General features: G+C 40.3%; 121 protein-coding genes and 1 other annotated feature (1 of these 122 running past the window's edge). Of the genes, 42 read left to right on the top strand and 79 right to left on the bottom strand.

The annotated features are described in order from the left end of the window. The 4 genes from ACNQGS_RS11845 to ACNQGS_RS11830 all read left to right on the top strand — a co-directional run. On the top strand, window positions 1–274 hold the 3' portion of the coding sequence (locus tag ACNQGS_RS11845; protein ID WP_491487454.1) for an alpha/beta hydrolase. The gene continues 449 nt to the left of window position 1, outside the view; only the last 274 of its 723 coding nucleotides appear in the window; its start codon lies off the left edge, out of view; its stop codon occupies window positions 272–274. A 129-nt stretch (window positions 275–403) separates the two neighbouring features. Then, on the top strand, window positions 404–916 hold the full coding sequence (locus ACNQGS_RS11840) for a YjcG family protein (RefSeq protein ID WP_423801521.1): 513 nt from the start codon (window positions 404–406) through the stop codon (window positions 914–916). Between the two features lie 6 nt (window positions 917–922). After that, a complete protein-coding gene (locus ACNQGS_RS11835; RefSeq protein WP_491487453.1) occupies window positions 923–1345 on the top strand; it encodes a GNAT family N-acetyltransferase in 423 nt (140 codons plus the stop codon). Window positions 1346–1472: 127 nt separating this feature from the next. Continuing rightward, the gene (locus ACNQGS_RS11830; protein ID WP_491487452.1) at window positions 1473–3788 is read left to right on the top strand and encodes a UvrD-helicase domain-containing protein; all 2316 of its coding nucleotides are present in this window, start codon (window positions 1473–1475) and stop codon (window positions 3786–3788) included. An 18-nt stretch (window positions 3789–3806) separates the two neighbouring features. Here ACNQGS_RS11830 and spoVIF read toward each other — a convergent pair whose 3' ends face one another. From spoVIF to ACNQGS_RS11795, 7 genes are all read right to left on the bottom strand, one after another. Continuing rightward, window positions 3807–4061 (bottom strand): sporulation-specific transcription regulator SpoVIF, encoded by a 255-nt coding sequence (gene spoVIF, locus ACNQGS_RS11825; protein WP_213140981.1) that lies wholly within the window; start codon window positions 4059–4061, stop codon window positions 3807–3809. Between the two features lie 116 nt (window positions 4062–4177). Beyond that, window positions 4178–4297: a YjcZ family sporulation protein gene (locus tag ACNQGS_RS11820; RefSeq protein ID WP_491487451.1), complete on the bottom strand. Its 120-nt coding sequence runs from the start codon at window positions 4295–4297 to the stop codon at window positions 4178–4180. A 109-nt stretch (window positions 4298–4406) separates the two neighbouring features. After that, the gene (gene spoVAE / locus ACNQGS_RS11815; RefSeq protein WP_213116586.1) at window positions 4407–4763 is read right to left on the bottom strand and encodes a stage V sporulation protein AE; all 357 of its coding nucleotides are present in this window, start codon (window positions 4761–4763) and stop codon (window positions 4407–4409) included. A gap of 13 nt (window positions 4764–4776) precedes the next feature. Continuing rightward, window positions 4777–5793 (bottom strand): stage V sporulation protein AD, encoded by a 1017-nt coding sequence (gene spoVAD / locus ACNQGS_RS11810; RefSeq protein ID WP_491487450.1) that lies wholly within the window; start codon window positions 5791–5793, stop codon window positions 4777–4779. After that, window positions 5794–6273 (bottom strand): stage V sporulation protein AC, encoded by a 480-nt coding sequence (gene spoVAC / locus ACNQGS_RS11805; protein ID WP_213140984.1) that lies wholly within the window; start codon window positions 6271–6273, stop codon window positions 5794–5796. It lies immediately after the preceding gene. Between the two features lie 13 nt (window positions 6274–6286). Further along, the gene (locus ACNQGS_RS11800) at window positions 6287–6757 is read right to left on the bottom strand and encodes a YhcN/YlaJ family sporulation lipoprotein (protein ID WP_491487449.1); all 471 of its coding nucleotides are present in this window, start codon (window positions 6755–6757) and stop codon (window positions 6287–6289) included. A 313-nt stretch (window positions 6758–7070) separates the two neighbouring features. Beyond that, the gene (locus tag ACNQGS_RS11795; RefSeq protein WP_491487448.1) at window positions 7071–7427 is read right to left on the bottom strand and encodes a DUF1360 domain-containing protein; all 357 of its coding nucleotides are present in this window, start codon (window positions 7425–7427) and stop codon (window positions 7071–7073) included. Between the two features lie 147 nt (window positions 7428–7574). On the opposite strand from ACNQGS_RS11795, the gene ACNQGS_RS11790 reads away from it, so the two are divergent. Next, window positions 7575–8087: a CotY/CotZ family spore coat protein gene (locus tag ACNQGS_RS11790; protein ID WP_423801516.1), complete on the top strand. Its 513-nt coding sequence runs from the start codon at window positions 7575–7577 to the stop codon at window positions 8085–8087. Window positions 8088–8134: 47 nt separating this feature from the next. On the opposite strand, the gene ACNQGS_RS11785 is transcribed toward ACNQGS_RS11790, so the two are convergent. From ACNQGS_RS11785 to ACNQGS_RS11775, 3 genes are all read right to left on the bottom strand, one after another. Continuing rightward, the gene (locus ACNQGS_RS11785; protein ID WP_491487447.1) at window positions 8135–8626 is read right to left on the bottom strand and encodes a CotO family spore coat protein; all 492 of its coding nucleotides are present in this window, start codon (window positions 8624–8626) and stop codon (window positions 8135–8137) included. Between the two features lie 115 nt (window positions 8627–8741). Next, window positions 8742–9512: an enoyl-ACP reductase FabI gene (gene fabI / locus ACNQGS_RS11780; protein ID WP_213140988.1), complete on the bottom strand. Its 771-nt coding sequence runs from the start codon at window positions 9510–9512 to the stop codon at window positions 8742–8744. Window positions 9513–9602: 90 nt separating this feature from the next. Then, window positions 9603–11474 carry a monovalent cation:proton antiporter family protein gene (locus tag ACNQGS_RS11775; RefSeq protein ID WP_491487446.1) on the bottom strand — a complete coding sequence of 624 codons (1872 nt, stop codon included), beginning with the start codon at window positions 11472–11474 and terminating at the stop codon, window positions 9603–9605. Between the two features lie 75 nt (window positions 11475–11549). Here ACNQGS_RS11775 and prpE point away from each other — a divergent pair, with 75 nt between their 5' ends. Continuing rightward, entirely contained in the window at window positions 11550–12290 is a 741-nt protein-coding gene (gene prpE / locus ACNQGS_RS11770; RefSeq protein WP_491487445.1) for a bis(5'-nucleosyl)-tetraphosphatase PrpE, read from the top strand. A 28-nt stretch (window positions 12291–12318) separates the two neighbouring features. Here prpE and ACNQGS_RS11765 read toward each other — a convergent pair whose 3' ends face one another. From ACNQGS_RS11765 to ACNQGS_RS11750, 4 genes are read right to left on the bottom strand one after another with little or no spacing between them, the layout of a single operon-like run. After that, window positions 12319–13215, bottom strand: coding sequence for an RluA family pseudouridine synthase (locus ACNQGS_RS11765; RefSeq protein WP_491487444.1), 897 nt, complete (start codon window positions 13213–13215; stop codon window positions 12319–12321). A gap of 17 nt (window positions 13216–13232) precedes the next feature. Beyond that, window positions 13233–14027: an NAD kinase gene (locus tag ACNQGS_RS11760; RefSeq protein ID WP_213116596.1), complete on the bottom strand. Its 795-nt coding sequence runs from the start codon at window positions 14025–14027 to the stop codon at window positions 13233–13235. 43 nt (window positions 14028–14070) lie between these two features. Next, window positions 14071–14709 (bottom strand): GTP diphosphokinase, encoded by a 639-nt coding sequence (gene yjbM, locus ACNQGS_RS11755; protein ID WP_213140991.1) that lies wholly within the window; start codon window positions 14707–14709, stop codon window positions 14071–14073. 23 nt (window positions 14710–14732) lie between these two features. Next, window positions 14733–15092 carry a UPF0738 family protein gene (locus ACNQGS_RS11750; RefSeq protein ID WP_491487443.1) on the bottom strand — a complete coding sequence of 120 codons (360 nt, stop codon included), beginning with the start codon at window positions 15090–15092 and terminating at the stop codon, window positions 14733–14735. Between the two features lie 120 nt (window positions 15093–15212). On the opposite strand from ACNQGS_RS11750, the gene ACNQGS_RS11745 reads away from it, so the two are divergent. The 4 genes from ACNQGS_RS11745 to ACNQGS_RS11730 all read left to right on the top strand — a co-directional run bounded on the left by ACNQGS_RS11745 (window position 15213) and on the right by ACNQGS_RS11730 (window position 17643). Next, window positions 15213–15791 carry a CYTH domain-containing protein gene (locus ACNQGS_RS11745; protein ID WP_491487442.1) on the top strand — a complete coding sequence of 193 codons (579 nt, stop codon included), beginning with the start codon at window positions 15213–15215 and terminating at the stop codon, window positions 15789–15791. 134 nt (window positions 15792–15925) lie between these two features. After that, window positions 15926–16333 carry a globin domain-containing protein gene (locus ACNQGS_RS11740; RefSeq protein ID WP_491487440.1) on the top strand — a complete coding sequence of 136 codons (408 nt, stop codon included), beginning with the start codon at window positions 15926–15928 and terminating at the stop codon, window positions 16331–16333. Beyond that, on the top strand, window positions 16330–17196 hold the full coding sequence (locus tag ACNQGS_RS11735; protein WP_491487439.1) for a ClpXP adapter SpxH family protein: 867 nt from the start codon (window positions 16330–16332) through the stop codon (window positions 17194–17196). The genes ACNQGS_RS11740 and ACNQGS_RS11735 overlap by 4 nt, the downstream gene beginning before the upstream one ends. 297 nt (window positions 17197–17493) lie before the next feature. Beyond that, window positions 17494–17643, top strand: coding sequence for a hypothetical protein (locus ACNQGS_RS11730; protein WP_491487438.1), 150 nt, complete (start codon window positions 17494–17496; stop codon window positions 17641–17643). Between the two features lie 143 nt (window positions 17644–17786). Here ACNQGS_RS11730 and pepF read toward each other — a convergent pair whose 3' ends face one another. From pepF to spxA, 5 genes are all read right to left on the bottom strand, one after another. Next, the gene (gene pepF / locus ACNQGS_RS11725; protein ID WP_491487437.1) at window positions 17787–19610 is read right to left on the bottom strand and encodes an oligoendopeptidase F; all 1824 of its coding nucleotides are present in this window, start codon (window positions 19608–19610) and stop codon (window positions 17787–17789) included. A gap of 126 nt (window positions 19611–19736) precedes the next feature. Then, window positions 19737–20918 (bottom strand): competence protein CoiA, encoded by a 1182-nt coding sequence (locus ACNQGS_RS11720; protein ID WP_491487436.1) that lies wholly within the window; start codon window positions 20916–20918, stop codon window positions 19737–19739. A 106-nt stretch (window positions 20919–21024) separates the two neighbouring features. Continuing rightward, window positions 21025–22536 carry a cardiolipin synthase gene (gene cls, locus ACNQGS_RS11715; RefSeq protein ID WP_491487463.1) on the bottom strand — a complete coding sequence of 504 codons (1512 nt, stop codon included), beginning with the start codon at window positions 22534–22536 and terminating at the stop codon, window positions 21025–21027. 80 nt (window positions 22537–22616) lie between these two features. After that, a complete protein-coding gene (gene mecA / locus ACNQGS_RS11710) occupies window positions 22617–23288 on the bottom strand; it encodes an adaptor protein MecA (RefSeq protein WP_491487435.1) in 672 nt (223 codons plus the stop codon). 348 nt (window positions 23289–23636) lie between these two features. After that, window positions 23637–24032 carry a transcriptional regulator SpxA gene (gene spxA / locus ACNQGS_RS11705; protein WP_042455300.1) on the bottom strand — a complete coding sequence of 132 codons (396 nt, stop codon included), beginning with the start codon at window positions 24030–24032 and terminating at the stop codon, window positions 23637–23639. A 566-nt stretch (window positions 24033–24598) separates the two neighbouring features. Between spxA and ACNQGS_RS11700 the strand changes: the two genes are divergently transcribed. Next, a complete protein-coding gene (locus tag ACNQGS_RS11700; RefSeq protein WP_213140998.1) occupies window positions 24599–24784 on the top strand; it encodes a hypothetical protein in 186 nt (61 codons plus the stop codon). A gap of 46 nt (window positions 24785–24830) precedes the next feature. On the opposite strand, the gene ACNQGS_RS11695 is transcribed toward ACNQGS_RS11700, so the two are convergent. From ACNQGS_RS11695 to ACNQGS_RS11675, 5 genes are all read right to left on the bottom strand, one after another. Then, window positions 24831–25769 (bottom strand): ABC transporter ATP-binding protein, encoded by a 939-nt coding sequence (locus ACNQGS_RS11695; protein ID WP_464493428.1) that lies wholly within the window; start codon window positions 25767–25769, stop codon window positions 24831–24833. Then, window positions 25770–26813, bottom strand: coding sequence for an ABC transporter ATP-binding protein (locus ACNQGS_RS11690; RefSeq protein WP_491487434.1), 1044 nt, complete (start codon window positions 26811–26813; stop codon window positions 25770–25772). Between the two features lie 15 nt (window positions 26814–26828). Beyond that, window positions 26829–27851: an oligopeptide ABC transporter permease gene (gene opp3C / locus ACNQGS_RS11685; RefSeq protein WP_491487433.1), complete on the bottom strand. Its 1023-nt coding sequence runs from the start codon at window positions 27849–27851 to the stop codon at window positions 26829–26831. Further along, a complete protein-coding gene (gene opp3b, locus ACNQGS_RS11680; RefSeq protein ID WP_491487432.1) occupies window positions 27848–28780 on the bottom strand; it encodes an oligopeptide ABC transporter permease in 933 nt (310 codons plus the stop codon). The genes opp3C and opp3b overlap by 4 nt, the downstream gene beginning before the upstream one ends. A gap of 110 nt (window positions 28781–28890) precedes the next feature. Then, window positions 28891–30597 (bottom strand): peptide ABC transporter substrate-binding protein, encoded by a 1707-nt coding sequence (locus tag ACNQGS_RS11675; RefSeq protein ID WP_491487431.1) that lies wholly within the window; start codon window positions 30595–30597, stop codon window positions 28891–28893. Between the two features lie 624 nt (window positions 30598–31221). Continuing rightward, window positions 31222–31439, top strand: a binding site (T-box leader). A 48-nt stretch (window positions 31440–31487) separates the two neighbouring features. On the opposite strand from ACNQGS_RS11675, the gene trpS reads away from it, so the two are divergent. Further along, window positions 31488–32477: a tryptophan--tRNA ligase gene (gene trpS / locus ACNQGS_RS11670; RefSeq protein WP_491487430.1), complete on the top strand. Its 990-nt coding sequence runs from the start codon at window positions 31488–31490 to the stop codon at window positions 32475–32477. 58 nt (window positions 32478–32535) lie between these two features. Here the strand turns inward: trpS and ACNQGS_RS11665 are convergent, their stop codons facing one another. The 9 genes from ACNQGS_RS11665 to ACNQGS_RS11625 all read right to left on the bottom strand — a co-directional run bounded on the left by ACNQGS_RS11665 (window position 32536) and on the right by ACNQGS_RS11625 (window position 42814). Next, on the bottom strand, window positions 32536–33282 hold the full coding sequence (locus ACNQGS_RS11665) for a YjbA family protein (protein ID WP_213141006.1): 747 nt from the start codon (window positions 33280–33282) through the stop codon (window positions 32536–32538). Between the two features lie 228 nt (window positions 33283–33510). Next, window positions 33511–34422 (bottom strand): oligopeptide ABC transporter permease, encoded by a 912-nt coding sequence (gene opp4C / locus ACNQGS_RS11660; protein ID WP_491487429.1) that lies wholly within the window; start codon window positions 34420–34422, stop codon window positions 33511–33513. A gap of 13 nt (window positions 34423–34435) precedes the next feature. After that, window positions 34436–35401, bottom strand: a complete 966-nt coding sequence (gene opp4B, locus ACNQGS_RS11655) for an oligopeptide ABC transporter permease (RefSeq protein WP_378580880.1) — start codon at window positions 35399–35401, stop codon at window positions 34436–34438. A 184-nt stretch (window positions 35402–35585) separates the two neighbouring features. After that, complete coding sequence (gene opp4A / locus ACNQGS_RS11650) at window positions 35586–37301, bottom strand: oligopeptide ABC transporter substrate-binding protein (RefSeq protein WP_491487428.1); 1716 nt, start codon at window positions 37299–37301, stop codon at window positions 35586–35588. A 161-nt stretch (window positions 37302–37462) separates the two neighbouring features. Continuing rightward, window positions 37463–38473 carry an ABC transporter ATP-binding protein gene (locus ACNQGS_RS11645; protein ID WP_491487427.1) on the bottom strand — a complete coding sequence of 337 codons (1011 nt, stop codon included), beginning with the start codon at window positions 38471–38473 and terminating at the stop codon, window positions 37463–37465. Next, window positions 38473–39495 carry an ABC transporter ATP-binding protein gene (locus tag ACNQGS_RS11640; protein WP_491487426.1) on the bottom strand — a complete coding sequence of 341 codons (1023 nt, stop codon included), beginning with the start codon at window positions 39493–39495 and terminating at the stop codon, window positions 38473–38475. Before ACNQGS_RS11640 ends, ACNQGS_RS11645 begins: the two co-directional genes overlap by 1 nt. Before the next feature lie 149 nt (window positions 39496–39644). Continuing rightward, window positions 39645–40439 carry a DUF2268 domain-containing putative Zn-dependent protease gene (locus tag ACNQGS_RS11635; protein WP_464493420.1) on the bottom strand — a complete coding sequence of 265 codons (795 nt, stop codon included), beginning with the start codon at window positions 40437–40439 and terminating at the stop codon, window positions 39645–39647. A 130-nt stretch (window positions 40440–40569) separates the two neighbouring features. Next, entirely contained in the window at window positions 40570–41808 is a 1239-nt protein-coding gene (gene fabF / locus ACNQGS_RS11630) for a beta-ketoacyl-ACP synthase II (protein ID WP_491487425.1), read from the bottom strand. Between the two features lie 73 nt (window positions 41809–41881). Next, window positions 41882–42814, bottom strand: a complete 933-nt coding sequence (locus ACNQGS_RS11625; RefSeq protein ID WP_213141014.1) for a beta-ketoacyl-ACP synthase III — start codon at window positions 42812–42814, stop codon at window positions 41882–41884. A 191-nt stretch (window positions 42815–43005) separates the two neighbouring features. On the opposite strand from ACNQGS_RS11625, the gene ACNQGS_RS11620 reads away from it, so the two are divergent. After that, the gene (locus tag ACNQGS_RS11620) at window positions 43006–43332 is read left to right on the top strand and encodes a hypothetical protein (protein ID WP_491487424.1); all 327 of its coding nucleotides are present in this window, start codon (window positions 43006–43008) and stop codon (window positions 43330–43332) included. A gap of 33 nt (window positions 43333–43365) precedes the next feature. Here the strand turns inward: ACNQGS_RS11620 and ACNQGS_RS11615 are convergent, their stop codons facing one another. The 3 genes from ACNQGS_RS11615 to ACNQGS_RS11605 form a co-directional block, all read right to left on the bottom strand. Continuing rightward, window positions 43366–44310, bottom strand: coding sequence for a BMP family ABC transporter substrate-binding protein (locus ACNQGS_RS11615; protein ID WP_491487423.1), 945 nt, complete (start codon window positions 44308–44310; stop codon window positions 43366–43368). Window positions 44311–44451: 141 nt separating this feature from the next. Continuing rightward, entirely contained in the window at window positions 44452–45309 is an 858-nt protein-coding gene (locus tag ACNQGS_RS11610) for a Rossmann-fold NAD(P)-binding domain-containing protein (protein ID WP_491487422.1), read from the bottom strand. Between the two features lie 77 nt (window positions 45310–45386). Beyond that, the gene (locus tag ACNQGS_RS11605; protein ID WP_491487421.1) at window positions 45387–46109 is read right to left on the bottom strand and encodes an alpha/beta fold hydrolase; all 723 of its coding nucleotides are present in this window, start codon (window positions 46107–46109) and stop codon (window positions 45387–45389) included. Window positions 46110–46341: 232 nt separating this feature from the next. Between ACNQGS_RS11605 and ACNQGS_RS11600 the strand changes: the two genes are divergently transcribed. Continuing rightward, the gene (locus tag ACNQGS_RS11600) at window positions 46342–46524 is read left to right on the top strand and encodes a YjzD family protein (RefSeq protein ID WP_213141324.1); all 183 of its coding nucleotides are present in this window, start codon (window positions 46342–46344) and stop codon (window positions 46522–46524) included. Between the two features lie 56 nt (window positions 46525–46580). Here ACNQGS_RS11600 and clpB read toward each other — a convergent pair whose 3' ends face one another. Further along, window positions 46581–49178, bottom strand: a complete 2598-nt coding sequence (gene clpB / locus ACNQGS_RS11595; RefSeq protein WP_491487420.1) for an ATP-dependent chaperone ClpB — start codon at window positions 49176–49178, stop codon at window positions 46581–46583. 123 nt (window positions 49179–49301) lie between these two features. Further along, window positions 49302–49481: a YjzC family protein gene (locus tag ACNQGS_RS11590; protein WP_213116628.1), complete on the bottom strand. Its 180-nt coding sequence runs from the start codon at window positions 49479–49481 to the stop codon at window positions 49302–49304. Between the two features lie 259 nt (window positions 49482–49740). On the opposite strand from ACNQGS_RS11590, the gene ACNQGS_RS11585 reads away from it, so the two are divergent. Next, window positions 49741–50433, top strand: coding sequence for a Crp/Fnr family transcriptional regulator (locus ACNQGS_RS11585; protein WP_464493413.1), 693 nt, complete (start codon window positions 49741–49743; stop codon window positions 50431–50433). 19 nt (window positions 50434–50452) lie between these two features. Here ACNQGS_RS11585 and mobB read toward each other — a convergent pair whose 3' ends face one another. Then, window positions 50453–51007, bottom strand: a complete 555-nt coding sequence (gene mobB, locus ACNQGS_RS11580) for a molybdopterin-guanine dinucleotide biosynthesis protein B (protein WP_491487419.1) — start codon at window positions 51005–51007, stop codon at window positions 50453–50455. After that, entirely contained in the window at window positions 50995–52260 is a 1266-nt protein-coding gene (locus tag ACNQGS_RS11575; protein ID WP_491487418.1) for a molybdopterin molybdotransferase MoeA, read from the bottom strand. Before ACNQGS_RS11575 ends, mobB begins: the two co-directional genes overlap by 13 nt. A 223-nt stretch (window positions 52261–52483) precedes the next feature. On the opposite strand from ACNQGS_RS11575, the gene ric reads away from it, so the two are divergent. After that, window positions 52484–53179, top strand: coding sequence for an iron-sulfur cluster repair di-iron protein (gene ric, locus ACNQGS_RS11570; RefSeq protein WP_491487462.1), 696 nt, complete (start codon window positions 52484–52486; stop codon window positions 53177–53179). 54 nt (window positions 53180–53233) lie between these two features. Here the strand turns inward: ric and moaA are convergent, their stop codons facing one another. Next, on the bottom strand, window positions 53234–54250 hold the full coding sequence (gene moaA / locus ACNQGS_RS11565) for a GTP 3',8-cyclase MoaA (protein ID WP_491487461.1): 1017 nt from the start codon (window positions 54248–54250) through the stop codon (window positions 53234–53236). Window positions 54251–54480: 230 nt separating this feature from the next. Between moaA and ACNQGS_RS11560 the strand changes: the two genes are divergently transcribed. Then, window positions 54481–55179, top strand: coding sequence for a Crp/Fnr family transcriptional regulator (locus ACNQGS_RS11560; RefSeq protein ID WP_491487417.1), 699 nt, complete (start codon window positions 54481–54483; stop codon window positions 55177–55179). 41 nt (window positions 55180–55220) lie between these two features. Here the strand turns inward: ACNQGS_RS11560 and ACNQGS_RS11555 are convergent, their stop codons facing one another. The 3 genes from ACNQGS_RS11555 to ACNQGS_RS11545 all read right to left on the bottom strand — a co-directional run bounded on the left by ACNQGS_RS11555 (window position 55221) and on the right by ACNQGS_RS11545 (window position 57174). Continuing rightward, window positions 55221–56345 (bottom strand): TIGR04053 family radical SAM/SPASM domain-containing protein, encoded by a 1125-nt coding sequence (locus ACNQGS_RS11555; protein ID WP_491487416.1) that lies wholly within the window; start codon window positions 56343–56345, stop codon window positions 55221–55223. Window positions 56346–56509: 164 nt separating this feature from the next. Beyond that, complete coding sequence (locus ACNQGS_RS11550; protein WP_213141025.1) at window positions 56510–56848, bottom strand: DsrE family protein; 339 nt, start codon at window positions 56846–56848, stop codon at window positions 56510–56512. 17 nt (window positions 56849–56865) lie between these two features. Next, entirely contained in the window at window positions 56866–57174 is a 309-nt protein-coding gene (locus ACNQGS_RS11545) for a metal-sulfur cluster assembly factor (RefSeq protein WP_491487415.1), read from the bottom strand. A 167-nt stretch (window positions 57175–57341) separates the two neighbouring features. On the opposite strand from ACNQGS_RS11545, the gene ACNQGS_RS11540 reads away from it, so the two are divergent. The 3 genes from ACNQGS_RS11540 (at window position 57342) to ACNQGS_RS11530 (ending at window position 58608) form a co-directional block, all read left to right on the top strand. Further along, window positions 57342–58154, top strand: coding sequence for a Cof-type HAD-IIB family hydrolase (locus ACNQGS_RS11540; protein WP_491487413.1), 813 nt, complete (start codon window positions 57342–57344; stop codon window positions 58152–58154). 113 nt (window positions 58155–58267) lie between these two features. Further along, window positions 58268–58420, top strand: coding sequence for a hypothetical protein (locus ACNQGS_RS11535; RefSeq protein ID WP_213116639.1), 153 nt, complete (start codon window positions 58268–58270; stop codon window positions 58418–58420). Window positions 58421–58422: 2 nt separating this feature from the next. After that, the gene (locus ACNQGS_RS11530) at window positions 58423–58608 is read left to right on the top strand and encodes a DUF3813 domain-containing protein (protein ID WP_491487412.1); all 186 of its coding nucleotides are present in this window, start codon (window positions 58423–58425) and stop codon (window positions 58606–58608) included. 47 nt (window positions 58609–58655) lie between these two features. Here the strand turns inward: ACNQGS_RS11530 and ACNQGS_RS11525 are convergent, their stop codons facing one another. After that, a complete protein-coding gene (locus tag ACNQGS_RS11525; protein ID WP_491487411.1) occupies window positions 58656–59399 on the bottom strand; it encodes a BsuPI-related putative proteinase inhibitor in 744 nt (247 codons plus the stop codon). 39 nt (window positions 59400–59438) lie between these two features. Continuing rightward, entirely contained in the window at window positions 59439–60281 is an 843-nt protein-coding gene (locus tag ACNQGS_RS11520; RefSeq protein WP_213116642.1) for a YitT family protein, read from the bottom strand. Window positions 60282–60393: 112 nt separating this feature from the next. On the opposite strand from ACNQGS_RS11520, the gene ACNQGS_RS11515 reads away from it, so the two are divergent. After that, window positions 60394–61254, top strand: coding sequence for a DegV family protein (locus tag ACNQGS_RS11515; RefSeq protein WP_491487410.1), 861 nt, complete (start codon window positions 60394–60396; stop codon window positions 61252–61254). A 31-nt stretch (window positions 61255–61285) separates the two neighbouring features. On the opposite strand, the gene ACNQGS_RS11510 is transcribed toward ACNQGS_RS11515, so the two are convergent. Both ACNQGS_RS11510 and ACNQGS_RS11505 read right to left on the bottom strand, forming a co-directional pair. Continuing rightward, the gene (locus ACNQGS_RS11510; RefSeq protein ID WP_213116644.1) at window positions 61286–61417 is read right to left on the bottom strand and encodes a DUF3941 domain-containing protein; all 132 of its coding nucleotides are present in this window, start codon (window positions 61415–61417) and stop codon (window positions 61286–61288) included. A gap of 70 nt (window positions 61418–61487) precedes the next feature. Further along, window positions 61488–62351, bottom strand: coding sequence for a CvfB family protein (locus ACNQGS_RS11505; RefSeq protein ID WP_491487409.1), 864 nt, complete (start codon window positions 62349–62351; stop codon window positions 61488–61490). A gap of 113 nt (window positions 62352–62464) precedes the next feature. Here ACNQGS_RS11505 and ACNQGS_RS11500 point away from each other — a divergent pair, with 113 nt between their 5' ends. Beyond that, the gene (locus ACNQGS_RS11500; RefSeq protein ID WP_213116646.1) at window positions 62465–62956 is read left to right on the top strand and encodes a YajQ family cyclic di-GMP-binding protein; all 492 of its coding nucleotides are present in this window, start codon (window positions 62465–62467) and stop codon (window positions 62954–62956) included. 31 nt (window positions 62957–62987) lie between these two features. Here the strand turns inward: ACNQGS_RS11500 and ACNQGS_RS11495 are convergent, their stop codons facing one another. Together ACNQGS_RS11495 and asnB are read right to left on the bottom strand one after the other, a co-directional pair. Continuing rightward, window positions 62988–64361 (bottom strand): alpha-amylase family glycosyl hydrolase, encoded by a 1374-nt coding sequence (locus ACNQGS_RS11495; RefSeq protein ID WP_491487408.1) that lies wholly within the window; start codon window positions 64359–64361, stop codon window positions 62988–62990. 80 nt (window positions 64362–64441) lie between these two features. Continuing rightward, the gene (gene asnB / locus ACNQGS_RS11490) at window positions 64442–66289 is read right to left on the bottom strand and encodes an asparagine synthase (glutamine-hydrolyzing) (RefSeq protein WP_491487407.1); all 1848 of its coding nucleotides are present in this window, start codon (window positions 66287–66289) and stop codon (window positions 64442–64444) included. A gap of 224 nt (window positions 66290–66513) precedes the next feature. Here asnB and ACNQGS_RS11485 point away from each other — a divergent pair, with 224 nt between their 5' ends. After that, complete coding sequence (locus ACNQGS_RS11485; protein WP_491487406.1) at window positions 66514–67077, top strand: DUF2777 domain-containing protein; 564 nt, start codon at window positions 66514–66516, stop codon at window positions 67075–67077. 30 nt (window positions 67078–67107) lie between these two features. Here the strand turns inward: ACNQGS_RS11485 and ACNQGS_RS11480 are convergent, their stop codons facing one another. Further along, on the bottom strand, window positions 67108–68136 hold the full coding sequence (locus ACNQGS_RS11480) for a ThiF family adenylyltransferase (protein ID WP_491487405.1): 1029 nt from the start codon (window positions 68134–68136) through the stop codon (window positions 67108–67110). Between the two features lie 220 nt (window positions 68137–68356). On the opposite strand from ACNQGS_RS11480, the gene ACNQGS_RS11475 reads away from it, so the two are divergent. Beyond that, window positions 68357–70186, top strand: a complete 1830-nt coding sequence (locus ACNQGS_RS11475) for an aldehyde ferredoxin oxidoreductase family protein (protein WP_491487404.1) — start codon at window positions 68357–68359, stop codon at window positions 70184–70186. A 45-nt stretch (window positions 70187–70231) separates the two neighbouring features. Here ACNQGS_RS11475 and ACNQGS_RS11470 read toward each other — a convergent pair whose 3' ends face one another. From ACNQGS_RS11470 to ACNQGS_RS11460, 3 genes are all read right to left on the bottom strand, one after another. After that, complete coding sequence (locus ACNQGS_RS11470; protein ID WP_491487403.1) at window positions 70232–70501, bottom strand: MoaD-like domain-containing protein; 270 nt, start codon at window positions 70499–70501, stop codon at window positions 70232–70234. Between the two features lie 4 nt (window positions 70502–70505). Then, window positions 70506–70778 (bottom strand): ubiquitin-like small modifier protein 1, encoded by a 273-nt coding sequence (locus tag ACNQGS_RS11465; RefSeq protein ID WP_213141040.1) that lies wholly within the window; start codon window positions 70776–70778, stop codon window positions 70506–70508. Window positions 70779–70881: 103 nt separating this feature from the next. After that, on the bottom strand, window positions 70882–71241 hold the full coding sequence (locus tag ACNQGS_RS11460; protein ID WP_491487402.1) for a YisL family protein: 360 nt from the start codon (window positions 71239–71241) through the stop codon (window positions 70882–70884). A gap of 193 nt (window positions 71242–71434) precedes the next feature. Between ACNQGS_RS11460 and ACNQGS_RS11455 the strand changes: the two genes are divergently transcribed. From ACNQGS_RS11455 to ACNQGS_RS11425, 7 genes are all read left to right on the top strand, one after another. Next, window positions 71435–71656, top strand: coding sequence for a spore germination protein (locus tag ACNQGS_RS11455; protein ID WP_213141042.1), 222 nt, complete (start codon window positions 71435–71437; stop codon window positions 71654–71656). A 17-nt stretch (window positions 71657–71673) separates the two neighbouring features. Beyond that, window positions 71674–71913, top strand: coding sequence for a spore germination protein GerPB (locus tag ACNQGS_RS11450; RefSeq protein WP_213141043.1), 240 nt, complete (start codon window positions 71674–71676; stop codon window positions 71911–71913). A gap of 119 nt (window positions 71914–72032) precedes the next feature. Beyond that, a complete protein-coding gene (gene gerPC / locus ACNQGS_RS11445; protein ID WP_491487401.1) occupies window positions 72033–72644 on the top strand; it encodes a spore germination protein GerPC in 612 nt (203 codons plus the stop codon). Then, window positions 72641–72835, top strand: a complete 195-nt coding sequence (locus tag ACNQGS_RS11440; protein ID WP_213116658.1) for a spore gernimation protein GerPD — start codon at window positions 72641–72643, stop codon at window positions 72833–72835. Before gerPC ends, ACNQGS_RS11440 begins: the two co-directional genes overlap by 4 nt. Continuing rightward, window positions 72828–73217 (top strand): spore germination protein GerPE, encoded by a 390-nt coding sequence (locus tag ACNQGS_RS11435; RefSeq protein WP_213141045.1) that lies wholly within the window; start codon window positions 72828–72830, stop codon window positions 73215–73217. The genes ACNQGS_RS11440 and ACNQGS_RS11435 overlap by 8 nt, the downstream gene beginning before the upstream one ends. A gap of 42 nt (window positions 73218–73259) precedes the next feature. Then, window positions 73260–73478 (top strand): spore germination protein, encoded by a 219-nt coding sequence (locus tag ACNQGS_RS11430; protein WP_213141046.1) that lies wholly within the window; start codon window positions 73260–73262, stop codon window positions 73476–73478. Window positions 73479–73551: 73 nt separating this feature from the next. Then, on the top strand, window positions 73552–73770 hold the full coding sequence (locus ACNQGS_RS11425) for a spore germination protein (RefSeq protein WP_213141047.1): 219 nt from the start codon (window positions 73552–73554) through the stop codon (window positions 73768–73770). Window positions 73771–73817: 47 nt separating this feature from the next. Here the strand turns inward: ACNQGS_RS11425 and addA are convergent, their stop codons facing one another. After that, a complete protein-coding gene (gene addA, locus ACNQGS_RS11420; RefSeq protein WP_491487400.1) occupies window positions 73818–77594 on the bottom strand; it encodes a helicase-exonuclease AddAB subunit AddA in 3777 nt (1258 codons plus the stop codon). Beyond that, entirely contained in the window at window positions 77587–81084 is a 3498-nt protein-coding gene (gene addB, locus ACNQGS_RS11415; RefSeq protein WP_491487399.1) for a helicase-exonuclease AddAB subunit AddB, read from the bottom strand. Before addB ends, addA begins: the two co-directional genes overlap by 8 nt. Before the next feature lie 382 nt (window positions 81085–81466). Between addB and ACNQGS_RS11410 the strand changes: the two genes are divergently transcribed. Further along, on the top strand, window positions 81467–81598 hold the full coding sequence (locus tag ACNQGS_RS11410; RefSeq protein ID WP_491487398.1) for a hypothetical protein: 132 nt from the start codon (window positions 81467–81469) through the stop codon (window positions 81596–81598). 286 nt (window positions 81599–81884) lie between these two features. Here ACNQGS_RS11410 and lepB read toward each other — a convergent pair whose 3' ends face one another. Genes lepB through ACNQGS_RS11395 form a run of 3 tightly spaced genes read right to left on the bottom strand, consistent with a single transcriptional unit; the run spans window position 81885 to window position 84085 of the window. Beyond that, a complete protein-coding gene (lepB, locus tag ACNQGS_RS11405) occupies window positions 81885–82439 on the bottom strand; it encodes a signal peptidase I (protein WP_491487397.1) in 555 nt (184 codons plus the stop codon). A 1-nt stretch (window position 82440) separates the two neighbouring features. Next, the gene (locus ACNQGS_RS11400; protein WP_491487396.1) at window positions 82441–83094 is read right to left on the bottom strand and encodes a TVP38/TMEM64 family protein; all 654 of its coding nucleotides are present in this window, start codon (window positions 83092–83094) and stop codon (window positions 82441–82443) included. Window positions 83095–83143: 49 nt separating this feature from the next. Continuing rightward, a complete protein-coding gene (locus ACNQGS_RS11395) occupies window positions 83144–84085 on the bottom strand; it encodes an LCP family protein (protein WP_491487395.1) in 942 nt (313 codons plus the stop codon). Window positions 84086–84353: 268 nt separating this feature from the next. On the opposite strand from ACNQGS_RS11395, the gene ACNQGS_RS11390 reads away from it, so the two are divergent. Continuing rightward, window positions 84354–84719 carry a YhjD family protein gene (locus tag ACNQGS_RS11390; RefSeq protein ID WP_213141052.1) on the top strand — a complete coding sequence of 122 codons (366 nt, stop codon included), beginning with the start codon at window positions 84354–84356 and terminating at the stop codon, window positions 84717–84719. 18 nt (window positions 84720–84737) lie between these two features. On the opposite strand, the gene ACNQGS_RS11385 is transcribed toward ACNQGS_RS11390, so the two are convergent. Further along, complete coding sequence (locus tag ACNQGS_RS11385) at window positions 84738–85280, bottom strand: competence protein ComK (RefSeq protein ID WP_491487394.1); 543 nt, start codon at window positions 85278–85280, stop codon at window positions 84738–84740. 192 nt (window positions 85281–85472) lie between these two features. Between ACNQGS_RS11385 and ACNQGS_RS11380 the strand changes: the two genes are divergently transcribed. Beyond that, complete coding sequence (locus tag ACNQGS_RS11380) at window positions 85473–85709, top strand: IDEAL domain-containing protein (protein ID WP_378580850.1); 237 nt, start codon at window positions 85473–85475, stop codon at window positions 85707–85709. 93 nt (window positions 85710–85802) lie between these two features. On the opposite strand, the gene ACNQGS_RS11375 is transcribed toward ACNQGS_RS11380, so the two are convergent. The 9 genes from ACNQGS_RS11375 to hemE form a co-directional block, all read right to left on the bottom strand. Then, window positions 85803–87074, bottom strand: a complete 1272-nt coding sequence (locus ACNQGS_RS11375; protein WP_491487393.1) for a M48 family metallopeptidase — start codon at window positions 87072–87074, stop codon at window positions 85803–85805. A 137-nt stretch (window positions 87075–87211) separates the two neighbouring features. After that, complete coding sequence (locus tag ACNQGS_RS11370) at window positions 87212–87988, bottom strand: enoyl-CoA hydratase-related protein (RefSeq protein ID WP_491487392.1); 777 nt, start codon at window positions 87986–87988, stop codon at window positions 87212–87214. A gap of 74 nt (window positions 87989–88062) precedes the next feature. After that, window positions 88063–89625: a fatty acid--CoA ligase family protein gene (locus ACNQGS_RS11365; protein ID WP_491487391.1), complete on the bottom strand. Its 1563-nt coding sequence runs from the start codon at window positions 89623–89625 to the stop codon at window positions 88063–88065. Between the two features lie 166 nt (window positions 89626–89791). Further along, window positions 89792–90781 (bottom strand): lipoate--protein ligase, encoded by a 990-nt coding sequence (gene lplA / locus ACNQGS_RS11360; RefSeq protein WP_491487460.1) that lies wholly within the window; start codon window positions 90779–90781, stop codon window positions 89792–89794. 17 nt (window positions 90782–90798) lie between these two features. Beyond that, entirely contained in the window at window positions 90799–91533 is a 735-nt protein-coding gene (locus ACNQGS_RS11355) for an MBL fold metallo-hydrolase (RefSeq protein WP_491487390.1), read from the bottom strand. Between the two features lie 116 nt (window positions 91534–91649). Continuing rightward, entirely contained in the window at window positions 91650–93884 is a 2235-nt protein-coding gene (locus ACNQGS_RS11350; protein WP_491487389.1) for a YhgE/Pip family protein, read from the bottom strand. A 196-nt stretch (window positions 93885–94080) separates the two neighbouring features. Beyond that, window positions 94081–95508, bottom strand: coding sequence for a protoporphyrinogen oxidase (hemY, locus tag ACNQGS_RS11345; RefSeq protein WP_491487388.1), 1428 nt, complete (start codon window positions 95506–95508; stop codon window positions 94081–94083). Window positions 95509–95544: 36 nt separating this feature from the next. After that, on the bottom strand, window positions 95545–96477 hold the full coding sequence (hemH, locus tag ACNQGS_RS11340; RefSeq protein WP_491487387.1) for a ferrochelatase: 933 nt from the start codon (window positions 96475–96477) through the stop codon (window positions 95545–95547). A 160-nt stretch (window positions 96478–96637) separates the two neighbouring features. Beyond that, window positions 96638–97684: a uroporphyrinogen decarboxylase gene (gene hemE / locus ACNQGS_RS11335; RefSeq protein ID WP_491487386.1), complete on the bottom strand. Its 1047-nt coding sequence runs from the start codon at window positions 97682–97684 to the stop codon at window positions 96638–96640. A gap of 237 nt (window positions 97685–97921) precedes the next feature. Between hemE and ACNQGS_RS11330 the strand changes: the two genes are divergently transcribed. From ACNQGS_RS11330 to ACNQGS_RS11320, 3 genes are all read left to right on the top strand, one after another. After that, the gene (locus tag ACNQGS_RS11330; RefSeq protein WP_491487385.1) at window positions 97922–98416 is read left to right on the top strand and encodes an antibiotic biosynthesis monooxygenase family protein; all 495 of its coding nucleotides are present in this window, start codon (window positions 97922–97924) and stop codon (window positions 98414–98416) included. 168 nt (window positions 98417–98584) lie between these two features. Then, window positions 98585–99979 (top strand): hypothetical protein, encoded by a 1395-nt coding sequence (locus tag ACNQGS_RS11325; protein WP_423801458.1) that lies wholly within the window; start codon window positions 98585–98587, stop codon window positions 99977–99979. A gap of 140 nt (window positions 99980–100119) precedes the next feature. Beyond that, on the top strand, window positions 100120–101298 hold the full coding sequence (locus ACNQGS_RS11320) for a M20 family metallopeptidase (protein WP_491487384.1): 1179 nt from the start codon (window positions 100120–100122) through the stop codon (window positions 101296–101298). 18 nt (window positions 101299–101316) lie between these two features. Here the strand turns inward: ACNQGS_RS11320 and ACNQGS_RS11315 are convergent, their stop codons facing one another. The 3 genes from ACNQGS_RS11315 to ACNQGS_RS11305 form a co-directional block, all read right to left on the bottom strand. Next, window positions 101317–102039 carry an EcsC family protein gene (locus ACNQGS_RS11315; RefSeq protein ID WP_491487383.1) on the bottom strand — a complete coding sequence of 241 codons (723 nt, stop codon included), beginning with the start codon at window positions 102037–102039 and terminating at the stop codon, window positions 101317–101319. An 81-nt stretch (window positions 102040–102120) separates the two neighbouring features. Further along, on the bottom strand, window positions 102121–103347 hold the full coding sequence (locus tag ACNQGS_RS11310; RefSeq protein WP_491487382.1) for an ABC transporter permease: 1227 nt from the start codon (window positions 103345–103347) through the stop codon (window positions 102121–102123). Then, on the bottom strand, window positions 103340–104080 hold the full coding sequence (locus ACNQGS_RS11305) for an ABC transporter ATP-binding protein (protein WP_491487381.1): 741 nt from the start codon (window positions 104078–104080) through the stop codon (window positions 103340–103342). Before ACNQGS_RS11305 ends, ACNQGS_RS11310 begins: the two co-directional genes overlap by 8 nt. Window positions 104081–104655: 575 nt before the next feature. Between ACNQGS_RS11305 and ACNQGS_RS11300 the strand changes: the two genes are divergently transcribed. Together ACNQGS_RS11300 and ACNQGS_RS11295 are read left to right on the top strand one after the other, a co-directional pair. After that, window positions 104656–105075: an HIT family protein gene (locus ACNQGS_RS11300; protein WP_213141068.1), complete on the top strand. Its 420-nt coding sequence runs from the start codon at window positions 104656–104658 to the stop codon at window positions 105073–105075. Window positions 105076–105216: 141 nt separating this feature from the next. Next, window positions 105217–105744 carry a tryptophan transporter gene (locus tag ACNQGS_RS11295; protein WP_213141069.1) on the top strand — a complete coding sequence of 176 codons (528 nt, stop codon included), beginning with the start codon at window positions 105217–105219 and terminating at the stop codon, window positions 105742–105744. Between the two features lie 52 nt (window positions 105745–105796). On the opposite strand, the gene yhzF is transcribed toward ACNQGS_RS11295, so the two are convergent. Beyond that, the gene (yhzF, locus tag ACNQGS_RS11290) at window positions 105797–105988 is read right to left on the bottom strand and encodes a membrane protein YhzF (RefSeq protein ID WP_213116685.1); all 192 of its coding nucleotides are present in this window, start codon (window positions 105986–105988) and stop codon (window positions 105797–105799) included. 304 nt (window positions 105989–106292) lie between these two features. Here yhzF and ACNQGS_RS11285 point away from each other — a divergent pair, with 304 nt between their 5' ends. Next, complete coding sequence (locus tag ACNQGS_RS11285; protein ID WP_213116686.1) at window positions 106293–106868, top strand: HTH-type transcriptional regulator Hpr; 576 nt, start codon at window positions 106293–106295, stop codon at window positions 106866–106868. A 5-nt stretch (window positions 106869–106873) separates the two neighbouring features. Here the strand turns inward: ACNQGS_RS11285 and ACNQGS_RS11280 are convergent, their stop codons facing one another. Beyond that, on the bottom strand, window positions 106874–107212 hold the full coding sequence (locus tag ACNQGS_RS11280; protein ID WP_491487380.1) for a DUF1878 family protein: 339 nt from the start codon (window positions 107210–107212) through the stop codon (window positions 106874–106876). Window positions 107213–107384: 172 nt separating this feature from the next. Here ACNQGS_RS11280 and ACNQGS_RS11275 point away from each other — a divergent pair, with 172 nt between their 5' ends. Continuing rightward, window positions 107385–107564 carry a hypothetical protein gene (locus ACNQGS_RS11275; RefSeq protein WP_213116688.1) on the top strand — a complete coding sequence of 60 codons (180 nt, stop codon included), beginning with the start codon at window positions 107385–107387 and terminating at the stop codon, window positions 107562–107564. A gap of 57 nt (window positions 107565–107621) precedes the next feature. Here ACNQGS_RS11275 and ACNQGS_RS11270 read toward each other — a convergent pair whose 3' ends face one another. Next, window positions 107622–107714, bottom strand: a complete 93-nt coding sequence (locus ACNQGS_RS11270) for a YjcZ family sporulation protein (RefSeq protein ID WP_423801450.1) — start codon at window positions 107712–107714, stop codon at window positions 107622–107624. Window positions 107715–107927: 213 nt separating this feature from the next. Here ACNQGS_RS11270 and ACNQGS_RS11265 point away from each other — a divergent pair, with 213 nt between their 5' ends. Continuing rightward, a complete protein-coding gene (locus tag ACNQGS_RS11265) occupies window positions 107928–108788 on the top strand; it encodes a peptidylprolyl isomerase (RefSeq protein ID WP_491487379.1) in 861 nt (286 codons plus the stop codon). Window positions 108789–108832: 44 nt separating this feature from the next. On the opposite strand, the gene ACNQGS_RS11260 is transcribed toward ACNQGS_RS11265, so the two are convergent. The 4 genes from ACNQGS_RS11260 to ACNQGS_RS11245 form a co-directional block, all read right to left on the bottom strand. Continuing rightward, the gene (locus ACNQGS_RS11260) at window positions 108833–109027 is read right to left on the bottom strand and encodes a sporulation YhaL family protein (RefSeq protein WP_378580821.1); all 195 of its coding nucleotides are present in this window, start codon (window positions 109025–109027) and stop codon (window positions 108833–108835) included. Between the two features lie 102 nt (window positions 109028–109129). After that, the gene (gene yhaM / locus ACNQGS_RS11255) at window positions 109130–110074 is read right to left on the bottom strand and encodes a 3'-5' exoribonuclease YhaM (protein WP_491487378.1); all 945 of its coding nucleotides are present in this window, start codon (window positions 110072–110074) and stop codon (window positions 109130–109132) included. Between the two features lie 52 nt (window positions 110075–110126). Further along, window positions 110127–113114 (bottom strand): ATP-binding protein, encoded by a 2988-nt coding sequence (locus tag ACNQGS_RS11250; RefSeq protein WP_491487377.1) that lies wholly within the window; start codon window positions 113112–113114, stop codon window positions 110127–110129. Window positions 113115–113131: 17 nt separating this feature from the next. Continuing rightward, window positions 113132–114349: a metallophosphoesterase family protein gene (locus tag ACNQGS_RS11245; RefSeq protein ID WP_491487376.1), complete on the bottom strand. Its 1218-nt coding sequence runs from the start codon at window positions 114347–114349 to the stop codon at window positions 113132–113134. Between the last annotated feature and the right edge of the window lie 316 nt (window positions 114350–114665).

Genomic DNA, 114665 nt, shown 5'->3' with positions numbered 1-114665 from the left:
GCTTCAATCTCCCTATGTGGACGAGATTGTGTTAGAAGCTGCCAAGCATTATACAGAGCCGTTATCACTGGAAATTTATCATGTCATAGGAAAACTCGAAACTGAAGTGAAAACAACAGATGGAAAAATCAGCGATTTTCTGACACCCAATCGAGAGCTTTCAAAAGTCCTTTCCAAAAAGCCTTTTAGTTATTTTTATGAAGAATTTAATGGAAATCACACTTGGACCTATTGGCAGCCAGACTTACGACAGGCACTTAAAATGATGTTCTAGTAAGCCATTTGAATTATTTATTATATTTAGAAAATTTGTTATAATAAAAAGTACCCATTTTTACTCACTATTTTCCTTGTCATTCCTTGACTTATGATAGAACCCATTACTTAATACGGAGGTATCGCTATGAAATTTGGAGTTGTTATTTTTCCATCTAAAAAGCTTCAAGACCTTGCAAATTCTTATCGCAAGCGCTACGATTCGCATTATGCTTTAATTACACCGCATTTGACATTAAAAAATGCCTTTGAAGCAACTGAGGAAGATGTGAAAGAATTCGCCGATAAACTGCGGAAAATTGCCGGCAACACGCAGCCTTTCACCTTAAAAACCACTAAAGTGAGTTCTTTTCATCCGGTTAACAATGTTATTTACTTTAAAGTTGAGCCGACAGAAGAACTAACTTCCTTACATGCAGAAGTTAATAAAGAATTTAGCGAACAAAATCCGGAATACGCATTTGTTCCCCATATTACAATTGGCCAGAATCTATCCAATGATGAACACTCCGATGTTTACGGGTCGCTGCGTATGAAAAGAATTGACCACGAAGAAACGATTGACCGTTTCCATCTCCTCTACCAGTTGGATAACGGCTCTTGGACAGTTTCTGAAACATTTCGGTTTGGAAAGGAATAGTTCTAAGTGACAGTAAAAGTTGTTGAAAACCCAAAAGAACTCGAGGACGCCTACACAGTTCGGAAAATAGTTTTTGTAGATGAACAAAACGTCCCCTTTGAAGAGGAAATTGATCAATTTGAAAATGATGCCACTCATTTTGTGTTGTACCATGAAGGCAGTCCAGTAGGGGCCGGACGATTCCGAAATGTTGAGGGCTATGGAAAGGTTGAACGAATTTGTGTACTCAAAGAGGCTAGAAACATTGGTGCCGGTAAAGCCATTATGGAGACAATCGAATCCCATGCCCGGGAAAAAAACTTCCAAAAGCTAAAACTTAACGCCCAGACACATGCCATCCCCTTTTACGAAAAATTGGGCTACGAGGTAGTTTCAGAGGAATTCATGGATGCCGGAATTCCACACAAAACAATGGTAAAGAATTTATAAAAATATGCACTTGCCAACATTAAGGTTGGCAGGTGCTTTTTATTGGTTTTCTTCAAAACTTCTTTCCCACCATTCCAGGTTTTGATATGATAGAACATGTCTTATTTCAAAATAGAGGGTTATAAAAATGAAAACAGCAGTTTATCGAAATCGGAATATTGTGATTGACGAGCTCAATCGTGAGCAATTCCAGTCTATTTACATCGCCGGAAAAAGAGGCGAACTATCTTGTCCTACTTGTAAAGAAAAGGTGCAGCTGTATCTGGGAATCCTGAGTGACCCCCATTTTTTCCACCATTCTTTACCGCAAAAGAGCTGTCCGGTACAAGAAAGACTTGACACAGGGCTTCAGCCACAAACAGAAAATCACTATATTGAACGAAACGGGTTTAGAATTCCCCAGGGCAGAACCATTACAGAAGAAAATTCTGCTCCTGTAAAATTTAAAACAGCAAAACCTATCGAATATAAAGTTCCGTTTAAGCAAACACAAACAAATTCTCCAGGAAGCCTTCCCCCCTATTTGCAGCAGCTATCAGCAAATGGAGTTATTTTAGATGATAGTCAGACGAAAGCAGTAATAGATACGGAAGGCCCCTTATTAGTGCTTGCCGGTGCCGGAAGCGGCAAAACAAGAGTGCTGACTTGCCGGACCGCGTTCATGCTCGAGGCTAAACAAATCGATCCTCGAACCATAATGTTGGTTACATTCACCACCAAAGCAGCAGCCGAAATGAAAAATCGTCTTCTTTCCTATCCAAATATGAAGCGTGAAAAAATCCAGCAGCTCATAACCGGCACGTTCCACAGTATCTTTTACCGGATTCTCATGTTCCACGATGCCGCCAGTTGGTCCTCTGACAAGCTGTTAAAAAAAGAGTGGCAGCGGGATAGAATTTTGAAAGAGGCCGGTAAAGAACTCGATTTGTCCGAAAAGGAATTTGCTTATGATCTAGCACTGCAGCAAATTGGACTATGGAAAAATACGATGCTCCTCCCCGCAGAGGTCAGACCGGCATCAGAATGGGAAGAAAAAACTGCAATTTTATATAAAAAATATGAGGATTACAAAAAGCGTGAAGGTTTGTTTGATTTTGATGACATGCTGATCGGTTGCTATCAGCTGTTGAAAACCACTCCTGCCCTATTGGAGTATTATCAAGACCGATTTCAATATTTTTTAATCGATGAGTTTCAGGACATCAACAAAGTTCAATATGAATTGATTAAACTACTATCGAAAAAGCACAAAAATGTTTGTGCTGTTGGTGACGATGACCAGGCCATTTACTCCTTCAGAGGAAGCGACCCAAATTTTCTGCTTGAATTTGAAATGGACTTTCATTCATCAAAGACAGTAACGCTTGAACAAAATTACCGTTCATCTCATGAGATTGTTTCGGCCGCCAATCAAGTAATTTCTGCTAATAAATTGAGAAAAGCAAAAAAAATGCAGGCGCAATTTTCTAGCGTTGAAAGGCCACTTACTTTTTTCCCTTTTGACGAAGAGGAGGAAGCCACTATGATTGTCACTGATATTTCTGAGCGGATTGCGAACGGAGCAAATCCCGCTGATTTTGCGATTTTGTATCGGACCAATGCTGCTTCAAGGGCCGTGTTTGAACGGCTGGCGGGTTCGAATCTCCCTTTTAAAATCGATATGGATGCTGAAGCCTTTTATGACCGTTATATCATCAGATGCGCCCTAGCCTTTTTAAAGGTCAGCTTAAATGAAGAAGATCCAAACAGCATGACAGAAATTTTGCCATTATTATTTTTAAAACAATCGGCCCTGAAGGACATGAAAGCACTTAGTATCCTTCAGGACTGCAGTCTCCTTGAGGCACTGATGCATTTAAAAACATCCCATGCCTTTCAGGAAAAAAAATTAAAAAAGGCAGTTCCGCTGATTCGCGCCCTTAAAACCTTGACACCTGCAAAAGCGATTGAAAAGATTGAAAAGGAAATAGGCTTCCTGGATTTTCTTAAAAAGCGCGGCAACGAGGCAAATCAAATCGAAAAAGGCTCAGATGATTTGAAGGATTTAAAAGTGGCGGCGAAAAGCTTTGACACGATCGACGTTTTTTTAGAACATGCTGAACATATGGCAGCGATGAATAAGGAAATAAAAAATTTAAGCAAACATTTTCGCGATGCTATCACCTTAAGCACTATTCACAGGGCTAAGGGACTTGAGTATAAATATGTATATTTGCTTGGCGCAGTCGATGGCAGCCTCCCGCACGACTACGCATTGGAAACAAGTCGAAACGGGGACTTTTCCGGACTCGAAGAAGAACGAAGGCTGTTTTATGTTGCTATGACCCGGGCTCAAGAAGGTCTATATTTATCTATTCCGGACAATCGAAGAGGAAAAAAAGCCAACCGTTCCAGATTTCTCGCACCACTTTTAAAAATAAACAAAAAGGCCAAATTCCAATAAGGAAAGCGGCCTTTTTGCTTATTTCTTATTCATCATGTTTGAAATGGTATTGAAATCAAGACTTTTTCCATCTTTAATGATGGTATTGCAAATCTGATCTTCTAATTCCTTACTAATCGGCTTGTTTGCAAGCTGAGAAACTTTGCGAATGACCCCACGTACTGTCTTTTCGTCTTTAAAGTTGGCATTCTGAAGAGAATTAGCCAAATCAAAAATATCTTTCATATTTACGCCAGTTTTTTTCTCTATATTCTTAAAGAAACCATTATCCATGATCAAAATTCACACTCCTTCATAAACTACTTTATTGTATGAAGGAATGAAAAAATGGTGAAAAAAGAAAAGGATAGCCAAAAAATGGCCATCCTTTCCAGTAGTCCATTCACCTATTAATACCAGCTAGCACCTACGATGATTAATAGAATGAAAAGAACTACGATTAATACGAAGCTGCCGCCATAACCAAAGCCGCCGCCGTAGCCGTAGCCGAAACCTCCACAACCCCACATAGATAGATTCACCTCTCTTTAGTAATCTCATTAATACAATATGAAATCACTAAAAAAAGTGTATAGGCACGAATAAGCTATTCATCCATTTAAGAAAAAAAATCAGCATTTACCCTTTTGGCTTAAATACGAGTGCTCCAATAAATCCAAAAATAATCGCGGCTGATACTCCAGAACTGGTCACCTGAAACATCCCGGTTAACACGCCTATTAGCCCATGGTTGTTGGCATCATCAAGCGCTCCGTGCACCAGTGCATTTCCAAAGCTGGTTATCGGAATGGTTGCACCTGCTCCGGCAAAATTAATAAGTGGCTCATACAACCCAAATCCCGCCAAAATCGCCCCGGCTACAACCAATAGGCTTAATGTATGTCCTGGTGTAAGCTTGGCAACATCAAATAATAGCTGGCCAATGACACAAATCAATCCGCCTATGACAAAAGCCCAAAAAAACATCGCTAACATAATCGTCACCTCTTTAATTGTTCATTTCTATGCCAACTGCATGGGCAATACATGGAATCGATTCATTTTGTTGAAAGGTGAGCGGGGATAACAATGCTCCGGTAGCAACAAGCAAAATCCGTCTGTATGTACCCTTCCTCATTTCATTCAGTAAATGTCCATACAAAACTGTTGCTGAACATCCTGCTCCGCTTGCTCCGGATTGAACGGGCTGGTCATCCTTATAGATGAGGATCCCGCAATCCTGAAATTGCTTTCTTTCAAGCTTAAGTCCGCTTTTGTTAATTAATTCAAAAGCAGCGTCATGTCCGACTCTCCCCAAGTCGCCAGTAATAATTAGGTCATAATAAGATGGATCAAGGCCAAGATCCCGAAAATGGGCCATAATCGTATCTGCTGCTGCAGGAGCCATCGCACCTCCCATATTGAACGGGTCAGTTAAACCCATATCAATTACCTTTCCTATGGTTGCTGATGTTGTGACAGGGTTTTTCTTCCCCGGTTCGTTTGGCTGAATGATTCCAACACCAGCCCCTGTAACCGTCCATTGAGCCGTTGGAGGCTTTTGGCTGCCGTATTCTGTTGGATAGCGAAACTGTTTTTCAACCGCGGCATTGTGGCTAGATGCTCCCGTCACCACATTTTGTGCTCCCTGATAATTGACAATAAATGAGGCTAGCGCTAAGCCTTCCATGGAAGTGGAACAAGCCCCAAATAACCCGAAATAGGGGATCTGCATAGTCCTTGCTGTAAAACTAGTTGGCGTTATTTGATTAATTAAATCACCGGCAATTAAAAATTGAATTTTTTCTTTCTCAATATTTGCTTTATCCAGTGCAATTTTTATCGCTTCTTCAAGCAAGATTCGATGGGCTTTTTCATAGGACTCCTGGCCCATCCATAAGTCTTCATACAATAAATCGAAGTCATTTGCCAAGTTTCCGTTAGCCTCAAAGGGGCCTCCTGTTACCCCAGTCGCCGATATCATCGGTTTATTTTGAAAGACCCACGATTGATGTCCTTTTAGCAATTACAAAACCCCCCAAATGCTTAAAACCGTTCTAATCAGCGCTACCACAAAGGCTGCAAATACACCAAAAAGAAGAACTGAGCCTGCAAGCTTAAACATATTGCCGCCAACTCCTAACACAAACCCCTCTGTGCGATGTTCAATGGCTGCGGAGATAACGGCGTTGCCAAAGCCAGTGACCGGAACTGCGCTCCCCGCCCCTGCAAACTGCCCCAGCCGATCATAAACACCGAAGCCGGTCAAGAGCATGGAGAGAAACACCATTGTGGCCACCGTTGGATTCCCGACACTTTGTTCCGTAAAATTAAAAAAGTAAATGTAAAAATAACTGATGGCCTGGCCGATTGCGCATATCAGTCCGCCAACAAAAAAAGCCCTGATACAATTTTTTAAAACTGGCCGTTTCTTTTCGTGCTTTTGTTGAAGCTGCTGGTATTTTTGCTGCTCGGGTGTCATATTTTTCTGTTTGCTTGCCATCATTGCATCCCCTTTCCTACTTGATATCCTCTGTCATTTTAACGATTTCATTAAAACGTTTTTCTGCATCCCGATGGTTAAACTTAGACGATGACCTCATCTTTTCATCAAGCCGTACAACTTCCAGAAAGATTTTATAATCACTTGAGACGGTAAATTTCTCTTTTGGGTATTTTTTCTCAAGCATTTTGGTAACATTTTTTTCAATCTTTTTCATGTTAAAGCGATGCAAATGCTTTACCTTGTAGGCAACAAGGATTGCATCTTTTCCTTTGACGACAGCGACATCATACAATTCTGGGATAGAACTTACATCTCGTTTAATTTTCTCTACCTGGTCATTTCCTTTATGCCCATCAGTGACAACTGGTGGTGGATTTGTGGTTTTCACGAGCGCGAGCTGGCTGTCTTTTGCTTTTTGGTCCTGACTGCAGGAAACCAGTAAGGTCACGCAAATCAATATAATGAATCGATATGTATTACGCATAACGGTATTCATCCCTTTTTTTATAAATATGACTGTCATTAGTTTTTTCGACATTGACTAAAAATATGACTAAGTTAATGCTGATTAGAGAAAAAATAAAACTGCCAGTAACCCAGCAGTTTTTCACTTCTACTTATTTGTCTTCTTCCCACAGCCACAGCCTTGTTTTTTTATAGCATTTGATGGCTGGTAAACCTTTGTTGTTTCAGTTTGCTTCTTTTTCTTTGTCACGTTTTTCCCTCCAATCAAATACAATTCATTAGTTACTAATCATCATATGAAAAAGCGTAAGTCTTGTCTCAGGCAAAAATCCTTATTTCCCAATAAAATATTGAATAATTGTTTCAATGATGGCCGCCATACCAGCAACAGCCAGGATAAGTATAATTGGCTCCGCCCAAACAGGGAAAAGGAAGGATATTCCTACCAAAATGGCAGAAGACCATATACCTGTACACCAATAACAACTTAGCAATTCACCCATAAATCGCCTTATTCCAAACTTTTTTGGAATATAATAAATTTCCACTTCACCTTCTGCATTTACTTCCTCTACCTCATCAAAAAAGGGATTGCGTAAAAATTCAGCAATTTTATCAAAAACAATTAACCTCGTAAACCGAAAGCTGGCCAATGCTAAAAGGAGCAGTTGCATAAGACTTATCTTCATGTTAAAAAACCCTTTCATTTTTGGACTAATGACTGTGTATGAAAATAGCCTAATTTTGGTAAATAAGGCAATTGTCCGTAACCCATAAGGCTCTCGTTAAATATGTTAGTAATGTAAGATATATTACGGATTAAGGAGGAAAAATAAATGGGTTGTGGGAGCTTTAGAAATAATCACGACAACGGCAATTGCGTATGTCAAGTAGTTCGCGCGATTAAAGATATCCAAGATAATGCTGTTGAAGCAGCGGAATGCCAATCCTGTACCAGCTGCTTTAATGAGCCGCTTGGTTCATTAGTCTCACCTGTTAAAGAAATGGTTGATACGCGCGTATTCGTTTTAAAAACAGCTGATGGTACACCATTCCACGCATTCTTCAATGACGATTACAATGCATGCGTCTCCATCTATTTCCGCGTAGAGGATGTGTTCGATAACTGCTGTGCAACGCTTCGCGTCTTAGTTCCTGGCAAAAAAGACGGCGGAAACTTTGTTCCAGTCAATTTCGTAAAAGGCGATGACAAATGCTGCATTAACCTTTCTAAACATTGCCAAGTTACTTGCTTCAAGGCGAGCAACGATTGTGTAACGGTTGACTTAAGCTGCTTCTGTGCCATTCAATGTATTGCCGACGTAAACCTTGGAATTTGCAACAGTTAAATAAATTAGCCAGTCGGTAAATCGGCTGGCCTTTTTTTATTTATTCATTATCGCTTTATTCCAATCATGATGACATTTGTAATATCATCAACTGGGAATGTTCTTTGAGTTTTATTATGGTATTCAATGGTTATTTGATTGTCCTCATAACTAATCAGGTAGCCCAAATGTTTCTCATCATCAATATTAAAGACACATGGAACAGGCGGAAGCACTTTTGGAAAGTTAATTAAATATTCAAGTCTTTCCTTTACCGTCATTTCCTTAAATGGTTTTACTCGATTAAAGGAAGATCGGTTATTCTCCACAGGTATTGAAGATGCTGCTTCTCTTATTTGAGTTTCCATCCCATTTGAATCTTTCTCCATCTTCGCATGAGGGACATTCTTTTTACTTTCATCTGTCCTTATATTCTCTTCCATTGCCGGTTCAGCTTCTAGCTTACTTCTGAAGATTTCCTGCATATGATAGTTTGCGGGATTCCTTGAAAATGGCTGTTTAATAAAGAAAAGTGGTCCCTGATCTTTTGTATTTGACATATAAGCACCTCCCTTACGGCATCCTACACTTTTATATATATGTGAATGGACTATAGGCGTTAACTGTTTTTTTCCATATAAAAAAGCCCGCAGTTCATTTTGCGGGCTTTTTATATTACATAATATGATATCCTGAGTCTACGTGAATATTTTCCCCTGTAATTCCACGGGACAGATGGCTAAATAGGAAAACGGCAGTATCGCCTACTTCCTCCGGCGTTGTTGTTCTCCGTAATGGTGCTTTTTCTTCAATTTCCTTTAAAATCAAGTTAAATTCACCGATTCCTTTTGCGGATAGTGTTCGGATTGGACCGGCAGAAATGGAATTTACACGAATATTATCTTTACCTAGGTCCGCAGCTAAATAGCGAACGCTTGCATCAAGGGAAGCTTTTGCAACACCCATAACATTGTAATTTTTGATGGCTCTTTCTCCCCCAAGGTATGTGAGAGTAACGATGCTGCCGCCTTCTGTCATGAGGCCGCGTGCTTCCTTCGCTACTGCCGTTAAGGAATAGGAGCTGATATTATGTGCCAGCAGGAAGCCGTCTCTTGTTGTATTCATATATTCGCCTGATAATTCTTCCTTATTGGCGAATGCAATACAGTGGGCTATTCCATGAATAGTGCCAACCGCTTCTTTTATTTCAGCAAAACAAGCAGCAATTGCTTCGTCACTAGTCACATCACATGGCAGCACTAAAGTTCCCTCTGCATTTAAGGACTCCGCTAATTCCCGTACACTGCTCTCCAGTCTTTCCCCGGCAAACGTAAATACTAACCGTGCCCCAGCGTCATGAAGTGAGCGGGCAATCCCCCAAGCGATACTCCGCTTATTAGCAACACCCATTACGACAAATGTTTTTCCAGTTAAAGATAAATTCATTTTAAAAAAATCCTCCTACATGATAACTGATATTAGTACTTGGTACTAATTCTACACTAATTCTGAATAAATGAAAAGTACTTGCCTTTTCTAATAATAGCTTTTGCCTGTTTCTGAAAATTCAAGCTCCCTTTTCAGTTCATCCACATATTCCTTTGAACCTGTGACAATCAGTCGGTCATGCATTTGCAGCTCCGTGTCACCATGAGGGACGATGGAATCCTTTCCTCTGAAAATCCTGACAAAAATAACATCCCCGGTAAACGGAAATCTTCTTAATGACATACCATCAAATAATTCATTATTCATGACAATTTCATATAACCCAGTTTCCTGATTCGTCAATAAATTTATGACTGCAGGAGACTCAATCATCGCCCGAAGCAGCGCTTTTGTAGACATAAAGGAGGAGAACACCTCTACCCCATGCTCACGAAGCCTCAGCTCCAATTCAGGACTTTCAATTCTGGCAATGACCCTTGGAACTCCTTTTTCTTTCGCAGCTATAGCAAGGTCTGCATTCACTTCCTGGTTTCCTGTTAAGATTACTACTATTTCAGACTCGAACACTTTTGTATTTTCAATGGCCTCCTGCGAATAATCCTCGATTTCCTTTATATCAAATACCGAGTCAGCAAATGGTTTTTCGGCCTTTTCAAATTTTTGATGATACAAAACCGGATTATAGAGTCCGGACTTTAATTCCAGGGAAACAGGCAAAGTAATCTGGTTAGCACCTAAGAAGGCAATGGACACCTTCCTGCCCTCCGCTGCTTCTCGAGGAAACAGCTTTTTAAAAACAATTGGCGTAAAAATTGAGGTAATCACAGCGACAAGAATTAGTGTTCCTTTCATTTGCTCTGATATAACCCCAATCCGTTCTCCGATTGTCGCTGCAGCAATAACAAGTGACAATGTGGAGGTAAGCAGAAATCCCGAGGCAATTACGGTTTTCATATCGTACCAAATTTTCAAAAGGTACACAGGAATTAGCTTCGAAAATAATAGCCCAATCAATAAAAGCGGTATTAATAACAACAGTTTCTTTTCACTTAATAACGACCAAATGTCCAGTTCTACACCTACCATTACAAAGAAGATAGGAATTAAAAATCCGTAGCCAAAGGAATCAAGCTTATGAACAAGCTCTTGGTTTGGTGCCAACAAAGAAACAAGGACACCTGCCAAAAATGCTCCCAGAATATTTTCAGCACCGACTGTTTCGGATAATCCTACCAGCACAATAATCAGCATAAATACAGCCCTCGTGCCGATTTGGACCGTCCCTGTTGACAGTGTTTCAATAAAGCTTCGATTTTTAAATCTTTTACCAATGAAATAAAGGATAATTCCTGCTCCAAACAAAATCAGCAGAAGCCATGTATCCCCCTCGCCCCCTTCATTCAGGGAAACAAAGAGGGCCAGCAGAATCATGGTAGCCAAATCAGCAATAACTGCTACCAGTAAGATAATCTGCCCAATCACCGTTTTCATTAAGTGAGCTTCTTTTAAGGTGGGCACGACTACTCCCAATGAAATCGTCGAAATAATCAATGTCATTAGGAACGCGTTATCGATAAATCCTGACAAAACAAAGAGATACGATAAACCGAGTGAGAGAATGAAGACACCTGCAAAGATTACGGATGAGACCAGAAAGGAATTAGGTTCTTTTTTCCCGTTTTGAAGAGTCTCACGTTTTTTTCCGCGTGAAAAAGCCGTGAAGTCAATTTCAAGACCGCTTAGGAACATAAGAAAAATAAAGCCAAGTGTAGACAGGGTGGACAGCCACATATCTTCATGAACGATATTGAATCCACTCTTACCAATAATGAGGCCCATGATAATTTCCGCAACAACAACTGGAATAAAATTTAATTTAAATCGATGCAATAGAATTGGAGTTAGAAATGCCATTGTCACAACAATTAATAATGAAATAATGGAGACGTGTTGTTCCATCATACTCCTCCCTTACGGATAGTAATAAATGCTCGCCATCCGACAAAAAATAAGAATCGGAAAGGGGCAACAATTATGAAAATAGATATTATTGGAGATATCCATGGATGTTTCACAGAATTCTCGGAGTTAACTGCAAAATTAGGTTACGATTTGAAAAGTGGGATTCCCCTCCATCCGGAAAACAGAATACTCGGGTTTGTCGGTGATTTAACTGACAGAGGTCCAAATTCTCTCAAAGTGATTGAAATCGTTTGGAAGCTGGTCATAGAGCAGGAAAAAGCTTTCTATACACCTGGAAACCATTGCAATAAGTTGTATCGCTTTTTCCTTGGCAACAAAGTCCAAATTTCCCACGGACTAGAAACAACCGTGGCAGAGTATGAAACATTATATAAAAAAGACCAAGATTCCATTCGAAAAAAATTTATGGATCTTTATGAAAATGCTCCATTGTACTTAGTATTAGACCAGAAAAAGTTAATAATCGCCCATGCAGGAATTAAACAAGAATTGATTGGAAAGAAAAATAATCAAGTAAAGACATTTGTTCTCTACGGAGATATTACAGGTGAAAAGCACCCGGACGGATCCCCTGTCAGAAGAGACTGGGCTAAACAGTATCACGGGGAAGCTTATATTGTTTATGGACATACGCCTGTGAAGGAGCCAAGAATTATTAATAAAACGTATAATATTGACACAGGGGCTGTTTTTGGCGGCAAACTTACCGCCTTAAGATATCCAGAAATGGAACTGGTCTCCATTCCCTCTACAATGCCATATATCGAAGAAAAATTTAAACAATTTGAATAGAAATAAAAATAAAAGAAGGCTGGCCTTTTTAGTCATGACCAGCCTCTATTAATTTCTTCATATCATCCGGCAAAGGTGCCGTAAAGGTCATTTCCTCCCGGGTAAGGGGATGAATGAAGTGGACTTCTTTACAATGTAACGCCTGCCTATCAATTAACGAGGTGTCTCCCCCATATAAGTCATCACCGAGAAGAGGATGACCCAAGTAAGACATATGGACCCTGATTTGATGGGTCCGTCCGGTTTCCAGGCTCAGCTCAACCTGGGTAAATTCCCTATGCCTTGATATGACTCGGTAATGGGTACAGGCATATTGTCCACCCTCACGGACCTCCCTTTCGATGATGCTTTCCGCTTTACGTCCGATTGGGGCGTTTACCGTGCCTCTGTCCGCCGACAACAAACCGCCTGCAAATGCTTCATAGGTTCGTTTCACTTGAGATTTCCGCTGCATTAAACTAAACAAATGATGAACATGACGATGTTTAGCCACTAAAACAATCCCTGAAGTATCCCGATCTAGCCGGGTTACAATGTGGGCTGTAGCAGTTAGTCCTGTTTTTTGATAATATCCTACTAGGGCATTTGCTAGGCTCCCGGCAGGATGCTCCCGTGACGGAATTGTACTCATACCGGCAGGTTTAACGACAACCAGCAAAAATTCATCCTCAAACAGAATCGTCATTGGAAGCTTCTCTCCCGGAAAACTAGGGCTCTCGGAAGGGAATATCACTGTCAGTACATCCCCTTCAACGAGCTTATACCTTACATTTACATCTTCACTGTTGACAAGGATTCTCCCGCCCTTGAATTTAATATCCGTCAGAGCAGTCCGAGAGATTTCTTCCATCTTTAAAAACTCTTTAATGAGCAATCCGGCACTATTATCATCAATACTCCACTGAAGTTGAAAATTTTTTGTCATACCGTGTTTTCCTTCATTTAGTCCGAAATAAATGAATCATGTACTCTTTTCCAGAAAGGAAACGGGCGGAACCTAGCAAAGCGGATTTTTTCCTCTGGAACCCGGAATTGGATTGACTTTACATCCTTATGAAGCAGGGTTAAATGATCAATTGTAATCTGGAAATCCGTCCGATTTACGGGCTTTAACATACATGTGTGGTGTGCTGGCAGAATAAGCGGCGAACCCACTGTTCTGAAAACCCTGTTGTTAATGGATGCCATTTCCGCCACTTGAAGGGCTTGGATGGACGGGTGAATAATAGCTCCGCCTAGTGCTTTATTATAGGCTGTACTTCCGGAAGGGGTAGAGATACAAAGACCATCACCACGAAATCTTTCAAAATGCTGGCCGCGTATTTCTACATCCATGACCAGCGTTCCCTCCACACCCTTTACGGTAGATTCATTCAACGCTAGGTACCTGGATTCCTTACCCGCATGGGAATAACGAATAATGACCTCCAAAAGTGGATATTCAACAACCTGAAACGGTGTCTTTGCAATGGCAATGACCAGCTTTTCGATTTCCTCAGGGGTCCAATCTGCATAAAAACCGAGGTGCCCAGTATGGATCCCAACAAATGCAGTTTTATCCAAACGGCTGCTGTAACGGTGGAAAGCATATAAGAGCGTCCCGTCTCCTCCTACGGAGATGACGATATCCGGCTGGTCTTCATCGTACTTTAACTCAAAATCCAGCAAATAGGTCCTCATTTTATGCATAAGAATATTTGATTTTTGATCCCCTTTAGATGTTATCGCAAATTTCATCTTTTTTACCCCTTGTATTGGAATAATCATAATAAACAGCGGCTCATTTTTTTTCTTCTTGGGCTGTTTCCTTCTTTCTCGTAAAAAAAGCCTGTGCTTCTTTAATTTCACCGCGGATAAGTGACATTTCCTCATCTAAACGGAATGCCGCCTCTGCCGCACGCTGGAGGCGCATTTTTATATCAGTAGGAAAAGCACCTTTATACTTATAGTTTAAAGAGTGTTCAATGGTTGCCCAAAAATTCATGGCCAATGTACGAATTTGTATTTCGGCTAGAATTTTCTTTTCCCCGTGGATGGTTTGCACCGGGTATTGAATGACAACGTGATAGGAACGGTATCCACTGATTTTTTCATGAGAAATATAATCCCTTTCCTCCACTATTTCAAAATCATTGCGGTTTCGGAGCAGCGAAACGACCCGATAAATATCCTCCACAAACTGGCACATAATCCGAAGGCCGGCAATATCCTGCATTTCTTCTTCAAGTTTATCTAAAGGTATTCCTTTTTGGTTTGCTTTATCTAAAATACTGGCAATTGGCTTTACCCTACCGGTTACAAATTCAATCGGTGAATGTGTCGAATCGAGTTCAAATTGACCTCTCATTCCCTTTAATTTTATCTTGAGCTCATTAATTGCCTGCTTATAAGGGGTTAAAAATTGGTCCCAATGCTTCATGACTCCACCTCGACAAGAACAAATTATGGATGAAAAACCGTTTCTGCTTTTTCAACCATTTCTTTACCGTAATTGCTATTTCCTTTTATGTTGTTAATAATAAAATCAAACTCTTCCTTAAAACGCTGAAGTTCTATTTTTTCATTTCCGTCGGATATCCAAACCGAAAGTTCTGCAGCCATTTTCAGGTCGGGCCAGATTGGTTCTGGGAGCACGATGTATGTATAGTCATCTGAATCTTCCATTAGATAAATAAAGGAATAATGTTCTGAATCCACAAGGATTTGTTCGGCCGGAACTAAACCAGTTATTGCTTCCGATACTTCTAAAACAAGTGCATTTTCCATTATATTTGCTGCTTGGACTATTAGTTTTTTCCTCATTTTTTACCTCCATCTTCCATACCCACTATTTTAACATAATTCCTCATTTCTCCCAAGGATTGCAGTTTCCACTGAAGATGAGATAATGTAAATAATTTTTATCGGAAAGGAAGACAAACGATGCCGCAAAATATTGAAATAGAATTTAAAAACATGCTGACAAAAGAAGAATATTTAAGATTATTAAACGATTTTCAAATTGATGAAATAAACATTTTTTCTCAGGAGAACCATTACTTCGATACGAAGGATTTTGCCTTAAAGGATAGGGGTTCAGCTTTAAGAATTCGGTTAAAAAAGAATAGCTGGGAAATGACATTAAAGCAGCCTGCAGAAATCGGACTTCTTGAAACAAATCAAATACTTAGCGAAAAGGAGGCTCTAGAAGCAATTCAATTTGGGAGACTTCCTTCGGGCCAAATAAAGGTGATCATAGAAGAAATAGGTATCCCCTTTGGTAAATTGGTTTATTTCGGATCTTTGGCAACAAGACGCGCTGAAGCTGCGTTTAAGAAAGGCGTTCTCGTTTTCGACCACAGTATTTACCTAAATCAAGAGGATTTTGAACTAGAATATGAGGCTGAAAACTTTCAGGAGGGGCAGGAAGTCTTTTTGCAGCTGTTAAAAAATTATCAAATTCCTGTTAGAAAAACAGAAAACAAAATTCGCCGCTTTTACAGGCAGAAATACTTCTTATAAATTAGTTTCGTAAGAAAATCCATATTGGACACATTAATAATATCCTTTTTTCTGGAGCAATTCATTTGAGATAAAAATTAGGCATTGTTAAAATGAATGTAAACTTGATGATGACGAGAGGAGGAGTTGTCAACATGATGAATAATCAGCAAACACCATTTGAGGTTATTGGAGAAGAAACGCTCCATCGTCTTGTGGACACTTTTTATGGCCTTGTTGCACAACATCCTGACCTTGCTCCTATATTCCCAAATGACTTTTCTGAAATTGCCCGTAAACAAAAGCAATTTTTAACCCAATATTTAGGCGGCCCTCCACTTTATACTGAGGAACATGGACACCCGATGATGCGCGCCCGCCATCTGCCCTTTCCGGTTACGCCAATACGTGCCAAAGCCTGGCTATCATGCATGACCAAAGCAATGGATAAAACCGGCATAGAAGGACCGATTAGGGATGACTTTTATTCCAGGCTTTTTCTAACTGCCCAGCACATGATAAATACACCTGACGATCAAGAAAATTCCGGTGAGTCATCGTGAATAATTTTGATTACTCAAATTCTTTGCAGCCAATCAATAGCAGCGATAAAAAACCGATAGAAATTTATTTATTTATTGATCCGCTTTGTCCCGAATGCTGGTCACTTGAGCCTATCATGAAAAAGCTTCAGATTGAGTATGGACGTTACTTTTCTACCAAGCATGTGTTAAGTGGAAAATTAACGGATTTAAATGTAAGCCGTAAAAAAAATGTTGAAAACCTTGCGCAGGTTTGGGAGAAAACAACGAGCAGGTCAGTAATATCTTGTGAAGGAAATCATGGGTTTGAAGACCCTGTAGATGCTCCCTATAATGTATCGATTGCATTAAAAGCAGCAGAACTTCAAGGGAGACGTGCAGGAATCCGCTTCCTCCGCTCAATCCAAGAGGTATTATTTTTGGAAAAAAGGAATATTTCAGATTTAGGAGTATTAAGAGAGTGTGCGGATAAAGCAGGTCTTGAAATTCAAGAATTTCTTCAAGACATGCATTCAGAAAGTGCTGCAAAAGCTTTTCAGTGCGACCTGCAAATTACTTCCGAAATGGAAGTTCGCGAAATTCCTACTCTTGTCTTCTTCAATGAGAACGTTGAAGAAGAAGGAATAAAAATAACAGGAACATATCCATATGAGGTTTATGTTCAAATTCTGGAGGAAATGCTCGCAGAAAAACCGATCAAATCTCCACTGCCTCCACTGGAAACATTTTTAAAGAATTTTAAATTTGTCGCCTCAAAGGAAATTGCACTTGTATATAATATGACCATTTCACAAATTGAACGGGAAATGAAAAAATTGCTTCTTAAGCAGGTGGTGCAGCAAATCCCTGCAAAGTTCGGGACCTTTTGGAAGTATATTGAGTAGTTTATGATCATGTATAACAGAAATGCCCTGCAGCCATCAACTGCAGGGCATTTCTCTTAATACGAACAAAGGGGATGGGAGAAATTTTTCACGGTCAAACAAAGGGGTATATGTTTGTTGTGATCAACTTCACGTATTAAATATAGCATGGGCTGAAAGGGGTGACAATAAGTTTGTGCTTTATTTCACATTATTGTCAAAATATCATAAATTCATAGAGTAGACCATAAATATTAAGGAAAGATATTTTCTAAAAAAGGATGGATTAAGAAATTGAAAAAGTTCTCCATTACACTGATGATTCTTTTTTTTATTTTCGCATTTTTTTTACAAGTACTGGCACTCTTAAAAATTTTCCCAATTATAATTAGCATCCCCGTATTGTTTCTTTCCATCTTAATCCCCAGCATCTCCATCAATGACAGAAAAAAATTTAAGGGATTTTAAATGAAAACTCGCCGATTGGCGAGTCCGATAGGACGAAGACAGAGGCGTAGTTGAATTTATGCGTTAGGAAAGTATAAATTTGTAAAAATTTATACTTTCCTATTAGCGAAAAGGGATGGCGACTATACCATCCCTCATTTTCTTTATTTTTTTAGCAATAGTTGTTCTAATTCACCTAGTTTTTCTTCAAACACCTTGCAGGCATCCTTGATTGGCTCGGAGCTTGTCATATCTACTCCGGCTTTCTTTAATACTTCAATTGGATAATCGGAGCTTCCCGCACTGAGGAATTCAATATACCGTTTTACGGCTGGCTCGCCTTCCTCTAAAATCTGCTTGCTTAAGGCAGTTGCCGCGCTGAAGCCTGTCGCATATTGGTAAACATAATAGTTGTAATAGAAATGCGGAATGCGGGTCCATTCAAGGCCGATTTCCTCATCAATGACAATATCCTCTTCACCGAAGTACTTTTTATTTAATTCATAGTAAGTTTTTGTTAATGACTCTGCCGTTAATGCCTCATTATTCTGCGCCATCTGGTGGATTAAATGCTCGAATTCAGCAAACATCGTCTGACGGAATACCGTTCCTCTAAAGCCTTCCAAATAATGATTCAACAGATAAATCCGCTTTTGTTCATCATCAATTGTTTTTAACAAATAGTCGTTCAGCAGCGCCTCATTGCAGGTAGAAGCAACCTCAGCAACAAAAATCGAATAGTCCCCATATGGGAACGGCTGATTCTTCCTTGTGTAGTAGCTATGAACAGAGTGACCAAATTCATGAGCTAAGGTAAATAAATTGTTAACGTTATCCTGCCAGTTCATCAGGATATATGGATGCGTTCCGTATGCTCCTGAGGAGTAAGCCCCGCTGCGCTTGCCTTTATTCTCATGGACATCGACCCAGCGGTTTTCAAAGCCTTCTTTTAGAATCTGGGCATACTCATCACCTAACGGGGCCAGTCCTTTTATAACAAGATCTTTTGCTTCTTCATACTTAATTTCCATTTTCACATCTTTAACTAGTGGTGTGTACAAATCATACATATGTAGCTCCTGAACCCCTAATACTTGTTTGCGGAGCTTTACATAACGATGCAGCAGATGCAGATTCTCATTAACGGTATTCACTAAGTTATCATAGACCGTTTCAGGAATATTATTAGCAGCAAGGGCAGAGTGTCTTGCTGAGTCATAGTTCCGGACCCGCGCATTAAAATTATCCTTTTTTACATTCCCGCTTAAAGTACTTGCAAATGTATTTTTAAACTGTCCATAGGTTTGATATACACCTTTAAAAGCGTCATGCCTTACCCTCTGGTCCTCGCTTTCAAGGAACCGGATATAACGGCCATGTGTAATTTCAACCTCGTTGCCATTTTCATCCTTAATGGATGGGAACTCCAAATCGGCATTATTCAGCATACCAAATGTATTACTAGACGCATTCATTACTTCACTCGCCTCAGCAAGCAGAGCTTCCTCTTCCGCACTCAATACATGCGGCCGTTGCAAATTAATTTCTTCAAGAGCATGTTCATATAGCTTTAATTCTGTTTTTTCATTTAAAAAGCCAGTTACTTTACTTTCGTCAATTGCAAGAATTTCTGGAACAATAAAGGCAAATTGGCTCGCCGCTTGAGAATAAAGATTTTTCATTCGATCATCCAAGCCCTGATAAAAAGAGTTTGTCGTATCTTGGTCGTATCTCATATGTGAATATGTATAGAGCTTGCCGATTCTTTCAAAAAGCTGGTCCTGAAATTGAAGGGCTTTATAAAGCGTCTCTGCACTTTCTCCCAATTTTCCTTCGAACTGTTTAATTCCCGGAATTTGTGCCTTCACCTCTTGGAATTCTTTTTCCCATTCCTCATCGCTTGCAAAAATATCCTCTAGCTTCCACGTATCTTCAACTGGAATTTCACTTCTTGCCGGGAGTGGCTTCACAGCCGTTTCATTTGTCATGATTGATCCTCCATTTCCATTCGATAATCCAATATCACTTTATTATATTCCATTTTTTCTTTATTTTTCCTCCTTTACGCTTAGAAGCAGTAAAGCCTCTCCTATATTATGCCCTGTCATCTATTTTCATTTATTATTTTGATAAAATATTGACTTTGCCTCATCCTTTTCCCGGTTTGATTGAGGAATCTTGATGTTTCTGTTTATTTCGCATATCCAATCCCCTTTCCGAATTAAAACGCCCAATTCAATCAGCTTCCGGAAATATTCTATGACCGGTATCATCGGATTAATAGTTTCTAGTAACGGTAAAGTTCGGATCGTAATATCTTTTTTGGAGATTCTTTTCTGCACCTGGTAATGTATATCCTGATACGAGATCAATGCTCCGGGATTTTTATCAGCTAGACAATCAAGGAATAAGTAGCTTTGCCATACAACTGGAGGGGTTTGAATATAAACTGCATGAGGAACTGGCAGGCCTATTTCTGGTGGCAATAAAAAGAGATTTAAATTTCGCTGATAAATTTCACGAAGAAAGGGATTTTTCACGGCACCTGCATGAAGAACCCAACTAATTTGATAATTTTCTGCGGCTTCCTTCCACTTTAATAGGTTAATTTTCCATTTATCGGGCTTAGGATTGAGCAAATCCTCAAGTCGCAAACGGTCAAGGGAATTGAATGATTGCTCCGCAAAAGCATTTTTAATTGAATAAGGAGTAATGGAACTAATTAATTGGAAGGCTTTCTTTTCAGGAGAATAGCAGGGAATATACAACTGACCTCTACTGCCCGTTCGTAAAAAAAAGTAATGAAAATTGGATAAAGAAATGATGTGGCAGTTTTTTTGATGAATGTGATGGCTGGAGATGATCCATAGAGGTGTATAGTGATGTTCAAGGTAGTTTTTTGTTCTTTTCCAAAATATTTCTTCTGATAGTGTGGAGCACTGAAACTCTAGGGCAAATCTCTGACCATTATGTTCAAACATGATATCGGGACGCTGTTGCATTTTCCGATCATAAAATTCGAGGATACAAGAAATTTTTTGCATGCTTAGCCAATGATATAACTGAAGCTTTCCTTCAATATGATTGACGGACTCTACTTCGTATAGTTCGCAGCAGGTGCTTCCTTTTTTATGGGCAAAATGGAATATTCGCTGCTCACCAAGCTTTAATGAAACATTTTCCCCACAGACAGGACATATGAACTCCTCGGTTTTTCTAAGGCTTAAAAGTGCTTCTTTCGAGTACCCATTTCCAAGCGAAATTTGTTTACCTGTTATCGTCTGGGCTGTTAACAATTGGAATCCTCCCCCTTCTTTTCTTCTCCAATTCGACTAAACATGCCAAAATCCCTTTACAAAAAAAATAAAAACCCGCCGGCATCGACGAGTTTTAACAAAATTTTCACAATAACGGTGAGAGCAGTCTTGCAGTGGATTCTAGCAACCGATACCCTAAATGCCGCTGTTGGAATGTTTTTAAATCTAATTGTATTGCAAATTCCAAATCGTTTAGGTATTCTGCAACAAGCTTTTGGGTACTTTTCGTCCGAAAAAGGAACGCATTTACCTCAAAATTCAAATGAAAGCTTCGCATATCCATGTTAGAGGTTCCTATTGAGGCCAATTCCCCATCAACAATGACAATTTTGCTGTGCATAAACCCTCTTTCGTATTCAAACACCTTTACTCCAGCCTCTAAAAGCTCAGGAAAATAGGATCTTGAAGCATGAAAGACAATCCGCTTATCCGGGCGGTTTGGAACTAGGAGCCGTACATCAATTCCACTTAAGGCGGCTACTTTAATGGCGGAGAAAATATCCTCATCTGGTATAAAGTATGGCGAAGCAATCCAGACTGATTTTCTTGCCGATCCAATCATGGAGAAAAATATATTCTTGATGACACTCCATTCGTTATCCGGACCTCCTGCGATTAACTGAACGCCACCGTGGCTTTTGTGGTCAATTTGTGGAGATAAGTATTCTGCCGTCAGAAAACTATGATTCGTCATATAATACCAATCCTGGAGAAAAATCAGCTGCAGAGTCCGCACCGCTTCGCCCCGAAGCATCAAATGGGTATCCCGCCAGAAACCGATATCCTTATTTCGTCCCAGATATTCATCGCCAATATTTAATCCGCCGACAAACCCAATATTCCCGTCTATGACAATTATTTTTCGGTGGTTACGGAAATTAAACTTATTATTTAAAAAAGGCAATTTTACCGGCCCAAATGGAACAGTTTCAATTCCTGCATTCTTTAGATCATTGATATAAGCTTTTGAAAGCTGCCAGGACCCAACGGCATCAAACATAAAACGAACCTTTACTCCTTGTTTCACTTTTTCAATTAAAATATTCTTTATTTCTTGGCCAATCTGATCATGCCTAATAATATAATATTCTAGATGAATATGGTGCCTCGCCCTTTTTAGCTCTTTCATTATATGATAAAAGGTTTCCTCACCGTTTGTTAAAACCTTGGTTGCTGTATCAAAGGATATTGGACTATTCCCCAGTTTTTGAGCAAGCATAAATAATTTGCCTTGATGCTCCCCCATTAACTGCAGTTTTTCTTCACTCCTTGGATCATTTTCACCCTCAATGGTTAAGAAAGCCTGTTTATCAAGAAAATACTTTTTTCTAAACATCCGTTCCTTTCGATAATTCCTGCCAAATAGAAGATAAAAAATAAACCCCACCAGCGGAAAGCTTCCAAGAACAACCAGCCATGTTATAGTTTGTGTAGGATGTCGGTTTTCCAAAAATATTACAAAACCGATAAAAATGACTGAAAGCGAAATCATTACACTTAGGAATCCTAAAATGCCACTCTCCAACTGATTTTTGAAAGCAAAAAGAAGAATTGAAAGAACCAACAAAAATATGACAACCCGAACCGTATTCTTCAGTGTCCTCACCTGCTTTGAAACACCCATATTTAAAGTCAGATAAAATAATACCGATTTCAACTGTGAAATCGGTACTTTTTTTAGCTAAAATGGTTTCGAATAACTTCAAAAACATTCTCAGCAATTATTTCTTTACCGTACTCCTGAATTCGGTGAATCGTTAACTGTGTTTCATACCCATATTCCAGCAATACGCTTAAAACATCATCAATCTCATCTTCCCCGAAAACCTCTTCAGGAAATTCAGTATATAAGTAATACTTACCTTCAAAGTGATATAGCGTTGTGACTAAGTTATTAAGACCCGGTCTTTTTGCCAAACTGATCACATCTTCAAAATCTTTAAAAGCAAGAATAAACTCCAAACTATCTTCTTCAAGAAGGACTTCTTCTTCATCTGAATAATTTGGATTAAAATGCTGATCTAAAAGTTCTTCAATCTTATCATCAACAGGCAAATCCTTAATTTTATCATTAGGAATAGGAAGTTCAAATTTCTGGCCATCTTTGGAAAGCTGCGCTTTGGTCACAAGTACCTCTAACCCTTTATCCAAGGCTTGAACCTGAATCCATAACGGACCTTCAACCACAAACTCTTCCTCTCCATGGACTTCATCCATCATTTCCCAAAAGAGTTCTTCACTTCGTTCACGATTGTACCAAATCTCTTCCCGATCAAAGCCTCTTTCTTCTATATCACCATAGGAAATATAAAATTTAACCGTATTTTCGTTAATACGTTCAATCTCCATTTTAACCTCTCCCTTCCATTGTTCATATTGAAGGGACTAAATACCCCCAAGCAGATAACTCCCTTAGCATTCACTCTTAAAAAAAGTTTATTCAATGAAACTTTATATAAAAAAGCAAATACTCTTGTACTTTCATTTTATGATAAAAGAACAAATAAGGGAAATAAAAAAGCGCAATTTCACAAAATCCATAAATCCGCCTAATATCCAATACGAACAGTGGTCCAATCAACATTCAGAGGGAAAATTTCCAATATAGATATTCCTTTAATAATAACAAAATTCAATAAAAATTTCAAACAATAAAAACGAAAAAAAGACCTTCATAAAAAAGGTCTTTACTCTCAATTAATTTACCATCCGCTGTGCTTCTCGCAATTGATACGTTCTGACCTTTCTAGGCAGAAATCTGCGGATTTCATCTTCATTATATCCAACTTGCAAACGTTTTTCATCAATGATGATTGGGCGGCGAAGCAACCCAGGGTTTTCTTTAATTAATTTGAATAAATCCTGAAGAGGCATTGTATCCAAATTCACATCTAACTTTTGAAAGGTTTTAGATCTCGTTGAAATAATTTCATCCGTTCCATCTTCAGTCATACGTAGAATTTCTTTGATTTCTTCCATAGATAAAGGTTCTGAGAAAATATTTCTTTCCTTATATGGAATCTCATGCTCTTCTAACCATGACTTTGCTTTCCGACATGATGTACAGCTCGGTGAGGTGTATAGTGTTACCATCTGTGTTTCACACTCCTCTAATTATTTGCAAATCTATCATATATCAATCCGGAATTAGGGAAATTAACACAATTCCAATGTATTAACAGTTTATAAAATTAAAATTATTATAAATAAGGAATTTATATCACTCATTATACACTACAATATCGAAAAAAGGTATCCCTTTTTCAAAAATAATCCCTATCAGAATACCCCCTAAATTTAAGATTCCTTATTATATTAGACGAATGATTTCTGAAAAAGTTTCAAAAATTTTTTTATTTTTTTATTTTTTATTACGTTTCATTGTTAATCATACTAAAATGTTCGTATCTTTATTTATGCTTTATGAGGGTAATGCATTGTGAATTAAATCTAGTTTTTAATAACAAATAACCTGCTAGGTTTTTTTCTAAAAAATCCATTCTCAATTAAAATCACAAAATGAAAACGATATCAGTATTTAAATATAGCTTTTCATTAGTTTTTTATTTTTCTCTTTTCTTAAAGGCAAAGTTCACTTACAATAAGTGTAGTGAATAAAATAAAATCAATTCTTTGATTCATCAAATGGAGGGACAATCATGGCTGGATACATAACTGATTTAACAGTTGTTGCACTGTTAGTGATCGGGATTACAGCTTTTATGGGAGTCATCACAAACGGTATTGGTGAAAAGGTATTTGGCGGAAAACGCCGCAGCGAATTTGTCGACCAAAGTGCCAGATTTCAAACTGGCTGGAAAACCGTTGGCGGAAAAAGAAAGTAAAATAATAAAAAAACGATCTCAAAACTTGAGATCGTTTTTTTTATTATTATTTGGATTGTGCTTGATATTGTTTAAATTCTTTTTCCGAACAAAGGACAAAGTGTCCCGGCGTAACTTCACGGAACTCAACCTGCTCATTGTCCTGATAATTATGGCTTGCTGGATCATATGTTTTACGTTTGCGAGCCCGCTCACTGATCGGATCTGGAGCAGGAATTGCTGATAATAGTGATTGCGTATATGGATGAAGTGGATTTCGGTAAAGTTCATCTGACGGTGCAAGCTCAACCATTTTACCAAAATACATAACACCAATACGGTCACTGATGTATTTAACCATCGACAAGTCATGTGCAATGAACAGATATGTTAACCCTTTTTCATGCTGAAGCTTTTTCATTAGATTTACGACCTGCGCTTGAATCGATACGTCTAATGCTGATATAGGCTCATCCGCAATAATGAACTCCGGTTGAACTGCCAGTGCACGGGCAATCCCAATCCGCTGCCGCTGACCGCCGGAAAATTCATGAGGATAACGATTGGCATGTTCCTTGTTCAATCCAACAGTTTCGAGCAATTCATATACCTTTTCCATTCGCTCCTGTTTTGATTTTGCCAACCCATGAATATCGATTCCCTCGGCAATAACGTCTGCTATTTTTAAGCGGGGATTTAATGATGCATATGGATCTTGGAAAATCATTTGCATTTTACGGTTGAATTGTTTAAGTTCTTTCTTAGATTTTTTTCCATGAACATTAACACCATCATAAAGGACTTCTCCACCTGTGGCATCGTATAGACGGATAATTGTCCGGCCTGTTGTAGATTTACCGCAGCCTGATTCACCCACAAGTCCCATTACTTCTCCTTGATAAATACTAAAGGAGACATTATCAACCGCTTTTACCTCATTAGGTTTGCCTTCATTAAAATATTGTTTTAAATTCTTTATTTCTAATAATTTTTTTCTTTCACTCATTTATTTTCCCACCTTTATACCAGGGAATTGACCTTGACGCCTTTTTACAGCCTCAGGCGGTTCCACCTTAGGAGCATCCGGATGCAATAGCCAAGTGGCTGCATAATGAGTATCAGACACCTTGAAAAATGGCGGCTCCTGTTCTAGGTCGATTTTCATCACATAAGGGTTACGGGGTGCAAATGCATCACCCTTTGGCGGATCTAATAAATCTGGTGGTGTTCCCGGGATTGAGTATAATTCCTCATCATCTGTTTCCATATCCGGCATGGAGCTGATCAATCCCCATGTATATGGGTGTTTCGGTTTATAGAATATCTCATCAGCAGTCCCAATTTCTACGATTTTACCGCCATACATAACAGCGACTCGGTCAGCAACATTGGCTACAACGCCAAGGTCGTGGGTAATAAAGATGATTGATGTATCAATCTTTTTTTGCAAATCCTTCATTAATTCCAGAATTTGAGCTTGGATTGTAACGTCTAAAGCCGTTGTCGGTTCATCAGCAATTAAAACTTTAGGATTACAAGCCAACGCAATAGCTATAACAACCCTTTGTCTCATCCCGCCCGAAAATTGATGCGGATATTGATCAATACGAATTTCCGGCTTAGGAATCCCAACTAGTCTTAGAAGTTCAACTGCTCTTTCCCTAGCAGCACCTTTAGACATGTTTTGATGCTTAATCAGGGGTTCCATAATTTGATTTCCGATTTTCATTGTAGGATTCAATGATGTCATCGGATCCTGGAAGATCATCGAAATGTCCTTACCTCGGATTTTTTGCATTTGCTTATCGGTCAATTTTGTTAAATCTTTGCCTTCAAAAAGAATTTCGCCGCTTTTTATCTCGGAATTATGTTCTGGGAGCAGGCGCATAATCGACTTTGTCGTGACGGATTTTCCCGAGCCCGATTCACCAACAATCGCTAATGTTTCCCCTTTGATTAAATCAAAATTAACACCGCGAATGGCTTTGACTTCCCCGGAAAATGTATGGAACGATATATTTAAATCTTTAACTTGTAAAATCTTCTCCAATTCGATTCACCTGCCTTAATCACGCATTTTTGGATCTAATGCATCTCGTAATCCATCTGCTACCAAGTTGAAGCAAACCATGATTAAAGCAATCATGATGGATGGAATAATCATTTGATATGGAAATGCAATCATCGATTTAAAGCCATCTTCAACTAATGTACCTAATGATGCATGAGGTTCCTGTAATCCTAATCCAATAAAGCTCAGGAATGCTTCGAAGAAAATAGCATTTGGGATAGAAAACATTGTGTTAATGATAATTACTCCGAACATGTTTGGAATCATATGTTTGAAAACAATTGATGTATCCGATGCTCCTAATGTTTTGGCAGCCAAGACAAATTCTTGGTTTTTAAATTTTAATACTTGAGCACGTACCACCCGGGCCATACTAGTCCAGCCGGTAATCGTTAAAGCTACAATTATCGGAACAATACCCGGTTTTAATACAAGAATCATCAAAACAACAATGATTAGATTCGGAATACCGACGATAACCTCTATAATCCTCTGCAAAATACTGTCTACTCGTCCGCCTAAATAACCTGATACCGCACCATATGTTACACCAATCAGCATATCGATTAATGCTGCCATAAAAGCGATAAATAAGGAAACTTGCGTCCCTGTCCAAACACGGGCAAACAGATCCCGGCCAAGAGCGTCTGTACCAAACCAATAATACTTGTCTACCTTCCGCACCTCGTAGGCGTTATATTCTGTCCCGTTTCTACGAGTCAAGGTTCCATCGAAAGGAAGCCAGTGCACATTTTCAAGCCCTTGAATTCTTGGAGGCAGATTATTGTGTTTTGTATTCTGGGCATCGTATTCATACGGTGAAATCATTGGACCAACAAAAGCCATGATGATTAAAATACCAAGAATAACAATACTAACCACGGCGCCCTTATTTTTTCGTACGCGAAGCCAAGAATCTTGCCAAAAATTCAAGCTAGGTTTAGCAATTTTTTCACTTTTTGATGGATCAATATGGGCGGGCGCAAACATATCTTTAGAAATTTCTTGATTCATCATTTTGCTTTCCCCCCAGAAATACGAATACGTGGATCAATGACCCCGTAAAGAATATCAACCACAAGTATTACGACAACAAATAATGCCGCAAATAAAAGATTTGTACCCATAATGACAGGATAATCGTTGGTGGCAATCGATTTGACAAACTGCTCCCCTAGTCCAGGAATCGCAAAAATCTTTTCAATAACCAATGAACCTGTCATCAAGCTAACAGCTAAAGGCCCTAAAACTGTGACAACGGGAATTAAGGCATTTCTTACCGCATGCTTTAAACTGATTTGCCAGTAGCTAGCCCCTTTTGCTTTTGCTAAAGTAATATAATCCGATCCTAAAACCTCGATCATTTCTGTCCGCATAAACCGGGCTGCAATCGAAATTGGGAACATGGCTAAGGCGATAGTAGGAAGAACCGTATATTCAGGCCCCCGCCACAGCATGACCGGAAACCATCCCAATTTTACAGCCACGTAATATTGCAGCAAACCTGCAAATATAAAGGATGGGATAGATTTACCAACTACAGCAATAAATGTTGAACCATAGTCAACCCAAGTATTTTGTTTTAATGCAGCAATGGCACCCAATAGAATACCCAAAATGGACCCAACAATCATCGCTTGAAAACCTAGTACCGCAGATGGGCCAATACGGTTTGCAAGAAGTTCTGACACAGGGGTATTATTGAATTGGAAGGAAACTCCAAGGTCACCCTCAGCCAAGTTCTTTATATATTGAAAATATTGAACAGGCACGGGGTCGTTTAAGTTGTATTTTTCTAACAAGATTTCCTGTTGGACCTGCGAAAGCTTTTGGAAATTGTTAAATGGAGTTCCAGGAATTAATTTCATGAGGAAAAACGTGACCGATGCAACAATGAATAGTGTAATAATCATATAAACGAAACGTTGCACTAAATATTTCGCCATGCCTACACCTCCTAATTGGTGAAATTTTCGTCTTTTTTCGACAATTCTGATACAGGTAAAAAGAGAGTATATTTGAAAATATACTCTCTTTTCTATTTGATTAGTGTTACTTATTTTGTAATTTTAATCCACTGATAGCTATAGTCAGGGCCAAAGGCATGGTGTGCAAAGCCTTTAACTTTTGGATTAATTAATAGGTTAACGGAACGTTGGTACATAGGAGCAAGTGCTGCATCCTTTTCAAGTAATAGCTCTTCAGCTTTTTGAAGTGTTTTCCAGCGTTCTTCTGGCTTAGCAGATAGATCTTCGTTAGCAGCCTTGATTAACTTATCGTATTCAGGGTTGCTGTAATCCATTCTGTTGTGTTCGCCGCCAGTTAACCATAGATCCATGAATGTCATTGGGTCAGCATAGTCTGGTCCCCAACCGCCGAATAATAAATCATATTCCTGTTTATTTTCACGGTCGATACGAATCTTAAATGGTACTGCATTCAATTCAAGCTTTAACCCAGGAAGGTTTTTCTCTAACTCGCCTTTTACGAACGCGTCAGTTAACTTCGAAGTCTCAGTGTCACCGCCAACATATACTAAGCTGATTTCTTTAACTCCAAGTTCTTGTAAACCTTTTTCCCAATATTTCTTAGCTTCTTCTTTGTTAGTCTTCAAGTATTCCTTAGTTGTTGCACGGAAATCTTTATTATCTAAGAAAGTAAATTCTTTTGGTACAAGGAAGTTTGCTGCAATAGAACCGTTAGCTAATACATCGTCTACCATTGCTTTTTTATCTACTGATAAAGCAATTGCTTTACGGATGTTTAAGTTTTTCAATGCTGGGTTCTTTTCGTTCATTTTAATCCAGAAAATAGATGGTTCTACATAACGCACTAATTCGTCAGAACCTTCGAATTGCGAAATGATTGCAGCTTGTGCAAGCTTTGGTGAAATATCAGCTTCGCCAGCAGTAAAGGCGTTTGCAGAAGCCTGCGGATCTTTCGATACGTTAAAGTTAATCTTTGTTAATGTTACATTTTTAGCATTCCAATAAGTATCGTTCTTTTCATATACCCATTCAGTAGCTGTTGGGCCATCCCATTTAGTTAACTTGAATGGTCCATTGTAAAGGATGTGAGCTGCATCTTTCGCATAGTCAGCGCCTTGTGCCTCAACAAACTTTTGGTTTTGCGGATAGAACATTGGGAATGTTAGATAAGACTCAATATATGGAACTGGTCTTACTAGGTCAATTTCCAAAGTATTGTCGTCAACAGCTTTAATTCCTAAAGTTTTGATATCTTCAGCAGTAGCTTTGTCTTTCTTGGCTACGATCTCTTCAGCGCCTTTGACTTTCCCAGCCATGAAGTACGGGCCGTATGTAGAAGCTGTTTTTGGATCGATAGCTCTCTGCCATGCATAAACGAAGTCGTTTGCAGTAACAGGGTCACCGTTAGACCATTTTAAATCCTTCTTTAATTTGATTGTTAAAACAGTTTTGTCATCATTATATTTAGGCATTTCCGCTGCAACTGCTGGGATAACCTTTTGATCAGCATCCAGACGGTATAAACCTTCATTTACGTTGCTGATTGTTGTAAAGCTGACAGTATCTTCAGCAAGTACACTATCCATAGACGGAATTTCAGATGATTCAAGAACATTCAGTTCCTGTTTATCAGCAAGCTGCTCTTCTTTAGGAGCATTCTTGGTACCTTCTTTTTCCTTACCAGTGTCTTTATTACCGCCGCCTGAACATGCTGCAAGAAACATGCTAAGTACTAGCGATAATACTAAAAGTAGTGAAAGTTTTGATTTCTTCACTAGTAGACCTCCCTTTTCTATTATTCTGAAAAATTACTACATTCTCTATTATACATATTTTCATTCTCTTGTACATTACTTTTTGAAAATTAATTTACATTTTCGAGACAATTCTTACGTATGAATTACAATTTACTATGTTATAATTTATATTTATAAAGGTTTTTTCGCGTTATCAAACCTTACAATACAACGTTTCGGAGGAATAATAGTGAAATTTTTCCCTAATAAAAGTATAATATTGGTAGCGTTTACACAGCTTTTCATTTTCATTTTATCCTTTATTTTTTACGGCGAAATTTCTATTGTTAGCTATATCAATATATCTTTTTATATCTCATTTGCTCTGCTCCTTTCTTTTTTGCTTATTTTTACCATTCAAAGTGGTTTTTATGATGCGATTTTCAAGTCCTTCAACTTCGCTCTATCGTTTAGGACTAATAAACGGAGATTCGAGGATGTTCCCGGTTTATCAGAACTTATCACGATTAATAAAAACCCCTTCCTTTTTTATGCAATTATAAATGGCCTTTTTATGGTCATTGCCCTTGTTGTTTATTATGTTTTACTGACTTGAAATGAAATATGTAAATCATTTATAATGGGAAATAATTAAATAACAGTAAAAAAGCATTGAAAAAGAGTAGTACGTATCGTCCTTTGTTTTTAGAGAGTTTGTGGGTGGTGGGAACAAACACAAAGAAATACGGAATGGACTTTGGAGCTTCTTTCTGAGCCTTTATAAAAGGAAAAGTAAGAGTAGACGTTCCCCGCGTTAAAGGGTTTTAAAGTGACTCATTTTTGAGTAATTAGGGTGGTACCGCGAGCCATTCGTCCCTATTTTTGGGGATGAATGGCTTTTTTTATCTATTTGTTTAGGAGGATTTTTTATGAAGACAATATTTTCGGGAATTCAGCCAAGTGGAACAATCACACTTGGTAACTATATTGGTGCACTTAAGCAATTCGTGGAGCTGCAGAATGAATATAATTGCTACTTCTGCATCGTCGACCAGCATGCAATAACTGTCCCGCAAGATCCCGCAACTTTGAGAAAGAACATCCGCAGCTTGGCTGCCTTGTATATTGCAGTAGGAATCGATCCGGAAAAAGCGACATTGTTTATCCAATCGGAAGTTCCCGCTCATGCTCAAGCCGGATGGTTAATGCAATGTGTGTCCTATATCGGAGAATTGGAGCGTATGACCCAATTTAAGGATAAATCGGCAGGAAAAGAGGCTGTATCTGCTAGTTTATTAACCTACCCTCCATTAATGGCGGCAGATATTTTATTATATAATGCTGATCTTGTTCCAGTAGGAGAAGACCAAAAACAACATTTAGAGCTTACACGTGACCTTGCTGAAAGATTTAATAAAAAATATAGAGAAATACTCACGATACCAGAAGTGCGCATTCCGGAGGTCGGTGCCCGTATTATGTCCTTGCAGGACCCGACTAAGAAAATGAGCAAATCCGATCCAAATCAAAAAGCATTCCTTGCATTGCTTGATGATCCAAAACAAATTGAAAAGAAAATTAAAAGTGCTGTGACCGATTCAGAAGGAATTGTTAAGTATGACAAAGAAAATAAACCTGGTATTTCAAATCTTTTATCCATATACTCCATCTTAGGAAATAAGACTATTGCAGAACTTGAAGAGATGTACCATGGAAAAGGTTATGGGGACTTCAAGGGTGATTTGGCTGATGTTGTTATTAATGCATTTAAACCAATCCAAGATAAATACTATGAATTAATGGAATCAAATGAATTAGATGAAATATTAGACCTTGGTGCCGAGAAAGCCAATAAAGTGGCCAGCAAAACCCTGAAAAAAATGGAGAATGCCATGGGACTAGGAAGAAAGCGCAAATAGACGTAAAAAAAGCCTGAACCGCAAAAGGAATGAAATATATTCCTTTTGGGTCAGGCTTTTAGTTTACCTTTGGACCGTGTTCCATTTCCCAAAGCTTCTCAAAAAATGGCTGTCCCTTTATTAAATTTTCACAAAAGATTTCGTGTTTTTTAGACCAACCAAATTTGATTTCTTCATAAAGCTGTTCCCAGGCATCAGCAAAATTAAGTTCTTGGATTGTTTGATAGCGTTCTGGGCACCACTCAGTAAACCAATAACGAATCTCCGCTTCATTATTCGATGAAAACAACTGATCTAAAGCCATAAACAGAAGCTGCTTAATCTGCCGTTCTTTTCTTGTCAAGCCCAGCATTAACGTAGGCTCTGGAGAAAGAATATGGAAGTCCTTTTTACTCGACTGATTATAAAATACAAATTCTTTTGGTTCATGATTGCTGATCATTTCATACACAAGCTGTTCCTGTCTTGGTATTAACCGGCTTTTTCGAATCGGAATATTATAGCCAATCGTATCAACAGCAAGAATTCCTACCCCATCGGTTACCACAAAGCAGTAATCCAATTGGATCCGTTCATGGTTTTTTCTTAAATACGCTTTTTGAAAAATATCATCTAGAAGCTGTTGTGGCAATTCAGATAAATCATTTTCAATATAGTTAAAAAGAATTGGCTCCACTTTTAGCAGCGGTACTTGGTCAAGTAGTTCAACTCCGTCATCCTTGCGCCATTCGTGGAAGTGGCAGACATTATAACCGTTTTCTTCTCCTTCAAACCAATTCACCCATACATCATGAAGATATAACATTGTATAATCCCTCACTTCAAGAAACTGTTTGTCAATCAGTATGGGCAGGCTACAGTTAAATTATTCCTTTATATACATTTTGCTCCTACCCTTTCATATTAATAGTAATTTTGTCCTATAAAGGATTTGTTAACTTGTGCTATTGGGCCTGTTCAACAGCCTAATAAAAAGCTTTCGAAAGTTTTCTTGGTGAAATGAAAAAAATCTACCATGTATGGATGGTAGATTTTATCTTCTTGATTTAGGGTTGAAAGCGTCTTTTAGGCCTTCACCAATAAAGTTGATGGATAAAATGGTCATGGTGATGATGAGTGCCGGCGGCATCCATATCCAGAGCTTAAATTGAAGCACATCAGGTTCATTTGCTGAATTCAGCATATTTCCCCAACTCGGCGTTTCTTGCGGAACACCAAATCCAAGGTAACTCAATGCTGATTCAATAACAATCATTGAGGCAAATGTGATGGTTGCCTGAACAATGATTGTTGACAAAACGTTAGGCAACAGATGTTTAACAATTACCTTTGCTGGTGAGCAGCCGATGGAAACTGCTGCAATGATATATTCGTTTTCTTTTTCGGCAAGAATCTTACTGCGGACAATCCGGGCAATACCTCCCCAATACAGAAGACTGATAACCGCAATTAACACCCATAGTCCACTTACTTTACCAAAGAAAATAGCATTAATAACAATAACAAAAACCAAGAACGGAAAATTTAAGATAAAATCAGTAAATCTCATTAACAGATTATCAACTGCTCCGCCAAAATAACCTGCCACAGAGCCGACCAATGTCCCAATAAAAATAACAAAAAGCGTACAGCTTAATCCAACCAATAGCGAAATCCTTCCGCCATAAAGCAGTCTTGTAAACACATCCCGGCCTGATTTATCTGTTCCAAGCCAGTGTTTACTTGAAGGCTCCAACGACATTTCTCCAATATTTACCCTCGTGATATCCGCCGTCGTGATATAAGGGGCCAAAAAGGAGATAATCGCAACAATAACTAAAAAAACGAAACTAATCATTGCGAGTTTATTCTGAACGAACTTTTTTCTGGCGATTGCCCAAGGAGATAAGCTCTTATTCGGGGGTGGTGCCGATATATTGGTATCCTTTTGTGTAACAATTTGCATCTTTTCTCCCCCTTTAATCTAACCTGATTCTCGGGTCTACAACACCATATAAAACATCAGCAACCAGGTTTCCGATTAGTGTTAAGAATGAGAACAACATGGTCAATGTCATTAAAACTGGATAATCCCTTGTTCCAACTGATTGCAGGAATAGCTGTCCAAGACCCGGATATGTAAATATTGTTTCCGTAATGATGGCACCGCTAATAATCGCAACAAGGTCAAATCCCAAAAAGGTAATCAATGGAATAATCGAATTCCTTAAAATGTGAACATTATAGATTTTTCTTTCAGGCGTCCCTTTCGCGCGTGCCGTACGAACAAAATCCTTTCGACTGTTTTCGATAATATCGTTACGTAAAAATTGTGTATAACTTGCTGTACTTAATAAACCTAGTACAATGGCTGGCAACAATACATGATGGAGGCGGCTTAACCAATATTCCAATGTCCCATCCGTCACCCCGATATCAACTGAACCATTGGAAGGAAACCATCCTAAAGTAAAGGAAAATAAGTATATCGCAAATACACCGGCGATAAACGATGGTATGGATAACCCTAAATAGTTTAATCCCCCTATAAAATTATCTCCAAATGTATACGGTTTTCGACCTGCATATGATCCCATAAAGAAAGCGAGAATATAAGTTATAAGTATGGATGTAATACCTAGCATAAGGGTATTAGGAAGGCGTTCGGATATAACATCTGCCACAGGAATTTTAAAGCGGGTTGACTTGCCAAAATCCCCTTGGACAAAATTTTCGATCCAGCGTAAATATTGCTGAGGCATCGGATCATTATAGCCCAATTTTTCCCTCATCTCAGCGATATATTGAGGATCAGTATTCCGTGGGTCAATTTCTCCACTGATGCCGTCACCCGGCATTAATTTTGCTAAAGTAAAAACGACGATGGAGATGAGGAATAACATTGGAATCATGCCCAAAATTCTTCGAAATGAGTACTTCAGCATGTGCATTCTCCTTGTCTATAACTATGTTAAATACATTGTTGCAATTACCTTTCTATTAACTGGGAGAGTCATCGAAGGTTTCTCTGGCCGTCTTCTGATGACTCATCCCAGTAAAAATCAAAAGGTTTTCATTTTCAAAAGGTTAAGTCATTTAGCATAGTTTAATGCTGTTAATCTGCTGCTATTATTGCTTAATCCACCATTCATTTGGACGGTTCATACCAGATACATCGAATTTAACGCCATTTACACGCTTGCTGACTGCCATTGTTTCTTCAAGTTCAGCAATCGGTAAAACTGGAAGGTCCTTCATGAACAGCTTTTGCCATTGGACATATAGATCTTTACGTTTGTTGTTATCAGTACCAACAACATTAATGTCAAGAGCTTCATCTAATAGCTTATCGCTTTCTGGATTTACCCAGCGAGGATAGTTCCAAAGAGCCTTAGATCCCCAAAGTGGAGTTGGGTCTGGATCGGCACCAGTTGACCAGCCGCCGAAGAATACTTCCATGGACTTATCTGCTTTTTCAAGCTGATCGTAGTAAAGGTTGAAGTCAACCATAGAAACCTTTGTCTTTAAGCCAACTGCATCCCAATATTGTGCCATTGCTTTCGCACGTGCTTCAAATGTTGGGTTTTGTGTTGCATAGTGAGAGAAGTTCACAACAAATTCCTTACCGTTTGGATCTTCACGGAAGCCATCACCGTTTACATCCTTATATCCTGCTTCATCTAACAATGATTTTGCTTTCTTCGGATCATATTTGTATTGCTCTAATTGATCATTTGGTGCTGCAATCCAGTGGTTAGTTGGAATTGGCCGGTTAACCGGCTTACCTACCCCGAAAAAGAACGCTTTAACCCACTCTTCACGGTTAATTGCGTAGTACATCGCTTCACGAAGCTTCTTTTCTTGGTATTTCGGTTCGTTCATGACGTTCTTTTCGCCATCCCAAGTACCTAAGCGGAAACCAACATAGTAGAAGCTTACACCTGGGTAAGTGATGGTATTTACATTATCAAGCGCTTTTACTTGATCGATAATGCTTGGGTGGAATGAAGTCATGTCAAGTGTACCGTTTTTAAGTTCGCCGACAGATAGAGATGGGTCGATTACTTTTACAACTAACTTTTCAATATGCGGTTTGCCGCCAAAGTAATCATCGAAGCGTTCCATCTCAACGGACTCACCTGGAACGATTTTTGTTACTTTAAATGGTCCAAGACCTACTGGCTTAGTGCGGACTGTTTCAGCGCTCATCATATCTTTAACAGCTACACCTTTAAAAGCAGTACGGTTCATTGGGTATGTCCAAAGATTATCCAGGTTGTTTACGCGTGCTTTGTCAAAAGTGATTTGGATATGATAATCGTCAGTAACTTTAATACCTTCGATTTTGTCAGTTTTTCCATCATGGAAATCCTGGGCGCCTACGATGTTTCTTACGTTATCGAAACGAGGGCCTTCATAATCTTTGTCAGCGATCGTGTATAATGCGAATTCCCAGTCCTTCACTGAAAGTTCGTCACCATTGTGCCATTTAACACCTTTTTTGATTTCAAAATCAAATACTTTGTTATCGGCAGTTTTCCAGGAAGCAATATGCGGCTGTGCTTTTAATTGCGCATCATAGTCAATTAAATTTTCGTCAAAAAGATCGATTACTTGAGCATCAACTGCATCGCCATAGAAGGAATAGTTAAATACTCCTTTTGGAGAAGAATCAAGCGCATATACTAATGTACCGCCATCTTGAGGTTTATCTGCAGTTTCGCCAGATTTCCCTCCGTTTTCTTCTTTCTTAGTACCGGCTTTTTCGCCGCCGGAGCATGCTGCTAAAAATGCTGATAATACGAGCATTAAAGCTGCAAGCCAAAGCATACTTCTCTTCTTCATTTGTTTCCCCCCTAAATAAATTTTACTGCTTTGGTAGTGTCCAGCTTCAGCGCCTAGGGGCTCGGGGTCATAAGCCAATCCGTCAAGAATGCTAAAAAGCAGCATTCTCGCCGGCTCGTCTTATGCCTGTCGCCCCTGGTCAAGGCGCTTCCGCTTTTCTACTAATAAAGGTGGCAAGCTACTCGGTGAGAAGGCTTCACCTCCTTTAAACCAGGTTTGCTTTTAGAACATTCCTCCATTGCCATTGGGCAGCGAGGATGGAATGGACAGCCTGCAGGAGGATTGATTGGGCTTGGCACATCTCCGGTTAAAATGATCCGCTCCTTCTTATGCCGTGGATCCGGATTTGGTATCGCGGAAATTAACGCCTGGGTATAAGGGTGCAAGGGTTCGGCATAAAGGCTATTTTTATCGGAAATCTCTACCATATTCCCTAAATACATAACCCCAATGCGATCACTCATATGTTTGACAACACTTAAATCGTGAGCAATAAAAAGAAAAGTCAGGTCAAATTCTTCCTGTAAATCCTTTAATAGATTTAATACTTGAGATTGCACGGATACGTCTAAAGCAGACACCGGTTCATCCGCTATTATCAATTTTGGCCGCAGCGCAAGGGCTCGGGCAATTCCAATCCGCTGGCGCTGCCCGCCAGAAAATTCATGCGCATATTTATAATAGGCATCTGGCGGCAAGCCTACCTTTTCTAACAAATCCATTACTTCATTTTTTAATTCAGATTTGCTTTTTTTGTGAAAGTTATAGATTGGTTCGGCAATAATATCCCCTACCATTTGCATTGGGTTCAAAGAAGCATAGGGATCCTGGAATACCATCTGCATATCTTGACGGATTTCCCGTAAATGTTTTCCGGAAATTTTCGTAATGTCTTTACCATCAAACAGAATACTGCCTTCAGTTGGTTTTAGCAGTCTTAAAATGGTCCTGCCCGCCGTGGATTTTCCGCAGCCGGATTCCCCTACAAGCCCTAGCGTTTCCCCCTTTTTAATCTCAAAGGATATATTATCAACCGCTTTGACATGGCCGACAGTCCGCTTAAAAAAGCCACCTTTAACAGGATAATAGGTTTTTAGATTTTGAATTTGTAATAGTGTTTCAGATTGAGAGGAAATTGCTTCTTGGTTGTTATGTACAGAAGTAGTTCTCATTACCTCACCCCTTCTCTTGGTTTACTTGTTTCATAGAGCAGGCAGGCAACTTCGTGGCCAAAATCGGTTTCAGCGAGAATTGGGGTTGTTGTCAGGCATTCTGGCATCGCCTTTGGACAGCGGTTCGCAAACCGGCAGCCGACCTTAGGCATATTCGTTAAAGAAGGTACGATTCCTTGAATGGAGCTAAGTCTTTCTTCCTCTTGTTCCATTTTTGGAACCGCTCCCAAAAGTAAAGTCGTATAAGGATGCTTCGGATGATAGAACAATGTTTCAACATCAGTTCGTTCAACGATTTTGCCGGCATACATAACGATGACTTCGTCACACATCTCGGCAACCACACCCAAATCGTGGGTAATTAAAATGACGGACATATCATTTACTTCCTGAATGCTTTTCAATAATTCGAGAATTTGTGCCTGAACCGTCACATCAAGGGCTGTAGTCGGCTCATCAGCAATTAACAATTTTGGCTGACAAGCAATCGCGATTGCAATCATAACCCGTTGTCTCATACCACCTGAAAGCTGATGCGGATACTCATCAACGATTTTTTCTGGGCGGGAGATTCCTACGCTTTTCAACAAAGCAATAGATTTCTGCCTAGCTTCTTTTTTTGATATTTTCGTATGGTTAAAAAGAACCTCTTCAAGCTGATATCCTATTGTAAAAACAGGGTTTAGAGAGGTCATTGGTTCTTGGAAGATCATTGAAATATCTTTTCCGCGAATTTTATTGATTTGTGCTTCAGTCATTTTTTCAAGATTAATGCCATCAAAAACGATTTCACCGGCATTAATTTTCCCTATCCCTTTAGGAAGCAGCTGCATGACCGACAAACTCATGACAGATTTACCGCAGCCTGATTCACCGACAACTCCGACAATTTGCCTCTGTTTAACCTTAAATGAAACATTATCGACAGCATTATAGAAAGTCCCGTCAATATCAAAGGCTGTTTCTAAATTTTTTACTTCTAGCAATGGTGCCTCTTTGAGTGATGATTTATTTGCGCTCATGCTACACCTTCTTACTTTTTTGTATTATTCTGTTAATTAGTTATATTTAAATAGAATTTTATTACAGAATTATTGCAATTGCAAGACTCTTTTAGTTAATTAGTCAATTCTGAATTAACTGAAATATAAAAAGCCTGAAAAATCAGGCTCTACCTGGAAAAATCAATGTTTTCTTTTAAATATTTTGAAGCAGGCTGCGTAAAACTTAGTTTTGTAGAATAATTTTGTTTCTCGTAGAATTTTCGGATAATATTATATCCTGCAGCATATCCGAGCAGTAGCGGAAATCTTCCCCCGCCATATAGAAGTTCATCATGAAGTTTTTGATTTTTACTAATATCTAGCTGTTTTTTTATATAACGATCCCAAAAATAAGAGATTTCCCTATCTGTATACATACGGCACCAGTTTGCTAAATATTCCTTGCCACAATGTTTATAGACAGCATATTCCGCAAGGCCCTCAATGATAAGGGAGTCCAAAAGGGTGTATTCTTTAAAATCTTTATTAAGTGCACGAAGCCTGCAGACATGATGATATTCATGTACAAATAAAGCTTCAACTTCTTTTAAATCTTCATAGCCGGAAAGAAACAGGAACATCTTATCAGGGAAAGATACCCCTGCCTTCCGCCTCTCATCTCTCCTAATAAATAACCCTCCTCTCTCATTTAACGGGAAAAGGAAAATGGGTATATTCGGTCCTGACCATTTCTTTACATAGATATTGAACAATTCTTCCACCCTGTCCCAGGCGTTGTATTCCTTCATTTCACTTAAATTATTTCGGGATTTCCAGGATGGCCGGTACATTCCAAAGTTTTGCAGCTGGTTATATATTTCATTGGCTTTTTGCCCCTTAAAATATGGGAGCAGCCGTTCACAGATTTTTATTGGACGATCAAAATCTTTTTCAAGCCATTGATCGGTTCTGATGATCCCCATTATTGCACCCCATTTAAGTGTTCATTCTAATTTATAGTTTATGATGGCTTTTTAGGGGTGGTTCTCGGTTGTCAAGGCGCTGTAACATAAAAAGAAAAGAGACCAAGATATTCTCGGTCCCCATTTCGTATTATTGATATTTTTTAAAGACAATGGTTGCGTTGTGACCGCCAAATCCTAATGAGTTGCTCATGGCAGCGTTGATTTCTTTCGGTCGTACTGCATTGACAACATAATCCAAGTCACATTCCGGATCTGGTGTCTCATAATTCATTGTTGGCGGAAGAATGCTCTCCTGAATAGCCCTAACGGTAATAATGGCTTCTACCGCCCCTGCAGCGCCAAGTAAATGTCCCGTCATCGATTTCGTTGAACTCATGGCTACCTTATAGGCATGTTCTCCAAAAACATCTTTAACAGCCATTGTTTCAAATTTATCGTTATATTCAGTACTTGTTCCGTGAGCGTTGATATAGTCGATATCCTCCGGTCTCAACCCGGCATCTTCGATTGCCATTTTCATTGCCCGGGCACCGCCTTCTCCTCCTGGCGCCGGTGCAGTGATATGATAGGCATCTCCGGTTGCTCCGTAACCGACAATCTCTGCATATATTTTTGCTCCGCGGGAGAGCGCATGCTCTAACTCTTCAAGAATAACGATTCCGGCACCCTCACCAATAACGAAGCCATCACGGTTTTTATCAAATGGACGGCTGGCCGTTTTTGGATCTGGGTTTGTCGATAAAGCTGTATTCGCACAGAAGCCTGCTACCGCCATTCTCGTAATCGGAGCCTCTGCACCGCCTGTTACCATGACATCGGCATCCCCGCGTTGAATGACTTTAAATGCATCCCCAATGGAATTTGTCCCTGTCGCACAAGCGGTAACGGTACACGAATTAAAACCTCTGGCGCCAAGTGTGATGGAAACCTGGCCAGTGGCCATGTCAGGAATCATCATCGGCACAAAGAACGGGCTGACCCGCTTGTAGCCTCTTTTTTGGAACATCTCAAATTGATTTTCAAAAGTTTCCATGCCGCCGATACCGGAACCAATCCAGACGCCGACACGGTGAGAGTTTTCTTCATTTATTGTTAAGTTCGCATCCTTTACAGCCATTAATGCACTGGCTACTGCATAATGCGTAAAACGATCCATTTTTCTTGCATCTTTTTTGTCAATAAAAGTTTCCGCATTAAAATCCTTGACCTCTGCCGCTACCTTGGCCGGATATTCATCAGCATTTAAGCGGGTAAGCGGCCCCACCCCTGATTTGCCTTCAATTATGCCTTTCCAAGTTGTTTCAGCATCATTTCCGAGTGGTGTTACCGCTCCAATGCCTGTCACAACTACCCTGCGTTTATTCATTTTTACAGCTCCTTTTTTAGGATTTCAAATTCCCTATAAATAAACCTTGTTCTATTATTAGCTAAACTTACGATTATTTGCCCCAGCGGATGGCAATGGCTCCCCATGTTAGGCCGCCGCCAAATCCAACCATCACGATTAGATCATCGTCTTTTAATTTACCTGCTTCCAACTCTTCAACTATCGAAATTGGAATTGAAGCTGCTGAAGTATTTCCGTATTTATGAACCGTTTTGGACATTTTTTCAACAGGCAGCTCCAATCTTTGTCTTGAAGCCTCCATAATCCTGATGTTCGCTTGGTGTGGAATCAGAAAATCTACGTCTTCTTTGCTTAAACCTGCTTTTTCAAGGACATTTATGCAGCTTTCTCCCATTTGCCTTACCGCAAATTTAAATACTTCACGGCCATTCATAATGATATATTCGTCCTGGTACAAATGCTTCGCTCCTGTACCATCTGCTCCAAGCTCAAAAGAAAGGATTCCCCTGTTTTCTGATACTGGTCCAATGATTGCAGCACCGGCACCATCTCCAAAAAGAACTGCCGTATTACGGTCATTCCAGTCGGTAATTTTTGAAAGCTTTTCGACTCCTACTACAAGGACATTTTTATAAACTTCAGACTCAATAAATTGTTTGGCTGTCACAATTCCATACATAAAACCTGCACATGCAGCGCTGACATCCATTGCTGCGGCTTTATGAGCACCTAATCTTTCTTGGATTTTACATGCGACTGACGGGAAAGGTGTATCCGGAGTTACTGTTGCTACTAAAATTAAATCCAGATCCTCCGCACGTATTCCTGCATCACTAATCGCTTTTTCAGCTGCAAAAAAGGCCATATCAGACGTATTTACATCATCTGCTGCGATTCTCCGCTCTTCAATACCTGTTCTTGTGCGAATCCATTCATCAGAGGTATCCATCATTTTCTCTAAATCAAAGTTGGTAACCACTTTTTCCGGTAAATATCTTCCAATACCAACAATGCCTGCTCGCATAATTCCATCTCCTTTGGATTATCCAAATACATTTAATATCAATTATTATGACTTGGTACTAATTTTATCAAATTAGAGCTTTGTTTAGCAATAGTTTCTTCCCGGATCTCTCCGCTAATGTACATTCCATTTATTGGCTTATTCATAAGGTAATACTAAACGAATTATTTTTGAAGGGAGTCAAATATGCTGTGGACGATCAGGAATTGAATGAACTGAGGGATTTTGGTAATGAAGAGGCGGAAGACTTTGACGGTTTAGCCAAGCATGATGGAACAGAGGAGAAGTGGGAGGAGGATCCATTCACGGCATTAATGTTCGGACATGGACGGGGGCGTCAGGGCCAGGGGACGGCCCAACATGATCCTCTTTTCCAGCACCCGCAATATCAGCCGCCGAATATTGATTACACGGAGATTATGGGGCATGTTGACACTTTAATGGAATCTGCCCGGGGATTAAAGCCCCTGTTTCAGAAAATTTATCCGTTTGTCGAACAGCTATGGAAAAAAAAATAAAGCTGCCTTTCAAAAGGGCAGCTTTATCCATAATTAAGGCAGATTGCCGGAATTTTTATAGGTCTCGATATAACTATCCATTTTATTGATAAAGCCCTTGTCTACTAAAGGGCTGTATTTGCCTAATGAAATGACACCATCTTGAAAATCAAAGGAAAGATTCCCCGACTTAAGTTTCTGGTTATTAAACTGGTCGGCCACCTTAACGTACAATTTATCGACCTGTTGAATCGTGCTGGTTAAGACCGTTGATTCTCCAAAATCAGATTGTTCAGAAACATAACCAATCACATATTGCCCTCTGTCTTTTACTCTTTCTATCACAGGTACGTTAAACCCATCCCCGGCAGGATAAACGACATCCACACCGGTATCAAGCATTCGATCCGCTAATTGGATGGCTTTATTATCATCATCCCAATTTCCGACATACTCAATACTTACATGGGTATTTTTATCCTCCGCCATAGCTCCTTGGTAAAACCCTTCGATTTCCGGCTGCCATTCATAGGCGGCCAGGACACCGACTTTATGCTGCTTTGACATATGGGCTGCAACCATCCCCCCAAAAAAGCCCATCGCATGCCCCTTGAAGTTCAGGCTGGTTGAGTTGGGTGTTTTGGCATCACCATTAAAACTGACAAAGTGAATATTAGGATAATCCTTTGAAATTTCATTAAAATATTCGGCGTATTCCGACCCGTGCCCGAAAATAAGATTGACCCCTTTTTGATCAAACTCTTTTACGGCCTTTTCCACTTTGGCCTCAGAATTCATGCCCTCTTTATAAAATACATCGATATTAAATTTGGATTGAATTTTTAACAGTCCATTAAATCCTTTCGTGGCCCACACTTGATCATTTACGGTATCTGGCACTAATAAGCCAGCCTTTTGCAGGTGGCCTTGTGCTTTTGTTTCCCCGCAAGCACTTAGTAAAAAAAGGCATAAAAAAATGATGCCGAAGCGGCTAAGCATTGAATGCAACTCCTTCGTACGGCGGCCTAGCTCTCAAACCTAAACTAAACTAACCTTTTAGTAAATCTTGTTAATTATTATTCTACCTGTTCAATAAATAATTGAAAAGTAAATTTCTTCGCTTCCCCCGTACAAAGGAGCCTATCGGCCATCATTTTCAAAATAATCGAGATACAGCATCCGAGTATGCTGCTTTTGTCTGTTCAGTGATTCAGTTAAATCAGTTATCTTTTTAACCGGCACTCTTACCGCATTATGGTCAGAGAGATGCGGCACTATCCGCCTTTTGGGCTGTTCCCACTGTTCCGTAATATTTAAATATGTGACACATTTATCCCAATAATTCTCCTGACCGCTTTCCACAATAAATGACCCTGATTCCTCTCCTTCAATCAGTTCAAGTATAGATTCAGCAGCATCTTCAACATATACCGCATCTTCAGTCCATTCCCTATCATTAATTGAAATGGCCATATCTGTAATGGCCGCAACAATGGCTTGTTGTATAAAAAAAGCGTTCGGCTGCCAAGGTCCGTAAGCAGAAGGCAGGTATATAATTTTGAATTCTTCCACCAGGTTTTTTATCTGCCTTTGAAAATCTAAAACAGCAGTTTCCTCGTTCGTCTCCAACATTTGCATAGGCAAAATAAAAAGTACCTCTATATTCCTATTATATTTTTTAAGATAATCCAATATTGTTTCTCTAACTTGCACATTTAATAAGAGATGTTCTTGACGGAGCATGTAAAGATCATAAATAGAAAAAATAAACAGTTGGTTTTCAGCAGATTGTTTCTGTATTTTTCTTCTCCATTGTGAGAAGGAGTACTCGGCAAAATTAGCATTTCTTCCCACTTCAAGCCTTTTTTCATCTAAATAAAGGATTTTGCTTGAATCCTCTAAATGGATACCGTCAACCTCAATGCCTTCATTTAATAACGTTTTACAAACGTGAAAACTGACAAAGTCGAAAACTCCCCAAATGACAGCCTTGTCCATTTCATCACCCTCCCCAAACTACCCTTACTGAATCCTATGCTCTTCAATAAGGAATTATTTCACTTGAGGAGGGATGGTCACAATACCGATTCGTGGCTGCTTAGAAATTTAACACACATTTTACCTAGCTGTTGCTTTTTTTCCAGAAGAATAAACGTTGGATTTATATTTGAGGGTCCGAGGATCTGTTGATATTGTTTCGATTGGTTATAGGATCTGCCGCCTGCCAAGATGTGGATGATTTGAATAGGGCAGTCGTAATTAAGATTTACCGTATCGTCCATTTTAGAAATGGCGCTTTCAAGGTCCTGCTGATTTGTTTGATAGGCTGCAACTAATTCCCTGATTAACTTTTTATAAAAAAATTTATGTTCCTTTTCTTGCTGGAGATGATGTTTTAACGAAAGCACAGGATTTAGGAGGATAACCGATCTGATGTTGTCTTTCATTTTCTCCATTAATTTTAGAGCAACTAGCGCGCCCATGCCCTCTGCCAAAATATGAATTTTTTGATTAAGAATTTCACTTCGAATGACATGCTGATACAAGCTTTGTGCAAGCTCAACCGCATGATCACTGCCCCAGTTCCGCCCATAAAGATTTGAGGAAAAAATGGTGTACCCTTTTTCTTTTAAATCGTTGATTATGATTTGCTTTCCTTCATTTTGAGTCCAAAAGCTTTTACTCTCGTCCACAAAATGCCGTTCATCTCCGATTACTAAGACCCCAAACCCGGTTGGCTTTTCAGGATAATAAATAATATTCCATTGGGAATCCATTTGAAAACACCGACATTCCATAGATAAAACTCCTTTTTCCATATTTCCTCATGATAATGTATGTCATTTCACAAAAGATGAATGGGGAATTGCCTATTTTTATTTGTAAAAGAAACCCTTTCATTAATTTCATATCATGTGGTAATATAAGATAGGATGTATAGAAAACTCGCCGATTGGCGAGCCCAAAAGGGCGAAGACAGAGGCGTAGTTGCACTTAATGCGTTAGGAAAGAATAGGCAGGTGAAAAAATATGCGTTTCTTTTGGACTTTTTTCTGGGCTTTTCTTTTAACAGAAATGCTTACATATGTAGTCAGCTCGATGTCCGGTGCGGCATTTGATTTCAAGCTTGGTGCCATTTTATCTGTAGGAATTACCATTTTAATTTTCGTTATTTCGACAGTTATTCCAAATGAGCCTGTTGAAAAACACTAAGACTTGTTTAAAAAGGTCCTCCCCCAATTGGAGGACCTTTTTTAATTCGATGGCTTTTATGAAAATATTTTTAAAGCCACTGCCCCGTCTTCAACTGTAATCTCGACGTTTGTCCCATCATGAATTTTTCCTGCAATAATATCACGGGCAAGCATTGTTTCAAGATTTCGCTGAATATAACGTTTCAGCGGTCTTGCCCCGTATACAGGATCAAAGCCATGTGCGGCAATGAATTCCTTCGCTTGTTCATCAATCGTAATATCGATTTGTTTCTCTTTTAACCTTGCCTTAAGCTCTTTTAAAAGCTTGACGACAATATTCTTAATATCGGCCATAGACAACGGCTTAAAGAGAATCGTTTCGTCTATACGATTTAAAAATTCCGGCCGGAAGTGTGCTCTCAGAAGATTCAACACTTTTTCTCTCGTTCCTTCTGAGATTTCTTGTTCATTTTCATTTCGTTCGAGTAAAATGTGTGACCCAATATTGGATGTCATAATAATGACTGTATTTTTAAAGTCAACAACCCGGCCTTGGGAATCTGTAATTCGTCCATCATCAAGTGCCTGCAGGAGGATATTGAATACTTCAGGATGCGCCTTTTCAATTTCATCCATCAATATTACCGAATACGGTTTTCGACGGACTGCTTCCGTTAATTGGCCGCCTTCCTCGTAACCTACGTAGCCGGGAGGCGCACCAATAAGACGTGAAACAGCATGCTTCTCCATATACTCCGACATATCAATCCGGATCATATGTTCTTCACTGTCGAATAAGCTTTCTGCCAGCGCCTTCGCAAGTTCTGTTTTACCAACTCCAGTCGGTCCTAAAAACAAAAATGAACCAATTGGTCTGTTCGGGTCTTTAATCCCCGCGCGTGCCCTTAAAACAGCGTCAGCAGTTAAACCTACTGCTTCATCCTGTCCGATAACCCTTTCGTGCAGGATTGATTCCAGTCTTAAAAGCTTTTCCCGCTCACCTTCGACAAGCTTGGAAAGCGGAATCCCTGTCCATCTTGAAACAATATTGGAAATCTCTTCTGCAGTTACTTCTTCACGTAGAAGCCGGTCGTCACTTTCAGCTTTTTCTTCAAGTGCCAATAGCTCTTTCTCCGCAGCTGGGATGAGACCGTGACGAAGCTCTGCTGCCTTGTTTAAATCATATTTATCTTCTGCCTGCTCCAGTTCGCGGCGAAGTTTTTCAATTTGCTCCCGTTTTTCCTGTAATTTATTAATGGTTTGTTTTTCCTCAAGCCACTTCGCCTTCATAGCATTTGTCTGTTCCTTCAAATCTGCCAACTCTTTTTGCAAGGCGCGGAGTCTTTGTTTGCTAACCTCATCCTGCTCTTTTGTTAACGCCGCTTCTTCTATTTCCAATTGCATTACCCGGCGGGTCACTTCATCCAGTTCAGTTGGCATGGAGTCAATTTCGGTACGAATCATCGCACACGCTTCATCGACAAGGTCAATTGCTTTATCAGGCAAAAAGCGGTCCGTAATATAGCGGTCAGAAAGGACAGTAGCAGCGACCAAGGCCTGGTCGTGAATTTTCACCCCATGATGGACTTCAAACCGTTCCTTTAACCCCCGCAAGATGGAGATTGTGTCTTCGACATCCGGTTCTTGAACAAGGACCTGCTGAAATCTCCGTTCAAGTGCAGGATCTTTTTCGATATATTTACGGTGCTCATCAAGTGTGGTTGCCCCGATACAATGCAGCTCACCCCGGGCCAGCATTGGTTTTAACATATTTCCGGCATCCATTGCTCCATCAGTTCTTCCAGCACCTACAATCGTGTGGATTTCATCGATAAATAGCAATATTTGCCCTTCACTTTTTTTAATTTCATTCAAAACTGCCTTTAATCTTTCTTCGAATTCACCTCTAAATTTCGCACCAGCAATCAGTGAACTCATATCCAAGGCAAAAATAGTCTTATCCTTCAAGCCTTCTGGTACATCTTTTCTAACAATCCTTTGGGCCAATCCTTCAACAATGGCGGTTTTCCCTACACCAGGCTCACCAATTAGAACGGGATTATTTTTGGTTTTCCTTGAAAGAATGCGGATAACATTTCTTATTTCTGTATCTCTGCCAATGACAGGGTCCATTTTCCCAGCTCTTACTTCTGCTACAAGATCCCGCCCGTATTTTTTTAAAGCATCATATCCCGCTTCAGGATGTTGTGTTGTCACCCTTTGATTCCCCCTTATTTCTTTTATAACTTTTAAAAGATCTTCCGAGGTGCGGCCAAATGAATGAATAATTGTTTTCAATTCCGCATCGTTCGCGTTTGCTGCAGCAAGCAGAATATGCTCGATGGATAGATATTCATCAGCGAATTTTGCCGCGTATTCTTCAGCACTTACCAATAATTTTTGCAGTTTGGCTGTAATATAAAGCTTTCCCTGTTCAATTCCACTGCCGGTTACCTGTGGTTTCTTTGCAAGAGCCTTAAGCAAACTGTCTTCAGCTTTTTTAGCGGAAATCCCTGCCCTTTCCAAAACGGATTGAGCAAGACTGTCATCTTGGTTTAAAAGCGCTAATAACAAATGAGGCTCGTCTATTTCTTGATGGTTATATTTAATGGCGATACTTTGAGCATCCATTAAACCATTCTGCATCCGCTCCGTCATTCGGTTTAAATCCATGAGTTTTCACACCCTTTGACCTTTTTTGACCTATTGCTTATATTATAATTCATCCTTCATTTAAAAGTAAAATTTGAAAGAGCCATCCGGTTCCGGACAGCTCTTTCAACAAATTTATATTTATCATGGCTTTCTCTGGTAAGTCCATACACGGTCATCATTTGAGTTCTCCGGAAATCTGTCGCCGGCTTTTAACTTTATTTTTTTTGGATTGACTACGTTATCGCCTGTATCCCCTACTTCAATATAAACACCATTATTCGGTGCTTTTTTTCCCGGCCCGAATTGACGGCTTTGTCCCATGTTTTTCCCTCCTTATCTATTTCGATTTTATTATTCCCGTTAAGCATTTGTTCATTAAAGGAAGTTCCTTCAATTTTACAAGGTTCGACAATATTTCCTAAGAAATGTTGCTTTGTACCCAAATTTTTGACGATTATATGAACTTATCCATCCATTTATTGCGATTGATTCATTATTAACAATATAATTACAGTAATATCTAGTAAATTTTTACTGAGCGATTCATCGCTTTTAAGTTCCCATAAAAGGGGGTATCGGCATGCAGTCCATTAAAGAAATGCCTGTCACATTGTCGCGTCTTTTCGAAACAGTACAACATACAAAGAAAATGGAGAAAGGCTCCTTTCTGTTTCAAGAGGGAATGCCAGCAAATGAGCTATATATTGTTAAAAGCGGGATTCTTCATGTTAGTAAGATTATTCCTGATGGTAGAGAGCTTACCTTAAGGATGTGTTCAAGCGGAGATTTTGTTGGGGAATTACATTTATTCTCCCCTCAGCCAAAATATCTGTTAAGCGGACGAATTATTGAAAGCGGTGAAGCGGCGGTAATAAAGAGAGAGTTTCTGGAGGAAAAATTATCGCAAAATCTTCCTCTTTCATTTGAATTCATTCAATGGATGAGCCTTCAATACCGTAAAACTCAAACAAAATTTCGCGACTTGGTTTTACATGGAAAAAAAGGCGCCTTATATTCAACCTTAATTCGAATCAGCAACAGTTTTGGTGTCAAAACGAACAAGGGCATCCTGATTGAATTGCCTTTAACCAATCAGGAACTGGCTAATTTCTGTGGAACCTCCAGGGAGGTTGTCAATCGACTATTGGCTGACTTAAGGAAGACAGGTGTTATTTCTATAAATAAAGGCACGATCACCATTCATGACATTGATTATTTAAAAAATGAAATTGATTGCGAAGATTGTCCTGAGGATATTTGCAGGGTAGATTGAAATCAAATTAACGGCTGACTCAGTCTTTCGAGTCAGCCGTTTCCTTATCATGCATCTGTTTTAATAATCGAACAATCTGATGCTCAGCTTTTGCATCGCCAATATGAAAGAATGGAACTTCCAAAAACTCACTTATTGCCCCCTCCAGCCCTTCCTCCCAATAAACAACCGCTGCAATATTTTTTAGCTTTCTTATTAGGGGAAAGTCACGCTTATCCCGCAGGAGGACCATCTTTGGAAAACTTTCTTGTTTATGCCCTTCAACCAAGATAATATCCGGATTAAATAAACTAAGCAGGTTTATTTGTTTATCCAATTTGAACTTTAACTGTTCGGTTTGCAGGAGCAGCCTTCCCTCTCCTTCGACAATCGAAGCAATCGCACCCGCTGCAAGATGTCTGGTTGAGTCCTTTTTAGGAAAAACATCTGGTTTACCGCCATGACCATGGTGTTTAATAACGGCCGTCGTTAATCCCTCTGCCTTCAAGCCATGAAGAAGCTTTTCAATAAATGTTGTTTTCCCACTATCCTGGTATCCGGTAACTTGAAATATGACCGGTCTTACCAAGGCCATTCACTGCCAAACTGGTCTTCAAGCAAAAGAACATCTACCTCAGTTCCGGCAGCGAAACCACGTGTGCCACCCGGGAGGATGGTTAATGAGTTTGCACCGGCAAGACTCATGATAATGTTGGATTTATCCAGACCGCTTGGCGTCACCTTTAACCGGCCGTTCTCGATAAAAACAGAGCTGCGCACAAATCTAGTAAATGGATTGGCTTTTAGAAAATCCACCTCAAGGATTGCTTGCTCCTTCCTTAAATGAGGTTTTTCAGAAAAAAGCATTCTGCGTAAAATTGGCCTTGCAAACAATTCAAATCCAACATAGCAAGCAGATGGATTACCGGATAAACCAAAAAGGAGCTTTCCGTTATGGCTGGCCACTGTTGTAACACTTCCAGGCCGCATTGCCACTTTATTAAATAAAACCTCGGCACCAAGCTTTTCGTAAATCTTTGGCAGGTAATCAAAATCACCAACTGAAACCCCGCCAGTCGTAATCAACAAATCAACCCTGTTTACGGCATTTTTCACAGCCTCGAAGCAGGTATCAAATTCATCTGGAAGCTTTCCAAAATAGTGAACGATACCACCAACCCTCTCAATCTGGGCGGCAATCATATGAGAATTGCTATTGCGGATTTTGCCCGGAACTAAAGGGTCACCAACATCCAATAATTCCGTACCAGTTGCAAACAGGCCAACAATCGGTTTTTTGGCTGCAGGAACATCCTTATAGCCAAAAGTGGCAAGCATTGCTTGAATTCCAGGGTTAATTAGTGTACCTTTTTTAACTAATACCTCGCCCTCTTTCGCATCCTCCCCACGAAAGGAAACGTTATCCCCCTTTTTAAAACTACGCTTAATGGCCATAAACGGCTTCCCATCTTTTTCGTAAGTTTTCGCTACTTCGAACATAACAACAGCATCAGTTCCTTCAGGCATAATCGCACCAGTCATAATTCTGACTGCCTGATTTTCTGTTACGGTCATGTTGGAAACCATCCCCGCCCCAATATGGTCAATTACCTCAAATTCCACCGGATTAGTTTGGGATGCATCTTGTGTATCTATTGCTCTAACAGCAAAGCCATCATAGGGTGCCCTGTCAAAGTGAGGGACATCGCAGGTGGCAACTAAATCCTTAGATAAAAATCGGCCAAAGCTTTCTTCAATTTTGATATATTCCGTCTCACCAGACAATTGGTATTGCATTATTTTTTGAACTGCTTCTCCGATTGGAATGGGTTGTCGTCTTTCAAACAAATTCATCGGCTCCTATCATTTTTGAACGTTATGTATTTTAACTGTATCCATTATAAGCATACAAAAAACTAATAGACATATCAAAAGTCACAAATTCGAAACTTTCTCACGGAAGAATATAAAAATTCACGCTTGCAGTGTGATTTAAGTCACCTAGTTAAATTTGATTTTCCATTATGCTTAGTTTAGAAACCAAACCTTTTATCAAGGAGGAAGATTCATGTTGACATTCCCATTTTCCGCAAATTCTTTAGTTAAAGATATTGTAAACGAATTACCAAAAACAAGTGATGTATTTAAATCTTATCGAATCGATTTCTGCTGCGGCGGTAATATCCCGCTTTCCGAAGCTGCAACCCAAGGCAATCTTGATATCGATTCTATTTTAGAGGATTTAAAAGCGGTCTATGAAAAAAATGAGTCCAAAGAGACCGATTTAGAAGTTTGGACTAACTCTGATTCCAACACCATCATTGACCATGTGATCGCTAACTATCACCGGGCAACGGAAGAAGAATTTAAAATGCTTAGTCCTTATGTGACGAAGGTGTCCCGCGTCCATGGGGATAATCATCCGGAATTGCTAAAGGTTTATGAGCTTTACCATGAATTTAAAAAGGAAATGTTAGACCATATGGCAAAGGAAGAAGAAATTGTCTTCCCAATCATTAGAAAACTAGCAGACGGGACAATTGAAAACCGCGACGAAGCGATTAACATGATTGTGGAACTCGAAAAAGAACATGACCATGCCGGTGCCATATTGAAAGAGCTTCGGGAGATTACCGGCGACTTTACACCGCCGCTTGATGCCTGCGGTACGTACCGTCTAGTCTATAGCCGTTTAGAAGAACTGGAAGGACTAACCTTTATGCATGTCCACTTGGAGAATAACATCCTATTCCCTAGATATATCTAAAAAAGAACAAAACAGCCTGTGATTGCAGGCTGTTTTCTTTTATTTGCGGTTTGTCTAACCGCCGATATAGGACATTTCGATTTTTTTTCGATTTTTGTTTGTTTCTGCGGTTCTTTCATCCGAATATCTATCATTTCGACCGTTCCAAATCTCCGCAATTCTTCCAAAAAGTTGTTCATCAGATGCGCCGTTTCTCATGAAATTACGAAGATCATGGCCATTACCGTTAAATAAGCAAGTAAAAATCTGGCCATTCGCTGAAAGACGGGCCCGGGTACAGCTGGAACAGAACGATTCCGAGACGGAGGTAATAAAACCAACATTGACATTGGTACCTTTATAGCGATAATGCTTTGCAACCTCACCAAAGTAAGCAGGGTCAACTGGTTCCAATTCAAATTCCGCCTTTAGCATTTCATAAATTTCCTTTTTTGTCACAACATCATCCATTTTCCAGCCATTGGTGGAGCCAACATCCATATATTCAATATACCGGAGCTCCAGCCCTTTTTCTTTACAAAATTTAGCCATTGGAATAATGTCTTGGTCGTTTAAACCCTTTTTGACAACCATATTTAATTTAACGCCTAATCCTGCATCTTTAGCTGCTTGAATTCCTTCTAGAACAGGACCGGTCCCAATTCCCCTGCCATTGATTTTGCCAAATAATTCATCATCTAGACTATCCAGGCTGATATTCACTCGCTTTAAGCCTGCTTCTTTCAATTTCGCAGCCAATTTAGGAAGAAGAACGCCATTTGTTGTTAAGCCAATATCACTAAGGCCTTCAATGGCGGCTAGCTTTTCAATGAGAATCGGTAAATCCCTTCTTAACAGCGGCTCACCGCCTGTCAAGCGGATTTTTTTCACGCCTAACTGCACGAAAATTTTTCCTAACCGTTCAATCTCCTCATAGGTCAGGAGGGCACTCCTTGGCAGAAATTCAAAATCCGGCCCAAATTGATCGGCTGGCATACAGTATTGACAACGAAAATTACATCTATCAATAACGGAAATTCTTAAATCCCTTAACGGTCTATTAAATTTATCTGTAATGATTGTTTTTTCCATTTCCATTTAATCAACTCCAATAAATAAAGAAGCTCATTTTATACCATTGTAACAGATGAGTTAAAAAAATACTGTTACTTTCTTCACTATCCATATATCACTAAAAAAAAATTGTCCAGTTTTCACTATATTGTCATTGTTTACTACTTCTACGTAGCTAATCTTGATATAAAATGTTACTAACGAATCCAAGTTATTTATATAGAAATATAGTACAGGGGTGGAGAAAAATGATTACGACAATGAAACCAACTCATTCAATTGAAATAAAAGAACTGCTTAAATTTGCTGATCGGAAGTTTAAAAGCGAACGGGGAAGATTTCTATTTCAGGAAGGGATGCTCGCTGATGAATTATATGTCATTATTTCAGGTAAAATTCAAATCAGCAAAATTACAGCAGACGGGCGGGAGCTGTCACTAAGAATTTGCGGAGAAAACGATATTTGTGGAGAATTAACCCTTTTCACTGATAGTCCAAAATATTTATTAAGTGCCAAGGTTCTTGAAGAAGGTGAAATCGTGGCAATAAAAAAAGAAGTACTTGAAAGTGAAATTTTCCAAAACAGTAAGCTAGCCTTTGAATTTATGAAGTGGATGAGCGATCATTTCCGCAAAACGCAGACAAAATTCCGCGACCTTGTCCTAAACGGAAAGCGCGGCGCCTTATTTTCAACTTTAATCCGGATGACCAATAGCTATGGGGTACCAAAAAGTGATGGAATATTAATCGACCTGCCGTTGACTAATCAAGAGCTAGCAAATTTCTGCGGCACTTCACGGGAAAGTACAAACCGTATCTTAAGTGAACTGAAGCGTGATAACATCATTTCCATTAAACGAGGTAAAATTACCGTCCTGGATTTGCAATACTTAAAAGATGAAATTGGCTGTGAAAATTGTTCCACTGTTTATTGCAGCATTGAATAGTTATTGAGAGAGGCAATCGACAATCGATTGCCTCTCTCAATTTATTGTGTCTGTTTTTCTCTTAAAGCCTTAGGAATATAAACGCAGAATGGTTCACTTTCTAAATAATCCCCTGTCATGGCGTATGCCCTTGATCTTGAGCCGCCGCAAACATGTCGGAATTCGCAGACACCGCATTTCCCTTTAAATCCATCTGGGTTTCTAAGTGCCTTAAAGATTGGCGACTCGCGGTAAATTTCCGCCAGAGGGGTTTCCCTAATATTTCCGGCCTTAACCGGAAGCAGGCCGCTCGGATAGACATCTCCAATATGGGATATAAACACAAAGCCATTGCCGTCATTTACACCCTTTGGTGCACGGCCCAGACCATCAATTGAGCCCGTTAAGCCTTTTTCTGTCAACGCAGATAAATAGCTGATTTCCTCTGTTTTTTCTTTGGCTTCACGCATTTTTTGCTGGATTACCACACGGCGGTAATGCATCGCCTCCGTGGTCTTAATATCAAAAGGAACCCGCTTGCTTAGATCATAGAGCCATCTTAGCACCTTTTCATGCTCCACAGGCGATATCATATCAGATACCTGTCCCCTTCCGGTCGGAACAAGGAAAAAGACACTCCACAGAACACATTTTAATTCTTCAACCAATTTCGCCATTTCATCTAGATGTTCGTAATTATATCTGGATACTACTGTATTAATCTGAATCGGCATTTCCAGTTCATGTAAATATTTAATTCGTTCCATTGTTAAGTCAAAAGAGCCCGCTGTCCCGCGAAAATGGTCATGAATCTCAGCCGTAGGACCGTCAAGGCTGAACGCCCAACGAGAAAGTCCGACTTCTTTAGCCTTACGCATCGCATCAATTGTTACGTTAGGAGTAGCGCTTGGTGTCATCGAAACACGTACCCCTTTTGTGACTGCGTATTTGGTAATTTCAAAAATATCCTCTCTCATAAGCGGATCTCCGCCAGTAAATACAAGAAGCGGATTATTCATTTCATATATCTGATCAATCAAATGCTTGCCTTCTTCAAGCGTAAGTTCTCGAGGGTCCCTCGTATACTGGGCATCTGCGCGGCAGTGCAAACATTTTAATTGACAAGCTCGAGTTAGTTCCCATATCACAATAAACGGATCTTTATTAAAGTCTCGGCTAAAATCCATATTGAAACGCCTCCTATAAAACGGCTAGTTCAAACTAAATAGCCTTATTACTTCGTATTATAAAGGTGTGTATGTTTGAAAAAAGTGAACTTCCTCACAATCCTTTTTTATTATGTGGACGATTTGTGAATGAAAAAAACAGCAGAGCGAAAAGCTCTGCTGTTTTATGAGATGGTTAACACTTCGTATTTGGAGGCAAGCTCAACAAAGTCAGCCATTCCGCTTATTTTGCCAACTGTCAATTTTTCGCTAACACCGTAGTGGTCGGCACAGGTTTTACACGCAAAAATGTTAACACCCTTATCCTCCAACTCTTTTAAATGAACGGATACAAAGGAATCCTCAGTCAACGTGAATACCCCACTGTTCATGCAAAAAACAGCTGCTGGGAGTTCCTCTCTTTGTTTTAAAACAGTAAAGAAAGTCTCTAAAACATTCTCTCCTAAAACCTGGTCGCCTTTGCCCAACTGATTTGAACTAACTAAAATTACCTTATTTTTCATCCTGCGGAAGGTCCTCCTTAACGAATTCCCAGTGCAATTTTTGCATAACGGGACATCATGTCCTTATTCCAAGGGGGATTCCAGACGATATTGACATCGACATCCTTGACTTCCGGAATATCAGACAATGCTCTTTTCACCTGATCAACAATTGTTCCGGCTAGTGGGCAGCCCATTGCTGTTAATGTCATTGTAACCGTCAGTTTTCCCTCGTCGTCCATTTCAGTATTATATACTAAACCTAAATTGACGATATCGACGCCAAGCTCAGGGTCAATAACAAGCTCAAGTGCGCCCATTATATTTTCTTTTAAATCTTCATTCATTTTATCTTCACTCCTGTTCAGTTTTATTGTAACCATTATAACAAAAGGTATTTCGAAAACCAGTATAGCGCGTTTCAGAAACATTTGAAGTGAATTTTTTTACAGTTTAAATATAAATTGATAACATATTGATAATAGAAACAAATACTTCCAAAGAGAGGTTTCAAATGACTGAAAGACATTTAATTGCATTGGACTTAGACGGAACTTTATTAAAAGATGATAAAACGATTTCGGAAAAAACGAAGGAAGTTTTAAGAAAAGCTAGAGAAGATGGCCATATCGTGATGATCGCCACTGGGAGGCCATATCGTTCCAGCGAAATGTATTATCGAGAGTTGGATTTAGATACCCCGATCGTTAATTTCAATGGGGCTTTCATGCATCATCCCCGGAACCCGAAATGGGGCTTTTTCCATGAGCCGCTTGATATCCATGTTGCAAAAGATATTGTCGAGGCTTGCCGCAGCTTTCATTTTCATAATATCATCGCTGAAGTAATGGATGATGTCTATTTTCATTATCATGACCAAAAGCTGATTGAAATTTTTAATTTTGGCCATCCCAATATTACTACGGGTGATTTAAGTAATTATTTGAAGGATTCACCAACTAGCCTGCTCATCCATACAGAGGAAGACCAATTAAAGAAGATCCGCGACCATCTATCTGATGCCCATGCCGAAGTCATCGATCACCGCAGCTGGGCTGCCCCCTGGCATGTTATCGAAATCATTAAGTCAGGCTTAAATAAGGCAGTAGGGTTAAAAAAAGCGGCGGAATATTATGGTATCTCCAAGCAAAGAGTGATTGCCTTTGGCGATGAAGATAATGACTTGGAAATGCTTGAATACGCCGGTTATGGAATAGCGATGGGAAATGGCATTGACCAAGTAAAAAATATCGCCAATGATGTTACTCTTACCAATGAAGAAGATGGAGTCGCAGAATATTTGACGGATTTGTTACGGTTAAAATAATTACACCTATTCACCATTGTTTACCTATATGAACCCCTCAATGTTGGAGCATACTATGGATGAAGCAGCGAAGCTGTTTCAATCCAAGCTTTTAGCATATTGGAGGGATTCGAATGGGTAGATCAAACAAATCAAAACGCTTTGTCCAGCAAGGAAAGGATTCGGTCAACAAGCATTCAGAACGGATTCCTTATCACATGACCTACGCTGAAGCAGAAGCTCAGAAAATGGCCAATGTGCAAGAATCCTCGCTTGGAGGAATTTAACGATGGGTAACCGTTTATTCCAGGAAGCACGTAGATTTGTTGAATCGGCAAAAACTGCCGGCCCAGGTGAACGCGACACGGCAGTGGCCAAAGCCAAGAATGCCTTAAGTTCTGCTTATGCCAACTCGACGGTCGCTGAGCAAAGACAGCTCCAAGAAATGCAACAAGAGCTTGACCAGTTCCAATGATGAAATGAGGAAAGCGGAAGTACCTTGGGAGGTGACTTCCGCTTTTTTCATTCAAATCTTTCTAATAATGCAGGGTAAGGATTACTCCTCCCGCCCTCAGCATTTTTTTCGTAAAAATTCAGAAAGACACCTCCATGGTTGGGAAGCTTTTCGGCTGGAATCTGAATATTTACTTTAAAAGGTCTCCACTGGTCACCATTTCCAGCAACATCAAGCTTTTGCTCCCTTAGGAATTCTCTATGCCCATCCTCCACTGAATAATAAACCACCCTGCTTGGTGACTTTACTTCTCCGCTAACTTGGTAGTGTCCTTTTGTTCCTGATACCCTTATATTTCGAAAAACAGCATTTTCCTCAGGTACATATATTTTATGCGTTAGGGTCAGTTTCGAGCGGTCAGTTATTGGCTTGCCGTTCAAGCTTGCTGCCCTTAAAACGGCTTGGATAGTATATTCCCCTGCTGGAACTCTTTTTCCCATAAAATGATAGTCCCATGTCTCAAGCCATTTCTTGCTGCCATGTGCTTTAAGACTGATGGTTTGAAACGCCTGAAGAAAAAACCGTCCTTTTGAGTAGTCATATACTTCACGGCCTGCAGTATCGAAAATTTTAATTTCATAAAATTGTGAAGTAGGAAATTCAAAATGGAGCGGGAAATCCTCCTCATTTTTTAAAAACATTTCGATCGTTAATTGCTCAGGCATGCTTGTTGGGATTACATAAAATTTGTATGCCAATTGGTCCACCCCATTTGCATCTGCTTTTATTGCCATCGGAAAGAAAAGTAACATGATACAACATAATATACGCATATTGAGCTCCTTTTTCCTTTAGTCTCTGCGAAAAAAACCGTAAACTCCGGTTGTTTGTATTATATTTGTAAACGCATGGGGGTCCACTTCTTTAATTACTCTCTCTAAATCAAATAATTCATAGCGCGTAATAACGATCATTAACATTTCCCTTGTTTCGTTAGAAAAAGCACCCTTCGCCGGAAGCATGGTGATTCCTCTGACCAGTTTCTTATGAATCGCTTTCTTAAGTTCATCCGCATTTTTCGTAATAATAAACGCGGTAAGTTTAGCATGCCTGGTATGAATCGCATCGATTACCCTTGTTGAAGTGTATAAAAAAACAAGAGTGTACAAAGCTTTTTCCCAGCCATACAGGAAACCTGCCGTAATAATAATAATGCCATTTAAGAGAAGCATATAAGGACCAATCGGTTTATCCTTCATTCTTGAAAGCACCATCGCAATTATATCAAGCCCTCCGGTAGAGGCGCCCCATTTTAAGGTGATCCCGACGCCTGCCGCAATAATGACGCCCCCAAAGACAGCATTAAGCAAAATATCATGAGACATCCGATGGATTGGAATAAGCTCCAGAAATAATGATGAAAGAACAACACTTAGAAAACTGTAAATTGTAAAGGATTTCCCTACCTTTTTCCACCCCAGAAACGCAACCGGAATATTTAATAACAACAGCAAGACCCCCATTGAAATATTCAACGGGGTATATTCGGTCAATACTTTAGAAAGCAGCTGAGCAATTCCTGTAAAACCGCTTGAATAGACATTTGCGGGAATAAGAAATAAATTCATTCCAAGGGCAGTCAAAAAAGCACCCACAATGACGATGACGATTTTTTTTGTTTCCTGCCAAACCATTGATAAATCCCCCTTTATTTTTTTCTTCAACCTTAACAATTTAATTGTTTTTTCCATATGAAACCGATACACTTAAAACGAGTATGATATGATTTTGAATGAGGTGAGCTTCATGCAGGTAAAAATACTAGCTGACAGCGCATGCGATTTACCTAAAAGTTTTTATGAAGAAAACAACGTCACATTACTTCCCTTAAAGGTCCTCATTAACGGTGAAGAATATGAAGATGTCAAAAGCATAGACCCGAAAGCAGTTTATGATTCTATCCGGAATGGATCAGTACCGAAAACTTCTCAGGTTTCACCACTTCTGTTTGAGGAAGTATTTACAAAAATGGCGGAAAATAATGAAGACGGAATATACATGGCCTTTTCATCCGAACTATCCGGAACATATTCAACCGCTGTTATGATTCTTGACCAAGTCAAGGAAAAATATCCAAATTTCAATTTAACCATTGTCGATACCAAATGTGCCTCTCTCGGCCAAGGCATAATTGTGATGGAAGCGGCGAAACTTGCAGCACAAAATGCAGCAAAGGATGAAATCTTAAGGGATGTCCAGTTTAGAGCAAACCATATGGAGCATCTTTTTACGGTTGAAGATTTGGATTATTTAGCTAAAGGCGGCCGTGTCTCAAAAGCTTCAGCATTTCTTGGGGGCTTATTAAATATTAAGCCGATTTTAAATGTGGAAGACGGCAAACTGGTTCCAATTGAAAAAATCCGCGGTAAGAAAAAGGTGCTCCGGCGCCTAATTGAACTGGCATATGAACGTGGCGAGAACCTGTCAAACCAGATCATTGGCATCAGCCATGCGGATAATGAAGAGACGGCACTAGAAGTAAAAGCGATGCTTGAGGAGGAATTCCAGCCAAAAGAAGTTTATATTTCCTCCATCGGCTCAGCAATTGGGGCCCATACTGGAGCAGGGACCATCTCCATTTTCTTCTTAAATAAAATTCCTTCGTAAAAAAAACAGAGCTTAAAGCTCTGTTTTTTTTTTATTTATGATCTGTTTTCTTTGAGTACTGATTTTTTCCTGCTTGGCGATTTTTTTCTCGCATCATATTTTTTTCATGGTGCAGTGCATTATTGTCTTGTGCCTTTTTATCATTATCGGATGTGTGTGGCATTGTCTTACCCCTTTCCATTAACTTTCGGTTACTAGTGTCTGTCAATTTGGAAAAGAGTATGTACAACAAATTAATCCTTCTTTACATAGGTCCAGAAGTCTTCCTGGTATACCTTGCCTTCCTTGATCAGTTTGCCAAGCGCCCGCTTAAAGGCGCCTTTGCTTAAGCCAAAACGCTCTTGAATGTCTTCTGGCATACTTTTGTCACTGTACGGCATGGCACCATTTCTGCTCATCAGATATTCATATAGTTTGGCTGCATCAGAATCCTGGGACTCCTGTTTTCTGGCAAGTAAGGAAACGTTTATCGTTCCGTCCTCCTTAACATCAATGACTCGCCCCTCAACCTTCTCACCCAGGCGCGGCTCAATCCGACGCTGCGACTCATGAATGAACCCTTTGAAGCCTTCAATAGTGTAAAGCCAACTGCCGACTTTAGCCGTTCGGTAAATATACCCTTGCACATTTTTATTAAATTCTTGTCTCGACGCTTTCACCGCAATTGATTGGATAACCTGGTCACTGGCAAGCTTGGCGTATAAAAGGTTATTCCGGTTGACCCTTAGGGTTATATAAACCATATCCCCTTCCTTGGGCCAAACCGATTTATGCACTGGTAAATCTTCGGCACCAAGCAGAATGTCTTTCTTTAACCCGATATTTAAAAAGACACCAATCTCCTCTTTTACATCTGTCACCTTTATCCAGGCGTAGCGTCCGACGGCCACTTCAGGTATCGTCGTGGAGGCCGCAGGACGTCCCTGAGAATCCACATAAATAAACACTTCTATCTCGTCGCCTTCCGCAACCTCTCGATTCACTTCATTATTATGAAGCAATACGTCTTCTTCGCCATCTGTTAAAAAATAGCCGAATTCAGCTTGACGGGCTACTGTTAAAGTTGTTGTTTGTCCTATAAGTTCTTTTATTGCCATTATCTTATACTCCCCTTTTCCATCTTGGAGTTTTCCTTTAGGTTGTTTGAACTGCTATATTTTACTATAATGTAGACATAAAGGGAAACTTTAGCAAATTCGGAGGTTTTGTCATGTCAAAAGATAGCTCATTTGATATTGTATCCAAAGTTGAATTTTCAGAAGTCACTAATGCCATAACACAAACGATGAAGGAAATTAGTACGCGCTACGATTTTAAAGGAAGTAAAAGTGAAGTTTCATTAGATAAAGAAGAATTGGTACTTATTTCTGACGATGAATATAAAATGGACCAGCTTAAAGATGTTTTGCTCAGCAAATTAATTAAACGGGGCGTCCCGATTAAAAATCTTGATTATAGTAAAATCGAAAAGGCCTCAGGCGGTACGGTCCGTCAAAGAGCCAAACTTGTTCAGGGCATTGATAAGGAAAATGCAAAAAAAATTAACACTATTATTAAAAATAGCGGACTGAAGGTCAAAAGCCAGGTCCAGGATGACCAAGTACGGGTCAGTGGCAAAAACCGAGATGATTTGCAAAAAATCATTTCCCTTGTTCGTGAAGCAGATCTCACCATTGATGTTCAATTTATTAATTATCGGTAATAATAAAAGAGGCTGTTCTTAGGCAGCCTCTTTATTCTACAATATTCGTTTTCCTCCGTCTAAAAACTAGCAGTAGAAACCAAATGGCCAGTATCCCCGGTATCACTGCCGCAGCGATAAATTTCAGGTTAAGGCCTGTTTTATCCGCCAATACATATATTTCAGAATTGTCCCTGTCAAGAATTAGAATATATTGATTATCCCTGCTGCGGACAATGTCCCCGCCCAGGAGGCCGCGAAGCTCTTTGCCGCCTTCCACTTGATCGCCCGTTAAGGTAACCTTTTGGGATTTGTTTGTATTATTGATGGCAATTATCGATGTCTCCCCTTTATAGACACGCTTATAAACCGCCATTCCGGACTTTTCATAGAGCATTTCCATCGTTCCTCTAGTTAGGGAAGGCAGTTGGTTTCTTAATTCACCAAGCTTTGTTATATAGTCGATTAGATCTTTTTCCGTCCGAAAATTCATAAGCCTGCGGTTATCCGGAATATCTCCGCCCGTTAAGGCAATCTCCGTCCCATAATACATAACGGGAATCCCTGGTGTTGTATAAAGATAGGTTAAGGCAGTTTTCCACCTAGCTCCAGGGAATTGTCTTTCATCTACTATATCTCTGGTAAATCTTTTGGTAAATTCATTATCAAAAAAATGAGCATCTAGATTTTGCTTGTCCGCTGCAGGACGAATCGATTGAAAGGAGCGGTCTGTAGTGGCAAACACCTGCCGCATCTGTTTACTCTCGTTATAATCAAATAAGCTATTAATTCCCGCTTCATGATAAACTTCCAAGTCATCGGCTGTGTTTCCCGATGAGACTCCCATCAATAAAAAGTCTTTTTTCTGCTGCTTAACAGCAGCCGAAAACTCCCGCCAAAAGCTAATTGGAACTTTATTGACTTCAGGGAGGCTGTATCCATCAATATTCGTTTTCTTGATCCACCATGTAGCGGCATCAATTAAATTTTGGCCCTTTACCTCTGAATTTGCAGGAAAATCAATTATTACCCGCAATTTCCTTTTATGTGCTTCGTTGACAAGCCTCTCAAAATCTTTCATTGTTCCAAAATGCTCGTCCACTTTATAGTAATCCTTCACCCAATAACCGTGATAACCATTTTCCCTGTTATCAAAAATTGGAGTCAGGCGAATTGCCGTGAATTCCATGTCTTTTATGTAATCAAGCTTATCGATAATTCCTTGAAAATCCCCGCCATTGTACTTTTCGAGATTCTTTGTATCCACATCGAAATCATTTTGGGTATTCCCGTTATTAAACCGGTCAATCATGATAGAATAAATGGTTTCATCCTGCCACTGTCGATTTTCTTTTGTTACATTTGCATAGGCCGGTGACGAAACCCCAAGTAAAATGGCGATTAAAATGAGTATAATCCTTTTCATCTAGCTTCCTCCTCATAAAAGAGAAGAGGATTCCCTCTTCCCTACATCCATTTTAATCTAATTAAGTTTTTATTCCAAATTTAATTTACGATATTGATATTGTAATCCTTGAACCATGTATGAAGCTGAACAAAGTAGGCTAATAATTGCGGTCCTGTCATCAACTGGCCAAACCAAGGCTCTTTGAACGAGTTTCCTCCAGATTGAGTCAGTTTTTCCAATTGCTCTTTGGCAAAAAATTCATGAATAGCTGAAGACTTATCCTTTAAAATAGCCAGCATCTGATTTTGAACGGCCTTCGTATATTCAGGATTATGTGTTTTTGGATAAGGGCTTTTTTTACGGTACAATACTTCCTCAGGCAGTATGCCTTCGAAGGCCTTACGCAGAAGTCCTTTTTCCCTGCCGCGGTACATTTTCATCTCCCACGGTATATTCCAAACGTATTCTACTACACGGTGGTCTGCAAATGGGACTCTGACCTCAAGGCTTGCCCCCATACTCATTCGGTCTTTCCGATCCAACAAAGTGGTCATAAACCATATCATATTGATATAGAATAACTCTCTTCGCTTGGATTCCTCCAAGCTTTCTCCTTCTAATTTAGGCGTTTCGGAGATGGCCTGACGATATTGTTCCAAGCTATATTCACGTAAATTTAACCGATCCTTCCAAAACGGCTTTAATAAATTTTCCCTGGACTCAACTGAACGCATCCACGGAAAGCCTGGGCGCTCTAAATCTTCCTTGCGATGAAACCATGGATATCCACCAAAAATTTCATCCGCACATTCACCTGACAGACTAACAACAAAATCCTTTTTGATCTGTCTGCAAAACCATAGTAAGGAAGAGTCTATATCGGCCATTCCTGGTAAATCCCGAACGTGAACGGCTTCCACTAATGCATCAACTAATTGCTGCTGTGAAATAATTTCACTATGGTGTTTCGTTTGAAAGGTATCTGTCATGAGTTTAATATATTTTTCGTCGGAATCCGGCTGAAATTCATTCGCAGTAAAATATTGCTGATTTCCCTCATAATCAATCGAATACGTTTGAAGCTGCCCTTTCCCCTGCTCTTCTAAACCTTTCGCGGCAATGGCTGTAATGATACTCGAATCCAGACCTCCTGACAATAAGGTACATAAGGGTACATCCGAAACAAGCTGTCTTGTGATGGCATCGCTGACTAAGAAACGTACTTTTTCCGCTGTTTCCTCCACATTATCCTTATGCTCCTCACTTTTTACATTCCAATAACGCCAAATTTTCAAGCCGTTTTTGGAAAAGGTAAGGGCATGTGCCGGCCTTAATTCGTTAATCCCTTTAAAAACACCAGATCCTGGCGACCTCGATGGCCCAACACCCAAAACCTCTGCCAGACCCTCATGGGTAATCTCTGTTTTCATCTCTGGGTGGGCAAGGATAGCTTTTAACTCTGATGCAAACAACACCCCATCCTGATGTTCTTTGTAAAATAACGGTTTTACCCCCAATCGGTCGCGTCCGATAAAGAGCTGCTCTTTTTTGCTATCCCAAACCGCAAAGGCATAGATCCCATTTAAATAGTTCACACACTCTTCCGCCCATTCTATATAGGCAGTTAACAGTACTTCTGTATCAGAATGACCATTAAAAGAATATCCTTTAGTAAGGAGAATTTTGCGCAAATCTTCGGTGTTGTATAATTCTCCATTGTAGCAAATTGTATATGTTGAGCCATCCTTTTGTTTGGACATGGGCTGACGTCCCCCAGCAGGGTCAACGACGATCAGCCGCTTATGACCGAAACCTACATGTGTATCTGTCCATAGATTTGTTTCATCAGGACCTCTTTTTGCCAATGTTTGCGTCATCTTTTCAATTGCTTGTTGTTCTTTTCCAACCCATTTTTTAAAATCAATCCATCCTGATATGCCACACATGTAATTTTGTACTCCTCTCTGTTATTGCAGTTAATTCACTGCTTAGATGGTGATTATTCTATTCAGCCCAAATGAATTGGTTAATTGTCCATAACAGAAATGGTATCGATCAGTTTGTCTATATACTTACGTAAAATAGATTTTTTTTAAAAATAGTTGAGGTTATAAAATCCCTTTAAGATGTCAAAAAAGGAAAATGAAAGCATCTGGCATGGAGGTTAACAATGAATCGACAACAACGAATCCATCTATACGATATTCAGGAGCGGTCTTATACAGAAGGGACCGTTGAACAAATAAATGGTCAATGGATATTTTTTGATGAGGAAACAGAGGAAGCTTCTATGTTGGAGGAATTTCTTCACCAGGAAATTGAAATTCTCCGGATGAACCGCTGGAAAAAGGGAATATTGTATGAACCAAGCAACATCCGTATTGGAAACGAAGTAACGATGCTGCGGGATCATGATACTGTAAGAATTAGGAAGCATTTAATCTACTCTCTCGAACGACTTTTAGATGGGATTAATGATGATGCCTTTTTCCAATTTGTGACGACCTTGAATTCTTTAGATTTTTCCATTTATGACTGTATTTACTGTTATAATCATTTGTCCTTTCTTTCGGATGAGAATCGTAAAGATGGGGTCAATTTTATGGTCTTTGATAATCAAGAGCTCATTTGCAATGTGCAGCATCATTTTTGTTATTATGAAAAGGTCAATGACCGGTTTGAGTTTACAATTAACACTGGCAAGCGATTAATCATTGAAAAAATGATTTCATAAATAGAAGAGGCTATAGTCAGCCTCTTTTATTTATTCTCCGATATATTTTGCATAAAGTGATTTTGCTTTGACAATGTCATTCGTTCCATGGATCAGGACCCTGGCATCTTTGAATATTACAATGGAGATCCCTTCTTCGGGGAAAAACCGGACGAGAAAGTCATTTCCGGCTGCTTGAGTGCTGTTTACAAGCCTTGCACGAACTTTTTTTAAGTTTAACTCCCGTTTCCTTCTGGGATTGACCTGCACTGTGTTCCGCCCGCATAGAGATGTATAGGATGCCTGATGCTCCGAGGAGCGGTCCAGAAAGTCAAATCTCCTTTCCACGCAGGCCGGACAATTAGGATTTCGCCCCTGTGAAATATCCATTTGCATCGTCGTCATATCCCAGATGTCGATTTGTTCAAGATTAGGAGTCGTCTTTGCATCAACTAGATATTTGATGGTTTCCATCGCCTGAAAGGAACCGATAATATCAGTTAAAGGAGAAAGAACGCCAACTGTATCACAGGTTTCCCCCAATCCTTCCGGAACATCTGGAAATAGACAGCGATAGCATGGAGTAATCCCTGGTTTGATGACGGCAAACATTCCTCTTGAACTGACAGCGGCCCCATGAACCCAAGGAATGCCATACTTAATAGCCACATCATTGATCAAGAAACGGGTCATAAAATTGTCCGTTCCATCCACAATTATATCCATCCCACTTATCAGCTCTTCAGCATTATCCAAATTAACATCGGCAATAACCGCATCAACCTTGATGGATGAATTAATTTTATTCAGCCTTTGTTGCGCGGCAATCGCTTTTGGAAGATTTAATTCCGCATCCTCTTCATCAAATAGCGTTTGCCGCTGGAGATTGGACAGCTCCACCACATCCCGGTCAATCAGCCTAAGATAACCGACACCTGAGCGGACTAGATGATTCGCAATAACCGTCCCAAGCGCACCTGCTCCGATCACAACCACTCGGGCTTCCAGCAATTTCTTTTGTCCCTCTTCCCCAATGGCCCGAAACAGAATTTGTCTCGAATACCGCTCCAAGTTACTCATCCAACCGCCCCATTTCTACAAATTAATGAATTGCAATTATTTCTATTTTATCAAATTAATAATCTCGTATTATCACGTAAATTTTAATTTTAAAAATATTATAAAAATGATACAATAAATATTGGATTTAAAGATAATTTTTGGGAGAAATCTCTTATTAAAAAAATATATAAAAATAAGAGATGTTGCTATACATTTTAATAGGAAGAGGGGAATTAGCTTGAATTTAGGTGGTTTTAAAAACAAAGAAGTAGTCGTCGATTTATCGTCTCGTACCATTGATTACAGAACCATTAATGAGGCAGATGCAAAAAAGTATATTGGCGGACGGGGTCTTGGCGTTAAATACGTTTTAGATAACGGCCCTGATGTGGAACCGCTTTCACCTGAGAATTTATTGTGCATCATGACCGGACCTGTAACAGGCTCCCGTTCATCCATGAGCGGTCGCCTGTGTGTTGTCACAAAATCCCCGCTTACAGGAACCGTTACCGATTCCCATATGGGTGGATGGACTGCAGCCCGTTTAAAATGGGCAGGTGTGGATAATATTCTCATCAAAGGGAAAAGTGATCAGCCAGTTTATCTCTACATCGAAGACGGCAAAGCTGAGCTTCGCGATGCCTCAAGCCTCTGGGGAACCAGCACAAGAGCATTCATTAAAGCGATGAAGGATCAATATGGTGAACAGGATTTGAGTGTCATGACGATTGGTCAAGCCGGTGAAAATAAGGTTCATTTCTCCTCCTTTATCAATGAGCATGATCGTGCAGCAGGGCGCGGCGGGACTGGCGCTGTTGCCGGCTATAAAAAATTAAAGGCAATTGTCATCAAAGCGGCACAAAAAGGCAATATGCCTGTACCAAAGCTTGAAAACGAATATAAAGAAGCCAACAAAAAGGCTGTTAAAGCGATTTTAGATGGCGGGTTGACCGCTCCAAATAAAGGCGGTTTATCCGTATACGGTACCAACGTATTAACCAATATCATCAATGAGGTTGGCGCGCTTCCAACGAAAAACTCCCAGTTCTCTCATTGGGAGGAAGCCGAAAAGCACGGTGGTGAGTATGTAAATACACATCTCCGTGTTTCCAATAACACCTGCCACGCCTGTCCGGTCGGCTGTAAAATTGAAGTCGAGGTCAAGGACGGCAAGTACAAGACACGGGTTGAAAGTATCGAGTTTGAATCGGCTTGGTCACTTGGCTCCAACTGTTTGTTAAGTGATGCAGAAGCTATTTCCTATATGATTGACCAATGCAATGAATACGGTCTGGATACCATTGAGCTTGGCCATGCGTTTTCAGTGACTATGGAGGCATACGAGAAAGGGATTATTAGTGAAAAGCTTAACTGGGGCGATGCAGACGCGATGATTGAGTTGACTAGAAAGATTGCTCTGCGTGAAGGTTTGGGAGGCATTCTTGCCGAAGGACCTGCCCGCGCTGCTGCCTATTTTGGAGCACCTGAATTATCCATGTCCGTTAAAGGACAGTCCATCCCTGCCTATGACCCTCGCGGTATTCAAGGTATTGGTCTTGGATATGCAACAAGTAATCGCGGTGCCTGCCACCTGCGCGGTTATACCGTGGCAAGTGAAATTGCCGGAATTCCGGAACCAACCGACCGCTTAAAGCCAGAAGGCAAGGGCGAATTATTAAAGGTATTCCAGGATATGCTAGCCTTCGGTGATTCCATGGATATTTGTAAGTTCTCCTCCTTCTCTGAAAATGCTGAGCATTATGCCGAGCAATATAGTGCGATGACTGGTATTTCGCTAACAGCAGAAGATGTCATGAAGGCAGGAGAAAGAATTTACAATCTTGAACGCTATTATAATAACCTTGCCGGTTTTAACAAGCGAGAAGACGATTTCCTTCCAAAACGCTTTACGGAGGAACCAGCATCAGGTAATAGTGCCGGGTTTGTCAGCCGCATGGATATTATGCTTGAAGAATACTATCAAGTACGTGGATGGAAAGACGGAGTTGTAACCGAAGAAAAACTTCGTGAATTAGGGATTATCGACCATGAGGGTCAATTAGTTTAATAGTTCATTTAAAAGAGGCTGACTCCTTTGAGACAGCCTCTTTTCTTAGCCTCCAACCCTGGAGGTTTTATATCGATATTTTTTTATTAGTTCTTCAAGGGCGCTCTCACTTTCTGCACAAAAACGAACAAAGACAGCATTCACCTTAAAAGTTGATGTAATGGATATGATTTCTTCTGATAGGATCTGCCCCGTCCAGCCTTCTGCTGAATATGTATATGGGAAGAAATCCGTCATCTTTTCTGCGCCTAGTTCCTCGAAATACATTCCAAGATGTTCTTTACGGATGCCGCGAAACTCTAACTCTTTTATCATCATATTATCCACCAGCAACGGGCGGAAATAAGGCGAACTGGTCGGTATCCACTACTTTTGTCTCCAGGTCGTCAAGATGGATGATATTTCTGCCGTTGATGAACACATGGACAAATTGCCGCAATTTTTTTTCCTCTGTAAAAATTTCCTCCCTTAGTGCAGGAAACATTTCCACCAATTTATCAAGAACGTCAATAACCCGATCTCCCTCAGGCAATACATTTACAGATACACCCCCGCAAATCTCTCTTAGGTTAGCAAATACCTTCACAATCACCGGCTCCACTCCTCTCTATTTATTAAAATATTAAAAGAAAAACACCTAGTTGTCATCCTATTATCTAAAAAAGCCATCGGAACGATCCGACAGCTTAAAAATTTTAAGGGTTTAGAATAGACATTGGCAGTTCGACAAAACCCAAGTATAAAACTAGGGCCCATGCAATCACAAACTGAATCCAAAATACTGAAGTTTTTCGCTTAGCTGCTGAGCGGCTGAGAATCATTTCAAAAAGGCCGATAATCCAAAGTCCGACAACTGCTTTTAAAATATACAACACGCTGATATTTGACAGCATGAATAGTAGACCAACACCAGTTGCGATGATAACAAGATAAAGCACCCTTAAAATCATTTGCACAATTTTTGCCCCTTTTGCCTTCCCGCTCGAATGCAAGGAAAGGGCCACAAAAAACAAAATGAGAGCTAACGCCCAAGCGGTAACGTGACCGTGAATCATATAATAACTGCCTCCTATGTATTGTTATCCTGTCTATCATACCATAGGGAAATGAAAAAAACGAAGAAAAGGAATGGTAAGAGCCTTATTTGAATAAAAATCACGATAATAAGATTATTTGGGCTTTTTTATCACATTATATGAGCCCAAACATAAAATGGTAAAGACCAAATAAAACATAAGGGTGTTGTTTATGCCAGCCATCGTTGGAGTTGCGCAAGTAATTACACTGGGTAACAGCTCTGTTTTTCACATTGGCGATGTTTATAAGATTATGCCATTCGCAGCTGCGAAAACATTCTCTGGGGCTGGATCCTTTAATACCGGTGAAAGATTGGATGTTAATAACAGAATGAGTTCCACAAATACGTACGATCCAGAGCTGATTGATCAAGCAACTGCCTTTAATATGTAATGAATGGGTGGGGTATTATGAATTTTTTTATTCAACAATCCATTCACATCAATTATATCAAAATCGGCGGTATCACCAATTCTTCTATCTTACAAATTGGCAGTGCCGGGATCATTAAATCAGCCGCTTATTTAAGCAATACTGGCGGATTTACGCAGCCGGCTCCAACCGCGATTAAACCCGGTGAAGTCGTGAGCCCGACTATATCCCCACTATCTCTGGCCCCGGCTGTTCCGCTGCAAGCTCCAGTCCAGTAGCAGAAAATGACTGAAATTCTTTAAAGATAAGCATTCTTGTAAAATAACAACCAGAATTCTATTGCTGCTGCATATATTTACTTAACAGGAAAAAGTAATTTTCTAGTGAGGTGAGATATATGTATCAGGATATGAACCAATATATTCAATGGCTGGTTCGGAGTGTTCAGGAACAGGAAAATCGAATTGCTTCATTAGAAAGGTCTATTCAACAAATGAAAGATGAAATCAAAAAGTTAAATGAAAAGCCGCCTATCAATGTGGAGAGAATTGAATACAAATTTGACCAGTTAAAGGTGGAAACACTTGAAGGAACATTAACGATTGGGTTAAATCCGAATGATCTTTCAGGGATTGAGGATTTTGCGGTTCAAAATCAATCTCCTAAGGCGCCAATTCCACCCCAGGATCTCATGCAAAGAACAATGAAATTAGAAGAGGCTATTTATCAATATTTAGAAACAGATTTGCCGCAAATTATTGAAAAAGCCCAAAATCAGCTGGCTATCCCGCCAAATGAATCCTATCTTAGCTTCATTCGGGATGATATTATGAAACAGCTTCCGAACAGGATTGATTTTCATTTTAAGGCATTAAGCCAAGACCGGACAATTGATGTAAATACAATGGAGGAACAAATTATAGAACTTATAAAAAAGGAAATACAAAATGGCGTATTCGTTTTTCTGCAAAATATACCTGATAATATGAAAGGGATGAACAAGGAATGATTTTTGAAGTCTATAACCGGGATATTTGTGTAGGGAATATTAAAATCACCGGGGTTGCAAGCTCTTCATTGGTCATGGTGGGCGATACTCAAACCATCCAGTTGGCAAGTGCTTTTGATACTCCTCCGGAATCCTTAATCATCGGCCCCTTCGTTCCGCTTGCACCGGATGTGACTCCAGGTTATGCTTGAACGAATATCTAAAGTTGATTTTTTAGGTGCAAAGGTTGTCTCTTTCTCCTCCATTATTCAGGTGGGTGATTCCTGCATTTTAGATGCATTCTCTCGGGCTCTTGCCATTCAAAGAGAAGCGGAAATCTTTTATGGTCAAGAAGGGAATACTCCTTCATTTCCGGTAACGACAAAACCGATTCCGTTTCTGCCGATTAATGAAAACATATCCATCAGGTCGCATCATTTCAATCCTGTTATAAAGGTTCAGAAAATAGATATCGTAGGAATTTCCAATGCCTCCGTACTGAATGTCGGTAATACGAGGAATGTTTCAATGGAAGCACGTGTAAAACATATCCGGCAGCTCCTTCCGCATGGACATGAAGAGGAACTGCGGTAAGAGATACGCGATCAACAAGTTTTTTTGCAAAGGATGTTATAAATGCCTGCAATTATAGGACCAGTTCAGATTGTTAATGTTTCCGGCGGAATCGTGCAATTTGGAGATACCGTATATATTTCGCCAAAATCCGGCTCGAAAACTGCTGCAGGTTCTGGCGGGTTTAATACTGGTGGAGTTGTGATTGCCAATAATGGCCTTAGCGGGACCAATGTGGTTGACACAAAGCTGCTTGACCAGCCAATTGTTGGGAACAATTAAAAATGACAGATTTGCGTTAAAACCTTATGCTGACTTTATGTCAATTTAGTCAATTTACAAAGGATGTTTTAAGATGCCGGCAATTATAGGACCAGTTAGTATTATAAATGTTAGCGACGGAATCGTGCAATTTGGAGATACCGTATATATTTCGCCAAAAGCTGTCTCAAAAACAGCCGCGGGTTCTGGCGGGTTTAATACTGGGGGAATTGTGATAGCCAATAATGGCCTTAGCGGGACCAATGTGGTTGATACGAAGCTGCTTGACCAGCCGATTGTCGGGAACAACTAAAAATGACATAAACCTTCAAATTAGGTTTATGTCATTTTTTATTTTTATTAAAGCCTTAAAATATGGGCACCATCAAAGAAAAATAAATATCTCTCGCTTACCTTTCTTTTCCAAATTTGTTGGATTGCTTTTGTATATAAATTAATTTGCACTTTGTATCTTTCTTCAAGAATTGGTTTTGCCTGTTCAAACCCGCCTTTAAACCTATCGGTAATTCCATCTGATTTATAGTCGATTAGAACAAGACCCCTTTCATCCTCGAGAATACAGTCGATGATTCCTTGGACAAAGACGGATTCTTCTTCATTCTTCCAATCAGGGTAAACCTCCCCTGCCGGCAAGGCAAGCGTAAAGGGAACTTCTCGATGGATCGCAGCTGCTTGAAAATATCTTCTTCCCAATTCCGTTTGAAAGAATTGAACAATTAACTCAACTGGAATTACTTCTGCCTGATCAAGTGTTAATAATTCATTATTAACCATCCAGTAAATCTTTTCAGTAATATTTTCCGCTTGAACAGGTTTAGTCAAATCAAGATGCTGCATGACCATGTGCATGGCTGTCCCGCGTTCCGCAGGTGTAATCGATTTTTCCTGCATAAACCTCGGCCGCTTCAGAATCGGTTTCTTCATTCGGCGGACAAGGTCTGTACCGCTTTGCTCATCCTTTAGTTCCGAGAAGCGTTTAATCTCCGAGACCGATTGCTTTGAGCGATGAACAGAAGCTTCTGGATACGGATATACCCATGAAAGTCTGGCTGCTATCTCATCAGAGAGTGTAGAGGACTGGGGAACTTTTTTCCCTGACATGACTAGATCTAAATAGTGGTTTTCTTCTTTCTCCTGAGCGATTACTTGGTTTTGAATTTCATCTGCATGCACAATGGCTATTTTCCAGGAGGAAGGATGCTGGGTAATTTCCTCAGGAACCAGGTCATTTGCCGCACCTACAGCCTTTAATACTCCACTGTCCTGGTGACGGACTATAGCCGGCCCGATCCAGTCTATATAGCTTGAGGCAGAAGCCCGTTCAAAGTCCTTCAGCAGCCAATCCAGATGATTAGCGGAGTCGTTCCACTGATCGATTTTCTTGCTGGCATCTTTTAGTGTGGCTGTCAAATACAGCTTTTCCTTTGCCCTTGTCATGGCCACATATAATACACGCATTTCTTCAGCCAGCATCTCCATTTTCTTTTTACGCTTAAAGGCAATTTGCGGCAGAGACGGATAGGAGATTCGCTTTTCCGGATTAACATATTTAGATGCAAACCCATATTCTTTATCAAGTAAATATGGATTGCGTATATCCGCCATGTTAAAGCTTCGGGCCATTCCCGCCATGAAAACTACTGGAAATTCCAGCCCTTTACTGCTGTGGATGGTCATGACCCTGACAACATCCTCCTGCTCCCCAAGTGCTCTTGCAGCCCCAAGATCATCGCCTCGCTCCATCATGCGCTCAATAAAGCGTAAAAAGCGGAATAGACCGCGAAAGGAGGTTTTTTCATAGGCCCGCGCCCTGTCATATAAAGCTCTAAGGTTAGCCTGACGCTGCTTTCCTCCCGGCAGGCCTCCGACAAAGTCATAGAAATGGGTATCGCGGTATAGCTGCCAAATAAGCTCTGAAAGCGAGCCCTGCCGCGCCACAGGGCGCCATTCCTTCAATAAATCATAGAAGTGCCGAACTTTTTCATAAAAGGATTCAGAGTGTTCAGCCGGTTTACTCATACAAAAAGAATGAACAGCTTCCCAAAATGATCCGGTTTTCTTGCATAATCGGATTTGCGCCAGCTCTTCCTCATTCAAGCCCACAATCGGCGACCGCAACACTGACGCTAATGGAATATCTTGAAACGGGTTATCAATGATTCGCAGCAGTGACATCATAATAGCCACTTCTGAAGCCTCGAAATAACCAGTTGACAGGTTCGCATAAATTGGTATCCCTTGTTGCTTGAATTCCTCCATTATCTGTGGAGCCCATGTCATGGAACGGAGAAGAATGACGATATCCCGATACATAACCGGCCGGCCTGACTTCGTTTTTGGATTATACACTTGAGCCCTATTTTCCACTAATTCCTTTATTTTGGCCGCGATCGTCCGGGCTTCCAGCTGTGATTGTTCAAGATCGCTCTGATCGAATTCAGCAGGCTGAGCATCATCATCAATCCCCCCTGCCGATTCTGGTCCATCAGTATTGCGATTTTGGTCAATCAGAATCAGCTCAGCAGGAAATGGCTCTTCCTCAGGATAGGGAGCTCCTTTTTTCAATTCAGCAGCTTCATCGTATTCAATTTCCCCAACCTTTACACCCATGATTTGTTTGAAAATATAGTTTGTCGCATCAAGGACTTCCTTACGGCTGCGGAAATTGCGGGCTAAATCAATTCTTAATCCCGAAGCTTCCCCATCGAGCCGAAATCGATTATATTTTGAAAGAAACAGGTTGGGTTCTGCTAACCGAAAGCGATAGATGGATTGCTTTACATCCCCGACCATAAATAAATTGCCTTCGGCCTCGTCCTCTTTCGCGATAAGCTTTAAAATCGTTTCTTGAACCATGTTGGTGTCTTGATACTCATCCACATACACCTCTTTAAAATGACGCCGGTAGGCAAGTCCTGCCTCTGAAGGATGAAAAACCCCTTCTACTGTAATTTCACCTGTCAAAATATCAAGGCAATAGTGCTCCAAATCCGCATAATCGACAAGCCCTTTATCCTTTTTCACACTTTCAAAGCGAACAGAAAATTCTTTTACAAGACTGACGATTGTTTGAATAAGCGGCTTCATTTCATCCATATCCCGTAAAAAGCTATCAGGCTTTCGCGAAAAAAGTTCATCCTTTAAATCTTGAAGCTTTTTCTTCGCTTTATCCCGAAGCTTTTGAGCCTTTTCCGTCAATTCTTTATCAAAAGAGTCCCCTTTGACTTGTTTCGCTCTTGAAAACGACCATGCTTGCATAGCGTCATAGAGAACAGTCCAGGATTCCTGTTTTGCCAGCATCAAAGAGTCAATTAGCTGCAGGTCCTCGAGAAAATTTTCCGCTCTGGGAGCCGGACCACCCGGCAGCTTGGCAATCTCTAAAGCTTTTAAAATCATATCCCTGGCAGCCTCTAATTGAAGCTCAATATCAAAGAGAAGTAACTCCACGAAGGGCAGCTCCTCGATATTTTTTACAGCAGAAACGTCATACATATCCACAAGTGACTGCAAATAACCTTGCGGTGAAGGATTTGCCCGGGCAAAATCATAAATGGACAGCACAATTTCCATTAAGGCGGCATCACTGCGGTCGCTTGTAAAGGAGTCTACTAATCTAAAAAATGCCTCATTATTCTCTTTCCCATATTCCTCTTCAAACAATTCATCCAATACTTCATCCCGGAGCAGCTGAGCTTCTGTGACATCCGCAATTCGGAAACCAGGGTCGACATCGATCAGATAATAATATTTGCGGATGACCTCCATACAAAAAGAATGCAGTGTTGATATGGATGCTTTATTCAACAGGCTGAGCTGCTTTCTTAAATGCCTTGAAGCCGGGTCATTGTCAATTGCTTTTTCCAATGCCTCTCCGATTCGATGACGCATTTCCGCCGCGGAGGCATTCGTAAATGTAACCACGAGTAATTCATCAACATTGATGGGGGCTTCTTCAGCTAGGATTTTTTGGATCATTCTTTCAACCAGCACTGCCGTCTTACCCGAACCCGCTGCAGCCGCAACAAGAATGTCCTTATCACGCGCCTGAATGGCTTTCCATTGGTCATCCGTCCAGGTTACGTCTTCAGGCTTTTTAGGAATAACGATTTTACTCATTCTCATGCAGCTCCTTCCTGATTAACTCGAGTACCTCATCCTTGGCACGCGGGAAAAGAATACGATAATGATTATTTTCAATCGATTCATCAAAATGACAGACAGATTTAAAGGCGCAGAAAGTACATGGTGTTTTGTCCTTTAACTTATATGGCGCAATATCGGTACGGCCTTCCATAATGTCATTTCCTGTTTTCTGATATAAATTGCGAACATAAACCTTTAGATCCTCAAAATCTTGTAAACTCGCAACCTTTGATTTTTTTGATAATTGTCCATCCTTCTTGATTCCGGCAGCGATAATCTGCGAGTCACCTGATTCAAGCGTTTGATCCATGAGCTGGATGACCTGCTGATCGCCAAGCATTAATCCATTCATTTTAAACTTTTTCATGATTTCCTTTTCAATCTCATCAATGGTCAGCATTTTCGTCGACTGGACAAACGGGTTATGCACATGGAAATAGAGCACACCTGCCGGGCTTGCCTTCATCTCGACTAATTCCTTTGAATGGGTCATAACAATATCAAGATAGGTTAGCATCTGAAGGGCAAGTCCATAATAGACTTCAGTTAAATTGACATCCTTTTCGCTCGACTTATAATCAATGACCCGCAAAAAGATGCTGTTGTCTTCGGCTTTAGCCTGATCAACCCGATCAATTCTTCCTGCAAGCTCCATCCGTTTGCCATTTTTTAATGTGAACGATAAAGGAGGAAGCTTCTCATTCCGGCCAAAGCCGAGTTCCAAGCCAATTGGCGAAAAGCCGCTTACCTTCGCATGCTCGCTCAAAACCACGGAAGCCCGGGTAATAATCTGCTCCAGCTTTCGTTTAATATAATGATGGCGCTCCGAGCTTAATAAGATTTGGTTTTGCAGCTTAGGTGCCAGGCTTTTAACCGCATCTTTCGAAAGCTCCTCACATTGTTTTCTCGTTAAGCTTGCCCATGATAAATTTTGGTCAGTAACTGTGTCTGCAATTTGCTTTAAGGCCGCATGAAACAGCTCCCCAATATCCGGGGCTTCAAGGCGGAAAATTTGCCGTTCCTTTAGCTTCAGCCCATGTTGAGCAAAATGGGAAAAGGCGCACGAGTTGTAAAGCTCCATTCTTGAAACGCTGGCCTGAATCGTTTCCCCATACAGGTTATCAGCTGTTTCACTAGCTAATTTTACAGTTTGATTGGCATAAAAAAGACTGGAAAATACCTTTTGCGCCCTGTCTTTCCACTGGCCATCCATATAAAAGTTATAAACATCCCACCAAAGGTCGGGAATCCCATAATGCCGCTTTTTCAATTGAAGCTGGGCATTAAGGTATGAAAGAGTAGCACCAGTATTAGAAACAAAGCTCAGCTGCTCTTCTTCTGAAACCTGTGAAGGGTCGACAAGCAGCAGCCGTTCAATAACCTCCGGAAACATATCTTTTATTCTCTTAATATACGAAGAAGGAATTAGCGCTTTTCCTTCATCATTTGCAAGCGGATAACTGATATAAAGCATATCTGTTGGGGCGGTAAAGGCTTTATAGGCAATAAAGTTTTCATCCAGCAAGCGTATTCTGCTGCTTGGCGCAACTGTTATGCCGCCGGCTGCAAGCAGCTCCCGGTCCTCGTCTGAAAGAATCCCCTCGTCAGCGATTTTCGCCGGCAGAACACCTTCATTCACGCCAACAACAAAGACAATTTTGACATCATTCAGCCGTGATTTCTCCAAATCACCGACTAAAACCTGGTCAAGGGCCGGCGGAATTAGGGAGAAATGCATGGATTCAAAACCTGCCTCCAAAATGGCTGCAAATGATTTTAAGGAAACAGGCTCCTCACCCAAAATTTCCACATACTGGTCAAGGAGATCGATGACGGCATTCCAAACCTGCTCATGCTCCCGTGCCTTTACCAGATTCCCCTTTTCTTCCGCAGCTATCTTCCATTTCTCAAGCTTAGCCGGAACATCTAATTCTTCTAAAAACAAATAAATAGCCTCACAAAACTTTTTGCCCGAATCTGACTTTTTCAATCTTCTCGACAGCCGAAGAATAGGAGCTGTTATCATAAGCTTCAGCTCATTCAGTTCTTGTTCCATCTTTCTTTCAGCATCTGTTTGAACATTTCGCTCTACATCTAGTCCTTGGTAACGTCGATAAGTCCAGCGATCCTTTTTCGTCCAGCTGCTTCCATTTATTCCGTAAGCTAAACAATAGTTTTCCAGCCGATCCATTCGTTCGCGCATTTTCACGGGGTTTTCCTCAAGCGGATAGATTAGCTCTGTTTTTATTACCCTAAAGACCGGGTCATAACGCCAATAGGAATTGATGACTTCAAGCGTGGAACGAATCAACTCAACAAGCGGATGGCTTTGCATCGTCCGTTTTTGATCAATAAAAAAGGGAATTTGATGGTCGGTAAACACTGGTTCTACTAGTTCATGATATTCCCCGCCGTTTCGAACCAATAGAGCAATATCACGCCAGCGATATCCTTTTAATCGGACTAAATCACGAATCTCACGGGCAATTCCTTCAATTTCAGCCCTTCTGTTAGCCGCTTGGAATAGGTTTAAATTTGCTTTTTCGTGATATGGCGCAGCAGGCCTGGCATCGAAATGTTCCTCCAGATAACTTAAGACGCTTCCAGACCATTTTTTTGATCCTTTAAGAATAACAGGCTGCTCGATTGTTATCCCATCAATTTTTGCTATCTCATTGATTGTAAAACAAGCCTCGCTTGAAGCACGAAACAGATCTAGTTCATCCGGTCCGGAATCAACCTTAATGGAATCAGTTGTCAATGCAACCGAAACTCTCCTGCAACGCTTCATTAACTCTGCTATCACTTGATATTCCTGGGGAGAAAAGCTGTAAAAACCATCTATATAAATTTCCGCATCTCTTAAATAGTGGGAGGAGGAAATTTTCTCGGAAAGCAGCCGAAAATAATCCTCGGAATCCAAATATTTACCGAAGATTTCATCCTCAACCCTTTGATAAATCAGTTCCACATCACTCAATTTATCCTGCAGGGATTTTGAAGCCGAAGAACCTTCCGCTTCCATCCGGAATGAACCTAGGGCAAGATCCTGAGGGCTGACACAATACCGTCTAAGCTCTGTAATCATTTGCTCTACCTGCTGAATAAAACCGTTTTTATCTGCTGCCCGATTGAACAGTTTCAGCTGTTCCTTCTTTTCATCGATGATCTTACGGATTAGCATACTCATGCCGACAGTGCTTAAATGCATCCGGCTAATCCCGCCTGTTTCCTGCAGGATTCTCCATGCCAAGCGCGGAAAACTATAGACTTGTGCCCGGATCATCCCGCCAATATTGGGGTCTGTTGCTAAACGATATTCAGACATGAAGGTCATTTGCTCAGGAACTATATATATAATCGGCTTTCCTTCAGGGTTCTCCGAAAGGCTGCTGGTAATTTCATTAAAAAACATGGCCGTTTTGCCGGTTCCTGACCGCCCGATTACCATTCTTAATGACATGTATTCCCCTCCATCCTCTCCAACTTTACGTATCCTCCATTTTATCATAAAAGAAGCACAAACGTTTGCAATAGCCAGCGATAGATTAAAGCCAAAAATGGTAAAACTAAGCTTTAAAAGACAAAAAACACGATAGTTTACTATCGTAATGCTGTCGAAAAACTATTGATAGCCTCTCAACAAGTCTGTTGATTGGCGCTCCAGGCACTTCGCTTTCCGCGGGCGTGCCGGGGAGCCTCCTCAGCGCCTCTGGCGCCTGCGGGGTCTCCCCTGCCCCGTACTCCCGCAGGAGTCTTCGTGCCTTCCGCGCCAATCAACAGGTGTATTAAATTAAAACTTCAACTTTACAAGATGAAACAAATATTTTCTCGCCAGAAGACCAATGAAGGACAAAATTGATGGAATCTACGAGGAAATGTCCTTCATAAAGTCGATGAAGGACAAAAGCGTTGGAATCTACGTAAAAAATGTCCTTCATAAGGCCGATGAAGGACAAAAGCGTTGGAATCATTGAGAAAAATGTCTTTCATAAAAGCGAAACACTTTGCAAGGTTCGACAAAGTGTGTGCAATACTTTAGTTGATTTGCCTCCCTGTTGATTGGAGCGGAGGGCACTCGACTCCTGCGGATATAGAGGTCACTGGAGACCCCGCAGGCGCTTTCAGCGCCGAGGAGGCTCCAGGACCTCCCCGCGGAAAGCGAGTGCCCGGAGCGGAAATCAACAAGCCCATTAGCATAGATAAGAAAATTGCCGAGAAAAATACCCTTTCTCGACAATCTGACTAGAAGTTTATTATTTTTTAAAAATGAACGCCCAACTCATCCAACGGCCAGTACCGCAGGTCAACTTTACCGACCACCTGGCTTTCTGAAATGAATCCAAAGTGTCTGCTGTCCCAGCTTCCCAAACGATTATCGCCAAGGACAAATAATTTTCCCTCAGGGACCTTATCTTCACCGGTAATCTCTTTTAAACTGAAATCACCTGTCAATTTCATACCAAGTGCCTCTTGTTTATACTTCTTTAAAAAAGGTTCTTCATATTTATGGCCATTAATAAATAATTGGTCATCTCGATATTCAATTTTGTCGCCGGGAAGGCCGATAATCCGTTTGACAAAATCCTCTTTTTCATTAGCATGAAAAACAATAACATCGAATCTTTCCAGTTCGCCTGTTTGAAAGCCCAGCTTGTTAACAACAAGTTTATTCCCATCCTGGAGAGTGGGCATCATCGATTCACCTTCAACTACATAATTCGAGAAAAAAAATGTTCGAATAAAAACGAAAATAATAATACCGATTGCAAAAGCCTTAACCCATTCGATTCCTTCCTGTCTCCATTCACTCCTCACTTTATCCCCTCCGTTTTTTTAGTTCTTTCCCCTGGTGCTTCTCCTCCACATGTCCATTTTTTTCATGTTTGTTTAGTCTTGCTTCAATTCTTCTTCCAGCGAACCAAAGAATAAAAATGGAAATAAAAACAATAATCGTCCGAAACGGCTGAGTAACCAAGGAGCGAATATCATATCCAATGAAACTAATGGTAAAAATCATCACCATTTTTCCAATGCATACTGCAAGCATATACTGGGCAAAGCTTAGCTTCGAAAGCCCAGCAACAATATTAACCACTGCAGATGGTGTAAAGGGAAAACAAAGCAGCAAAAACAACGGGCCAAACCCATGCCGTTCCACCCAGTCCATCAGCTTTCGGACTTTCTGGTGCCTCGGCAAAAAGGCAAGCAATCGTTTTTGCCCATATTTTCTGATGAACGAAAAGACTAGCAGCGCGCCAATGCAGGCACCCAGCCAGGAATACAGAAATCCCAGCCAGAGTCCAAAAGCACTAGCATTGGCCATCACAAATAGAAATAATGGGAGAAACGGCAGGAAGGCTTCAAGTATCGTCAACAGAATTCCAGGCAAAGGCCCAAGGGCTTTATAGTCCTGAATAAGGTTCATGATATTTTCGAGTGTAAACCAAGCTTTAAATGTTTCAAAATCCATCCGTGTTCTCCTACCCGCTTCTAATTCTATTTTATATCCTAGACAAGTATTATTTTGTAATAAATTGGTGAAGCGCCTCTTTATTTTTTGCAAGATTTATATCCAAAATGGCGCCCTCCCCTTTAACCCGCGTCTCTTCAAAACTGTTATCAACAGGGATCCGTAATGTTTCGACACTTCCTCTTTTATCGGCGAAGAAGTCTTTCCCCATAAAGAGGATATCCGATGTTTTCATATTTGTATTAACGTAAGGAGCCACCACACCTATTAACTTTGGCAGCTTTGGAAGGGTTTGAATCGCACTTAATTGGTCACCAATGGCCTGTACTGCCTTCTGCTGCCGCTCGACCCGCCCAAAATCACCAATGGCATCATGACGGAAGCGGACATAACTTAACATCTGCTGGCCATTCAACTTTTGCAGCCCGGGCTGCAGCGGTGGATCAACATATGCGGACATTTTCTTCTCCACATCGATTTCTACTCCATGGGGGAACGCTTCATCAATCAGCTGGACAAACCCTTGGAAATCAACAATCGCATAATATTGCAAATCAATATCAAAATTCTGCTTAATCGTTTGTCTCATTAACTCCGGACCGCCAATGGCGAAAGCAGAATTTATTTTATGCTTGCCATGCCCAGGGATGGCCACATAGCTGTCGCGCATAATCGAGGTAAGTTTAAAAGTCCCTTTGTCCTCGTTATAATGGCCAATCATGATGGTATCTGAGCGAGCTTTTTCTTCCCCGCGCGAATCGCTTCCGAGCATCAGAACATTTGTGTCACCATACTGATCCTTCTGTCCATCAAATTTATACACTACCTTTTGCTCTTTCGTTTCATTATCAATTTTTTTTAATGATTGATTGACACCCTGTTTATATTGAAAATAGGAGTAAGCCGCTCCGGCCCCAATTAAAAGTAATAACACCAATAATACGGATTTCCATCTTCTCCTTTTCTTATTTCGATGTTTATCAGCTCGCATGTTTATCACCTTAATCTATGTATTTTTGGGTTTCACCACTATATATGACTGTTTTTTTCTATCCTTCGTTTCTTCTTTAATTCATTTTCCCCTATCAGATATCCTTCTATTAATAAAAACTTTCTCATGAATTTGTCGAATATTTCAATTAAAAAGCTCACCTAAAGCAAAGCTAGAAGCGTGGCAGCAGTATTGCATTTCTGTTTTCTTTTTTGTAAAATAAAAACAAGAACGTAAGTTCGTATAAAATGAAGGGTGAGATCTTATTATGACGCGAATTCCGGAGAATGACCGTGATATTATGGAAAAAGCCATTTATTTACCAATGGTTTTAACGATCTTAAATAGGGATTTGAATGTGGTGGAGAAGAGTCCATTTAAATTAAAAAAGCCATATTTGGAGTTAATCGAAGTAACGATGAAGGCTATTCAGGGGGAACTAGCCGAGGTAAAGCAATATATGAAAAAGAATAAGCTTCAGGTTAGTGAAACCAAACGGGACGATGCCTTTACCATGTACATGTTTATCTATAAAGGTTATGAAGAGCATCATAATTATTTTAATCCGCGCATCCGCAATAAGGTCCAAGAATTAATGGAAACCTACTTATTAAAAAAACACCTGTCCCGTTAACCCGCCATAAAGTCATTTTTATTTATAATCATGTGAATGTTCAGAGGCTTTAATAGGCTTTGGAGCATTAAATAGGTAAGTCATTTTTTTATTACCTTCGATTCTTTGGAGGAGCTTTGTTTTTAATAAGGCTGTTCTTAACATTTGTCCTTCAATAATCCCAAATGAAACTGAAAAAAGATGCGTTTGTTTATTTTGGAAAGTAACTTGAGTTTGATGAGGCCCTAGACGACGGTAATTCTCAACGTGCTCATGTGAAATCCAAATACATTCAGGGCGGCTCGGTGATGTGGTTGGAAAAAAGAATATATGGTTTGCAGGCTCAATGGCAATAGGAATCTTACGGGAATATCCAATTAGTTGTCTAGTCCCCTTCTTTCTGCTTTCATAATCAACGCCAAAATAGTCGCAGCTTTTTTTGATGATGTCTAAGGGTTTAAAAGGTGAAATAAATTCATCATCCACCTCAATAATCTTTGTGTATACTTTACTTCCGTATTCCATTGGTGCCAAAAACATGGTACATGAATTAATCTCATACTCTTCTATTTGTTTTTTCAAACTTGTCAACTCCTATTCATATGACTTCCACCATATCTTAACACTTTTATTTCCCAAAGCATTTACTTTTCTGAATTGTTACTAAATTATTCACAAATCCTGTCAAGGAAAAAGTTTACCGAAAATTATAAATATTATTGATAATATTCTAAAAAATCCATATAATAAAAAAAAGCATCAGAGGTGATTTTCGTGAATGAAAAATCCTACACGGACTTAATGAAAGTTGCTGCCATGAAACGGAACCAAAGGAAAGAGAATTTCGTCCAGGACCTCTACATCGACATGCTTTTATCGGAAATCCAGCTTACGGTTGAAAAGGAAAAATTGCTGCGGAAAATTGACTCGGCTATTGATCGGCGGGACAAAAAGTTGTTCATCCAGTTATCGGGCCAGCTTAGGGAAATCAATAAGAAGTTTGGAACTTGAATATTTTCACATTAAACCGTCATTGACGGTTTTTCTTTTTGGCAAGCGAAAAAAGCTGAAGATCAATGATCCTCAACTTTTTTTAATAAAATTTTATTCTGTTCGATGCTTGACCTCATATTCTTCCAGTTTGGAAATTCGGTCCAGCATTGGCGGGTGGGTGTAGCGGAAAATTTTCACCAGCATCGGCGGATTGACTTGACTTAAGCCATTGCGTGTCAACTCTTGAAATGATGTGATGGCGGCATCCGGATTTTTCGTCATCTCAATTGCATAGGTGTCAGCCCTTGTTTCCTGATAGCGGGAGACGAGATTTGACAGCGGGCTTGAAGCAAATAGCAGCATTGAGATAATCATGTAAAATAACGGGAGCGACCGTATATCCTTTGTGTTGGAAATTTTCAGTTCTTTTCCAAAGCGGGCAACCGCCCAATTCATCATCCGGTAGGTTACATACAACCCGAGAAGCGATAGCAGCAGGTAGCCGGCAATTCCCCAATATATATGCTTCTCCACATAATGCCCCATCTCGTGAGCCATGATAAATAAAATTTGCTCATCTGAGAGTTTATTTAAGGTAGTATCCCAGAGGACAATCCGGGCATTGGAGCCAATCCCAGCGACGTAGGCATTCATGGCATTTGTTTTTTCCGCCATATTCACCTCAAAGACATGCTCCGCAGGGATATGGGCCTTATCAGCCAATGTCAGGATTTTGGTTTCTAATGCTTTATCTTTCAAAGGGTAAAAGTCATTATATAACGGATCGATAATGACAGGCTGAATAAACATCATAAATAGAGTGAACGGAACCGACAATAGCCAGGCGTAAAGCCACCATCGTTTTTGGCTTTTTCTCATTAACCAGTATAAAACAGGAACAATAATGAGCCATGTTGCATAATTAAGCCAAAAATCAATCAGTTCGTCCTTCATCCACGAAGGAAAGGATTGCGTTGAAATATGATATGTTTTTGATAAGGAAAAGCTGATATAGCTTAATGGCAGTACCGCAACAAAGGCAAACAAGGATAACCAGAATAGGTAGACCGGGGTGTGCAGCATTTTATGTTTCACCGAGTCCTCAGCCCAGCGTTTGAATGCCTTCGACAAGCCAAATAATAAAATCAGAAAGTAAATCAGCCATTCGAGCGGAGTAGATAGGAAAAACAGTAGATTTCTAATTTTCGAATATTCCTCACTCAAGCTAAGTTCTCTTCCATTTAAAAAAGTAGCCGGATCCGCCTTTGTTCCTTCATATTCAAACGGAAGCTTCGGGTCGGCAAACTGGAATAAGTACCAGTAAAAAAATAAGCCATATAAAACAAAGGCCAAAACTGCATAGACCCCCATTTTTCTTGCCATGATTTGTCCCCCTTTGTGTACAACCCTCTATATTTAGTTTAGTTTAAAATGCGGGAAATAGAACTTCTTGTTTTTTTTCTTCTAAAATAGTTTCGGTCACGCAGAAACATCTACGTGACCGAATTTGAAAAACTAGCTTATTTCCCCTTAAAAACCGGTTTTCTTTTCTCTCCAAATGCCTGAAGTGCCTCAATTCTGTCTTCTGTCGGGAGTGTCACCTCATATGCCTTGCGCTCAATTTGCAGCCCGGTGTTCAAATCAGTATTCATACCTTGTTTAACCGCAAATTTCGCCTGCTGTAAGGCCACTGGACCATTAGCAAGGATTTTTGAGCAGAATGCACGACTTTCAGCCAATAGCCCATTACCTTCTACCACTCTTGTTAAAATGCCATAGCTAAAGGCTTCATCTGCCGTTAGCCTCCTAGCAGTTAAAATAAGCTCCAACGCCTTCGCCTGCCCAATCAAGCGCGGCAGCCGCTGTGTTCCCCCTGCCCCCGGAATGATGGCAAGACTCGTTTCTGTCAGCCCCATCAAGGCACCGCTTGCGGCAAACCGAAAATCGCAAGCCAAAGCAAGCTCCATCCCGCCTCCCAAGGCAAATCCATTGATCGCTGCAATCGTCGGCTGCGGCAGCTGGTCAATCGCATTAAAACATTCGTTGATTTTAAACAGATTACGCTTCACCTGTTCATCCGTCAGGCTTTTGCGCTCTTTTAAATCGGCACCGACACTGAATGCCTTCTCCCCTGCACCAGTAAAAATAACAGCCCGTATATCCGGATTGACGCGTATTTCCTCAACCGTATTCTGCAATTCCATTAAAGTTTCATGGTTAAAGGCATTCAGCGCATCAGAGCGATTGATTGTAACAATCGCTATGTGGCTGGCAACCTCAAGTAAAATGGCCTTCATTTATCCTGCACCCCTTTCGCCTTTATAAATTCGAAAAAGACAAGCTAAAAGCCTGCCTTTTTCATTTAAAAATTTTAGTTCCCAACAGTCTGCGCTACCTGTGTCTTTAAAGCGCGTCTTAAGATTTTACCGGTCGTATTCTTTGGAAGTTCCTCTAGAAAGACAACTGAAGAAGGAACTTTATACTTGGCAAGATGCTCCTTGCAGTAGCTAATCATCTCTTCTTCCGTAAGATCTGCCCTTTTACTTACGACATATGCCTGTACCGCTTCTCCTTGGTTCAAATCCGGAACACCAAGCACCGCAACTTCAACAACATCAGAATGATTATAGATGACTTCTTCTACCTCACGTGGGTATACATTGTAGCCGCCAACGATAATCATATCCTTTTTGCGGTCAACAATATAAAAATAGCCCTCTTCATCCATTCTTGCCATATCTCCCGTATGAAGCCAGCCGTCCTTAATGCTCGCTGCCGTTTCCTCCGGCATTTTATAATAGCCCTTCATTACGTTTGGACCACGGACAATCAGTTCGCCAACCTCGCCGACAGGAACCTCTTCGCCAAGTTCATTCACGACTTTGTTTTCCACATTAACAATGGAAGGTCCGATCGAACCTGCCTTGCGTGGACGATCAAGCGGGTTAAAGCAGGTAACCGGAGAGGCCTCCGAAAGACCATAGCCTTCAGAAATGAGCACATCAAATTTCTTTTCGAAGTTTTCTAATAGGGCAACAGGCATCGCGGCACCGCCGGAAATGCAAAGACGTAATGAACTTAAGTCCTCAGGGCTTCCTTCCGGATATTGAAATAAGAAATTATACATGGTTGGTACACCTGCAAAAACCGTCGCCTGATATTCTTTCGCAAGATGAAAAATATCCTTCGGGCTAAATTTCGGAGCAATCAATAGAGTTGCTCCTTTTAACAGCGGTGCATTCAAAGCAACCGTTAAGCAAAAAACGTGGAACATTGGCAAGGTTGTAATCACACGGTCGGCATCATTCATTTTCAAATAAGTGCCGACATCACTGGCATTGCTATACAGATTTTTATGTGTCAGCATCGCGCCTTTTGGCTTACCCGTTGTACCTGAAGTATAAAGGATAATGGCGGTATCATCGTCATGAAGTTCGGGACCCTGGAAACTTAATTCACCGGATGCCACCACATCTGTAAACGATTTCATTTTAGAATACACGGAAAATCCCTCAACACCAGGCTGTGCCAATCCCTTTTGCTCTGTTTCGCAAATAATATAGTGGCTCACTTTCGGAAGCATGGTATGAACTTTTTCCGCTAATGGAATCATCAGATCAAGGCCGACAACCACTTTTACATCGCCATTATTCAGGATATAACCGATCTCATCAGCGGTATAAATCGGATTGACTGGTATAACTGTTGCTCCTAGGCGGAGTGCCCCATACAACCCAATGATAAAATGCGGGGAATTCCCCAGCAATAGTGCGATATGGTCCCCTTGTTTTACCCCCAATTTTTCAAGGCCTGAAGCAAACTTGGTAATCGCCCCATCCAGTTCGGCATATGTACTGGATTTGCCCATAAAGTGGTAAGCAATTTTCGTGGCTGAAGCCTTGGCAGTTTCATGAAGCTGTGTCGATAGATTCATATTCTCTCTCCCCTCAAATGAATGAATACTCATTCACAAATTCGTAACAATTTTCTAAATATATTATATTGCTAGAAATTTATCTATACAAGTATAATACTTAAAAATTTCAGAAAAAAATAAAAATAGGAAGCGTTTTAATTCAAACGCTTCCTACATCCAAAAATTAGTATATTAAGTTAATAAAATCTTCTTTGGAAACATTTCCAAAATAATACGTTGTATCCACATCTTCCAGCGCACTTTCCATTTCGCTTTTTTCATAACGAATCCCACTAAGGCGCTGTTCTATTTCACTGACATCACCCACACCAAAAAAGTCACCATAAATTTTGCAATTCTCGATGATTCCTTTGTTCACTTCAAGCCGGACATCAATGGAACCGACCGGGAACCTGTGCGAGTGCTGTAAATTGAATTTTGGAGACTTTCCGTAATTCCAATCCCAGTTTTGATATCTTTCTTTGGAAAGCTGATTGATTTTTTGCCAATCTTCTTCCGTTAACACATACTCAGGAACATCTTCCTGTCCTTCAAAAATATATTTAAGGAGCAGGGAGCGGAATTCCTCGATGCTTATTTTTTCTGATAAAAATTCAGAAATGTTAGCAACCCGGCCTCGGACTGATTTGATTCCTTTTGATTCAATCTTATCTTTCTTCACCTTTAAAGCAGATGCAACGTTTTCCATTTCCGAATTCAAAAGCAGCGTTCCATGGCTGAACATTCTTCCCTTAGTGGAAAATTGGGCATTCCCGGAAATCTTCCGTCCTTCTACTTCAATATCATTACGGCCGCTTAGCTCGGCATTTACCCCCAACTTTCTTAAGGCCTCAATCACCGGTTCAGTAAATTTACGGAAATTATGAAAACTTTCACCGTCATCCTTCGTGATGAAACTAAAGTTTAAATTCCCCAAATCATGATAAACCGCCCCGCCGCCTGATAATCGGCGGACCACATGGATGCCGTTCTCCTCCACATATTCGGTATTAATTTCTTCAATCGTATTTTGATTCTTGCCAATGATGATGGATGGCGCGTTTATGTAAAATAATAAATACGTTTCATTAATATCTAGATTTTTTAACGCATACTCCTCAATCGCCAGGTTAATGCGCGGATCAGTAATACCTTTATTATCAATAAACAGCATACTCACCAAATCCCCCTTTAAAGTTGAATAGCCTGAAATTCTTCTGCAAGTTTTATTATACCAGTAAATTCACCTGATGCCTCATGAACTAGGTCACTTACATTCCCGTAATGCGGCAGGTGAGTGAGAATTAATTGCTTTACGCCTGCCTCAAGGGCAAACCGGCCAGCCTCTACACTGTTCATATGGCCTGCCGATTTACCATTTTGATGCCCGTAAAAGTTGCATTCGCATAACAACACATCTGCATTGCTGCTAAACTGAATAAACTCCTCTTTAAAGGCGCTATCCCCTGTATAAACCAATGACTTGCCGCCCGCCTCAAATCTCATCGCATAGCAAGGCACAGGATGGTCTGTTTTTAAAAAGCTTACTTGAAACGGACCGATAGACAGGACCTGATTTGGTTCATAGGCAATTCCTTTCGTAATTGTTTTATAGGTTAATTTTGTAAACTCATGCTGATCAAAATGGTGCCCATAGATTGGCAGGGTCGGAAATTGTTTTCCCAAAAAGCCTTGGATCAGCCTCGCATGCTGCAGGACACCGATATCGGCAATATGATCAGGATGGTAATGGGAAAGAATAACCGCATCAAGCTCCTCAGGCTCAACGATATTTGGCAGTTTCGCAAGAACTCCGCTGCCGCAATCGACTAGCAGCCGAAACCCTTCATGTTCAAGTAAATAGCCTGAGCTTGCTGCATCCTTTTTTGGATAGCCGCCCCAAAACCCGATGACCGTCAATTTCATGATAAATCCCTCCAAAATTCCAGTTCATTTTTAATATGTACATTCTCAGCAGCTCTTTACTATATTCATACACGAAAAGACCAGCCGTATCAATGTTGAAGGCTGGTCTTTCAAGTTTATTCATGTGCTGCTTTAAATTGATGCTTCATCCTCATCGCATAGTTGACAATTGACAATACGCTGAAGCCAACAATAAAGCCAAATAAAATGAGGGCATTTTCCCACATAAAGCTGAAATCACCGCTTGAAATCACCGCTTTAAAGCCCTGCACCGAATAGGTCATCGGCAGGAAGGCATTAAAATGCTGCAAGAAATTTGGAATCAATTCAAGCGGGAATGTTCCTGCACTTGTTGTTAATTGGAAAATCAAAATGATAATCGCGATAAACCGACCGGCATCTGCAAGTACTGAAACAAGCAATTGGATTAACGCAATAAAAGTTAAGCTTGTAATTATGGAAAACAAAATAAACTTTGGCATGCTTTGAACTTCAAGGTTTAATCCAAACAGAAGGATTGCATCAGCAATCAATGCCTGGGTTATTCCGATGCCTGCCATAATGGCAAATTTGCTGGCAAACCAATTAAAACCGTTTGCCGGTCGGATGGCAGCATCTCTAATCGGGAAGACAATCGATAATAATAGAGCACCAACAAATAATCCTAATGATAGGAAGTATGGCGCAAACCCTGTTCCATAGTTTGGTACAGTATTTAAACTTTCCTTATCCAGTTTGACCGGTTTTGCCATCATATCATAGGTTTTGTTGTCTGTGTGAACCTTTGCAGCCTCATCGGAGCCCTCTTTCAATTTATCCGCCAACTCCTTGGCACCATCAGACAGTTTTCCTGCTCCAGCTTTTAACTGCTCCGAGCCATCTGCCAGCTGTCCGGCACCAGTAGTGATGGCATCGGCACCTGCGGATAATTGCTTCATCCCAGTTGAGAGACTGCCCGCACCGCCATTTAACTCATTAGAGCCTAAATATAATTGATGGACCCCTGCCTGTAAGGCCTGCTGCCCTTGGTTGATCGTTCCGATACCTGATAACAATTGATCAAAGTATGGGTTTGTCTGGCTGGCGATTTTTTCTTCAAGGCCTGACGTTGCTCCTGAAAGCTTACCAGTCAACTCTGTTTTAAACGTATCAAACCCTGCACCCAAATTGGAGGTCAGCTTGGCAGATACAATCGGCTTTACTATAGCCTTGATTTGTTCCTTTGATTCCGCTTGAATAATCTGCTGTGCGTACTGTTCTGGGATACCGCTGGCAACCAGTGCCTTTGTTTGGTTTTCAATGATTGGCCCCATCATACTTTGCACTTCAGCCGGAGTAAATTTCCCACTTGAGATCAGGCTTTGAGCTATTTGATTCATGGCTTGCTTTTGTTGATAAATTTGTCCAGCAGTCTGGTCAGCCATTTGCTCAATTAATGACGTGGATAACTGGGATTCAAAACTGTTGATCCCATTATTTAATTCCACAACACTGCCGCTCAATTGGTTATTAATTTCTTTCGCAATTCCTGCAGGGAGCTCCTGTTTCAATTGCGCTGCACCCGCATAGGCCTCCTTTGTTCCGGCCACAAGCTTTGGAAGATTGGAATCCACCTCAGACAAACCAGCGCTAAGCTTAGATGAGCCATCTGCTAGCTTAGCCGATCCGGCATCCGCCGTTTTCATGCCGTTATCAAATTCAATCGATTTTTCAGCAAGCGTTGCTAGCCCTGCATAGAGGTCTTTCGAGCCTTGAGTTAATTCTTTAGACCCGTCGCTTAACTGGCCCGCACCATCGCTTGCTTTTTCAACTCCATCAGCAAGATCGGTTATTTTAGAAAAAATAGTCTCAGCATACGTTTCCGTTACCTTTTCAGAAACTGCGGTTTTTATTTTTTCCACGGCCGTTCCGCCAATTTGGGCTGATAAGAAGTTATAACCTTCGTTTGGGACATAGGTTAATGTTAGTTTTTTCGGTTGGTCGTCCATTAATGTGGTCGCATTTTCCGAAAAATCGTTCGGAATTTCAATCAGCATATAATATTTTTGTTCTTTGAGCTTTTTATAACCCTCACTTTTGCCAACCGATTCAAAGCCAAACTCCTTGCTTTTCTCTAGTTTTCGCACTAGGTCATTGCCAAGCTTTAGCTTTTCTCCGTCAAGTGTTGCCCCTTTATCTTCATTAACTATGGCTACAGGCAAATGATCCAGTTTGGCGTATGGATCCCAAAAAGCCCAAAGGAACATTCCAGCATATAACACCGGGACCAGCATGACCGCAATAATCGGGATTAAGATTTTTCTATTTTTAAGAATAGTTGATAGTTCAGCCTTTAATAGGTTTGGTTTCAACCTTATCCACCTCTCTAATATTGACTAATTTGTTCATTCAGTCATTAATGTTCTAAAAAGAAGGACTATCCATCAGACAATCCTAAAAAAACACTCATAAATGACCATATGAACGTTTCAGTCATTAATACTTAATGAGTATACTCCCATTTTAATTTGTTGACAAGAAAAATTAAAAAAGAAGCTGGTTTTATATTCAGCTTCCCTTTCTTTTTAAAAACTCCAGTACATTTTTAACGGCTGCTTCTCCTTGGTCGATACAATCGGGGACACCGACACCGCCGTAGGATGCTCCAGCTAAAAACACGCCCGGCAGTTCTTGTTTCATAGCCTCCAGAATAGTAGTGAGCCGCTGTTTATGCCCGACCGTATATTGAGGCATCGAGTTTTTCCAGCGGGAAATGACAGCAAAATCAGGACTCATATTAATTTGCATGATTTTGTTTAAGTCATCAAGGACGATTTTAACGATTTGGTCATCGGACAGATCTACTACCGTTTCATCACCCGCCCTGCCTACATAACAGCGGAGCAAAACTTTTCCCTCCGGCGTAGAATGCTCCCATTTTTTATGTGTCCAGGTACAGGCCGTTATTGTATAATCACTGTTTCTAGAAACGACAAAGCCAGTCCCATCTATGTCCTCATTTATGGCCTCTTCCGGGAAGGCCAAGGCAACTGTGGCAACGGAAGTCGAGGGAACATATTTCAAAGGTTCAAAAAAACGAAAATCCGAAAACATCGCCTGCGTTATTTTGTGAGGGGTGGCAGCAATAATACTATCGGCTGTCAGGCATTCCCCATTGTTCAGATAAACCTCATATTTATTATTTACACGAGCGATGTTCTCCACCCGATGCCCTTTTAAAACCGAACTGGCATCTAATTTTGCTTCAATCGCTTCAGCAAACGATTGCAAGCCTGTTTTAAAGGTGAGGAATCCGCCTTTTTTTGATTTCCCTTTATCACCCTGCTGTTTTGGCTGCGCCGGAGTTGATTTTTTCATCCCCAATATCAGGCTGCGGTGCTTCTGTTCTACCTCATAAAATTGCGGAAAGGTGGCCATCAAGCTCATTTGATCGATATCGCCTGCGTAAATTCCTGAAAGCAGCGGTTCAATTAAGTTCTCGACCACTTCATCGCCCAACCGCCTTCTAAAAAAATGACCTAATGCTTGGTCTTTTCCACTTTCAGAGCGGGGCAATATTAAATCGGCCGCTGCTCTCAGCTTTCCTGGAATGGAAAATAAGCCCGTTGTCATAAATGGCCCCACTTCTGTCGGGATTCCCATGATCGAGCCGCCCGGCATGGAATGGAGCTTTTCATTCACCAAAACATAGGATTTCCCCGTTGAGTTTGGTACTAATTGATCGTCCATCCCAACTTCCTTCGCCAGCCGGATGATACTCGTTTTTCTGGCCAAGAAGGAATCCGGACCTCTTTCAATGGTGAAACCGTCTCTTACAACAGTCTGCATTTTTCCGCCGAGTCGGTGTGAGGCTTCAATAAGTTGGATCTCCAGCGGGAGATTTTTCTCCTTTACTTCTTTTTGAAGATAATAGGCTGCGGTCAAACCGGCAGCTCCCCCACCAATAATAATTACCTTCTGTTTTTCTTCTGCCACCTGACGTCACCTTCTTCAAATTGAATTTTCAAGTCCCTAATCCGCTAACTTCTTTAAGATGACGGTTGACAATGTATCAATGAATTCTTCCTTTGCATTAGGCATTTCCGGTCGATAGTAGCTCACGCCCAATTCACGGGTAACAGCCTTACATTCATAATCATTATCATATAGAACCTCAAGATGGTCCGAAACAAATCCAACTGGTGCATAGACGAATGCCTTATAGTGATGGTTATGATATAAATCTCTCGTTAAATCTTGAACATCAGGTCCTAACCATGGCTCCGGCGTATTTCCTGCGCTTTGCCAGCCAATCACATAATTCTTTACTCCTGCTTCAGCAGCAATTAAATCCGCAGTTTCTTGCAGCTGTTTTGGATATGGATCCCCAAACTGAAGAATTTTTTCCGGCAGACTGTGAGCCGAAACAATCAGCACCGCATGATCCTTTTCTTCTTCAGGCATTTGTTCAAAAGTTTGTTTGAGCTTATCCGCCCAGTAAGAAATAAACTTTGGTTCCTGATACCAGCTTTCAATCGTTTTTATCGTAAGTCCGCCTAATTTTTCTGCCTCTTCAACCGCTCTGCCATTATAGGATTTTACGCTAAAAGTTGAAAAATGCGGGGCAAGCACGATACTTACTGCCTCTTTTATGCCGTCCTCATGCATCTGTTTAACGGCATCTTCAATAAACGGCTCAATATGCTTTAAGCCAAGATACATTTTAAATTCGACTTCATCTTGAATTTTATTTAAATATGCTTCTAGCTTTTGACCTTGTTCAAGGGTGATTTTTGCTAAAGGAGAAATCCCGCCAATCGCTTCATAGCGATTACGTAGGTCCTCAATCATTTCCGGAGTTGGTTTTCTCCCATGCCGGATATGGGTATAGTATCTTTCCAGGTCGTCTGCATTGTAGGGGGTACCGTATGCCATCACCAGCAAGCCCATTTTCTTTTTCGTCATCGTTTGCACCTCTTATGTAATTTTCCGTATTCTTTAATTAGGGATAGGGCCACAAGGCTTGTGCAGTCTCAACCTGACATCCCTTATGGCCCTTTTTAATAGCTCTTTTATTTTGCCAAAAATCTGCTCTTAATACCAATAAAAAGCTTAATTCAACAGGTTATCTGCCGTTTTTCGCTGCTGAATACTCATGAACAAAAGCCGTAAGTTTTTTCAAGTTTTCCGGATTAACAGAAGGGAATACCCCGTGGCCTAAATTAAAGATATATCCGCCTTGCTCCATTCCCTGATCTAAAATGGCTTTTGCCCTCTCTTCAATTACTTCCCATGGAGCCAAAAGGATCGCTGGGTCAAGATTTCCCTGGACTGTTTTCTGAATCCCCATTTCCCGTGCTTGGCGGATTGGCAGACGCCAATCAAGACCGACAACATCCAGCGGCAGGTCATTCCATTCCAATGCCAGGTGGCTTGCGCCGACACCGAACATGATTAATGGAACATTCTCTTCTCTTAATGAAGAAAAAATCCGGTTCATGACTGGTTTAATAAAATAGCGGTAATCCTCCACATTTACAGCGCCAACCCATGAATCAAAAATTTGAATAGCGCGTGCTCCGGCTTTGATTTGCGCTTTTACGTATGTAATGACCATATCGCCTAGTTTATCCATCAACGCAAACCAAGCCTTCGGCTCAGCGTACATAAACGCTTTTGTCTTATTATAATTTTTCGAAGGGCCTCCCTCGATCATATAACTGGCAAGCGTAAATGGGGCACCGGAAAATCCGATTAAAGGCACGGATAATTGTTCCTCTGTCAATAATTTAATCGTATCGATCACATAAGGAATATCTTCTTCAGGATTCAATTCCCCTAGTTTTTCCACATCCGCAAGCGAACGAATTGGATTGTCAATGACCGGACCGATGCCGCCTTTGATTTCCACGTTCATCCCGATGGCCGGAAGCGGTGTCATGATATCCTTGTACAAAATCGCGGCATCAACATTATATTGGTCAACAGGCAGGCGGGTGACATATGCACACAATTCCGGCTGATGAGTGATTTCAAATAGAGAGTATTTTTCTTTAATTTCCCGGTACTCCGGCTGTGAACGTCCTGCCTGGCGCATGTACCAAACTGGAACATAATCCGTCTTCTCTCCCCGAGCTGCTTTTAAAAATGTTTCATTAATAGGCTTTGCCATAAAAATAAGTCCACCTTTCAAGACATTCTGTTTACCATTTTAATATATAGAACAAGATTTTAAAAACTTTCTTTCATACACAGTTGTCTTCACTATATCGATAATTTCCTCCTCTGCATAGCAAACGACTACTTTTGTCAAAAAAAAGTCGATTTTTACGTTTGAAAATGAGTTTAAATAAGAAAATAGTTTTTGCATAAGCTATTACTTAAGATTAGCTTAAGGGGGATTTAAAAAATGACCGTATATATTACCAGCGGAACACTCGATTTTTTAAAAACGATTAAAGCGAAATATCCCGCTGAAAAAATTATGATGATGAGCAGTGCAAATGGGGCATTATTATTCCATGAAACTGCCGGAAAAACCGTTTTTAATGAACCAAGGAAATATGAAGTCTTTGAATCAATTGGGGAAATGAGTGGCGAAGGGTTTGTTGTGATGAAAAATATTCCCGTTACACCTGAAGGACACCCCATATTTGAACATCACCTAAAAAATCGGAGCAGCAAACTGGAAGGCACACCTGGTTTTATCGCCCTTCGCGGGCTCCGCCCCTTGGCTTCAAATACATATATAATTATGATTGTGTGGACCGATGAAAAATCTTTTGAAGATTGGCATGTCACGAATTCATTTCTTGAAGGGGATAAAAACAATCCCGAGAATGACGATCTTCCAAACATATTCGAAAGTGCACCCTATATCAGCAGCTACACAATTGAAGATTAATTTTTCAAAAGGAATGGAGAATCTAGCCATTCCTTTTTCCTTTCCACGGTTAAAAATTTTGTTTTTCCTCCCGCTCACCTCTTTTAAGCAAATTCATATTCTGTATTACATCCAGCCGGGCAGATACCTATTACAAAAGTCCATGGATGAAAGAAAGGAGGTCATTTTATGCTCGTGGAGCTTACTGCTCTTCATTGGATCTATGTCGTCTTTATTGCACTGATTATTGGTTTTATGGTCATGAGACGTGACACGACAATTGTCTGCATTGCCGGTATTTTCTTAATTGGTCTTATCGCCACAGGCAGTTTAAGTCATGCGATAAGCAGCATTTTTAATAGTTTTGCATATGCGATAACAGAATTATTGTCCACGATCCTTGTCATCTCCATCATTGTGGCGATGAGCCATACGTTAACCACAACAGGGATCAATGATGTGATGATTTCGCCTTTCCGGAAGTTGATTCGCAACCCGGCATTAGCATACTGGACAATCGGAATTTTAATGATGGTCATCTCCTGGTTCTTTTGGCCTTCACCCGCGGTAGCTTTGCTCGGTGCCGTCCTTCTTCCTGTTGCCATTAGGGCTGGGCTCCCTGCTTTGGGCGTTGCCATGGCCATGAACTTATTCGGGCACGGAATTGCTTTATCGGGTGATTTTGTCATTCAGGCTGCACCGAAACTGACATCTGATGCCGCCGGGATACCCATCCAAGATGTCATTGATGCTAGCATTCCTTTAGTATTTATCATGGGTATTGTGACAACAATTGCGGCCTTTTACTTCCTGCGTCGTGACATGAAGCGGGGAATTCTGAAGGCCGATACATCGATTATCTCCGCTTCTGAAGCTGAAACCACACAGCAGGGGCTGCTTTCTCTCTCCCAGAAACGATTCTTTGCCATAATAGTTCCTTTATTATTTGCCGCTGACGTTGCTGCGATGACAATCCTTGATTTAACCGGTGGAGATGCAACAGCTTTGATTGGCGGAACCTCGATTTTAATTCTTCTGTTAATCTCATTGACAAGTTTCAAAAATGAAGGTCTTGAAAAAACAACAAGTTACTTGATTGAGGGCTTCCAATTTGGTTTTAAAGTCTTTGGTCCAGTCATTCCAATTGCCGCTTTCTTCTACTTGGGAGATGCCGGCTTTACGAAAATCATCGGAGAATATCTGCCGAAAGCCTCTCAAGGAATAGTCAACGACCTAGGTCTGGCACTTGCTAACATTGTTCCGTTAAGCAAGGCGGTTGGAGCCGTTACTCTGACTGCTGTTGGTGCCATTACCGGACTTGACGGCTCAGGATTTTCCGGTATCTCACTAGCAGGTTCAGTTGCTGCTCTTTTTGCCGTAGCGATTGGAAAAGGGGCGGCTACCCTGACGGCGCTAGGTCAAATCGCCGCCATCTGGGTTGGCGGTGGAACCCTTGTCCCTTGGGCCCTCATCCCGGCGGCGGCAATTTGTAATGTTGACCCCTTCGAACTTGCACGGCGAAATCTTGTTCCGGTCGTAATCGGCCTTGTGGTGACCACGATAGCGGCAATGTTTCTAATTTAACTATCTAAATGGGGCTGAAAATCTTCAGCCTCTTCTATTTGTTCCATATCTTATATAAATGTTAAAATAGTATGAAAAATAGGTTATTTATTTATTTATTTATTTATTTATTAGTAAAAGACTAAGAGGGGGATTTACATATGTTAGATGAATTGTTTGCTAAATTAGAAAATTCCTATGAGGAAATGGTCTCCATTCGCCGACATCTTCACCAGCATCCAGAACTATCCTATCAAGAATACGAAACGGCCAAATTTATTGTTTCCTTTTATGAAAAACTTGGAATTGAAGTGAACAGCAATGTCGGCGGGAACGGTGTAGTGGCAAAGGTTTATGGTAAAAAGCCGGGTAAAACTGTGGCATTGCGAGCCGATTTTGATGCCCTGCCGATTCAGGATGAAAAGGATGATGTCCCATATAAATCAACAGTGCCAGGAGTTATGCACGCTTGCGGACATGACGGGCACACCGCCACCCTCCTGCTCCTTGCCAAAGCATTGAATGAACTTAAGGACAATCTCGAAGGAACCTATGTGTTTATTCACCAGCATGCTGAAGAATATGCCCCAGGTGGTGCCATTTCTATGATAGAGGATGGCTGCTTAGAAGGTGTGGATGTGATCTTTGGCACCCACTTATGGGCAAGCGTGCCAACTGGTACGATTCAATATCGAACTGGCCCTTTTATGGCAGCTGCAGACCGGTTTGAAATTGAAATTCAAGGCAAAGGCGGGCATGGCGCACAGCCTCATACGACAAAAGATGCGATCGTGACAGCCTCCCAGCTTGTCTTAAATCTTCAGCAAATTGTCAGCCGCAAGGTTAATCCGATTGATTCGGCCGTTGTCTCCATTGGATCATTTACTGCTCAAAATGCCTTCAATGTCATTGCCGATAAAGCAAAGCTTATTGGGACGGTACGGACCTTCAATGAGGAGCTTAGAAGCTTTATTGAAGAAGAAATCGAACGAATTGTCCACGGCACCTGTTATATGTCAGGCAGCACTTACGACTATAAGTATTTTCGCGGCTATCCGCCAGTGGTGAATCATGCCAAGGAAACGGAATTCCTGGCTGCCTGTGCTCACCTTGCAGCTGAAGTAAAAATCGTGGAAGAGACCGAACCGGACATGGGCGGAGAAGATTTTGCCTACTATTTGCAAAAGGTGCCGGGAACCTTCTTCTACACCGGAGCAAAGCCGGAACGCGATGATGCTGCATACCCGCATCACCATCCACGATTTGACATCGATGAAAAAGCCATGCTGATTGCTGCCAAGACATTGGGAACAGCAGCCATAACAGTTCACAGCAACTAAAGCGAGACCCCTGAACTTTTAAAGCTCAGGGGCTTTTTGCAAAATTCTTAACCGATAAGCGTTCATCGCCGTTTCGCCTAATGTTTTCATTAGGTTGTTATTGGCGTATGCCCCAACAAAGGCGCCAATCCCCGGAACAAGCTGAAGCATTTTGACAAAATCAATATAATCCCGGTATTCCTGCTGGAACCTCCGCCAGTCCATTTCCACAAGTACCTGCTTTCGCTCCTCCCAGTTTTCAATCTCAGATAACGTGTTTCTGCGGATTTCATCGCTTGAAAAAGCAAGCTGAAAGACATGAAGAATAAATAACCTTTCCTCATATTCCTTCGTATTGAAGCCGTAAACGGAGGCTGCATCAAATAAGAACTTCATCTTGATGGTTAACAGCAAAGGGAAGTCTGCCAGCCCCAGCAAAATCCCACCCGCACCAGTGCCGGCCCCTTCCACCATCGCTGTTTTTTGGTAGGTGGAAATTTTTTTGCGGACTAATTCATCTCTTTCTTCAAGAGTTAACCCTTCTGCAGCATTTCTGTTGGTGGTCATTTGCGAACCAAATAATGTAGCCTTTACCATTGTTTTAATGCTGTCCGTCATGACTTCATGAACTTTTTCGGGGATGATTTCATTGATTTTCCCCTGCGCCTTTTTCGAGATCCTGTTCATCATTCCTGACCGTCTCGTCAATCTTCGTTTCCAATCTTGAACTTCATCATATACCTTTAATTCATAATCGTTCATCAAACCTCACCTCACCATACTAATTTTATGCGTAAATACGTAAAAATCAGCCGTTTGGTTTCAAAAAAACCCCCTTTGAGCTCAAAGGGAGTTCGTTTTATCCTTCATTCTATTTTTACTGTAAAAATAAACAAATAAGAAGTTAAACAATAGGCCTGCGGCAAGTTCCAATAATGCCAGGGATATCTCTCCCTTCAGAAAAATAAACAGGGCAAAAACAATGTTTTCGATTGTTAAAATGACCATCAGCAATAAATGAAAATCATCATGCTTGTGTTTTTCAGCAACCGGATAAAGGTCGACCCACAGCTTGTTTTGGTGGTGATGGATAAGCGGAAGCAGTTGAAATCCAGTTAAATATAAAAACAAAATACTGATGAGAATTTGTCCCAATCCAAACGAAATAAAATAAATCCCTAGTATACCAATAACCGTTAAGCGGACAAACAGTCCGAGATAATCCGATGACCTCAAAAAAGTCCGTGCATACAAATAGAGATAAGTTTTTTCTTGTAAAAAGCGAATCCCCCCCAAGAGGAAATCCAGCCATTTTCTTCTTTTTACCTTATCCTTTAGTTTCGGCACATCTGTAAACATATTTGCAAGCCGATAAAAGGAAGCCATTCTTTTTTCTTCCTGGTCAATTAATAAATCCCATTTTAACCCTAGTGCTTTTGTTCTGCTATGGAAAAAGAAATAATACAGGAGCATAATCAAAGCAATGACCAAAAGGACTACAAAATTTGCCTGTTTAAACAGCAAATAGGTTAGCGAGAGATTAATGAAATATCTGACGGTCAGATCCCATCTATGTACTGATGTCTGAACAAAGTAAGAAATCCGCCAGCTGACTATTAGATTCCATCCTTTGATGACAAAAAGAACAATGAGAAACGGGAAAAATAAGCGAAAGCCAGTGCTGCTTATATGGGCATACATTGGCATAAGAACAGCAAAAATGAGTAAGAGTATGTAACCTTGAAAAATAAAGCTTACGAATCCGGAACGAAGAAAATACCCCTTTAATTTATCTTCTAACGGAAGCAAAAATACCTTATCCGCTTCCAATAAAAAATTATAAACTGGGCTGTATGTTAAGAAAAAACTGATAAACAGGGCTAGAATAATTTCCGCCGGAAAATCAGTAGATAAAGTTTTAATCCACTCCTGATAATAATAAGCACCGCTGCCAATCAGAAACAATAAAACAATGACAAGATGGCCATTAAAAATATAGCGAAGATACGTGCTCAAATCCTTAACACGCCGGCCTGCCCGTTCCTTCCAAAGTTTCATCGCATTAAACATAATTTTCTTCCTTTGTTAACTGAATATAGATGTCATCTAATGATGCGGCCGGCATCGAAAATTGCTCCCTAAGCTCTGTAAGTGTCCCTTTTGCCCGAATTTTCCCTTCATGCAAAATAACAAACCGGTCGCAATATTTTTCCGCAGTAGCTAGAATATGGGTCGACATTAAGATTCCCGCCCCATTTTCTTTCATTTTCTTCATTAAATCGAGCAATGATTGGATACCGAGCGGGTCGAGGCCGACAAACGGCTCGTCTACGATGTAGAGCGATGGCTGCACAAGGAATGCGCACATGATCATCACCTTTTGCTTCATCCCTTTTGAAAAATGAGCTGGAAACCACTTTAGGCGCTTCTCCATCCGAAATTCAGTGAGCAATGGAGAAACGCGGGCTTTATAGTCCGTTTCAGAAAGTCCATAAGCCATCGCCGTTAAGCGTAAATGCTCCTCCAATGTTAATTCTTCATATAAAATTGGTGTTTCCGGAACAAACGTAAACATTTTACGATATGCCTCTTTATGATCTGTGATGGTTTGTCCATTTATTTTTATGACACCTTGATGTGGTTCCATTAATCCGATGATATGCTTAATGGTTGTGCTCTTTCCTGCGCCATTCAAACCAATTAGGCCAACCATTTCTTTTTCGTTCACCTCAAAAGAAACGTCTTTTAAAACCGGATTCCTTGTGTAACCGCCAACTAGATTCTCAATCGTTAATAAAGACATTTTTTTAAGTCCTTCCCTTAATGATTTCCTTTATTTTATCAAATCGTTTTCAATAAAAATAGAAATTCAATTTTATTTGTATATTTCCTTTTCAATCGGACATCATAATATTCGAAGGGGAGTTCAATTGATGAAGTGATTCATCAACCACTTGAAATGAGGTGTCTACAAAAGACAATATCCGTTTCAAACGCAGAAGCTTCTAAAAACGTTTCAAAACAAGGGGATGGTTGTATTGTACAATGTGCATGGTAACCATTTTGAGTTCAAATAACACCAGGTTTTTGGATAAAAAACTGAAAATGAGGTGTTTGTCGCAGACATCGTCCGTTTTTAAAGGTAAGAAAACCGATAAAAACAAATAGGGGATGGTCAGCTTGAACAATGATGTTTCTTTATAACAACACTCTACTGTAAAATGAGGTGTTTATCAAAGAACACTCCTATTGAACGTCAAATTTGAAGCAATTTCCCCTTCGAGAGGGCGGGATTCTAAGCGAATCCTGCTCTTTTCTTTTTTGCGAAAGAATTCTATGGTAAAATATACAAAATATAATGAAAGGCTGGTCCCAAAAATGAACGATTGTATTTTCTGTAAAATTGTTAATGGTGAAATTCCTTCCGCAAAAGTATTTGAAAATGAACATGTCCTAGCCTTTATGGACATCAGTCAGGTGACAAAAGGGCATACACTGGTCATCCCAAAGATACATAAAGAAAATGTCTTTGAACTGACGCCCGAAATCGCCAGAAACCTATTCGAAGTGGTCCCTGCCATTGCCAACGCTTTGAAACAGGAATTTGAACCGGCCGGTTTAAATACCATTAACAATAATGGCGAGTTAGCTGGACAAACTGTTTTCCATTACCACATGCATTTAATTCCTCGTTATGGCAAAGGAGATGGACTTGGTGTAGTCTGGAAAAATAATCAAAGTGACTATACACCACAACTGCTCCAGGAAATGGCAGCCAATATTGCCAAGAAATTATAGGCCTGTACAGCAAGTTATCTGAAAATTATTTCTTTATTATTATTATCGTAATATGCTATAATGTGTATAAATTCTTCGCTGCAGGCAATGAGTGCACTGCAGGAGGAAAAAAGCTTTAGAAGAGCAGAGGAGAGATGAGAAATGAAAACAAAAAACCTTGTCATTTTAGCACTTTTAGCGGCGATTGGATTTGTGCTGCACGCGGTAATGCCGGCGTTCCTGACGATTAAACCAGATATGATGCTGGCGATGATGTTCTTAGGAATTATTCTTATTCCGGAAATCAAAAGCGTTATGCTTTTGGCGATTGTAACTGGAGTATTATCTGCGATCACCACTCAGTTCCCTGGGGGGCAGTTTCCAAATATCATTGATAAGCCTGTCACTGCATTAGTCTTCTTCGGATTATTTTTAGCATTAAAAAAATACCGCAGCTCTATTGTAAGTGTTGGTGTTTTGACAGCGATAGGAACGATTGTGTCCGGAACAGTCTTTTTAACATCTGCCTATTTCTTGGTTGGTCTGCCTGGCCCATTTGCAGCGCTTTTTGGCGTAGCTGTTTTACCTGCTGCGGCCATCAATACCGTCACAATGGTTATCCTTTACCCAATCGCGCAGTCGATTGCTAAAAGAACTAAATCATCAACTGTTTCCGTCATTGAAAAGTAATGACAGATACGTTAAGAAAAGAACCCTTAAGGGTTCTTTTCTTAAATTCACTTTAGAAAAAATAGGTAAACAATAAGGCTAACACTAAAAAGATTCCCCCGCCGCTAGCGCAGACAGCTGCCCTTTTCTTTATTATTTGTTTAGGCGGATATACACCTGGTCTCGTTAAATCAATGACAAACTTACCAGTACCCATGAAAAAAATGGCACTTAGAACAAAAAACATGATAGCTGCACTTTTCATAGTAAGATCCCCCTGCAGGATTCCAATTTTCAATTGATGTTGTAACTATTTATATGTTTTTCTGTCCATACCTATGAAAAATTTAGTAAAACTATATAAGTAAATTAAATTTTTAACAAAAATATTCAAAAAGTTTCCATTTTTCTTATTAATCAATTATAATAAAATAGAAATCTTTTAAACAATTTTAATTTCAATATAAAATTATCGTAATTTCTAAAAATTTTGTGAATTTTTTCTTTATTAATTTTTATTTTATTGGCATAATGAAAATAGAGTAATAATAAAGTAGGTGAAAATGGAGATGACGGAGAAACAATATTCGGCCAAGGAAGCAATGATTTTTAGTCAAAGAATTGCGCAATTAAGCAAGGCGTTATGGAAATCGATTGAAAAAGACTGGCAGCAATGGATAAAACCGTATGATTTAAATATCAATGAACACCACATTCTTTGGATTGCCTACCATTTGAACGGTGCATCTATTTCCGATGTAGCCAAATTTGGTGTCATGCATGTCTCAACAGCTTTTAATTTTTCAAAAAAATTAGAAGAACGAGGCTTGTTGAAATTTTCTAAAAAGGAAAATGACAAACGGAATACGTATATCCAATTGACACCAGAGGGTGAAAACATTCTCCTGCAGTTAATGGAAACCTATGATCCAAATGCCTACTCAGCATTTACCGGCGCACTGCCTTTACGGGAATTATACGGAAAATTTCCCGACATCATTGAAATGATGGCGATTATCCGGAATATTTATGGACAGGACTTCATGGAGATTTTCGAACGTTCCTTCCATAATCTTGAAAGTAAGTTTGTGGAAGAAGACGGGAAGCTAAAAAAATCTGAGGAAAAAGAACAAGAACTTGCCTAACTAGACTAAATAAATTTTTCAAATTCCTTAAAAAGTGATTTGTATAGATTCTGTGATAGACATGCCTTGATGGTTTGTCCGATATCCAGTTTGTCGGGCATTAAGTTCGAAAGCTCAACAAAAAGCGGATGAAAGTATACGTACCCTTCCGCTTTTTGTTCTTCCAATTTTTTGCTCAGTTTATCACATATGGAATAAAAATGATTCACTTCTGATTCGGTAAGACCGGATTCAATGATCAGTCGAGTGAACTTCTTGGACGGATGATCCACTACCTCTAACAACAGCTTTTGATGAAATTCAAGCATATTTATTTTTTCTGCCAGCATTTCAAATTTATCCATGAAAAGCCCCCCTTTTTCCATATTATTCACCTTTTTGGGACTTGGATAAACGTATTTCAGTATTTACTTATTTGGCATAAAAATCTGAAAACCTTCCATTCTTTTTGACTATCTTTTTAATAAATTATTTGGTAAGGTAAAATGGAACAGTATCTGGGGGGAGGGATTTCTTATGATCTCCATTTTTATCGTCTTTGCCATTTTTATTTTGTTTTATGTAAATAAAATGACCAGTTCATTATGTATTCAAAAAGAAATTCCGGAAGAACGTCAGCACAAGGTGTTCCGTACGATTAATGTTCTCGTTACCATTTTATTAATTTCTTCCTATTTGGAAATTTTGTATACATAGTGTATAAGTAAAAAACAAGCGATGAGGTGTCTCTCATCGCTTTTTACTTATGCTGCATTACCAAACCCAAGCAGCACCAACGATAATCAATAAAATGAAAAGAACAACGATTAACGCAAAGCCTGCACCGTAACCTGCTCCACCAGACATATTTTTGCCTCCTTTCCGTTTCTACGATATACTATTCAACCTCCCTCCAATTCGACTAGGCTCTTATCTTATTTTTTCGGAAAAGACATGAATGGGCTTGTAAATTTTTGAAATGATAATCCTTTTAATTTTTTGCAGGAGTTGCCATTTATGTTATAGTAAAGGATGTGGACAAAAACCCATAAGAATTTAACTATTTAGGAGAGATTCATCATGAAAAAATGGATAATGGCCCTAACGCTTGCAAGCTCAATCCTTGCCTTAAGTGCATGTAATCAAAATGGTTCGGAAACGGTTGCAGAGAGCAAAGCTGGGGATGTAACACAAGAGGATCTTTACAAGGCAATGAAGGATAAATTCGGCAATCAGGCATTACAGCAGCTTGTCTATGAAAAGGTTCTTTCTAAAAAGTACAAAGTAACCGACAAAGAATTAGATGACAAAATTAATCAAATCAAACAGGACCTTGGCTCAAACTTTGAAATGACCTTGGCCCAATATGGTTATAAAAGTGAAGCTGACCTAAAGAAAACAATGAAGCTTGGCATGCTGCAGGAAAAAGCGGCGATGAAAGACATTAAAATAACTGATAAAGAATTAAAGGATTACTATGATAATTATCAACCTGAAATTAAGGCACGCCATATTCTCGTTGCCGATGAAGCAACTGCTAACACTGTAAAGCAAAAGCTTGATGGCGGAGCAAAATTCGAAGATGTGGCAAAAGAATACTCAACTGATAAAGCTTCTGCCCAAAATGGCGGCGACTTAGGCTGGTTTGGTACTGGAAAGATGGACCCTGATTTTGAAAAGGCTGCCTATGCCCTGAAAGTTAATGAAATCAGCGCTCCAGTAAAAACTCAATTCGGTTACCACATTATTCAGGTTACTGATAAAAAAGAGAAAAAATCCTATGATGAAATGAAAAAAGATATTGAATATCAAGTAAAATCTCAAAAGTTAACTACCGATGTAATTAATAAAGCCATGGAACGTGAATTAAAAGACGCTAATGTAAAGATTAATGACAAAGACTTAAAAGACGCACTTACACCACAGACTCCAGCCCAATAAAAATCAGAAAAACGGAAGCGCCTCATTTTTGCGCTTCCGTTTTTTTATTCGCTTGTGGCATGTTCACCTTTTCGGGCTTCCTTTTCTTTTTCAAGGCGCATCATATAGATTTCGCCCTCCCGTTCTATATCTTCTTGTTCAAGCTGACGCTCTTCCCGCCCTGTTTTAATGGCCATTAACGCGCTAATAATAATCCCAACCACAACTGCATAAACCCAAATAGGTATAGTCAACTTCACTTGCCCCCTTCAAAATGGTTGTCCAATTTTCTAATAAATAATATTCATGGATTAAAAAATTATGCATAAAAAAAAGATAACCTCCTAGAGAGGCTACCCTTCCTATTTATGAAATGCAGGCTTGTAAAATGATCGATTATCCAGCGCAAAAACCCGTTCAGTAAACTCCCCTGGCTTAACTCTTTCCAAAGCCCGGTCAAGCATATTCATTTTTGCATCGAGATTATCAATGTAATGAAGGATTTCTGCTTCTTTCACTAACGGCGGTTTTGGGCTTCCCCACTCCGCTTTTCCGTGATGGCTTAGAACAAGGTGCTGGAGGATTAACACTTCCTCCCCGTTAATACCAAGTTCTTCAGCTGCTTTGCCAATTTCATTGATCATAATCGTAATATGCCCAAGCAGATTTCCTTCGAGCGTATAAACAGTTGAAATTGGCCCGGATAATTCCATGACTTTGCCCATATCATGCAGGATGATGCCTGCATACAGCAGGTCCCTGTCAAGACTTGGGTATAGGCCGGAGATTGCTTTGGCGAGGTCAAGCATGCTGACCACATGATAGGCAAGCCCGGAAACAAATTCATGATGATTTTTGGTCGCCGCCGGATACTCCAAAAATGCCTTCTGGTGCTTCTTTATTAAATGGCGGGTAACCCTCTGGATATTAGGGTTTTTCATATCAAAAATATACTGGGTTAGTTTACTCACCATTTCATCCTGACTTAACGGTGCGGTTTCAAGGAAGTCTTCCAATTTCACCGCATCCGCTGGTCCGGTTCTTCGAATCTGGCGGATTTTCAACTGGCTTTTGCCGCGGTAATTTTGCACGTCCCCATGAATTTTGACAATCGTTTGGGCGGCATACATTTTTTCATCCTCTTCATTGGCATCCCAAAGCTTGGCTTCAATATCTCCACTTTGGTCTTGCAGGATTAATGTTAAAAACGGCTTTCCGTTGCTCGCAATTCCTTTTGTAGACGTTTTAATTAATAAATATAGCTCAATCTGTTCCCCAACATCATAATGTAAAATACCTTTCGCCAACCTAGACACGCTCCCTTCCGATAGTAAAAGTATAACATATCCTTCTTTCACTCTATGAAATTATCTGAACAGCACCTTTTTCCAAGAAAAGAACATTTTCCTTTGGAAAGAACTGCAGTAAATGCTGATGACAAGTAAAAAATAAGATTTGATTTTGTTCCAACGTTTTTAAAAGCGCGATGACCCTTTCCGTTCTGCCGATATCAAAGTTTACGAAGCTGTCATCAATGATAATCGGGAACCGGTATTTTTCATAAAGGGTTGTAGCCAGTGCCAGTCTGATTGAAACATATAGCTGTTCTGTGGTGGCTTGGCTTAATTCGTTTGCTTCAAATAGGGTCCGGTCCTCCCGTTCTACTAGGAAACCAGTCCCCAATGGGTGCAGGTGTATTCGGTAGTATCTGCCATTTGTAAGAAAAGACAGAAACTCCTCCGCCCTTTCCAGCATTCTGGGCAAATGTTCATTTTTGTATTTCTCGATTGTTGCCGTCAAAATATTTTGTGCAAGAGAATATACAGCCCACTCTTTTGCTGTCTCCTCGAGTTCAAATTTTTTCTGTTTATAATGATGGAGAATATCGGAATAAACGCCGCCTTCTTCGAGAACCTGTAATTCGTACTTGACCTTTGCTTGCTCCTCCTGCAGTTCTTTTAATCTAGCATGCAATCGCTTAGATTCATCAAGGCCGGCAGTTATTAATTCATCCCAATTATGGATAGTTAGGAAGCTTTCCCTCTCTTCATCAGACAGACTTGAATAGTTAAGCTGACTGCGGATATTGTCCAAAGCAGCCAACAGTTCGGATCTTTTTTCCGCCTTTTTTCCAAGTTCATAGAATTTCTGTTCCGTATCCGTATTAGCAGACTGAAGCAGCAAAGCATACTTCGCTTCAAGCTGTTCCAGTTCATGTGATTTGCCTTGCCAATCTGCTTCCATGCCAGCAAGCTTATTTTTTCTTTCCTGGTTTTTGATTCTCTTTTCAAGCTCTTCCTTAAGTTTTGTCCTCAATAAAAATGCGGTCTTATGTAAATCGAGATCCTTTTCCGGCAAAAAGCGTTTGCCATATTCCAGAATTCCTTCGGCGATCTGGCTTTGCTGCTGATTAGCTTTGTCCACTTTTGCAATTAGCTTATCCCGTTCCCATAAAGTCTCTTTAAATTTTTCAATTTGTTTAAATGCTTCCTCCAAAAAGGCGTCGGCAAGATTATCAGGTATTTTTAACTCCCTGCTAACTGTAAGCAGCGTCTCCTTATGCTTACTAGAGGCAATCTCCCATTCCTCAAATTTCGAAATCACTTTTTCAAATTGGCTCTGCTGCTGCTTAAGCCTTAATTTTAACAGCTGTAGCTTTTCACGCCGCTGATTGTCTATCTTCAACTCTTCAGCGGCCTTGCTCAGATCCTGGTATTCGGCAGATTGCAGCTTTTCACTTACCTGTTTTACTCTTTCCCGCAGTCCGTTAAGCTGTTGAACAAGCTGCTTTTCTTTAGCCTGCTTTAAGGATTGCAGCATGTATACGGCAAAAGCCAAACAGCCTCCTAACCCCAAGATCATCAGTACCCATTGTTTTGTCAGAAGTCCATAAAGGATTAGTCCGAGGAGGATCAGCTCTATCGTGATAAATTGAAGCTTAAGCCTTGATTTAGCGGCCTGCTCCTGGTCAAGAGATCTTTGCTGGAAATGGATTTTTTCCTTGATTCCCTTTAATTCCTCTTCTAAGCCTCTTTTATCATTTCCGTGAACCTGTTTTTCAAGGAGCAGTCTGTCTTGGTCCGGCAAACATAAGCCCTCAGTCAAGAGAACCTCCTTTTCAATCATCTCTAAGGCATTTTTTTCTTCCTCATACCGTTCATCCAGTTCCTCTTTTGCTTCCATTAGTTTTCTGCTTTGTTTTGCGGTTGTTTCAACCTGGCTTTTCATATACATATTTGTATTAATGGCTTGAAAATCTTGATCCTGCAATGGCAGATGGAGCTTCGCTTTTATAATGGAAAGTTCCGCCTCACAGTCAGCCAGCCTCTGTTCATATTGACCCAGTTCCAATTTGAATTGATCAAAAATGGGCATCTGATCCAGTAATATTAATATCGCCGGCTCGTTCTCAAGGAGCTCTTCATTTGGCTCCAAATCGGCGATTTCCAGCTTTACCTTTTCAATTTGTTCCGCAAGACTGTTCAGCTCTGCTTTGTAGGGAAGAATAAGTTGGTTTAATTTTTCGAGTCTTTCCATTCCTCGTACAGGGAACTGTACTTCTTCAAGTTCAGCAAGCTCGTTCTCAATCCACTTTTCTTGTTTAACAGAAGATTCTATCCTTTTCCACTCCGAAAGCTTTGCTGTATTTACCTGAAGGGTGGTAAGCTGTTCATTAAGATTAGCCATTTCCTGCAGCAGGCTTTCTTTTTTCGCTGCCAAGGTCTCATATTCCTTATTTTTCGCAGCGGCTTTTTTTAGCTCTTGATTGACCTCATGAAGCTCCTGCAGTTTTTCATTTAGCTCAGGCTTTTTTCCCCCTGGCTTAAAGCGGGTATCCAGCTCCTTTTGGAGGGCAGCCTCTGCCTTTGCCAGTTGTTCTGTGCCTAGTGTTCCTGCGGAAAATAGGTATTTACCCAGCTCTTCTCCCTTCATCTGGTGGATGTTTTGCAGCCCGTGTATATTGAAAGAAAAAATGGCCTGAAATAGATTTTTATCAAAACTTTCTAGTAATTCCTTTAAAAGTTCCTCACCGCCAATGAGCCCGTTCTCCATGACTACCTTGACATCACCGGCGGCTTTTCCTTTTACCCTTTCAATTACTGCAAAGCCTTGCCCTTCAAGATAAATTCGGATATTCCCGCCGTACTTTGTACCATGTTTCGGTTCGTAGCGCAGCTCTGATTGCTGCTTAGTTGGAAAACCAAATAAAATACTATGTATAAAGGCCATAATCGTAGATTTTCCAGCCTCATTTTCCCCAAAGAAAACCTGAAATTCATTCAAATTTTCGATGATCACATTTTCCAGCTGCCCAAAACCGTAAATATTCATTGCCGTGATTTTCAATTTGGATTCACTCCTTTCTATTTATAAAGTAATTCAATTAGCAGCTTCTCCGCCCTATTAATTAGTTCATGCTGCTCACCTGAGGATAGGGGCGACAAATATTTTTTACCCAAGCGGTGCTCATACAAAACGGCCAAGGCTTCATCTACATGATCGAATTGTTCAATTGCAGCAAAAAGCTCAGCATAAAAATTGGCTTCTTTTTTTAATTGTTCCTTGTTCACCTGCAGCCTTTCGGACAAAGATAGCTCCACAATCCAAACAAATGCTTCCTCCTCCTGTTCATCTTCCAACAAAAGATCAAGCAGATCCGTTTGCAAACTTCTTCTTTCCATGTCGTCTTCCAGGAGAATGTTTTTAATGGCTAGGGACAAGAATGTGCCTTTATTATCCTTTCTCCAGGTATTTAGGCTTGACTGACATAATTGAAGAATATCATGAAAATTCTTCGCCGATGCTGCATCAATTTCAGCCTCTTCCCAGACAATATCTGCTGCTTCTACAAAGTCCAGTTTTGTCTCAAGTTCCGTAAGCGAGACATGATAAAATCCTTTTGCATCTTTTTCCTTTTTATTTCTCCCTTGAATATTACCAGGATAGATAATCGGAGGATTTTCAGACAATACGGCGCGTTTATGGATATGGCCCAATGCCCAATAATCAAAGTCTTTATCAAGTAAATCCTTAACAGTAAACGGGGCATAGTTATCATGTTCGGAGGAAGAGCTTTCATTTCCATGAAGGATGCCAATGTGGAAATCTGATCCCACTGACTTCACATACTCATCTATTTTTCTCTCAAACACATGCCTGGTTGGATAGCTGAAGCCATAGAAGGATACTGTTTCACCTGACTTTGTCTGCAGTTCCATCCGTTCGACTTTGCTCCCAAACACATGGACATTGTCCGGCATATCAAGGTGAACCCAGGAACCATTTAAATGGTCATGATTGCCATGGATCACATAGACGGGAATTTCATGTTCTGCAAGCCTCTGCATTTCCGCTCTGAATCGAGATTGGGCCCGGAGACTGCGGTCCTCTCCGTCAAATAAATCACCTGCTATGATGACAAAATCAACCTGTCTTTCAATTGCTGTTTCAGTTAGAATTTTTAAGGAAGTAAAGGTGCTCTCTTTAACTCTTGAAAAAATAGCGGCGGGCAAATGCTTTAAACCCACCATTGGACTGTCCATATGTAAATCGGCAGCATGAAGAAATGATAATTTTTTCATAAAATTTCCTCTCAAACGTTCTTTTCTTTTATTTTATCACGGCTAATATACGAATGCACGTTCTATCGAAAAGCGGAAGCGCCTTGACCAGGGGCGACAGGCATAAGACGAGCCGGCGAGAAGGTTGCTTTTTAACCTTCTTGACGGATTGGCTTATGACCCCGAGCCCCTAGGCGCTGGAGCTAGACAACAGTCATGAATAATAAAAAGCTTTACCATAAATGGTAAAGCTGAGGCTGTCGAAAAACTATCGATAGATTTTTATCTTATTCACGATCTTTCACAACTTCCTAAATTATTTAAATAAAACCTTTCA

The sequence above is a fragment of the Neobacillus sp. PVCKKU3 genome (assembly GCF_058323225.1).
This window is presented reverse-complemented; position numbering and strand designations above follow the sequence as displayed.

Excerpts from the sequence above, each read along its gene's own strand:
- ACNQGS_RS11840 (WP_423801521.1), top strand. The coding sequence starts at position 404 with ATGAAATTTGGAGTTGTTATTTTTCCATCTAAAAAGCTTCAAGACCTT.
- ACNQGS_RS11830 (WP_491487452.1), top strand. The coding sequence starts at position 1,473 with ATGAAAACAGCAGTTTATCGAAATCGGAATATTGTGATTGACGAGCTC.
- spoVIF (WP_213140981.1), bottom strand. The coding sequence starts at position 4,061 with ATGGATAATGGTTTCTTTAAGAATATAGAGAAAAAAACTGGCGTAAAT.
- ACNQGS_RS11820 (WP_491487451.1), bottom strand. The coding sequence starts at position 4,297 with ATGTGGGGTTGTGGAGGTTTCGGCTACGGCTACGGCGGCGGCTTTGGT.
- spoVAE (WP_213116586.1), bottom strand. The coding sequence starts at position 4,763 with ATGTTAGCGATGTTTTTTTGGGCTTTTGTCATAGGCGGATTGATTTGT.
- spoVAC (WP_213140984.1), bottom strand. The coding sequence starts at position 6,273 with ATGATGGCAAGCAAACAGAAAAATATGACACCCGAGCAGCAAAAATAC.
- ACNQGS_RS11800 (WP_491487449.1), bottom strand. The coding sequence starts at position 6,757 with ATGCGTAATACATATCGATTCATTATATTGATTTGCGTGACCTTACTG.
- ACNQGS_RS11795 (WP_491487448.1), bottom strand. The coding sequence starts at position 7,427 with ATGAAGATAAGTCTTATGCAACTGCTCCTTTTAGCATTGGCCAGCTTT.
- ACNQGS_RS11790 (WP_423801516.1), top strand. The coding sequence starts at position 7,575 with ATGGGTTGTGGGAGCTTTAGAAATAATCACGACAACGGCAATTGCGTA.
- ACNQGS_RS11785 (WP_491487447.1), bottom strand. The coding sequence starts at position 8,626 with ATGTCAAATACAAAAGATCAGGGACCACTTTTCTTTATTAAACAGCCA.
- fabI (WP_213140988.1), bottom strand. The coding sequence starts at position 9,512 with ATGAATTTATCTTTAACTGGAAAAACATTTGTCGTAATGGGTGTTGCT.
- ACNQGS_RS11775 (WP_491487446.1), bottom strand. The coding sequence starts at position 11,474 with ATGGAACAACACGTCTCCATTATTTCATTATTAATTGTTGTGACAATG.
- prpE (WP_491487445.1), top strand. The coding sequence starts at position 11,550 with ATGAAAATAGATATTATTGGAGATATCCATGGATGTTTCACAGAATTC.
- ACNQGS_RS11765 (WP_491487444.1), bottom strand. The coding sequence starts at position 13,215 with ATGACAAAAAATTTTCAACTTCAGTGGAGTATTGATGATAATAGTGCC.
- ACNQGS_RS11760 (WP_213116596.1), bottom strand. The coding sequence starts at position 14,027 with ATGAAATTTGCGATAACATCTAAAGGGGATCAAAAATCAAATATTCTT.
- yjbM (WP_213140991.1), bottom strand. The coding sequence starts at position 14,709 with ATGAAGCATTGGGACCAATTTTTAACCCCTTATAAGCAGGCAATTAAT.
- ACNQGS_RS11750 (WP_491487443.1), bottom strand. The coding sequence starts at position 15,092 with ATGAGGAAAAAACTAATAGTCCAAGCAGCAAATATAATGGAAAATGCA.
- ACNQGS_RS11745 (WP_491487442.1), top strand. The coding sequence starts at position 15,213 with ATGCCGCAAAATATTGAAATAGAATTTAAAAACATGCTGACAAAAGAA.
- ACNQGS_RS11740 (WP_491487440.1), top strand. The coding sequence starts at position 15,926 with ATGATGAATAATCAGCAAACACCATTTGAGGTTATTGGAGAAGAAACG.
- ACNQGS_RS11730 (WP_491487438.1), top strand. The coding sequence starts at position 17,494 with ATGATTCTTTTTTTTATTTTCGCATTTTTTTTACAAGTACTGGCACTC.
- pepF (WP_491487437.1), bottom strand. The coding sequence starts at position 19,610 with ATGACAAATGAAACGGCTGTGAAGCCACTCCCGGCAAGAAGTGAAATT.
- mecA (WP_491487435.1), bottom strand. The coding sequence starts at position 23,288 with ATGGAGATTGAACGTATTAACGAAAATACGGTTAAATTTTATATTTCC.
- spxA (WP_042455300.1), bottom strand. The coding sequence starts at position 24,032 with ATGGTAACACTATACACCTCACCGAGCTGTACATCATGTCGGAAAGCA.
- ACNQGS_RS11700 (WP_213140998.1), top strand. The coding sequence starts at position 24,599 with ATGGCTGGATACATAACTGATTTAACAGTTGTTGCACTGTTAGTGATC.
- ACNQGS_RS11695 (WP_464493428.1), bottom strand. The coding sequence starts at position 25,769 with ATGAGTGAAAGAAAAAAATTATTAGAAATAAAGAATTTAAAACAATAT.
- opp3C (WP_491487433.1), bottom strand. The coding sequence starts at position 27,851 with ATGATGAATCAAGAAATTTCTAAAGATATGTTTGCGCCCGCCCATATT.
- opp3b (WP_491487432.1), bottom strand. The coding sequence starts at position 28,780 with ATGGCGAAATATTTAGTGCAACGTTTCGTTTATATGATTATTACACTA.
- trpS (WP_491487430.1), top strand. The coding sequence starts at position 31,488 with ATGAAGACAATATTTTCGGGAATTCAGCCAAGTGGAACAATCACACTT.
- ACNQGS_RS11665 (WP_213141006.1), bottom strand. The coding sequence starts at position 33,282 with ATGTTATATCTTCATGATGTATGGGTGAATTGGTTTGAAGGAGAAGAA.
- opp4C (WP_491487429.1), bottom strand. The coding sequence starts at position 34,422 with ATGCAAATTGTTACACAAAAGGATACCAATATATCGGCACCACCCCCG.
- opp4B (WP_378580880.1), bottom strand. The coding sequence starts at position 35,401 with ATGCTGAAGTACTCATTTCGAAGAATTTTGGGCATGATTCCAATGTTA.
- opp4A (WP_491487428.1), bottom strand. The coding sequence starts at position 37,301 with ATGAAGAAGAGAAGTATGCTTTGGCTTGCAGCTTTAATGCTCGTATTA.
- ACNQGS_RS11645 (WP_491487427.1), bottom strand. The coding sequence starts at position 38,473 with ATGAGAACTACTTCTGTACATAACAACCAAGAAGCAATTTCCTCTCAA.
- ACNQGS_RS11640 (WP_491487426.1), bottom strand. The coding sequence starts at position 39,495 with ATGAGCGCAAATAAATCATCACTCAAAGAGGCACCATTGCTAGAAGTA.
- ACNQGS_RS11635 (WP_464493420.1), bottom strand. The coding sequence starts at position 40,439 with ATGGGGATCATCAGAACCGATCAATGGCTTGAAAAAGATTTTGATCGT.
- fabF (WP_491487425.1), bottom strand. The coding sequence starts at position 41,808 with ATGAATAAACGCAGGGTAGTTGTGACAGGCATTGGAGCGGTAACACCA.
- ACNQGS_RS11625 (WP_213141014.1), bottom strand. The coding sequence starts at position 42,814 with ATGCGAGCAGGCATTGTTGGTATTGGAAGATATTTACCGGAAAAAGTG.
- ACNQGS_RS11615 (WP_491487423.1), bottom strand. The coding sequence starts at position 44,310 with ATGCTTAGCCGCTTCGGCATCATTTTTTTATGCCTTTTTTTACTAAGT.
- ACNQGS_RS11610 (WP_491487422.1), bottom strand. The coding sequence starts at position 45,309 with ATGGACAAGGCTGTCATTTGGGGAGTTTTCGACTTTGTCAGTTTTCAC.
- ACNQGS_RS11605 (WP_491487421.1), bottom strand. The coding sequence starts at position 46,109 with ATGGAATGTCGGTGTTTTCAAATGGATTCCCAATGGAATATTATTTAT.
- ACNQGS_RS11600 (WP_213141324.1), top strand. The coding sequence starts at position 46,342 with ATGCGTTTCTTTTGGACTTTTTTCTGGGCTTTTCTTTTAACAGAAATG.
- clpB (WP_491487420.1), bottom strand. The coding sequence starts at position 49,178 with ATGGATTTAAACCGAATGACGGAGCGGATGCAGAATGGTTTAATGGAT.
- ACNQGS_RS11590 (WP_213116628.1), bottom strand. The coding sequence starts at position 49,481 with ATGGGACAAAGCCGTCAATTCGGGCCGGGAAAAAAAGCACCGAATAAT.
- ACNQGS_RS11585 (WP_464493413.1), top strand. The coding sequence starts at position 49,741 with ATGCAGTCCATTAAAGAAATGCCTGTCACATTGTCGCGTCTTTTCGAA.
- mobB (WP_491487419.1), bottom strand. The coding sequence starts at position 51,007 with ATGGCCTTGGTAAGACCGGTCATATTTCAAGTTACCGGATACCAGGAT.
- moaA (WP_491487461.1), bottom strand. The coding sequence starts at position 54,250 with ATGGAAAAAACAATCATTACAGATAAATTTAATAGACCGTTAAGGGAT.
- ACNQGS_RS11560 (WP_491487417.1), top strand. The coding sequence starts at position 54,481 with ATGATTACGACAATGAAACCAACTCATTCAATTGAAATAAAAGAACTG.
- ACNQGS_RS11555 (WP_491487416.1), bottom strand. The coding sequence starts at position 56,345 with ATGGATTTTAGCCGAGACTTTAATAAAGATCCGTTTATTGTGATATGG.
- ACNQGS_RS11550 (WP_213141025.1), bottom strand. The coding sequence starts at position 56,848 with ATGAAAAATAAGGTAATTTTAGTTAGTTCAAATCAGTTGGGCAAAGGC.
- ACNQGS_RS11545 (WP_491487415.1), bottom strand. The coding sequence starts at position 57,174 with ATGAATGAAGATTTAAAAGAAAATATAATGGGCGCACTTGAGCTTGTT.
- ACNQGS_RS11540 (WP_491487413.1), top strand. The coding sequence starts at position 57,342 with ATGACTGAAAGACATTTAATTGCATTGGACTTAGACGGAACTTTATTA.
- ACNQGS_RS11535 (WP_213116639.1), top strand. The coding sequence starts at position 58,268 with ATGGGTAGATCAAACAAATCAAAACGCTTTGTCCAGCAAGGAAAGGAT.
- ACNQGS_RS11530 (WP_491487412.1), top strand. The coding sequence starts at position 58,423 with ATGGGTAACCGTTTATTCCAGGAAGCACGTAGATTTGTTGAATCGGCA.
- ACNQGS_RS11525 (WP_491487411.1), bottom strand. The coding sequence starts at position 59,399 with ATGTTACTTTTCTTTCCGATGGCAATAAAAGCAGATGCAAATGGGGTG.
- ACNQGS_RS11520 (WP_213116642.1), bottom strand. The coding sequence starts at position 60,281 with ATGGTTTGGCAGGAAACAAAAAAAATCGTCATCGTCATTGTGGGTGCT.
- ACNQGS_RS11515 (WP_491487410.1), top strand. The coding sequence starts at position 60,394 with ATGCAGGTAAAAATACTAGCTGACAGCGCATGCGATTTACCTAAAAGT.
- ACNQGS_RS11510 (WP_213116644.1), bottom strand. The coding sequence starts at position 61,417 with ATGCCACACACATCCGATAATGATAAAAAGGCACAAGACAATAATGCA.
- ACNQGS_RS11505 (WP_491487409.1), bottom strand. The coding sequence starts at position 62,351 with ATGGCAATAAAAGAACTTATAGGACAAACAACAACTTTAACAGTAGCC.
- ACNQGS_RS11500 (WP_213116646.1), top strand. The coding sequence starts at position 62,465 with ATGTCAAAAGATAGCTCATTTGATATTGTATCCAAAGTTGAATTTTCA.
- ACNQGS_RS11495 (WP_491487408.1), bottom strand. The coding sequence starts at position 64,361 with ATGAAAAGGATTATACTCATTTTAATCGCCATTTTACTTGGGGTTTCG.
- asnB (WP_491487407.1), bottom strand. The coding sequence starts at position 66,289 with ATGTGTGGCATATCAGGATGGATTGATTTTAAAAAATGGGTTGGAAAA.
- ACNQGS_RS11485 (WP_491487406.1), top strand. The coding sequence starts at position 66,514 with ATGAATCGACAACAACGAATCCATCTATACGATATTCAGGAGCGGTCT.
- ACNQGS_RS11480 (WP_491487405.1), bottom strand. The coding sequence starts at position 68,136 with ATGAGTAACTTGGAGCGGTATTCGAGACAAATTCTGTTTCGGGCCATT.
- ACNQGS_RS11470 (WP_491487403.1), bottom strand. The coding sequence starts at position 70,501 with ATGATAAAAGAGTTAGAGTTTCGCGGCATCCGTAAAGAACATCTTGGA.
- ACNQGS_RS11460 (WP_491487402.1), bottom strand. The coding sequence starts at position 71,241 with ATGATTCACGGTCACGTTACCGCTTGGGCGTTAGCTCTCATTTTGTTT.
- ACNQGS_RS11455 (WP_213141042.1), top strand. The coding sequence starts at position 71,435 with ATGCCAGCCATCGTTGGAGTTGCGCAAGTAATTACACTGGGTAACAGC.
- ACNQGS_RS11450 (WP_213141043.1), top strand. The coding sequence starts at position 71,674 with ATGAATTTTTTTATTCAACAATCCATTCACATCAATTATATCAAAATC.
- gerPC (WP_491487401.1), top strand. The coding sequence starts at position 72,033 with ATGTATCAGGATATGAACCAATATATTCAATGGCTGGTTCGGAGTGTT.
- ACNQGS_RS11440 (WP_213116658.1), top strand. The coding sequence starts at position 72,641 with ATGATTTTTGAAGTCTATAACCGGGATATTTGTGTAGGGAATATTAAA.
- ACNQGS_RS11435 (WP_213141045.1), top strand. The coding sequence starts at position 72,828 with ATGCTTGAACGAATATCTAAAGTTGATTTTTTAGGTGCAAAGGTTGTC.
- ACNQGS_RS11430 (WP_213141046.1), top strand. The coding sequence starts at position 73,260 with ATGCCTGCAATTATAGGACCAGTTCAGATTGTTAATGTTTCCGGCGGA.
- ACNQGS_RS11425 (WP_213141047.1), top strand. The coding sequence starts at position 73,552 with ATGCCGGCAATTATAGGACCAGTTAGTATTATAAATGTTAGCGACGGA.
- addA (WP_491487400.1), bottom strand. The coding sequence starts at position 77,594 with ATGAGTAAAATCGTTATTCCTAAAAAGCCTGAAGACGTAACCTGGACG.
- addB (WP_491487399.1), bottom strand. The coding sequence starts at position 81,084 with ATGTCATTAAGAATGGTAATCGGGCGGTCAGGAACCGGCAAAACGGCC.
- ACNQGS_RS11410 (WP_491487398.1), top strand. The coding sequence starts at position 81,467 with ATGAAGGACAAAATTGATGGAATCTACGAGGAAATGTCCTTCATAAAG.
- ACNQGS_RS11400 (WP_491487396.1), bottom strand. The coding sequence starts at position 83,094 with ATGGATTTTGAAACATTTAAAGCTTGGTTTACACTCGAAAATATCATG.
- ACNQGS_RS11395 (WP_491487395.1), bottom strand. The coding sequence starts at position 84,085 with ATGCGAGCTGATAAACATCGAAATAAGAAAAGGAGAAGATGGAAATCC.
- ACNQGS_RS11390 (WP_213141052.1), top strand. The coding sequence starts at position 84,354 with ATGACGCGAATTCCGGAGAATGACCGTGATATTATGGAAAAAGCCATT.
- ACNQGS_RS11375 (WP_491487393.1), bottom strand. The coding sequence starts at position 87,074 with ATGGCAAGAAAAATGGGGGTCTATGCAGTTTTGGCCTTTGTTTTATAT.
- ACNQGS_RS11370 (WP_491487392.1), bottom strand. The coding sequence starts at position 87,988 with ATGAAGGCCATTTTACTTGAGGTTGCCAGCCACATAGCGATTGTTACA.
- ACNQGS_RS11365 (WP_491487391.1), bottom strand. The coding sequence starts at position 89,625 with ATGAATCTATCGACACAGCTTCATGAAACTGCCAAGGCTTCAGCCACG.
- lplA (WP_491487460.1), bottom strand. The coding sequence starts at position 90,781 with ATGCTGTTTATTGATAATAAAGGTATTACTGATCCGCGCATTAACCTG.
- ACNQGS_RS11355 (WP_491487390.1), bottom strand. The coding sequence starts at position 91,533 with ATGAAATTGACGGTCATCGGGTTTTGGGGCGGCTATCCAAAAAAGGAT.
- hemH (WP_491487387.1), bottom strand. The coding sequence starts at position 96,477 with ATGACGAAAAAGAAAATGGGCTTGCTGGTGATGGCATACGGTACCCCC.
- hemE (WP_491487386.1), bottom strand. The coding sequence starts at position 97,684 with ATGGCAAAGCCTATTAATGAAACATTTTTAAAAGCAGCTCGGGGAGAG.
- ACNQGS_RS11330 (WP_491487385.1), top strand. The coding sequence starts at position 97,922 with ATGACCGTATATATTACCAGCGGAACACTCGATTTTTTAAAAACGATT.
- ACNQGS_RS11325 (WP_423801458.1), top strand. The coding sequence starts at position 98,585 with ATGCTCGTGGAGCTTACTGCTCTTCATTGGATCTATGTCGTCTTTATT.
- ACNQGS_RS11320 (WP_491487384.1), top strand. The coding sequence starts at position 100,120 with ATGTTAGATGAATTGTTTGCTAAATTAGAAAATTCCTATGAGGAAATG.
- ACNQGS_RS11315 (WP_491487383.1), bottom strand. The coding sequence starts at position 102,039 with ATGAACGATTATGAATTAAAGGTATATGATGAAGTTCAAGATTGGAAA.
- ACNQGS_RS11310 (WP_491487382.1), bottom strand. The coding sequence starts at position 103,347 with ATGTTTAATGCGATGAAACTTTGGAAGGAACGGGCAGGCCGGCGTGTT.
- ACNQGS_RS11305 (WP_491487381.1), bottom strand. The coding sequence starts at position 104,080 with ATGTCTTTATTAACGATTGAGAATCTAGTTGGCGGTTACACAAGGAAT.
- ACNQGS_RS11300 (WP_213141068.1), top strand. The coding sequence starts at position 104,656 with ATGAACGATTGTATTTTCTGTAAAATTGTTAATGGTGAAATTCCTTCC.
- ACNQGS_RS11295 (WP_213141069.1), top strand. The coding sequence starts at position 105,217 with ATGAAAACAAAAAACCTTGTCATTTTAGCACTTTTAGCGGCGATTGGA.
- yhzF (WP_213116685.1), bottom strand. The coding sequence starts at position 105,988 with ATGAAAAGTGCAGCTATCATGTTTTTTGTTCTAAGTGCCATTTTTTTC.
- ACNQGS_RS11285 (WP_213116686.1), top strand. The coding sequence starts at position 106,293 with ATGACGGAGAAACAATATTCGGCCAAGGAAGCAATGATTTTTAGTCAA.
- ACNQGS_RS11280 (WP_491487380.1), bottom strand. The coding sequence starts at position 107,212 with ATGGATAAATTTGAAATGCTGGCAGAAAAAATAAATATGCTTGAATTT.
- ACNQGS_RS11275 (WP_213116688.1), top strand. The coding sequence starts at position 107,385 with ATGATCTCCATTTTTATCGTCTTTGCCATTTTTATTTTGTTTTATGTA.
- ACNQGS_RS11270 (WP_423801450.1), bottom strand. The coding sequence starts at position 107,714 with ATGTCTGGTGGAGCAGGTTACGGTGCAGGCTTTGCGTTAATCGTTGTT.
- ACNQGS_RS11265 (WP_491487379.1), top strand. The coding sequence starts at position 107,928 with ATGAAAAAATGGATAATGGCCCTAACGCTTGCAAGCTCAATCCTTGCC.
- ACNQGS_RS11245 (WP_491487376.1), bottom strand. The coding sequence starts at position 114,349 with ATGAAAAAATTATCATTTCTTCATGCTGCCGATTTACATATGGACAGT.